This is a genomic window from Citrobacter sp. Cpo040, from assembly GCF_030332915.1.
In the GTDB taxonomy this organism is placed as follows: domain Bacteria; phylum Pseudomonadota; class Gammaproteobacteria; order Enterobacterales; family Enterobacteriaceae; genus Citrobacter; species Citrobacter portucalensis.
Window position 1 is genome coordinate 516,024 of record NZ_JAOWGX010000037.1, and the last position, 115,343, is coordinate 631,366.

Sequence of the window (115,343 nt, forward strand, 5' to 3'; positions counted from 1 at the left end):
GCTGCGTATCTGGATCACTTCAGCCTGTTCAGCATGGCCTACTCCTGGGGCGGTTTTGAGTCGCTGATTCTCGCCAACCAGCCGGAACACATTGCGGCAATCCGTCCGCAAGGCGAGGTGGATTTCAGCGGAACGCTCATCCGTTTACATATCGGTTTAGAGAATGTTGACGATCTGATTGCCGATTTGGCCGCAGGATTTGCCCGAATCGAGTAAAATTGCCACAGATGGACATATATGCAGACACTTCTGGTGGAAAAGTCTGCAATTGTTGCGTCCGGGATCAAGGCATCCCGGGCAATTCAGGAGTACAATCCACACATAAACGCTGTTCCACAGGAAAGTCCATGGTAGTCATTCAAGATATTGTCTCCGCGCTCTGGCAACACGATTTTGCCGCACTGGCGGATCCGCACGTTGTGAGCGTGGTGTACTTCGTCATGTTCGCCACGCTGTTTTTAGAAAATGGCCTGCTGCCCGCCTCCTTTTTACCCGGAGACAGCCTGTTATTACTGGCAGGAGCGCTGATCGCTCAGGACGTGATGAGTTTTTTACCTACCATAGCTATTCTGACGGCCGCAGCCAGTCTGGGCTGCTGGCTGAGTTATATTCAGGGACGCTGGCTAGGCAACACGCGCACGGTGAAAGGCTGGTTGGCGCAATTACCGGAAAAATACCATCAGCGCGCGACCTGCATGTTTGACCAACACGGTCTGATGGCGCTGCTGGCAGGGCGTTTCCTGGCGTTTGTTCGCACCTTACTGCCAACGATGGCGGGCATTTCAGGGCTTCCTAACCGTCGGTTCCAGTTTTTTAACTGGCTGAGTGGCCTGCTGTGGGTCACCGTCGTCACCAGTTTCGGCTATGCGCTGAGCATGATCCCGTTCGTTAAACGCCATGAAGATCAGGTGATGACCTTTCTAATGATCCTGCCGATTGCCCTGTTAACCGCAGGATTGTTGGGAACATTGTTCGTGGTGATTAAAAAAAAATACTGTAGCGCCTGAGTATTATCCGTAGCCGGGGTAATTCCCGGCATTATGCCTGATGGCGCGCGGCTTTAAGGCCTACAAGAAATCAACTCCCCTGCATCATACGAATTCTTGCTGCATCTTCCCCCGGCGTTACGCCAAAGAAACGTTTGAACTCCCGACTGAATTGCGATGCGCTCTCATAGCCGACGCGCATGGCAGCCGCACTGGCCTTCATTCCATCGTGAATCATCATCATCCGTGCTTTATGCAGGCGATAGCTCTTAAGATATTGCAGCGGCGACGTGCTGGTCACCGCTTTAAAATTATGATGAAACGCCGACACGCTCATGTTCGCCTCTGCCGCCAGCTGTTCTACATTGAGGTTTTCAGTGTATTTGGTTTCAATCCGCTTCAGTACCCGGCTTATCAAACTGAAATGCGTCTGGCGACTGACCAGAGCAAGTAACGCGCCGCCGCGCGGTCCGGTCAGCACATGGTAGAGGATCTCGCGAATAATCTGTTTCCCCAGAATACGCGCATCCAGCGGTCGCTCCATCACATCCAGCAGGCGCTCAGCAGCGCAGAGAATTTCGTCAGAGAGCGTTGCAGAGTTAATCCCGCTGGCCGCCATGGCGGGCTGGAACAGCTCGTCTTCCCCAATGTCCATCAGCAGCTCCTGCAATTGCAGGATATCGACATTCAGGTAAATACCGGCCAGAGGAACCTCCGGCGTCGCATAGGTTTCACATTCAAAGGGTAAAGGTACGGTTAGCAGCAGGTATTCGTTGGCGTCATAGCGAAATACGCGCTCATTGATGTAACCAATTTTATGTCCCGAAAAGAGAAATATGATGCCTGGCTGATACATGACCGGTGTACGCGCCGCCGGCTCCGTACCGTGTAGCAGGCGGACATCTGGCAGCAGTTCGTTAAGTCTATTTTCATTGTTTTTCAGCTGCTTAATTTTATCTGTCAGCAGAAGACAGATCTCATCACGGTTCATGGGACACCATTTCATCATCGGTTTTCGACCCTGACATAATGCGCAGATTTATCCGTTTTCTCCAGCAGTCTGTAGAAATGGGCAAGACATCGGCAGAAATGAGCATTGAGAGCAGCGCGGCGGGCGACCACAATGTTCATCATCCGGCAGACACTCACCTGCCCTCTTTTATTACCCACCAAAGGGAACGAGCAATGAACAACTTTAATCTCCATACCCCAACACGTATTTTGTTTGGTAAAGGCGCGATTGCTGAGCTGCGCGATCAAATTCCTCAGGACGCTCGCGTACTGGTTACCTACGGCGGCGGCAGCGTGAAAAAAACTGGCGTCCTGGCGCAGGTTCAGGACGCGCTGAAAGGCGTGGATGTGCTGGAGTTTGGCGGTATCGAGCCAAACCCGTCTTATGAAACGCTGATGAACGCAGTAAAAATCGTGCGTGATGAGAAAGTGACGTTTCTGCTGGCGGTAGGTGGCGGTTCAGTGCTGGACGGCACCAAATTCATCGCGGCAGCGGCACAGTACGCTGATGGCATCGATCCATGGCGCATTCTGGAAACCCACGGCAACGACGTAACAAGCGCCATCCCGATGGGCTCCGTATTAACCCTGCCTGCAACCGGCTCTGAATCTAACTCCGGCGCGGTAATTTCGCGTAAAACCACCGGCGATAAACTGGCCTTTATGACCCCGTTTGTGCAGCCAGTATTTGCCGTTCTGGATCCGGTTTACACCTACACCCTGCCGCCGCGTCAGGTTGCAAACGGCGTTGTGGATGCTTTTGTTCATACCGTGGAACAGTATGTGACTTATCCGGTAGACGGGAAAATTCAGGATCGCTTTGCCGAAGGCATTCTGCTCACGCTGGTAGAAGAAGGTCCGAAAGCCTTGCAGGAGCCGGAAAACTACAACGTGCGTGCGAACGTCATGTGGGCGGCAACCCAGGCGCTGAACGGCCTGATTGGCGCAGGCGTACCGCAGGACTGGGCAACGCATATGCTGGGCCATGAACTGACCGCAATGCACGGTCTGGATCATGCTCAAACGCTAGCCATCGTTCTGCCAGCGCTGTGGAATGAAAAACGTGATACCAAGCGTGCCAAACTGCTGCAATACGCAGAGCGTATCTGGAATATCACCGAAGGTTCCGACGACCAGCGCATCGACGCCGCCATTGCCGCTACCCGCGCTTTCTTCGAACAAATGGGCGTACCCACTCGCCTGTCTGACTATGGCCTGGACGGTAGCTCCATCCCGGCATTGCTGGAAAAACTGGAAGCACACGGTGGTACGCAACTGGGCGAACATCAGGACATTACGCTTGAAGTCAGCCGTCGGATTTACGAAGCTGCCCGCTAAGGTTTTTTAACCTCCGCCTTTCGTTTTTGGGTATTTATACCAGGCTTAAGTCACACCTAACTCACCGGGGGCTGCCCCGGTGAACTCAATTTACACCCAATCATTCACGATGCATCGAGGCGGCAATTAAGTGAATCCCAGGGAGCGTACATAAGTACGTGACCGGGGTAAACGCAAGCAGCCAACAAAGAGGCAGCCTGAAGGATTAAGTGTGGGGGGGGAATTATGACCAGTCCAACCATTATCAAGCTACAGGATGGTAACGTCATGCCACAACTGGGCCTGGGGGTCTGGAAGGCAAGCAACGAAGAAGTCATCACCGCCATTCATAAAGCGCTGGAAGTGGGCTATCGCTCAATTGATACCGCTGCGGCGTACAAAAACGAAGAAGGTGTCGGCAAAGCAATACGCGATGCTGGCGTACCACGGGACGAGTTATTCATCACCACCAAGCTGTGGAATGATGACCAAAAACGCCCCCGGGAAGCCTTGCTCGAAAGCATGGAAAAACTCCAGCTTGATTACCTCGATCTATACCTGATGCACTGGCCGGTTCCGGCGATCGACCACTACGTTGAAGCGTGGGAAAACATGATCGACCTGCAAAAAGAAGGGCTGATTAAGAGCATCGGCGTGTGCAACTTTCAGATCAATCATCTCCAGCGGTTGATGGATGAAACCGGCGTACCTCCGGTGATTAACCAGATCGAACTTCATCCGCTTATGCAACAGCGCCAACTGCACGCCTGGAACGCAACGCATAAAATCCAGACCGAATCCTGGAGCCCGCTGGCGCAGGGCGGCAAAGACGTCTTTGATCAAAAGATCATCCGTGACCTCGCTGAGAAATATGGCAAATCACCGGCGCAGATTGTCATCCGCTGGCACCTGGATAGCGGGCTGGTGGTGATTCCAAAATCGGTCACCCCTGCGCGTATCGCAGAAAACTTTAACGTCTGGGACTTCCGCCTGGATAAAGACGAATTAGGCGAAATCGCGAAACTCGATCAGGGCAAACGTCTGGGGCCAGACCCGGATCAGTTCGGCGGTTAACCCCTTCCCTCCAGCCCGACACTCTCGTCGGGCCTTTACTGATTTGAAATATCAGGAAACAATTCACACACATATATTGATGTATTTCTTGCAGTCGCTGGAGCAGCATTACGCAACATAACATGTTAATTATTAAATAAATATATTTATTTGATGAATACATTCACCATATCCATAGGTGCGTAAACGTGACTGAGAAAAAAAGTAGCGGAGTCAAATGGCTCCCATTAATTCTTATAATATTCATTTCTGCCGGACTGTGGCAGCTTACTCCACCTTCCGGGTTAAGTGCGCCAGCCTGGCATTCAGCAATTATTTTCGTCGCGACTATTGCCTCTATCGTGGCAAAAGTTTTACCCATCGGCGCGGTCGGCATTATTGGGATTACGGTTTTTGCACTCGCCTATGCTGCCGGGGATAAAACCGCCAGCGGCGCTATCACCACGGCACTGAGTGAGCTGAACAGTTCACTTATCTGGCTTATTGTCGTGGCTTTTATGATTGCCCGCGGGTTTATCAAAACAGGCCTCGGACGACGCATTGCGCTGCAGATGATCCGTCTGCTCGGCAAGCGCACGCTGGGACTCGCCTATGGTCTGGCTTTTGCCGATCTGATCCTCTCCCCGGCAATGCCGAGTAATACAGCACGCTGCGGCGGCGTCATCTATCCGATTGCTGACTCTCTGGCACGCAGTTTCCATTCGAACCCGGAAGATGAGTCCCGCAGTAAAATCGGTACCTTTCTTATCACCTGTATTGGCAACGTCAACGACGTCACCGCCGCGCTCTTTATGACCGGCTATACCGGCAACCTGTTGGCGGTGAAACTGGCGGCCAATGCGGGCGTCACGCTGACCTGGGGCGGCTGGTTTATGGCGGCTCTGCTGCCATGCCTTGTGTCATTACTGCTGGTTCCACTGCTGGTCTACTGGATCGTGCGCCCGGAAATTAAACACACGCCGGATGCCCCTAACCTGGCGTGCAAAGAGCTGGCGGAAATGGGCAGTATGTCTCGCGGCGAATGGCTGATGCTGGCTACCGTCGGCGTACTGCTGGTGCTGTGGATTTTTGGCGATACGTTAGGCGTCGACGCCACCACAGCCTCGTTCGTGGGGCTGTCCATTTTATTGCTAAGCGGCGTTCTGAGCTGGGAAGATGTGAAGAGCGAGAAAGGCGCATGGGACACACTGATTTGGTTTGCCGCGCTGTTGATGATGGCGAACCAGCTGAAAAAACTGGGCTTCACCACCTGGTTTGGCAATCTGATCGGCGATAGCCTGAGCAGTACTATGCACGGTACCAGTTGGGTGATCGTCTTACTGCTGCTGAACGCCGCCTACTTCTATACCCACTACTTTTTTGCCAGCGGTAATGCACAGATTGCCGCGCTGTACGCCGTTTTCCTTGGTGTCGGCCTGCATCTGAATATTCCCGCAGCCCCCACGGCATTAATGCTGGCCTTCACCAGCAGTTTGTACTGCTCGCTCACCCAGTACACTCATGCTCGCGGTCCAATCCTGTTTGGTGCCGGGTACGTTCCAACGGGCGTCTGGTGGCGTACAGGATTTATCATCAGCTTGTTTAACCAGGCGGTGTTTATCACCGTGGGTCTGATGTGGTGGAAGGTGTTGGGTCTGTACTAAACTGACTGCGTCCTGACGAATCACCTTACCTGCGGAGAAAAGGAATGACCTGTATTTTCTGTCAAATAGTTGAAGGTAAAGCACCCTGCCATAAGGTCTGGGAAGACGAGCATCATCTGGCTTTTCTGTCGATTTTCCCGAACACCGACGGTTTCACCGTGGTGATCCCGAAAAAGCATTATCCCAGCTATGCCTTCGATATGCCGCCGCAGGCACTGACTGATCTGATGCTGGCGACCCAAAAAGTGGCTAAGAAACTGGATAAAGCTTTCCCGGATGTCAGTCGTACGGGGATGTTCTTCGAAGGTTTCGGCGTAGACCATGTGCACAGCAAATTAAGCCCCATGCACGGTACTGGCGATCTAACCCACTGGAAACCGATTGAAGCGCGGCAGAACAAATTTTTCGAGCAGTATGAAGGATATCTTTCGTCACACGATCATGAACGAGCGGATGATGCAAAACTGGCCGCATTAGCGGCCAGAATTCGTGAAGCATAAATACTGAGTCTCTCTGCCGGATGGCGGTTCAAGCACCTTATCCGGCCTACAAAATCGTGCTATTTGTAGGCCTGATAAGCGTTTCACCACCGGGCAAGGCAGATTAGCGCCCTGCCACTTTCCCGCGTTTTTTGTTTGCGGCAGGCGTCTGGCGCTGATGCGCCACCGGTGTGTGCTTGGTCAATGCCGGGCGAGTATGACGGTTTTGGCGACGCGCTTCGCGCATCTCTTCCAGCGTAGGCGCCGGGACCAGACATTCGCGACGACCGCCGATCAGATGTTTTTTACCCATATCTTCCAGCGCCTGGCGGATTAACGGCCAGTTGGCTGGATCGTGGTAACGCAGCAGGGCTTTATGCAAACGACGCTGCTTATCACCTTTCGGCACCACCACGTCTTCACTCTTATAACCAATTTTACCCAGCGGGTTTTTCCCGGTGTAATACATGGTTGTGGAGTTCGCCAACGGCGATGGATAGAAGTTCTGCACCTGATCCAGACGGAAACGACGTTGCTTCAACCACAACGCCAGATTCACCATATCTTCGTCACGCGTACCCGGGTGCGCGGAAATAAAGTACGGGATCAGGTATTGCTCTTTACCCGCTTGCTTAGAGTAGGTATCGAACAATTCCTTAAAGCGATCGTAGCTGCCCATCCCCGGCTTCATCATCTTCGACAGCGGGCCTTCTTCGGTATGCTCTGGCGCAATCTTCAGGTAGCCGCCAACGTGGTGGGTCGCCAGCTCTTTGATATAACGCGGGTCTTCAACCGCGATGTCGTAACGCACGCCCGAAGCGATGAGGATCTTTTTAATGCCTTTCAAATCACGCGCACGACGATAAAGGTTAATCGTCGGTTCGTGGTTGGTGTCCATGTGCGGACAGATATCCGGATAGACGCATGACAGACGACGGCAAGTTTGCTCCGCGCGCGGTGACTTACAGCGCAGCATATACATGTTCGCCGTTGGGCCGCCGAGGTCGGAAATCACGCCGGTAAAGCCTGGAACGGTGTCGCGAATGGCTTCGATTTCATTGATGATCGAGTCTTCAGAGCGGCTCTGGATGATGCGGCCTTCGTGCTCGGTGATCGAACAGAACGAACAACCGCCAAAGCAGCCACGCATAATGTTGATCGAGAAACGGATCATCTCATAGGCCGGAATGCGGCTGTCGCCATACGCCGGATGCGGCACGCGCTTGTACGGCAGCGCAAAGACGCTGTCCATCTCTTCGGTAGAGAGCGGAATGGCTGGCGGGTTGATCCAGATGTAGCGATCGCCGTGCTTTTGCATCAGCGCACGCGCGCAGCCTGGATTGGTTTCGTGGTGCAGGATACGCGACGCATGCGCATACAGCACTTTATCGCCCTTCACTTTTTCGAAGGACGGCAGCAGCACGTAGGTTTTTTCCCACGGTTTCGGGCGCGGCGGCTGTACGGTTACCGCTTTCGCTTCCTGCTTTTTCGGTGCCACAGGTTTGTTGTCAGCACACGGCAGATCTTCACCATACGGATGCGGGATCGGGTCAATCTTGCCCGGCGTGTCGAGACGCGTGGAATCCACCCCACTCCAGCCCGGCAGCGCTTCTTTAACCATAATCGCAGTGTTACGCACGTCGCGGATCTGATCGATGGTTTCACCCATCGCCAGACGATGCGCCACTTCCACCAACGGACGTTCGCCGTTGCCGAACATTAGCATGTCAGCTTTGGAATCCACCAGAACAGAGCGACGAACGGTATCAGACCAGTAGTCATAGTGCGCGGTACGGCGCAGGCTGGCCTCAATGCCGCCGAGAATAACCGGCACGTCTTTCCATGCTTCTTTACAGCGCTGGGTATAGACCAGCGTGGCACGGTCCGGGCGTTTACCTGCTACGTTGTCAGGCGTGTAGGCATCGTCATGGCGCAGTCGGCGATCGGCGGTGTAGCGGTTGATCATCGAGTCCATGTTGCCTGCGGTCACCCCAAAGAACAGGTTCGGTTTACCCAAACGCATAAAATCGTCTTTGTTGTTCCACTCCGGCTGGGCGATAATCCCTACGCGAAAGCCTTGTGCTTCCAGCATACGTCCGCAAATTGCCATGCCAAAGCTGGGATGATCGACGTATGCATCGCCGGTAACCAGAATGATGTCGCAGCTATCCCAGCCAAGTTGGTCCATTTCGTCGCGTGACATCGGCAAAAACGGTGCCGGGCCAAAACAGGCAGCCCAGTACTGCGGCCAGGAGAAAAGGTCTCTGTCCGGCTGGATCAGGGATATTGCGCTCATAATGCTTCCAAAAATGGTAAAAAAATAATCAAAGGCCGAGGATTATACGCTGTATGTCGGCAAGAAATGAAGTGGAGTCTGAACCAGACCAGTAGAAAGTTATATAAATTGTTAAATTTTACGACGATCATTTTTATCAATCATAATTAACACCATGCCGGCCAGCTGAGATAACTCTTTTTCGGCGGGGGATTTTTCATTGCGACTCAACGATTCACTGCATATTTCCCAGTTACGGGTTGTTGTTCACCTGTGCGGATTTCTGGTTCTTCTCTACAGCTTTTCTATGCTGCCACCGATGCTCATCGCTTTGTTAAACAAAGAGCGGAGCTTGTTCGCCTTTTTCAGCACGTTTATGACTTTCTTCACCCTCGGCGGCGGGGCGTGGTTGGCAACCAAACATGCGGGTATTCAACTGCGCACCCGGGATGGTTTCGTCATTATCGTCTTGTTCTGGCTGTTGTTTTCGTTTATCAGCGCGATGCCGATGTGGATGGACGATGGCTTAAACCTCTCTTTTGCGGATGCCCTGTTTGAAGGAGTTTCTGGGATTACCACTACAGGCGCAACGGTGATCGATGACGTCAGCGCCTTGCCGAAGTCGTATCTGTACTATCGGGCTCAGCTCAATTTTATTGGCGGTCTGGGTGTTATCGTCCTCGCCGTGGCGGTATTGCCGCTGCTGGGTATTGGTGGCATGAAGCTGTATCAGTCTGAAATGCCGGGCCCTTTTAAAGAAGAACGCCTCACGCCAAGACTTGCTGATACTGCACGCACGCTGTGGATGACCTATGTCATTCTGGGTCTTATTTGTACTCTGGCCTACTGGGCTGCCGGGATGTCGTTTTTCGACGCCTTATGCCACGGGCTGTCGACGGTCTCTCTCGGCGGATTTTCCACTCGCAGCGAGAGCATCGGCTTTTATAACAGCCATGCCATTGAGCTTGTCGCCGGGATATTTTCACTGCTGTCTGCGTTTAACTTCACCCTCTGGTACGTTGCTATCGTGAAACGTACCTTCAAACCCTTTCGTCGCAATGCCGAATTGCGTTTCTTTTTGCTTATCGCTCTGGTTGTCACTCTGATCGCCACCTGGCAAGTTTGGCGGGCAGGCATGTACGGATTAACGGACAGCCTGGTGCATGCTTTTTTTCTGGCCAGTTCGATGCTGACAGATAATGGCCTGTCGACGGCGGATTACGCGCAGTGGCCTTCGCACACGATCTTCATGCTGCTCAGCGCCAGTTTCTTCGGCGGTTGTGTGGGATCGACCTGCGGGGGAATTAAGGTGCTGCGCTTTTTGATTATGTTCAAGCAGTGCCGTCAGGAGTTACACCAGCTCGCGCATCCCCGTGCCCTGCTTAACATCAAAGTGGGCAATAGCGTGGTAAGCGACCGGGTGGTGCGTTCGGTATGGAGCTTTTTCTTTCTCTACGTTTTGTTCACCAGCTTTTTTATCTGGGCGCTCAATCTGATGGGCTACGATCTCTTCTCCTCTTTCGCCACCGTTGCCGCCTGCATCAACAATATGGGGCTAGGATTTGGCGTCACCGCCACGACATTTGGCACCTTAAACGAGGAAGCAAAGCTACTGATGTGCGCGGCCATGATCATGGGGCGTCTGGAGATTTACCCCATTCTGATCCTGTTCTCGCGCATGTTCTGGCGGGCGTAACGAATACCCCGGCGCATTACGGCGCCGGGTTCACCAACATCTGTCCGATTGAGCCACGATCCGCCATTTCCAGCGTCTGGCTATTAAAGTAGAACGGGAAATGGGCCCAGGAAGGCTGTCCGTAATAAACCAGTAATTCAACCTGGCCATCAACCCAGACAGTATCTTTCCAGCCTCTGTCTTCCGGGAACGGCATCGCGCCATTCACATTACGGATCAGGAACGAAACACCTTCAATATGGAAGGACTGGGGCATATCCGCCCGCACCGTCCAGCGCTCCCAGGAGCCCTGCTGGGCAGTAATATCCATACGATTGACGTCCCACAGCTGACCGTTGATGCCAGGATCGTCGTCCAGGCTGATATCACGGCTGCGAATCGGCGAACCGCTGAGGATTTCCGTTGGCAGCAGGCGCATTGGCAGGCTATCGGTCACCAGCGGCAGAAGGCCCGTTGGACGCAGAGTCAGCACCAGCGTGGAGATGAGAATACTGGAAGGCTCAAAGAACCCGCGGATCCTGTCGACAATACTGGCCGCCTCACCACAGGTGATAGAGACCTCATTACCGTTCGTCATATCCACCAGGATCTCACGACGCTCGCCCGGCGCCAGCGAGAGCTGCTTCACCGAAACAGGCGCAGGTAAAAAACCCTGATCGCCGGAAATCACATGCAGCGCACGGCCATCGCTCATTTGCAGTTGGTAACGACGCGAGTTTGAAGCGTTCAGCAAACGCAAGCGCACCCAGCCGCGGGAGACTTCGACATACGGGCTTTGCGCCCCATTGACCAGCAGCGTATCACCAACAAAGCCACCGCTGCCGGGCTCGCTGTATTCCGGCGTGCCAAAGTTGTCCAGCCGCTTGTCCTGGATAATGACCGGAAAATCATCCACGCCATAGTGGTTGGGAATAGACAGTGATTTACTCACTTCATCTTCAACCAGCCACATCCCGGCAAGGCCGTTATAGACCTGCTGAGCAGTACGATTTGGCGTATTGGCGTGATACCACAGCGTGGCGGCATTCTGGCGAATCGGCAGCACTGGCGCCCAGTCAGCATTCGGGGACATCATGCGCGCCGGGCCGCCCATCAGCGGACCTGGTACCTGTAACCCGGCGACGGTCATCGAGACATTTTCAGTCAGACGGTTGCTGTAGATAAGCTTGACGTCATCCCCTTTCCAGACGCGAATTGTCGGTCCCAGGTAGCGGCCGTTAATTCCCCAGACAGGTGCGCGCGTGCCTTGTGTAAAGGACCAGTGCGCACGTTGCAGCGTCATAAATAGCGGCTGCCCCCGGCGGGATTCCAGCAGCGGAGGCACGGGTAACGGTTGTTGCTGACCGGCAGCATTAGCCTTCAGCGGAACAGCACCTGCACACAGTGCGATCCCCGATGCCTGAATGAACTGACGCCGACTGAATGACATATAAACTCCATAAAAAACTGGCTATTAACACGCAGGAAGTCATTTCCTGTAAAAAACCCGAATTGCGCGGATTAAACCTTACCGGCGGCTTCCCGCTCAGCAACTTCTTTATCGAGTTCTGCGATTTTTTGTTCCATCAGCGTGCGGCAATGCGCTGCCAGTTCACGAACCTGATCTTTCCCAAAGTGGCTAATATCCACCGGTGGCAACATCTCGACAATTGCCAGACCATTATTGAGTCGATTGAGTTTTATCTTGTTCGAGGTTGTGGAAACGCACACCGGAATGACCGGGACACCAGCAGCAATCGCTGCATGGAACGCGCCGGTTTTAAACGGCAGCAGACCGCGACCGCGGCTACGCGTCCCTTCAGGGAACATCCAGATAGAAATGCGACGTTTTTTGAAATGATTCACCACGGCAGCAATGGTGCTGTGCGCTTTAGCGCGGTTGTTTCTGTCAATCAACAGGTTACCGGTTAACCAGTACAGCTGCCCGAAGAAAGGGATCCACAACAGGCTTTTTTTACCTACCGTCACCGTCGGCGGCTGAACGATATTCGCAGCGGTAACCATGTCATAGTTGTTCTGATGGTTACAAATATAGATAGCATTACCATAGTTCTGCGCGTCTGCCGGCATGCGGCACTCGACCTTCAGGCCATAAAGTGGAGCCAGGCGGCCAAACATATGGCCGAACGTTGCAACGTGTTTTGGATTTCGTGGGCTGAAAAGACAGTATATGCAACCGAAAATACAGACCAGAACGCAGTAAATAACAGTAATAATTAAACGAAAAATATATAGCATAACAACCTCTAAGGCCTAAGAGCCTGGCATTTTACGTCACCTGATTCATCACGCGGTATCAGGTTAGGGCTTTGTTAAGGGCGGCTCTCTGGAAAAGCGTATTGTTAATCGCAACGCACGAATAAACAACGGTTTCACGGGAATTTTTAACGTTGGCTCTCCCTGGGCTTTAACAGGGAGAGCCGGACGGTAGCGTTATTCTTCGCTGTCGCCGTGACTGGCGCGTCGAGGCGAGTCAATCTCAATGCTGTCGATACGCTGCAGACCACGCATTAGCGTGCCGCGACGGCCGCGCTCTCCGGTCACTTTCTGCAACTCTTCAGGACGCAGTTTGATTTTGCGCTTACCGACGTGGATGGTCAGCGTGCTCTGCGGCGGCAGCACGTAAAGTTGCGCCAGACCATCCTCGCCTTTCGCCGCTTCTGCTGAAGGGATATTAATGATCTTGTTCCCTTTGCCTTTCGACAACTGCGGTAAATCGCTCACCGGGAACATCAACATGCGGCCAGCCTGAGTAATAGCCAGTAGCATGTCGGTTTCATCTTCAATCACCACCGGCTGCATCACGCGCGCATTTTCTGGCAGCGTAATCAACGCCTTACCCGCACGGTTACGTGCGACCAGGTCATTGAAGGTACAGACAAAACCGTAGCCCGCATCGGAGGCCATCAGCAGTTTCTGATCGTCGCCTTCCATCAGCATGTGCTCAACCGTCGCGCCTGGCGGCAGCGTGAGCTTCCCGGTCAGCGGTTCACCCTGACCGCGCGCCGACGGCAGCGTAATCGGGTCGATGGCATAGCTGCGTCCGGTCGAGTCCACGAACACCACCGGCTGGTTGCTCTTACCCTTCACTGCCGACTTAAAGCTGTCGCCCGCTTTATAGCTTAATCCTGGCGCATCGATGTCGTGGCCTTTCGCGCTACGCACCCAGCCACTCTGGGACAACACAATGGTCACCGGCTCAGATGGCAGCATGTCGTGCTCGCTCATCGCCTTCGCTTCTTCGCGCTCCTGCAACGGAGAACGACGATCGTCGCCATAGGCGTCTGCATCGGCCTGCAGCTCTTTCTTCAGCAGGTTACTCATTTTACGTTCGGAAGCCAGAATGGCCTGCAACTGATCGCGCTCTTTCACCAGCTCATCCTGCTCACCGCGGATTTTCATTTCTTCGAGTTTGGCAAGGTGGCGCAATTTCAGCTCAAGGATGGCTTCAGCCTGGGTTTCAGAAATGCCAAACCGCGACATCAGCTCAGGCTTAGGTTCATCTTCATGACGAATAATTTCGATGACTTCGTCAATGTTGAGGAACGCCACCAGCAAACCTTCAAGGATGTGCAGGCGCTTGAGCACTTTTTCCAGACGATAATTCAGGCGGCGACGCACGGTATCGCGGCGGAACGCCAGCCATTCGGTGAGGATCTCCAGCAGGTTTTTCACCGCCGGACGACCATCAAGACCGATCATGTTCAGGTTGATACGGTAGCTTTTTTCGAGATCGGTAGTGGCAAACAGGTGGTTCATCACCTGCTCCATATCCACACGATTAGAGCGCGGGACAATCACCAGACGGGTCGGGTTTTCGTGATCCGATTCGTCGCGCAGGTCGTCTACCATCGGCAGCTTTTTATTGCGCATTTGAGCAGCGATCTGCTCCAGCACTTTTGCCCCGGAAACCTGATGCGGCAGCGCGGAAATCACCACCGCGCCGTCTTCTTTCGTCCATACCGCACGCATACGTACGGAGCCGCGTCCGTTTTCGTAAATCTTACGAATTTCCGCGCGCGAAGTAATGATCTCCGCTTCGGTCGGGTAATCCGGCCCTTGCACGATATCCAGCAACTGATCCAGCGTCGTTTTCGGCTGCTCAATCAGGGTAATCGCTGCTTTTGCCACTTCACGCAGGTTATGTGGCGGAATGTCCGTTGCCATACCAACGGCAATACCGGTCGTGCCGTTCAGCAGAATATTTGGTAGACGAGCAGGCAGCATCTTCGGCTCCTGCATGGTGCCGTCGAAGTTTGGCACCCAGTCCGACGTTCCCTGACCGAGTTCGCCCAGCAGGACTTCCGCATATTTAGACAGGCGTGATTCGGTATAACGCATCGCCGCGAAGGATTTCGGATCGTCCGGTGCCCCCCAGTTCCCCTGCCCGTCAACCAGCGGGTAACGGTAAGAGAACGGCTGCGCCATCAGCACCATCGCTTCATAGCAGGCGCTGTCGCCGTGCGGATGGTATTTACCCAGCACGTCACCGACGGTACGGGCGGATTTTTTAAATTTGGCGCTGGCATTCAGCCCCAGTTCGGACATCGCGTATACGATGCGACGCTGAACGGGTTTCAAACCATCGCCAATAAACGGCAACGCCCTGTCCATGATGACGTACATGGAATAGTTCAGATAGGCGTTTTCCGTGAATTCATGCAGCGCCAGGCGCTCTGCCATATCGCTCATTAATCGTGGTTCCTCAACTTTGTACCCCTCTATTGAAGGGCAATATTGCCGCAGATACTACCCTATCTGGCGTGTTGAGTCACAAAGAAAAGGGCCGCGAATGCGGCCCTGATGGGGATTACTTAGCAACTTTGGTAATCTGTTTTACGTCGATTTCAACGGAGTTCCAGTCTTTATCCACTTCACCCTGGATTTCAACCACATCCTGCGGTGTGACGGTTACGCCGTTCCAGCGCTTGTGATCGATATCCACATTCACCGTGCCGGTCGCATCTTTAAACACGTACAGGTCGTCGGAAATACGCTCAACGATGTTCCCGCGCAGGGTAACCCAGGTGTCATCACGCAGTGATTTGGCGCTTTCTACCGTCGTGCTGCTACCGTTCGGGCCGACAAATCCGCCGTTTTGGCTCTGCGTGGTGGTTGTCGTTGGCCCAGAGAAGCCGCCCTGCTGAGCTGCCAGAACAGGTGCGGAACACAGTGCCATTACGGCAACCATTGCAGCTAATTTTTTCATCGTCATGTCTCCCTTTCATGTTGGTTTACGACTATTAAATAAGTTAATCCTTAACAAGTTCTTAAGGCAAAAAAAGATACTTTTTTTGCTGTACAGAGGCTGTAGCCACAGGTTTACTAACTGCAAATGAGTTCGCAGAGATGAACATATGCGTATTTTACTGATCGAAGATGACACGTTGATTGGCGATGGCCTGAAAACAGGTCTGAGTAAAATGGGTTTCAGCATCGACTGGTTTACCGAAGGTCGCCAAGGGAAAGAAGCACTCTACAGCGCACCTTATGATGCGGTAATCCTCGACCTGACGCTGCCAGGCATAGACGGACGGGACATTTTGCGCGAATGGCGAGCCAACGGAAAGCAGGAGCCTGTGCTGATTCTGACCGCTCGCGACGCACTGGCAGAACGCGTTGAAGGCCTGCGCCTGGGCGCAGATGACTATCTGTGCAAACCCTTTGCGCTGATCGAAGTTGCCGCCAGACTGGAGGCACTGGTACGTCGTGCCAGCGGCCAGGCCAGCAACACATTGTGCCATGGCCAGGTAACGCTCGATCCCGGCGCGCTGGTCGCCACGGCGGCGGGTGAACCTTTGTCACTCAAACCTAAAGAGTTCGCGCTGCTGGAACTGCTAATGCGCAACAAAGGTCGCGTCCTGCCCCGCAAACTGATTGAAGAAAAACTGTATACCTGGGACGAAAATGTCTCCAGCAATGCGGTTGAGGTCCACGTCCATCACTTACGCCGTAAGCTCGGCAGCGACTTTATCCGTACCGTGCATGGCATTGGCTATACCCTGGGTGGCGCATGAAACTCACACAACGCCTCAGTCTGCGAGTCAGGCTAACGCTTATTTTTCTGATTCTGGCATCAGCAACCTGGGCCGTATCCAGTTTTGTGGCCTGGAGGCAGACTACCGATAATGTCGATGAGCTGTTTGATACGCAGCTGATGCTGTTCGCCAAGCGGCTTAGCACGCTGGATATCAGCGATGTCACCACCTCAAGCAATATGGCCCGCACGCCAAAAAAACTGAAACATGGCCATATTGATGACGACGCACTGGCGTTCGCCATCTACTCCACCGACGGCAAAATGGTGCTACACGATGGCGACAATGGCCAGGATATTCCCTACAGCTACAGCCGGGAGGGGTTTAGCGACGGCCAACTCAGGGGCGACAACGATTCCTGGCGCTTCCTGTGGCTGAATTCCGCTGATGGAAAATATCGCATTGTGGTGGGCCAGGAGTGGGAATACCGGGAGGATATGGCGCTGTCGATCCTTACCGCACAGTTAACCCCGTGGCTGGTTGCGCTGCCGCTGATGTTGCTGATCCTGGTGGTCATGCTGAGTCGCGAACTCAGGCCGCTAAAAAAACTGGCGCAAGCTCTGCGCTGGCGCGCCCCGGAGTCAGAAGAACCGCTCGACCCGAAAGGTGTGCCAAGCGAAGTGCGCCCGCTGGTTGAATCGCTTAATCAGCTGTTTACCCGCATCCACTCTATGATGGTCCGCGAACGGCGCTTTACCTCTGACGCCGCTCACGAGCTGCGCAGTCCGTTGACCGCGCTGAAGGTGCAAACCGAAGTGGTGCAACTGTCAGACGACGACCCGCAAACGCGGGAAAAAGCGCTGGTGCAGCTGCATGCGGGAATTGAACGCGCCACCCGACTGGTCGATCAGCTCCTGACGCTTTCGCGCCTCGACTCCCTCGATAATCTTCAGGATGTGGCAGAAATCTCGCTGGAGGAGCTACTGCAATCCGCGGTGATGGATATCTACCACCCGGCCCAGCAGGCGCACATTGACGTACGTTTGCAGATTAACGCGCACAATATCACGCGTACAGGACAGCCGCTGTTGCTGAGCCTGATGGTACGAAATCTGCTGGATAATGCCATTCGCTACAGTCCGCAGGGGAGCATTGTGGAAGTGACGCTCAACGCCCGTAACTTCAGCGTCAAAGATAACGGTCCTGGCGTTGCGCCAGAGGTACTTACACACATCGGTGAACGCTTTTATCGTCCACCGGGACAAAGCGTGACCGGCAGCGGTCTCGGTCTGTCGATTGTCCGTCGTATCGCAACACTGCATGGAATGTCAGCCTCGTTCGGCAACGCTCCGGAAGGTGGCTTTGAAGCAAAAGTCAGTTGGTAATTGCGTTATTGTTGCTCATATAGCAAAAGACTTTGCACATTTTGCTAATTTCACCGTACCGCTGGTGGGAGTAAAATCGTCCTCAAACGTATTTCCTTGAGGACACAAAATGAGCAACATTCTGATTATCAACGGGGCGAAAAAATTCGGCCATTCTAATGGTCAACTGAATGACACCCTGACCGAGGTCGCGGACGGTATCCTGCGCGACCTCGGGCATGATGTTAAAGTCGTACGCGCAGACAGCGATTATGACGTAAAAGCAGAAGTGCAGAATTTCGTCTGGGCCGATGCGGTTATCTGGCAGATGCCAGGCTGGTGGATGGGCGCACCGTGGACCGTGAAAAAATACATCGATGACGTGTTTACCGAAGGTCACGGTACGCTGTACGCCAGCGACGGCCGCACACGTTCAGATGCCTCAAAAAAATACGGCTCCGGCGGGCTGATTCAGGGCAAAAAATACATGCTGTCCCTGACCTGGAACGCACCGATGGAAGCCTTCACTGAAAAAGACCAGTTCTTCCATGGCGTTGGCGTTGATGGCGTCTATCTCCCGTTCCATAAAGCAAACCAGTTCCTGGGAATGGAAGCGCTGCCGACCTTTATCACCAATGACGTGATTAAAATGCCGGACGTCCCGCGTTATATCGCAGAATATCGCAAGCATCTGACCGAAATTTTTGGTTAACTGGTAACCTGGAATTAGAAGGAGTTAACCATGCTTACCGTTATTGCAGAAATCCGTACACGTCCAGGTCAACATCACCGCCAGGCGGTACTGGATCAGTTTGCCAAAATCGTTCCGACCGTACTGAAAGAAGAAGGCTGCCACGGCTATGCGCCGATGGTGGATCATGCCGCAGGTGTGAGTTTTCAGACCACAGCGCCAGATTCAATCGTGATGGTTGAGCAGTGGGAAAGCATCGCGCATCTTGAAGCGCATTTGCAGACCCCGCATATGAAAGCCTACAGCGAAGCCGTGAAAGGTGACGTGCTGGACATGAATATTCGTATTCTGGAGTCGGGCATTTAAGATTGTCAATTTGCCGGGTGACGCTTAGCTATCCGGCATAAATCGCTTCGTCAGATGAGAGCCGGATAAGGCATTTTACGCCCGTCTCCGGCTTTTCTACATGCAATTACCCTTCGAGATCCGCCAGGTCGCCTTTCTCTTGCAACCAGTTACGACGATCTTCAGAACGCTTCTTGGCCAGCAGCATATCCATCATTGCGTTGGTACGCTGATCGTCTTCATCATCGATAATGAGCTGCACTAGGCGACGGGTGTTCGGATCCAGCGTAGTTTCACGAAGCTGCATCGGGTTCATTTCACCCAGACCTTTAAAGCGCTGCACGTTCGGCTTGCCTTTCTTGCGCTTTAACTGCTCCAGTACGCCCGCTTTCTCTTCTTCCGTCAGCGCGTAATACACCTCTTTACCGAGGTCGATACGGTATAACGGCGGCAGCGCCACGTAGACGTGACCGTGTTTCACCAGCGTGCGGAAGTGCTTCACAAACAGCGCGCACAGCAGCGTAGCGATGTGCAGGCCATCGGAGTCCGCATCCGCCAGGATACAGATCTTGCCGTAGCGCAATTGGCTTAGATCGTCGCTGTCAGGATCGATACCGATCGCCACGGAAATATCGTGAACCTCCTGCGAAGCCAGCACTTCATCGGAAGAGACTTCCCAGGTATTGAGGATCTTACCTTTCAGCGGCATGATCGCCTGATATTCACGATCGCGCGCCTGCTTGGCCGATCCGCCCGCGGAGTCACCTTCGACAAGGAACAGTTCGGTGCGATTAAGATCCTGTGCGGTACAGTCCGCCAGTTTACCCGGCAGCGCCGGACCGCTGGTCAGCTTTTTACGCACTACTTTTTTCGCCGCACGCAGACGACGCTGCGCGCTGGAAATCGCCATCTCAGCCAGCAGTTCGGCTGACTGCACGTTCTGGTTCAACCACAAACTGAATGCATCTTTCACCACGCCAGAGACGAATGCCGCACACTGACGCGAAGAGAGGCGCTCTTTGGTTTGTCCGGCAAACTGCGGATCCTGCATTTTTACCGACAACACATAAGCACAGCGATCCCAGATATCTTCCGCCGACAGCTTCACGCCACGCGGCAGGATGTTACGGTATTCGCAGAACTCGCGCATCGCATCCAGCAGTCCCTGACGCAGACCGTTAACGTGCGTACCGCCCTGCATGGTTGGGATCAGGTTCACATAGCTTTCGGTCAGCAGCTCGCCGCCTTCCGGCAGCCAGAGCAGCGCCCAGTCCACCGTCTCCGTCTCACCGCTGAAATTACCGATAAACGGTTTTTCCGGCAGCGTCGGTAGGCCATTCACCGCTTCGCTCAGATAGTCATTCAGACCGTCCTGGTAGCACCAGCGCTGTTCGCTGTTGTTGACCTCATCCTTAAAAGTGATCTCAACGCCTGGGCACAGTACCGCTTTTGCTTTCAGTACGTGCGTTAAGCGCGAAACAGAAAAACGCGGGCTGTCAAAGAAGCTTTCATCCGGCCAGAAGTGCACGCTGGTCCCGGTATTGCGTTTGCCGCAGGTACCGACAACCTGTAAATCCTGCACTTTATCGCCATTCTCAAACGCGATGTTGTATACCTGCCCGTCGCGGCGCACGTTCACTTCCACACGTTTGGACAGGGCGTTAACAACGGAGATACCCACACCGTGCAGACCACCGGAGAACTGGTAGTTCTTGTTAGAGAACTTGCCGCCCGCGTGCAGACGACAGAGGATCAGCTCAACCGCCGGAACGCCTTCTTCAGGGTGAATATCTACCGGCATGCCGCGTCCGTCATCAATGACTTCCAGAGACTGGTCGGCATGTAAGATCACGTCCACGCGTTTTGCGTGGCCCGCCAGTGCTTCATCCACACTGTTATCAATCACTTCCTGCCCAAGATGGTTCGGACGGGTCGTATCGGTGTACATCCCAGGGCGACGGCGTACCGGCTCAAGCCCAGTGAGTACCTCAATGGCATCAGCGTTATAAGTTTGCGTCATGGTTTAAATAAGCAATTCGAATTGATCGTCAGAAACTGTGCAGTCCAAGGAAATCGACAATCGGGTTGAAATAATCTTCGAAGCCCGTGAATGCGTGGTTTCCGCCCTCAATAACTGTCTGACGGCAGGAGGCGTAATACGCCACCGCCTGGCGGTAGTCCAACACTTCATCGCCCGTTTGTTGGAGCAGCCAGATCAAATCCGGCGCTTCCAGCGGGTCAATCTGCATGACTTTAAGATCGTAAATATGGCGTGACTCTAGCACATATTGCTGCCCCGTGTAGGGGTTCTCGTTTTGACCGAGATAGTCGACCAGCAGTTCATAAGGCCGTACGGCAGGGTTCACCACCACTGCCGGCAGCATAAAACATTGCGACAGCCAGGTGGCGTAATAGCCGCCTAAAGAGGAACCGACAATCCCCAGCGACTCTCCGCCGTGTTCAAGAATGATCGATTCCAGCATCTCTGCGGCTTGCGCAGGATACGGAGGTAGCTGCGGCACGATCATCTCAACGTGCGGGTGGTGTTCCGCAAGCCAGTTTTTCAGTAAACACGCCTTCGCCGAACGAGGAGAGCTATTAAATCCGTGAAGATAGAGAAGCGTAGACATCAGTAGCCTTCTGAAGCGGTATCAGGGTGGAACCGATTACCCTGCAGACGACGTACCTGAGTCTGCAACGTCCCGTCGGCAAAAAGCTCCAGCGTCCGCCAGCCTGGGCTGATGGTATCCAATGTGAAGTTGGAACAGTGCGGTTTAAACTGCACGCAGGTCGACGGCGTCGCCAGCAGACGGCGACCGTTCCAGTCCAGCTCCAGTTCCTGATGAATATGCCCGCACAATAGATACCTGGCGCGAGGATAATTCACCAGCACGTTATCCAGCTCAGCGGCATTACGCAGACTGTGCTGATCGAGCCAGCTGCAGCCCGCAGGCAGAGGATGATGATGCAGAAGCAGCAAGGTATTACGCTCTGGCGCATCAGCAAGTTTACGCTCCAGCCATTCGAGCTGGAATTCACTTAACTCACCGTGGGGAACGCCGAACACCTGGCTGTCCAGCAACAATATTTGCCACTGTTCGCCAATGAAAACGCGTTTGGCCGGGGAAATGCCCGCATCCTGCAGCGCGCTGTACATTGCCGGCTGAAAATCGTGATTACCCGGTAGCCAAACGCAGGGCGCACGAAAACTTGCGATGCCCTCAGCAAAATGCTGATAAGCCGCAGCGGATTGATCCTGCGCCAAATCACCTGTCGCGACGATCAGATCGTACTCAGGCGACTCTGCATGTATTGCATCCAGTACGGATTGATAGCTGTCCCAGGTGTTCACACCCAGCAGCGTTTCATGCTTTTCGGCAAACAGGTGAGTATCTGTAATTTGTAAGATCCTGACTCTGGCCTCACCAGCCAAAGGAAGGGTTAACAGGCTTTCCAAATGGTGTCCTTAGGTTTCACGACGCTAATAAACCGGAATCGCCATCGCTCCATGTGCTAAACAGTACCGTAACCAGTCGGCCAGAAACTGATTAATTTGATGCTTTTCGTCGCGTTGATGCAACTTTTTATTTGGATAATCATACCGCGCTTTGAAGCGAAAGATCTGCTGACTTGAACACACTTCAGCCACCCTTGCGTCATGATACAGGCGCACGGTCAATGAAGGCAGGCTCCAGTATGTGACGGCCGGTGCCGTTTGTTCGATCGCAACAAGCGTAGTGTATCGGGTCGATTCCACGATCGTTAACCGATATTGTGCGTTTGCTACCTGATAGCTCACTGTTTCACCGGCTGCATCATTACGTGGCAGCAGGCGGCGCAATTGCGAATAGTTGGTTTCGCACAGACGCATCATTTCAGGGAAGTCAGGTGTGTAACGCTTCATTTTTTCCACTCAGTTTTTAACTCTTGATAGTGCAGCTGTAACCATTGCAAGGCGATGACAGACGCTGCGTTGTCGATTTTCCCCTCTTCTACCCATTGGTAAGCCTGTTCCCGGCTTACCACATGAACACGAATATCTTCGTTTTCATCAGCCAGACCATGGATCCCGCTCGCGGTCGTGGCGTCCACTTCGCCGACTAAAATAGACAGGCGCTCACTGGTGCCACCCGGGCTTGCCAGATAGCTCAGAACGGGCTTCGTCCGTTTAACTTCCAGCCCGGCCTCTTCCATTGCTTCACGACGGGCTACATCTTCAACGGTTTCGCCCTCTTCGATCATCCCGGCCACCATTTCCAGTAACCACGGGCTTTCGCTGGTATCAAATGCCGCGATACGGATCTGCTCGACCAGCACAACTTCATCTCGCTCAGGGTCAAAGGGTAGCAAGACTGCCGCATGTCCGCGCTCAAAAATTTCGCGCGTTACTTCACCGCTCATCCCCCCGTTGAACAGGCGGTGGCGAAACCGATAAAGATCCAGTGAAAAAAAACCGCGGTATAGCGTTTCTCGTGCAATAATTTCTACATCATTTTTAGTGAAAGTCATTGGCAAGTTGTCTGGTTTACGCATTGTGCTGTCCTGAAACCAATGGTGATTAAAATGTGAATTTCAAGGTCGTTTGACTGATGTTTGAACGCCCTTGTGTTAAATTGATGCAAATTAACGCCGTATGGCACGTAACGCCAACTTTTTGAAGTGGCGGATTCTGCTAGAATCAGCAAATATTTTTACAATTTGATCAGCGCTAAATACTGCTTCACAACAAGGAATGCAAATGAAGAAATTGCTCCCCATCCTTATCGGCCTGAGCCTGTCGGGGTTCAGTACTTTGAGCCAGGCAGAAAACCTGATGCAGGTTTATCAGCAAGCACGCCTGAGCAACCCGGAATTGCGTAAATCCGCCGCCGATCGCGATGCTGCATTCGAAAAAATTAACGAAGCGCGTAGCCCATTACTGCCGCAACTGGGTTTAGGTGCCGATTACACCTACAGCAATGGCTATCGTGATTCAAATGGCGTCAACTCCAATGCAACCAGCGCGTCATTACAATTGACTCAAACGCTGTTCGACATGTCGAAATGGCGTGCCCTGACGCTGCAAGAAAAATCAGCGGGCATCCAGGATGTGACGTATCAGACCGATCAGCAAACGCTGATCCTGAATACCGCTACCGCTTATTTTAAAGTCCTGAACGCGATTGACGTACTGTCTTACACTCAGGCGCAGAAAGATGCGGTCTACCGTCAGTTAGATCAGACCACACAGCGTTTTAACGTTGGCCTGGTCGCCATCACTGACGTGCAAAACGCCCGTTCACAATACGATACCGTGCTGGCGAACGAAGTTACCGCGCGTAACAATCTGGATAACGCTGTGGAAGAGTTGCGTCAGGTAACCGGTAACTACTACCCGGAACTGGCATCTCTGAACGTTGATGGCTTTAAAACCAACAAACCGCAGGCGGTAAATGCACTGCTGAAAGAAGCAGAAAACCGCAACCTGACGTTATTGCAGGCGCGTTTGAGCCAGGATCTGGCGCGTGAGCAGATTCGTCTGGCGCAAGATGGTCATTTACCGACGCTGGATTTAACCGCCTCTACCGGCGTATCTGATACCTCATACAGCGGATCTAAAACTCGTGCCAGTGATGCAGGTACACGCTATGACGATAGCAATGAAGGCCAGAACAAAATCGGTCTGAGCTTCTCGCTGCCGCTGTACCAGGGCGGAATGGTTAACTCGCAGGTGAAACAAGCGCAGTACAACTTTGTTGGCGCGAGCGAACAACTGGAAAGCGCGCACCGCAGCGTGGTGCAAACCGTGCGTTCTTCGTTCAACAACATTAATGCTTCCATCAGTAGCATTAACGCGTACAAACAAGCGGTTGTCTCTGCCCAAAGCTCTTTAGATGCAATGGAAGCCGGCTATTCCGTAGGTACCCGTACCATCGTGGATGTATTGGATGCCACCACCACGCTGTACAACGCCAAGCAGCAACTGGCGAATGCGCGTTATACCTATCTTATTAATCAGCTTAACGTCAAATCTGCGCTCGGTACGCTGAACGAGCAGGATCTGGTGGCGCTGAACAATACGCTGGGTAAACCGATCCCAACTTCTCCGGATAGCGTAGCACCGCAAAATCCGCAGCAAGATGCCGCGGTGAATGACTTTAACAGCACTGGCAATATGCCTGCGGCTCAGCCAACGGCCGCACGTTCAACCAGCAGCAACGGCAACAACCCGTTCCGTAACTGATGCTGATGACGGGGCTTCGGCCCCGTCTGAACGTAAGACAACGTAAAGATCCGCCTCTTCTTCCGCATTCTCGCCTCTTCCCGCTTCAATTTCGACCAGTCATCCTCTATTCTGAGCAGAGTTACCACTGGGTCCTGGAAGACATAAATGAAACGGACAAAATCTATACATCACGCCTCGTTCCGCAAAAGCTGGAGCGCGCGCCACCTGACTCCTGTCGCCCTGGCAGTTACCGCTGTGTTTATGCTCGCGGGCTGTGAAAAGAGCGACGAAACAGTTTCGCTTTACCAGAACGCTGATGACTGCTCTGCGGCTAATCCGGGTAAAAGCGCCGAATGTACCACCGCGTTTAACAATGCGCTGAAAGAAGCTGAACGCACCGCGCCAAAATACGCCACTCGCGAAGACTGTATCGCTGAATTTGGCGAAGGCCAGTGCCAGCAAGCTCCTGCGCAAGCAGGTATGGCACCGACCGGCGAAGGTCAGGCTCAGGCGCAGAATCAAAGCAGCGGCAGCTTCTGGATGCCGCTGATGGCCGGTTATATGATGGGCCGCATGATGGGTGGCGGTATGGGCGCTCAGCAGCCGCTGTTCAGCTCGAAAAATCCGGCCAGCCCGGCATACGGCAAATATACGGATGCAGGCGGCAAAAACTACGGCGCAGCAACGCCGGGTCGCACCATGACCGTACCGAAAACCGCTATGGCACCGAAACCTGCCACCACCTCTACCGTAACCCGCGGCGGGTTTGGTGAGTCAGTAGCTAAACAGAGCACCATGCAGCGTAGCGCAAGCGGCACCACCACACGTTCAATGGGTGGCTGATCGCCATGGAAAGAGTCAGTATTGTTGAGCGCCCGGACTGGCGCGATAAAGCCACCGAATACGGTTTCAACTTTCACACGATGTACGGCGAGCCGTACTGGTGTGAAGACGCGTACTACAAGCTCACGCTTGCTCAGGTCGAAAAGCTGGAAGAGGTCACCGCAGAGCTGCATCAGATGTGCCTCAAAGTGGTGGAACGGGTCATCGCCAGCGATGAGCTGATGACGAAGTTTCGCATTCCGAAGCATACCTGGGGCTTTGTCCGCCAGTCCTGGCAGACACAGCAACCGTCGCTCTACTCGCGCCTCGATCTGGCGTGGGACGGCACGGGTGAACCCAAGCTTTTAGAAAACAACGCCGATACGCCAACCTCACTGTACGAAGCCGCGTTTTTCCAGTGGATCTGGCTGGAAGATCAGCTCAATGCAGGCAATCTGCCGGAAGGCAGCGATCAGTTCAACAGTCTGCAGGAAAAACTGATCGAGCGTTTCACCGAGCTGCGTGAGCAGTATGGTTTTCAACTGCTTCATCTGACCTGCTGTCGTGACACGGTAGAAGATCGCGGTACGATCCAGTATCTGCAGGATTGTGCAGCCGAAGCAGAGATCACTACAGAATTCCTCTATGTAGAAGATATTGGTCTTGGTGAAAAAGGCCAGTTCACCGATATGCAGGATCAGGTGATCGCTAACCTGTTCAAGCTCTATCCGTGGGAATTCATGCTGCGTGAAATGTTCTCCACCAAGCTGGAAGACGCTGGCGTTCGCTGGCTGGAACCGGCCTGGAAGAGCATTATTTCCAACAAAGCACTGTTACCGCTGTTATGGGAAATGTTCCCGGACCATCCGAACCTGCTGCCAGCGTACTTTGCCGAAGACGACCATCCGCAGATGGATAAATTCGTCGTCAAACCGATCTTCTCGCGCGAGGGAGCTAACGTCTCCATTGTTGAGAACGGTAAAACGATCGAATCCGTGGAAGGACCGTACGGTGAAGAAGGCATGATCGTGCAGCAGTTCCATCAGCTACCGAAGTTTGGCGACAGCTATATGCTGATTGGCAGCTGGCTAATCAACGATCAACCAGCCGGGATCGGCATTCGTGAAGACCGCGCGTTGATCACGCAGGATCTGTCACGTTTCTATCCGCATATTTTTGTCGAATGATTGAGAGTGCCGGGAGGCGGCTCCGCCTTTCCCGGCCTACGGCACGAACTTAATGCCCGATAAGCGTAGCGCCATCGGGCATTCATCATCCAACCTGCACCGACAACATACTTAAACTTCCCATCTCGATACCATCAACCGGGATCGTGACAGACTCTTTACCATCCCAAGCCCCGAGAACATACAGTAGCGGCAGATAGTGATCCGGCGTCGGGTTCGACAACGATCCACCTTCATGATCGAGATAGTTCACCAGCGGATGCTGCTCAACCGGTCCCTGCCATGTCAGGTTAGCCTTAACATAATCATTGAATGAGGTTGCCCACGGATATGGCGTGTTCTCACCGTGCCAGCGCGCAGTACGTAGGTTATGCACCACGTTACCACTGGCCACCAGCATAATGCCCTCATCACGCAGTGCCGCCAGCTTACGGCCCATCTCAAAATGCCATGACGCGGGTTTGGTGCTGTCGATACTCAACTGCACCATCGGAATGTCCGCATTCGGATACATCTTGATCAGCACGCCCCAGGAACCGTGGTCAAAACCCCAGGCTTCTTTGTCCAGGGTCACAGGCACTGGAGCAAGTAAGTCAACCAGATGCTGCGCCAGTTCAGGCGAGCCAGGAGCCGGGTAATGGGTGTCATATAATGCTTGCGGAAAACCGCCAAAATCGTGGATCGTTTTGGGGGCTTCCATCGCTGTCACACCCGTTCCACGGGTGAACCAGTGCGCAGAGACAACCACAATGGCTTTCGGACGCGGCAACGTTTCCCCCAGTTGCTGCCAGGCACGGGTATAAACGTTATCTTCCAGAACATTCATCGGGCTACCGTGACCCAAAAACAATGCTGGCATACGAGTTGAAGACATGATGATATCCTTACTGAGGGAGTCATTTTGATACCACCACAATACGCTTATTCGGTTGATGAAGAACTCAGATAACCATGATGAAGATCATCAGTTATTTTGACGATCTAACCCGGACAGCAGATTGATAAGGAGTTTTATTTGTCGATGTCAGTACCTTTACTTCTGACTTTACTGGCAGGTGCCGCCACGTTTATCGGCGCATTTCTCGGCGTGTTAGGGCAAAAACCGTCTAACCGCGTTCTCGCCTTTTCTTTAGGCTTCGCCGCCGGGATTATGTTACTGATCTCCCTTATGGAGATGCTACCTGCTGCGCTGGCCGCTGAAGGTATGTCGCCAGTGCTGGGCTACGGAATGTTTATCGTCGGCTTACTGGGCTACTTTGGCCTGGACCGTCTATTGCCGCACGCGCACCCTCAGGATCTGGTACAAAAAACAACGCAGCCTCTACCCGGCTCTATTAAACGCACCGCGATTTTATTAACGCTCGGCATCAGCCTGCACAACTTTCCTGAAGGGATTGCGACGTTTGTTACCGCCAGTAGCAACCTTGAGCTGGGCTTTGGTATTGCCCTCGCTGTTGCATTGCACAATATTCCTGAAGGATTAGTGGTGGCGGGTCCCGTCTATGCCGCCACAGGCTCCAAACGTACGGCGATATTCTGGGCAGGGATTTCAGGTATGGCAGAAATACTGGGCGGCGTACTGGCGTGGTTAATTCTCGGTAGCCTTATATCACCAGTGGTGATGGCGGCAATAATGGCGGCTGTCGCAGGTATTATGGTGGCGCTGTCCGTCGATGAATTGATGCCGTTGGCAAAAGAGATCGATCCCAATAATAATCCTAGTTATGGGGTGTTATGTGGAATGTCGGTGATGGGATTAAGCCTCGTCATCCTCCAGTCGATGGGAATCGGATAATCCAGAGGGCGGATGCCACCCTGCAAATTTACAGCATCCGCTCATCCATAGCAGAATATGAAGGACTAATCCTGTTCCTTAACCGCGCTGTTATCTTCACCAGAGCGGCGAAAGAGTTTGTTTCGCGCTTCAAGTAAGGCATCTCTGTCCTGGCGGAATGCCCGACAATAACGTTTCATATGGCAATAATACCCCACCGCAACGAGTGCAATTAATACAATCCAATACCAGGCAATAAACATTCTTTTACCCTTAAAATTTAACATCATTAAACATTTAACGTTAAAATTTTACACAAACTTATTCTGACATACTCATATAGTGGCATATTTCAGAAACAAATATATGATTTCGATCATATAAATCAGCGGCTACGCTATTAGCTAAACTCGTTATAAACAATTAAAACAATGTCGACAAGATCACACTACGCAATAATAAATATTGTTCTTAAAATATCTCACTCATACTATCAAAAAAATAATAAAAATTAGTTCCTGCAGAATAATACATTTCATCAAAATTAATTAAGGCATTACAAAAATAGTATTAACAATGCTGCTTTATTTTATCAAATAGTAAAAACATAATATATTCAGCAATATTATATTTATAGGTAATATAAGGAGATATATCCATGTTTACACAATACCGAAAAACACTTCTGGCAGGGACTCTGGCACTGACATTTGGATTAGCAGCAGGAAACTCTCTTGCCGCTGGTTTTCAACCGGCCCAACCTGCAGGAAAATTGGGCGCAATAGTAGTTGACCCTTATGGAAATGCCCCGCTTACTGCGCTGGTTGAATTAGATAGCCACGTTATTTCAGATGTTAAAGTTACCGTCCATGGTAAAGGTGAAAAAGGCGTTCCGGTGACTTATACCGTCGGCAAAGAGTCACTCACCACGTACGATGGCATTCCTATTTTTGGCCTTTATCAAAAGTTCGCAAATAAGGTAACCGTTGAATATAAAGAAAACGGTAAGGCCATGAAAGATGATTATGTGGTGCAAACTTCCGCCATCGTAAATCACTACATGGATAACCGCTCTATATCTGATTTACAGCAAACAAAAGTGATTAAAGTAGCACCGGGTTTTGAAGATCGTCTTTATCTGGTGAATACCCACACCTTTACCCCGCAGGGTGCAGAATTCCACTGGCATGGTGAAAAAGATAAAAATGCCGGCATCCTGGATGCGGGTCCTGCTGGCGGAGCACTCCCCTTTGATATCGCACCCTTTACCTTTGTCGTCGATACGGAAGGTGAATATCGGTGGTGGCTGGATCAGGACACCTTCTATGACGGTCATGACATGGATATCAACAAGCGCGGCTACCTGATGGGTATTCGTGAAACACCGCGAGGCACCTTCACCGCCGTCCAGGGCCAGCACTGGTATGAATTCGATATGCTGGGGCAAGTTCTGGCCGACCATAAGCTGCCACGCGGATTCCTGGATGCTTCACATGAGTCGGTCGAAACAGTGAACGGCACCGTACTGCTACGCGTAGGTAAACGCGATTATCGCAAAGAAGATGGCCTTCACGTACATACCATCCGCGACCAGATTATTGAAGTCGATAAATCTGGACGTGTTGTTGACGTATGGGATCTGACACAAATTCTCGACCCGATGCGTGACGCGCTGCTGGGTGCTCTGGACGCAGGCGCGGTATGCGTCAACGTGGATCTCGCTCATGCAGGCCAACAGGCAAAACTAGAGCCAGATACCCCCTATGGTGACGCCCTCGGCGTTGGTGCGGGCCGTAACTGGGCTCACGTAAACTCCATTGCCTATGACGCTAAAGATGACTCCATCATTCTTTCTTCCCGCCATCAGGGTGTCGTCAAAATCGGTCGCGATAAACAGGTGAAATGGATCCTGGCACCGTCTAAAGGCTGGAATAAGGCGCTGGCAAGCAAACTGTTAAAACCGGTTGATGATAAGGGCAGCGCGCTGAAGTGTGATGAAAACGGTAAGTGCGAGAATACTGATTTCGATTTTACCTACACCCAACACACCGCATGGCTCTCCAGCAAAGGAACGCTAACCATCTTTGACAATGGCGATGGCCGTGGACTCGAACAACCAGCGCTACCAACAATGAAATACTCCCGGTTCGTCGAATATAAAATTGACGAGAAAAAAGGAACCGTTCAGCAAGTTTGGGAATACGGGAAAGAGCGCGGTTATGATTTTTACAGTCCTATCACGTCGGTAATTGAATATCAAAAAGACCGCGACACGATGTTTGGATTTGGTGGTTCTATTAATTTATTTGATGTTGGACAGCCTACCATCGGCAAAATCAACGAAATTGACTACAAAACAAAAGAAGTCAAAGTCGAAATTGATGTCCTTTCCGATAAACCAAACCAAACGCACTACCGCGCATTACTGGTTCGCCCACAACAAATGTTTAAATAATTTCGTTAGGTTAAGGATTAATTATGTCATCTAAATGGATTACTTCATTATTTAAAAGCGTGGTATTAACGGCAGCGCTGGTATCACCATTTGCAGCATCGGCTTTTACTGAAGGTACTGACTATATGGTGCTGGAGAAACCGATTCCCAATGCTGATAAAACGTTGATCAAAGTATTCAGCTACGCCTGCCCATTCTGCTACAAATATGATAAAGCCGTGACCGGTCCGGTGTCAGATAAAGTTGCCGATCTCGTAGCCTTCACACCGTTTCATCTCGAGACCAAAGGAGAATACGGCAAACAGGCCAGTGAAGTATTTGCAGTAATGATTGCTAAGGATCAGGCCGCAGGAATTTCATTGTTTGATGCCAAATCACAGTTCAAAAAAGCTAAGTTTGCTTACTACACTGCCTACCACGATAAGAAAGAACGCTGGTCTGACGGTAAAGATCCCGCTTCATTCATCAAAACAGGGTTGGATGCTGCGGGTATGAGTCAAGCAGATTTCGAGGTCGCCTTAAAAGAACCCGTAGTCCAGGAGACACTGGAAAAATGGAAAGCGGCTTATGATGTTGCCAAAATCCAGGGGGTTCCGGCTTACGTCGTCAATGGTAAGTACCTGATCTACACCAAAAGCATCAAATCGATTGATTCCATGGCTGAGCTTGTCAGAGAGCTGGCGACAAAATAAACAGGGAACCGGCTATGGATTTTATCAAAGGATTGTGGCGAGACTTATGTACCACACCGGTTAATACCCTGGTGAGATGGCAGGAGCGACGCTTTTTGTGGTTGCTAATGGCTTGTGCCATGGGTGGGTTAATTATTCTGGCGCACTCGTTCTTCCAAATCTATCTCTACATGGCCCCTTGCGAGCAATGTGTATACATCCGCTTTGCCATGTTTGTGATGGTTTTCGGTGGGCTGATCGCGGCAATAAACCCTAAAAACCTCATTCTAAAACTGGTCGGCTGCATTGCGGCATTTTATGGCAGCATTATGGGCATTAAGTTCTCCATCAAACTTAATGGCATTCATTATGCGGTACATAACCCGGACCCGGATTCGCTCTTTGGCGTACAGGGATGTTCCACCGATCCGACATTCCCTTTCAATTTGCCGCTGGCAAACTGGGCTCCAGAATGGTTTAAGCCCACTGGAGATTGCGGCTATGACGCACCTGTCGTTCCTGATGGCGTAGCGCTTAGCAGTATGCAAAAGTGGTTTGTCGATCTGTACCAGCAGTCCGAAGGCTGGTATCTGCTTCCGCCATGGCATTTTATGAATATGGCGCAGGCATGCCTGCTCGCTTTTGGTTTATGTTTAGTGCTGTTGCTGGTAATGAGCGGAGCCTGGGCACTTAAACTGGCCAGAAAAAAATAGCCAGGTTGTAATAACAAAAAACCGAAGTCAGAAAACTGACTTCGGTTTTTTTTATCCCTACCACGGTTGTCGCGGTAGTCAGCAATTAGCTGGCTTTGCGCTCATGCGCCTGACGGTAAGCCACCAGGTCTTCGATAGTCACTACAGCCATATTATGCTTACCGGCAAATTCGATGCACTCTGGCGCACGGGCCATGGTGCCGTCATCATTGGTCAGTTCGCACAGCACACCGGCTGGTTTAAACCCTGCCAGCGTCATCAGGTCGATGGTTGCTTCAGTATGACCACCTCGGGTCAACACGCCGCCTGCCTGAGCACGCAGCGGGAAAACGTGCCCCGGACGGTTAAGATCGGAAGGTTTTGCGCCATCCTTAATTGCCGCACGCACCGTTGTAACACGGTCTGCAGCGGAAACACCGGTGGTCACGCCTTCTGCGGCTTCAATGGTCACGGTAAAACCGGTACCGTAAGCGCTGGTATTATTTTCCACCATCATTGGCAGATCGAGCTGTTTGCGTCGGTCTTCAGTGATGCAAAGGCAAACAATACCGCTACCGTGACGGATGGTCAGCGCCATCTGTTCTACGGTCATGGTTTCTGCCGGGAAAATCATATCGCCTTCGTTTTCACGGTCTTCGTCGTCAAGCACCATTACACCGCGTCCTTCACGCAGCGCAGACAGCGCATGTTCAACACGTTCGAAAGGCGTACCAAAAGAGGAAAGTAGCGTCTGATTCATGGTAAAAAAACCTCACTAAAATTATGGTTACCAGAATCAGGGCAGTCTTAGGAGTACCGTCTAAGCGGCAAAAAAATAACGTGAGCGGGTCCATGCCCGACTGGATCGTTACTCTCTCCCATCCGGACTCTAACCGTCGGCCCCGGAATTACACCGGATCTGCTGACCTTTTTGCCGTAACAAAAAGCGCTCGCGGGCTTTCAACATCTGTTGATTTACCGCCGGTGGGGAATTTCGCCCCGCCCTGAGAATAAGCGGGTTAACTATAACGCTATTGATTACCTTCATCAACGCCTTTACTCGTCTTAGCTTCACACAATTCTGGTTTATGCCTGTGCCAGTTCGCACTACAATAGGCAGCAACACGTACCAGTTCAGGGAAACCACAATGATTGACCCGAAAAAAATTGAGCAGATTGCTCGTCAGGTTCACGAGTCGATGCCGAAAGGGATCCGCGAGTTTGGCGAAGACGTAGAGAAGAAAATTCGTCAAACGCTGCAGTCACAGCTGACCCGTCTGGATCTGGTAAGCCGCGAAGAATTCGATGTACAGACTCAGGTTTTATTGCGCACGCGTGAAAAGCTGGCGCTGCTTGAGCAACGTCTGACTGAGCTTGAATCACGTGATAAAACGGCAGAAGTTAAGCCAGCCCCGGCGATCCCGTCAGTCGATCCGCAAGAGTAAAAACGACAACGGGCCGCAAGGCCCGTTTTTCTGTTAGTGTTCCAGTTCTAGCTTCCTGGCTTCCGTCGCCTGCTGGCAGTACAGCGCATAGCGTTTGCAAAACCAGCTACGATGTTCTTCATCCATATTCCCGGTTATCGCCTGGATATCAATGGGATGGCCCTCAGCCTGCATCCTGGCAAAACTACGGGCCAGGAAATCGAAATTGTTCAGTGAATACATATTGCTGTTCATGAGCATACCCTCCAGTTATTGAATATCTGCTAAGGCCATATGCTTTTTCTAATTTCAGTATTTCCCTGGATACGAAGTTATTCTGTACATATTGTGCGCAAATCAACGTTCTGGTTCACAGTTTCCGACAACTCTTCCTTATCGTACACAAGCGCCGCTGATTGACTCGCTGTTAAGTGAAATTGGATTGTCCAGCGGTTCGCTGTCAGCACTGGCCGAGCTGTTAAAATCAGTGGAAAGTAGCGCTGTGGCTCAAGAATAAAACGTAAAAATGCCGGATGGCGACGCGAAAGCGTCTTATCCGGCCTACAAACGTTACGTCACGTAGGCCGGATAAGGTGTTCACACCGCCATCCGGCAAACTTTTCAGGTGTTATTTATCGCTGTCTTTCTGGATCTTCTTAATGATATTTGTCGTAGAGCAGCCATCTTCGAAGTTCAGCACCAGCACTTCACCGCCGTTCGCCCACACCTCTTCGCTGCCCGCAATCTGCTCCGGCTTATAGTCGCCGCCTTTGACCAGCAGGTCCGGCAGAATGCCAGCAATCAGACGCTGCGGCGTATCTTCTTCAAAAGAGACCACCCAGTCGACGGATTCCAGCGCACCCAGCACGATCATACGCTGTTCCAGCGGGTTGACCGGACGCGTTTCGCCTTTCAGACGTTTAGTCGAAGCATCGCTGTTTACTGCTACGATCAGACGATCGCCCAGCTTGCGCGCATTCGCCAGATAGGAAACATGGCCCGCATGCAGGATGTCGAACACGCCGTTGGTCATTACCACTTTTTCACCGCGCTTGCGGGCGCTGGCAACGGCCTGTTTCAGCTCAGATTCGCTCATCACGCCAAAGCCAGTATCGGCCCGACCGCGCACGGCGTTTTCCAGTTCAATCGGAGAAACGGTAGAGGTCCCCAGCTTACCGACGACAACACCGGCTGCGGCGTTAGCAAAATAGCACGCCTCTTCCAGTGAGTTACCCGCCGCCAGCGTCGCCGCCAGCACGCCGATAACCGTATCGCCCGCACCGGTCACGTCATACACTTCCTGCGCCTGCGTCGGCATATGCAGCGGCGATTTTCCCGGCTGCAGCAGCGTCATCCCCTGTTCGGAGCGCGTGATCAGCAGTGCGGAAAGGTCGAAATCAGCGATCACTTTCATGCCGCGTTCAACCAGTTCATCTTCGCTTTTGCACTTGCCCGCCACCGCTTCAAACTCAGACAGGTTCGGCGTCAGCAGCGTTGCGCCACGGTAGCGTTCAAAATCGGTTCCTTTCGGATCGATAAGCACCGGCACCCCAGCCTTACGCGCCAGAGCAATCATCTGCTGCACGCTTGCCAACGCGCCTTTGGCGTAGTCGGAGAGCACCAGAGCGCCGATAGAACCCAGCGCCTGGTTAATACGCTCGTGCAGCGGCTGCGGATCTACGCCTTCAAAACCTTCTTCGAAATCCAGGCGAATCAGCTGCTGGTTGCGGGAAAGCACGCGCAGTTTGGTGATCGTCGGATGGGTCGGCACGGAAACGAAATCGCATTTTACGTTCACATCCGCCAGCGTTTTGCTCAGCGCACGCGCCGCGTCGTCAATACCGGTCAGGCCCACCAGACGCGAATTCGCTCCCAGAGAGGCAATGTTCATCGCCACGTTTGCTGCGCCACCGGGACGTTCTTCGATGGTATCGACCTTCACCACCGGAACCGGCGCTTCAGGTGAAATACGGCTGGTAGGACCGTACCAGTAGCGATCCAGCATCACATCACCGACAACCATGACTCCTGCACGTTCAAACTCTGGCAGCGTTACTTTCATTCCTGTCTCCTGAGAGATTCTCTGAGGGTCTTAAAATTTGCGCGCGATAATAGCACACTTCACTCGGCAACCAGCCACTTCCGCCAGCTGTCACGCACCAGCGTACGTTCAGCGTCAAAGTGCTCCAGCGCCACATGGCCTGGAAGTTCCTGCAACGCAAGATGATGAAGTTCATCACGCAACGTCGTATAAGCACGGGTAAGCGCCAGCGCTTCCTGCTCGTCCATAATGTCGTTTTGCGCCAGTAATTCCAGAATGCGCACGTTATCCGACCAGCGCGTCAGCTTCGGTTTTTCATGCGCATAGCGCAGCACCAGATACTGCGTAATAAACTCAATATCTGTGATGCCGCCTTCATCCGCTTTGATATCAAAACGATCGCGATGCTTATTACCCAAATGGGCACGCATTTTCTCACGCATTTCGCGCACCTCGGTCTGCAAAGTTTTCCCATCACGGACGAGGGTCATGATATCGCGACGAATCGCATCAAACTGAGAGGTCAACTGCGGGTCGCCGTACACTACGCGAGCACGCACCAGAGCCTGATGCTCCCATGTCCAGGCTTCGTTACGCTGATAATCGGCAAAAGCGTCAGCTGATGTCACCAGCATCCCCGCCGCTCCTGACGGACGCAAACGCGCATCCACTTCGTACAAAATACCGGACGAAGTACGGGTACTAAAGAGGTGCATAATGCGCTGCGCCAGACGCAGATAGAACTGTCGCCCGTCAATCTCACGCTCACCGTCCGTCATCACGTCCATCGGACAGTCATGCAGGAAGATCAAATCGAGATCCGAGCTGTAACCCAACTCCCAACCGCCCAGTTTGCCATAGCCGACGACGGCAAAACCACGCCCCTCGCGTTCGCTAAGATGAGTGGGTTGACCGTAGCGCGCGACCATCTGCGTCCACGCCTGCTGGACTACCGCATCAATAATAGCTTCCGCCAGCCAGGTTAAATGATCGCTCACCTTCATCACCGGCAGTGTACCGGCGATATCGGCCGCGGCAATACGCAGTAGCTGCGTTTGCTTAAACTGGCGCAGAGCCTCAAGTTGCTGCTCTTCGTCATCTTCCGGCACGCGCAGCAAATACTGGCGCAGCTCATCACGGTAAGCATCCGTCGCGGTAGGTTGATACAGGGTGTTCGGATCCAGCAGTTCATCGAGCAACAGCGGATACCGCGCCAGCTGGCTGGCGACCATCGGCGAGGCCGCACAGAGCGAAATCAGATGCTTCAGCGCCCCGGGGAATTCACTCAACAACTCCAGATAGGTCGTGCGAGTCACAATACCCACCAGCAGCGGTGTAATGCGTGACAGCGGGACTGAGGCGTCGTCACGCGTACAGACATCGCTCAGCAGATGCGGCATTAAATGATCCAGCACCTGGCGTCCGCGTGGGCCAATGGTGCGTTTATCCAGCTCTTTGCGGAAATCAGCAATCAGAGACAGCACGCGCCGGCGATCGTCATCCGCCAGATGCGTCAGCACCGGCGTCGTGTCATCTTCCTGTAAGGCGTCCTGCCACAGTTCGCGCCACTGTTCTGAGAGCGACTCTTCCTGGCTTTCAGCTTCGTCATCGCCAATCAGCTCGTTAAATACCCGGCGTACGTTGTCCATATGATTGGCCAGCACATCAGTTAATTGCTGCCAGTCATCAACGTTCATCCCCCACGCCAGCCGCGCGCGATTCAGTTCATCGCCTGGCAACGTTTGGGTCTGTTCATCATTGATGCTTTGCAGCAGGTTTTCCAGGCGGCGTAAATAGAGATAGGCTGCTCGCAGTTGTTCCGTATCGGTATCAGACAGCAGGTGCAGCGCATTGATGGCGCTAAGCGTCGGTAACAGCGAGCGGGATTGCAGCGACGGTTCACGTCCGCCGCGAATCAGCTGGAATACCTGCACGATAAATTCGATTTCGCGAATACCGCCCGCCCCCAGCTTGATGTTGTCTTTCAGACCACGGCGGCGCACTTCACGCGCAATCATCCCTTTCATGTTACGCAACGACTGGATCACGCTGAAATCAATATAGCGACGGAAAACAAAAGGCCGCAGCATGGCACGAAGCTCGCTGACGTAAGTGCCGTCGGCATCGCCCATAATGCGGGCTTTGACCATCGCATAGCGTTCCCAGTCGCGCCCTTGCTCCTGGTAATAATCCTCCAGCGCAGAGAAGCTCAGTACCAACGGACCGCTGTCACCAAACGGGCGTAAACGCATATCCACCCGATAGACAAACCCATCCATTGTGGGCTGATCTAATACCTTAATGAGCCGCTGGCCCATACGGGTAAAGAACTGGGCGTTATCCAGCTCGCGGCGCCCGCCCTGTGTGCTGCCATGTTCTGGCCAGGCAAAAATCAGGTCGATATCGGAGGAAAAATTCAGCTCGCCGCCACCCAGTTTCCCCATGCCTAAAATCAGCAGCGGCTGCGCCACACCTTCAGGATTACAGGGCGTACCCCATTCGCGACAGCAGGCAGCGTATAACCAGTCGCGCGCGGCGACGATCAACGTTTCAGCCAGATGGCTTAGCTGCTGCAAAATACTCTCTTCGGTCACCAGCGACAGCGTCTGTGCCCAGGCGATACGCACCATAATGCGACGGCGAAACAGGCGTAACTCACGCATCAGCGTGTTTTCATCACTAACGTCAGCCAATGTTTGCTGTAACCAGTCGGCATAGTGTTGCCATTCATCCGCCAGGGGTGGAGCGCTTTCCAGCTCAGCCAGCCATTCGGGATGGGCAATAATGCTGTCACTGACAAAATCGCTGAATGTAAGTACTGACTTCGCCTGAACGCTAAGCGAGGACTCAGATATTGCTGCTGGCAGCCGCTCAACAACGGTCGGCCAGTACTGCTGTAACGGTGAAGAGAGCTGCTTCATTTACGGGTTATCCTTTGAATGGTGCCGGATGCGTCTTTTCGCCTTATCCGGCCTACATGACAGTTACACACATCGCGTAGGCCTGATAAGCGCAGCGCCATCAGGCATCCCGGCCTCGGCCCTGATTATCGTTTTCCGCTGTGCAGCCAGAACGGTTCCAGTGCAATTGCCTCGTTACGGAAGTGTTCAATTTCAATATATTGGTTGGCCGCAATGGCGTGGCGCAAACCCTGCCAGTTGGCGATCCATTCTGATGCGACATTTTCATCGTAGTATCCCGCCAGCATCAGCATGCTATCAATGTTGCGCGTCAAACGTGGAAGCTGATCGGCGTACTGATCGCCCAGCGGCTGCGCAAAAGCGGTTTTCAGCTCAGCGGCATGGCGTGAAAGATGGGTATCCGAGAAACGCTTAAAGGAGTCGGCAATTTTTCCCTGCGCCTTCGCATCAAGGAACGGCTGCCATCCTTTGGTCACCAGCCATTCGGTCAGCGCCAGCTTGGCCATTGCCGTTTGCGTGCTGTAAACCGCCGAAACAGCAGAAACGTCCGACGAAATGATCGCTTCCGACTGGGTCAACAAATCACGTAAGTGAGCGCTCGCTTTTCGCGGCACATTACCGCCAAACAGCATCAGAATGTGACGCACCAGGCCCATAGCCGCCAGCACCTCGGCTTTCGCCCCTTTAACGCCGCGCACCCACAGCTCTTCATGGTACTGCCACTGTGATAATGCCAGCTCCAGCGCCGCTTCCAGCCCCTGCTCAATACTCGCTTTCGCCGGAACTTTCAAAATGCGTGTCGGTTTGAGTTCGCGCGGCGCATTCCCCTGAGCCAGGTGATAACCGCGCGCTGCTTTGCTCAAGCTCCCCTGGCGTAAACCGGTTTGCGAAACCAGCTGGTTTGCCAGCTTCAGTACCGCACGGGTATCGCCGCTTAGCAGTTCAAGTTCAAGCTCACAGATAGGTTCTGCAAACTCGCCCGCTTTCACCTCCCCCAGATCGAGGGCCATTTCAATCCGGCTGCCATCAACATCAACCAACCATTTCTCACGGTAAAAATCGGTGCTGAACAACGGCTGCACTTGAGAAGCAAGTTCAGCAGGCAGCTCGCCGTCAGGCCAGACTTCCGTTGGGAACAAGGTGAGGTCCAGCTCAGGCGCGTTTAGCGCAACGTTATATTCCGGCCGCTGGTGCAGTCCGCCCGTCACGCGTCCGGCAATTTTCATGGTCATTTCGTAATGACCATTTTCACCGCGAATACGCAGCCCCATATCGTGACCACGCAACCACGCATCCGGTGTTTCGTAGTAGATATTCAGCATCTGACTGGGCGCATGATGCTCTCCCCCCAGCGTATTCAGACGTTCACGTAGCGCATCTACAACATCACTATTGACGATAAATTTTAATTCGATTTCCTGGGCCATGGTCTTGTACTTATGGGTTATGTCACAGTTGAGAAAACTGACTGCGAACTAAGTTCGTTCTTTATGGTCAGTAGATAGTATTTTGCGCCAAATTGCCATGCAACGAGCAATTTGACGGGCGTAAAAGTTTCGAGTGGTGGCAAAAAGGACACAGATGATTCCGATTGATGTCGAATGCTTTGCGTAGAGACACTGATGCCACTACTATCGTTCCACTTTCTATGACAATAACGACAGCCTGATGCCAAAATTACGCCTGATTGGATTAACTTTACTCGCACTTAGCGCCACTGCAGTCTCTCATGCCGAAGAAAAGCGCTATGTCTCTGACGAACTGAACACCTGGGTCCGCAGCGGTCCGGGAGATAATTATCGCCTCGTGGGTACGGTTAACGCCGGCGAGGAAGTCACGCTATTACAGACCGATGCCAACACTAACTACGGCCAGGTGAAAGACAGCACCGGTCGTACCGCCTGGATCCCGCTGAAAGAGCTGAACAGTACGCCGAGCCTGCGTACCCGCGTTCCCGACCTGGAAAACCAGGTTAAGACCTTGACCGATAAGCTCAATAATATCGATACCACGTGGAACCAGCGCACCGCCGATATGCAGCAAAAGGTCGCGCAAAGCGACAGCGTGATCGACGGACTGAAACAAGAAAACCAGAAGCTGAAAAACGAGCTTATCGTGGCGCAAAAGAAGGTCAGCGCAGCCAACCTTCAGCTTGATGACAAACAGCGCACCATCATCATGCAGTGGTTTATGTACGGTGGCGGCGTGTTGGGTCTTGGTCTGCTGCTCGGCCTGGTTCTGCCACACATGATCCCAAGCCGTAAACGCAAAGATCGCTGGATGAACTGAATCGCCTTCTCCGCCACACTGACATATGATTAAGGGATCATAGTTTTCAAAAGGAAAGTGGCGTGAAGATTTATCTGGTCGGTGGTGCTGTTCGGGATGCGTTATTAGGGCTACCGATTAAAGATAAAGATTGGGTTGTTGTTGGCGCCACGCCGCAAGAGATGCTCGACGCGGGCTACCAGCAGGTAGGCCGCGATTTTCCCGTGTTTCTGCATCCGCAAACCCGCGAAGAGTATGCGCTGGCGCGTACCGAACGTAAGTCAGGCTCGGGGTATACCGGGTTCACCTGCTATGCCGCCGCAGATGTCACGCTGGAGGCCGATCTTCAGCGTCGTGACCTGACCATCAACGCAATCGCCCGCGATGACGACGGGGAGATTATCGACCCGTATAACGGACGCGACGATCTGGAAAACCGTCTGCTGCGCCATGTTTCATCTGCCTTTAGCGAAGATCCGCTGCGCGTGCTGCGCGTGGCGCGCTTTGCTGCCCGCTATGCGCACCTCGGTTTTCGTATCGCTGACGAAACCATGACGCTGATGCGTGACATGACCACCGCTGGTGAACTGGAGCATCTGACACCAGAGCGGGTGTGGAAAGAAACCGAAGGCGCATTAACCACCCGTAACCCACAGGTATTTTTCCAGGTCCTGCGCGACTGCGACGCACTGCGCGTCCTGTTTCCGGAAGTGGATGCTTTGTTTGGCGTTCCAGCCCCCGCACAGTGGCATCCGGAAATCGACACCGGCATTCACACGCTGATGACGCTGTCGATGGCAGCCATGTTAAGTCCGGAGGTCGACGTGCGTTTTGCTACGCTGTGCCACGATCTTGGCAAGGCATTGACGCCTAAAGCGCTGTGGCCGCGCCATCATGGCCACGGTCCGGCAGGTGTTAAGCTTGTCGAACAACTGTGCCAGCGCCTGCGCGTGCCGAATGACATCCGTGATTTAGCCAAACTGGTTTCCGAGTTCCACGACCTCATTCATACCTTCCCGATCCTGCAGCCGAAAACTATCGTTAAGCTGTTTGATTCCATCGATGCCTGGCGCAAACCGCAGCGCGTGGAGCAAATCGCCCTCACCAGCGAGGCTGATGTGCGTGGGCGAACCGGTTTTGAAGCGGCAGATTATCCGCAAGGCAGACTGTTGCGCGAAGCCTGGCAGGTTGCGCAGGCGGTGCCAACGAAAGACGTGGTTGAAGCTGGATTCAAAGGTCAGGCAATTCGTGAAGAACTGACCCGACGTCGCATCGCGGCGGTAGCCAGTTGGAAGGATCAGCGTTGCCCGAAAGCGTAGACACTGCGTTGCCGAATGCGCTGTGCTTATCCGGCCTACAGGTTCGAAACGGATATAACCCGTAGGCCGGATAAGGCAGAACGCCGCCATCCGGCACCACGGTAAGTCATCAGAAGAACACGACGTAAACGGCAGCCGCCACAATAAAGCGGTAAATCGCAAACGGAATGAACGAGATGCGTTTAATCAGTTGCAGGAAGGTTTTGATCGCCACCAGCGCCACGATAAACGCCGTCACAAATCCGACTGCAAACATCGGGATATCTGATGCGTTGAGGAAAGACCAGCTCTTGTAGAGATCCAGCGCCGTCGCGCCCATCATCATCGGCACGGCCAGCAGGAAGGAGAATTCAGAGGCCGCGTAACGACTCACGCCCATCAGCATGCCGCCAGAAATCGTCGCCCCGGAGCGAGAAAAACCCGGCCACAGCGCCAGACACTGGAAACAGCCAATCATAAACGCCTGGCGATAGGTCATATCATCCAGCCCCGGCGCACGCGGCTCCTTCGGCTTCAGGCATTCCGCGGCAATCAGCAGTACACCCCCCACCACCAGCGCATACATCACGTTGATCGGGTTAAACAGCGATTTGATGGTGTCGTGGAAGATTAGCCCCAGTACCACGGCTGGAATCATCCCCAACAGGATATGTCCCAGCGTCAGTCGACCTTTGCCAGTGCCTTCATGCGGAGCCTTGCCGAAGTGAATGCCGATCAGGCCAAACAGACGTCGCCAGAACATCACCACAACGGCCAGGATAGAACCTAACTGGATAACCACTTCGAATGTTTTTGCAGTGTCACCCTCAAAACCCAACAGGTGGCCAACAATAATCATATGGCCAGTACTGGAAACGGGTAAAAATTCCGTCAATCCTTCGACCACACCCAAAATTGCCGCCACCAGCAGCGAGTGCATATCACTCATTAATAAACCCCTAGATAGAGAAACCACGGCAAAAAAGAGCCGACGAAAGGACCCTTTTATACCCGTTTGTTTTAGAAATTATTAAATTAATTATTTTCTTTCAGATTATTGCCACGCTCAATGATAACCCCGACGTTCGCCGCACGGGCTACCGCGCCAGGTTTACTGAGTTTGATCCGTACCCAGGGAGAATTAAAGCGGCTAAGCAGGAGATCTGCCACCTCTTCCGCAACCCGTTCTACCAGCGCAAAGCGCCCACCTTCCACATGATTAACAACCGTTTGAGCAATATCAGCATAGCTCAGGCAATCAGCCACATCATCGCTTTTAGCCGATTTGCGGTTATCCCATGCCATTTCGATATCGAACACCAACCGTTGTTCGATCGTTTGTTCCCAGTCGTAAACACCAATAGTGGTGATTACAGAAAGTTGCTCTATAAATACAATATCCATCACGACCTGCCTGCTTTTTGGCTAACCCGGATACCACTTCCGGCGAAATATGCGTATTATCCACAGAAGTAGCGTTTTACACGACATTTTCAAAACGGAACAGCTTATGAGTGCAATCGCGCCTGGAATGATTATCTTCGCGTACCTCTGTGGCTCAATTTCCAGTGCTATTCTGGTATGCCGCCTTGCTGGATTGCCGGACCCGCGCGACAGCGGCTCTGGGAATCCGGGCGCGACAAACGTGCTGCGCATCGGTGGCAAGGGAGCCGCCGTCGCGGTACTGATTTTCGACGTCCTGAAAGGTATGTTACCCGTCTGGGGTGCCTATGCGCTAGGCGTCAGCCCCTTCTGGCTGGGATTGATCGCAATCGCCGCCTGTCTGGGCCACATTTGGCCGGTGTTCTTCGGCTTTAAAGGTGGGAAAGGCGTTGCCACAGCCTTTGGCGCGATTGCGCCGATTGGTTGGGACTTAACTGGCGTGATGGCAGGGACCTGGCTGCTGACCGTCCTGTTGAGCGGCTACTCGTCGTTAGGCGCTATCGTCAGCGCGTTGATCGCCCCTTTTTACGTCTGGTGGTTCAATCCCCAGTTCACTTTTCCGGTGTCCATGCTGTCGTGCTTAATTCTGCTACGTCACCATGACAACATTCAGCGTCTGTGGCGTCGTCAGGAGCCGAAGATCTGGACCAAACTGAAGAAAAAACGCGAACGAGACCCCGAGTGAATTTATTGTCGGATAGCGACGCAACGGCGTCTTATCCGGCGTGGGGGATGTGATACCCCTCCACCGGTTTGCCTAATCGGTTCTGACACCACGTCGCCAGAAATTCCACGCACACGCGCAGCTTCACGCTGCGATACAGCGGCTCCTGATAAACCGCCCAGATATTAGCGCTCTGCGCATAGTCCGGCAGCACACGCACCAGTTCACCGCTGGCCAGAAACGGCTGCACATCCCATTCAGAACGCAGCATGATCCCTTTTCCCTGTAGCGCCCACTGCAACACAATCTCACCGCTGTTAGAGGAAAGATGTCCCGCCACCTTGACCGACTTTTTCTCCTGACCATTGTCCAGTTCCCACACCCCGTGAGTCATATCGCGTTCTTTGGTGACCAGACAATCATGACGACTTAATTCCTGTAACGTCATCGGCTCACCGTATTTTTGTAAATACGGTGGGGCCGCACACAATATTCTTTTGTTTTTCGTTAACAAATGCGCAATATAATAATCCGGTATCTCGTCATTAATACGAATATCTAAATCGATATTATCCTGCGCCAAATCAATTTGCCGATCGTAAAGCTCAAAATGCACCTGTAATTCAGGGTAGCTATGCATCAATTCGGTAATTGCCGGTGCAATATAACTGCGCCCAAAGCCAAAACTACAGCCGATACGAATCATCCCTGCCGGGCGCGTTTTGAGTTGCGTGACGTCATCGACCAGATGCTGATAGCCCGCGAGGATCGCCTGCGCATGTTCATAGCAACGTTGACCACTCTCCGTGAGCGCTACACCACGCGCAGAGCGGCTTAGCAGCGTCGTCCCAAGCGTGGACTCTAGGATCTGAATGCGTTTTGTCACAAACGCCGGCGTTTGCCCCAGCGTCGCGGCGGCGGCGCTGAAGCTGCCGCTATGCACAATTTCAACCAACACCTGCAGGTCTTTCGCAAGGGGATACGTGTTCAGCATGATCGGTCTATCCGTAATGTTGTTCACCGCAGTGTAATTCTCTCATGCGTCTTAAACCCTGCCTTTGCGCAATTTTTATTGCCTTATCCGGACATCATTCACGAACTGTTAATTAGATATTCACAGTGGCAAATAATATTAATCCACATTTTTAGTGGTAGTTTGTGGCGGAGAATTTATTTCCAGATAAATAAAAGAACTGGAGTTAACAAGATGAGCAATCAAAATAACCAAAATGCGATAAATACGCTGACGAACATTGTCGCTGATTTTACCGCCATGATTTCTACCCGCATGCCCGATGACGTCGTGGATAAATTAAAACAGCTGCGTGAAGGCGAAACCTCGCCGATGGGTAAAATCATCTACCACACCATGTTTGACAACATGCAGAAAGCTATCGACCTGAACCGCCCAGCCTGTCAGGACACCGGCGAGATTATGTTTTTCGTGAAGGTCGGTTCCCGTTTTCCGCTCCTCGGCGAACTGCAAAGCATTCTGAAGCAGGCCGTTGAAGACGCCACGGTAAAAGCGCCGCTGCGCCATAACGCGGTCGAGATTTTTGACGAAGTGAATACCGGCAAAAATACAGGTACCGGTGTGCCGTGGGTCACCTGGGACATCATCCCTGATAACGATGACGCGGAAATCGAAGTCTACATGGCAGGTGGCGGCTGTACGCTGCCGGGACGCTCGAAAGTGTTAATGCCTTCTGAGGGCTACGAAGGTGTGGTGAAATTTGTTTTTGAAAATATCTCCACGCTGGCAGTCAACGCCTGTCCGCCAGTGCTGGTGGGCGTAGGTATTGCCACCTCCGTAGAAACCGCCGCCGTTCTTTCTCGTAAAGCGGTGCTGCGCCCTATCGGCTCACGTCATCCGAATCCGAAAGCGGCCGAACTGGAACTGCGTCTGGAAGAAGGACTTAACCGTCTGGGCATTGGTCCGCAAGGATTGACCGGTAATAGCTCGGTGATGGGCGTGCATATCGAATCCGCCGCGCGCCACCCGTCGACTATCGGCGTTGCCGTCTCTACTGGCTGCTGGGCCCATCGTCGCGGCACGCTGTTGGTTCATGCTGACCTCTCCTTCGAAAACCTGTCTCACACCCGGAGCGCGTTATGAAAAAGATCCTCACAACCCCGATCAAAGCCGAAGATCTGGCAGACATTCGCGTTGGCGATGTCATTTACCTGACCGGTACGCTGGTGACCTGCCGTGACGTTTGCCACCGCCGCCTGATCGAACTGAAGCGCCCGATTCCTTATGACCTGAACGGCAAAGCCATTTTCCACGCGGGCCCGATCGTACGTAAGAACGGTGAAAAATGGGAAATGGTTTCCGTCGGCCCAACCACCAGCATGCGTATGGAAGCGTTTGAGAAAGACTTTATCGAGCAGACCGGCGTCAAACTGGTGGTCGGCAAGGGCGGCATGGGACCGCTGACGGAAGAAGGCTGCAAGCAGTTTAAAGCGCTGCACGTCATCTTCCCGGCAGGCTGCGCAGTCGTGGCGGCAACCCAGGTTGAGGAGATCGAAGAGGTGCACTGGACGGAACTCGGCATGCCGGAGTCCCTGTGGGTGTGTCGGGTAAAAGAGTTCGGCCCGCTGATCGTTTCCATCGATACCCACGGCAATAACCTGATCGCTGAAAACAAAAAGCTGTTCGCTGAACGTCGCGACCCTATCGTCGATGAAATCTGCGAGCACGTGCATTACATCAAATAACCCTCCCGGAGAGGCGCTACGCCTCTCCCCTTTCGTAGGGATACAACAATGGCACCTTTAGCTGGTTGGTGGCGATACCTGGCTCCGCTGGTGGTCATCGCCATTATTGCTGTTCTACCCGTCCCCACCGGTCTTGAGAGCCACACCTGGCTCTATTTTGCCGTCTTTACCGGTGTGATTGTCGGGCTTATTCTGGAACCTGTACCGGGCGCGGTAGTGGCGATGATTGGCATTTCGATCATCGCCGTCCTTTCTCCGTGGCTGCTGTTCAGCCCGGAGCAACTCGCGCAGGACGGTTTTAAATTTACCGCCAAATCGCTGTCATGGGCGGTATCTGGCTTTTCAAACTCGGTCATCTGGCTGATCTTCGCGGCCTTTATGTTTGGTACTGGCTATGAGAAAACCGGACTCGGTCGGCGAATCGCGCTGATGCTGGTGAAAAAGATGGGGCATAGGACGCTGTTTCTCGGCTATGCGGTGATGTTCTCCGAACTTATCCTCGCTCCCGTCACACCTTCCAACTCCGCGCGTGGGGCCGGAATAATCTACCCGATTATCCGCAACCTGCCGCCGCTGTATAACTCACAGCCCAATAGCGCCAGTTCACGCTCCATTGGCTCATACATCATGTGGATGGGTATTGTCGCTGACTGCGTTACCAGCGCCATTTTCTTAACGGCAATGGCGCCGAACCTGCTGTTGATCGGTCTGATGAAAGGCGCGTCCCACACCGCGCTAAGCTGGGGTGACTGGTTCTTAGGCATGCTGCCGCTGAGCATTTTACTGGTGCTGATCGTGCCGTGGCTGGCGTACGTGTTATATCCACCGATGCTGAAATCCGGCGATCAGGTTCCACGCTGGGCGGATACCGAACTAAAAGCGATGGGACCGCTCTGCGCTCGCGAGAAAAAGATGCTGGTGCTGATGGTCGGCGCGCTGGTGCTGTGGATCTTCGGCGGCGATTATATTGACGCTGCGATGGTCGGATACAGCGTGGTGGCGTTGATGCTGGTGCTGCGCATCATTAGCTGGGATGACATCGTCAGCAATAAAGCCGCATGGAACGTCTTTTTCTGGCTGGCCTCGCTGATCACGCTGGCCACCGGGCTCAATAACACCGGTTTTATTACCTGGTTCGGCAAGCTGCTGGCAAACGGGCTGAGCGGTTATTCGCCGATGATGGTGATGGTAGCGCTGATCGTGGTGTTCTATCTGCTGCGTTACTTCTTTGCCAGCGCCACAGCCTATACCTCCGCCCTCGCACCGATGATGATTGCCGCCGCGCTGGCAATGCCGGAAATCCCGCTACCGGTTTTCTGCCTGATGGTTGGCGCCGCCATTGGTCTGGGCAGCATTCTGACCCCGTACGCCACCGGCCCTAGCCCTATCTACTACGGCAGCGGCTATTTACCAACAGTGGATTACTGGCGACTCGGTGCTATTTTTGGCCTGATTTTCCTCGTGCTGCTGGTGATTACCGGTCTGGTCTGGATGCCCCTCGTTTTACTGTAAAACCCTGGTGGGGCGACGTATTGTCGCCCCTTTATCCATAAGCTTCTCATATGATCGATTTCCCGATGCGCTGAGGCATACTTTTTTGTATGCAAACACCCTCATGCTGATAGGGGAAACGCTCTGGACACGGTTGCGCACGAGACACTCACACGGGGCTGGCAGGCCGAACTGGATCTGCATTTTACCTGCACCGGGCACAAAACGGTGCTCGCCTCGGCGCGTCATCATGGTCCATTGACGGTTCAACGCCCGTTTTACCCGGAAGAGGACGTTTGCCATCTCTATTTGCTTCATCCACCGGCGGGGATCGTCGGCGGGGATGAGCTCCATATCGCCGTAACGCTCGACGAAAACAGCCACACGTTAATCACCCAGCCTGGCGCGGGAAAGTTTTACCGCAGCCGTGGACCGCAGGCATTGCTGCGCCAGCATTTTACCCTCGCACCCCACGCGACGCTGGAGTGGCTGCCGCAGGATACGATCCTCTTTCCCGGCGCCAACGCCGCTATTCAGACCGTCTTTCATCTGACATCCGCAAGCCGCCTGCTGGCCTGGGATCTGCTGTGTCTTGGCCGACCGGTTATGCAGGAGACCTTCAGTTACGGCACGCTGCAAAACCGCCTGGAGGTATGGCGAGATGGGCAGCCACTGCTGATAGAACGCTTGCAGTTGCAGGAGGGGAATCTGAGCGGCGTCGCACATCATCCCTGGGTCGGCACGTTGCTGTGTTATCCGGCCAGCGAACATATGCTCGAGGGCACGCGGGAGCGGCTTACGGCGCTGGGGGATTATGCCGGGGCAACGCTTAACGACTCGCTGCTGACAATTCGTTTTCTTGCTAGCGACAACCTGGTTGTCCAGCGCGTTATGCGCGACATCTGGCAATTTCTGCGCCCGCTGCTGACACACAAAGCGCCCGTACTCCCGCGAATCTGGCAAACCTAAGAGAACCCTAATGGAACTGACTCCCAGAGAAAAAGACAAGCTGTTGCTATTTACCGCCGCGCTGGTGGCGGAACGTCGCCTGGCCCGCGGGCTGAAGCTGAACTACCCGGAATCGGTGGCGCTGATTAGCGCTTTCATCATGGAAGGGGCGCGCGACGGGCAAACCGTGGCCGCGCTGATGGAAGACGGGCGTCACGTCCTGCGCCGCGATCAGGTGATGGAAGGCGTACCGGAGATGATCCCGGATATTCAGGTTGAAGCCACATTTCCGGACGGATCGAAGCTGGTCACCGTCCACAATCCGATCGTCTAAGGAGCAGCAATGATCCCAGGTGAATATCAGATCGCAAAAGGCAATATTGCGCTTAATCAAGGGCGGGAGATCTGCACGATCGTGGTGGAAAATCATGGCGACAGACCCATCCAAGTGGGATCGCACTATCACTTTTACGAAGTGAACCCGGCGCTGCGCTTTGACAGGCTGGCTGCACGCGGTTTTCGTCTGAACATTGCTGCGGGCACAGCGGTGCGTTTTGAGCCGGGACAAAAACGCGAAGTCGAACTGGTGCGCGTTGCTGGTGCACAAAGGATCGTGGGTTTTCGCAGCGAAGTGATGGGCGCACTGGAGGCAGATAATGAGTGACATTTCCCGGCAGGCGTACGCCGACATGTTTGGCCCAACCACCGGCGATAAAGTGCGCCTGGCGGATACCGACCTGTGGATCGAGGTGGAACAAGACTTCACCACCTACGGCGAAGAGGTCAAATTCGGCGGCGGAAAAGTGATCCGCGACGGCATGGGCCAGGGACAAATGCGCGCCGATGCATGCGTGGATCTGGTGATAACCAACGCGCTGATCGTCGATCACTGGGGGATCGTGAAAGCGGATATCGGCATCAAAAACGGCAGGATCTTCGCCATCGGCAAAGCAGGTAATCCCGATATTCAACCCAACGTCACGATCCCAATAGGCGTGGGAACTGAAGTCATCGCTGGAGAAGGTAAGATCGTCACCGCGGGCGGCGTGGATACGCATATTCACTGGATTTGCCCACAGCAGGCGCAGGAGGCGCTGGTTTCTGGCGTGACGACGATGATCGGCGGCGGCACCGGTCCGGCAGCAGGCACTCACGCCACCACCTGCACGCCGGGCCCGTGGTATATCGCGCGCATGCTGCAGGCGGCAGACACGTTACCGGTTAACATCGGTTTGCTGGGCAAAGGCAATGGCTCAAACCCAGACGCCTTGCGCGAGCAAATCAGCGCGGGCGCAATTGGCCTGAAAATCCATGAAGACTGGGGCGCCACGCCTGCCGCTATCGACTGCGCGCTAACCGTGGCCGACGAAATGGACATCCAGGTCGCGCTGCACAGCGACACGCTCAACGAGTCCGGTTTCGTTGAAGATACGCTGGCGGCGATTGGCGATCGCACCATTCATACTTTTCACACTGAAGGCGCGGGCGGCGGCCATGCGCCGGATATCATCACCGCCTGCGCGCATCCGAATATTCTGCCCTCTTCCACGAATCCGACGCTGCCCTATACCGTCAACACCATCGACGAGCATCTCGACATGCTGATGGTTTGCCACCACCTCGATCCGGATATCGCCGAAGACGTGGCCTTTGCTGAATCCCGCATTCGCCGGGAAACAATCGCTGCCGAAGATGTGCTGCATGACATTGGCGCGTTTTCCCTGACCTCGTCCGATTCACAGGCGATGGGGCGCGTTGGCGAAGTGATCCTGCGTACCTGGCAGGTGGCGCACCGCATGAAGGTTCAGCGTGGCCCGTTGGCAGAAGAAACCGGTGACAACGACAACCTGCGCGTTAAACGCTACGTCGCCAAATACACCATCAACCCGGCATTAACCCACGGTATCGCCCATGAAGTCGGCTCCGTTGAGCCTGGCAAACTGGCCGATCTGGTGCTGTGGTCGCCCGCCTTTTTTGGCGTAAAACCGGCGACGATCGTCAAGGGCGGGATGATCGCCTGCGCGCCAATGGGCGATATCAACGCCTCGATCCCCACCCCGCAGCCGGTGCATTACCGCATGATGTTCGGCGCGCTTGGCGCGGCGCGGCACCACACCCGGCTGACCTTTATTTCGCAGGCCGCTGACGCGCAAAACATCCCGCAGCAGCTCAATCTGCAAAGCGCTATCGCCGTCGTCAAAGGCTGTCGGACAGTGAAAAAGGTCGACATGATCCACAACGGCCTGCAACCCAATATCACCGTCGATGCTCAGACTTACGAGGTGCGTATTGATGGCGAACTTATCACCAGCGAACCGGCAGATGTTTTGCCGATGGCGCAACGCTATTTTCTGTTTTGAGGAGTGACGATGATCTATCTGACCCAACGCCTTGACCACGCTCACCGCGTTACTGCAAGCGTCACGCTGCCCATTGATGTCCGGGTAAAAAGTCGCGCCAGGGTAGCACTGAACGACGGTCGCGAAGCCGGGCTAATGCTACCGCGTGGTTTGCTGCTGCGCGGTGGCGATCTGCTAAGTACCGACGATGGCAGCGAAGTGATCGAAGTGATCGCCGCACCGGAGTCGGTTTCCGTGGTGCGCTGCGCCGATCCTTTCCTGCTCGCCAAAGCCTGTTATCACCTCGGTAATCGCCACGTTCCGCTGCAAATCCTGCCGGATGAACTGCGTTACCATCACGATCATGTACTGGACGACATGCTGCGCCAGTTCAACCTTGAGGTGACATTCGCCCAGTTGCCGTTTGAGCCGGAAGCGGGTGCCTATGCGAGCGAGTCACACGGGCATCACCATGGTCATGCGCACTGATGCATAGCACCCAACAGCTGCGCCTGATGCAGCTCGCCAGCAGCAGTCTCCCGGTAGGATCGTTTACCTGGTCTCAGGGGCTGGAGTGGGCGGTAGAAATCGGCTGGGTGAAAAGCGTCGATGACTTCTCTGACTGGCAAATCCAGCAGATGGAGCAAAACTTTTTTACCGTTGACCTACCGCTGCTGGCGAGACTGTATCGCGCCTGCGAGCTGGACGATCTCGACGCAGCACGCCGCTGGAGCGCTTACCTGCTGGCCTGTCGCGAAACCCGCGAACTGCGGGATGAAGAACGCAGTCGGGGTGCGGCGTTTACGCGGCTGGTCACCGACTGGGAGTCGGATTGCTCGCGAGAATGGCGCACCCTCTTTGTCGACAGCCAACTCTGCGGCATGGCCTGGCTGGGCGTGCGCTGGAAAATTCCGCTGACGGAGCTGGCGTTAAGCCTCGGCTACAGCTGGATTGAGAGCGCTGTCATGGCTGGCGTCAAGCTGGTTCCTTTTGGACAACAGGCGGCCCAGCGTTTGATTATTGCGCTCTGCGATCGCTATGCGCAGGGTTTGGCACAGGCGCTGACGTGTCCTGACACCAGCCTCGGCTCCGCAACGCCGTTGGCCGCTATCGCGTCTGCCCGGCATGAAACTCAATATTCCCGATTATTCCGCTCCTGAGGAGAAAAAATGAGTAACTACAAGCATCCCCTGCGTGTGGGCGTTGGCGGCCCGGTTGGCTCGGGCAAAACGGCGCTGCTGGAAGCGTTATGCAAAGCCATGCGCAGCAGCTATCAATTGGCGGTGGTGACCAACGATATCTACACCAAAGAAGATCAGCGCATTCTCACCGAGGCGGGCGCACTGGAGCCAGAGAGGATCGTCGGCGTGGAAACCGGTGGCTGCCCGCATACCGCCATCCGCGAAGATGCGTCGATGAATCTGGCCGCCGTAGAAGCGCTGAGCGAGAAATTCGGCAATCTGGATCTGATTTTTGTGGAAAGCGGCGGCGATAACCTGAGCGCCACCTTTAGCCCGGAACTCGCGGATCTGACGATCTATGTGATCGATGTTGCTGAAGGCGAGAAGATCCCGCGTAAAGGTGGTCCGGGGATCACCAAATCCGATTTTCTGGTGATCAATAAAACCGATCTGGCCCCTTACGTCGGCGCATCGCTGGAGGTGATGGAGCGCGATACCTTGCGCATGCGCGGCGAGCGTCCATGGACGTTTAGTAATTTAAAATCTGGAGAAGGCCTGGAAAAAATTATCGCGTTTCTGGAAGAGAAAGGAATGTTGCGGATGTAGTGAGAGCTATCGCCGGGCGGCGGATTCGCCTGACCCGGCCTACGGTTTTGTAAGCCCGGTAAACGCAGCGCCACCGGGCAAAAAAACTTATGCTGCCGGTAATTCCGCCAGCGGCCAGCGTGGACGCACGGTCACGCCAAGATCCGCCGTTGCACCCGCTTTAAAGCGCACCATGCCCGCGTAGGCGATCATCGCCCCGTTATCGGTACAAAATTCCGGACGCGCGTAAAACACTTCGCCACGACGTTTTTGCATCATCTCAGCCAGCTTTGCGCGCAGCGTACGGTTCGCACTCACGCCCCCCGCCATCACCAGACGTTTAAAACCGGTTTGATCCAGCGCGCGTTTGCACTTGATCATCAGCGTATCAACTACCGCGTCTTCAAACGCACGGGCGATATCAGCGCGGGTCTGATCGTCATTTTCGTTATTACGAATGGTATTCGCAGCGAAGGTTTTCAGACCTGAGAAACTGAAATCCAGCCCCGGACGGTCAGTCATCGGACGCGGGAAGACAAAACGTTTTTCAACGCCTTGTGATGCCAGCTTTGACAGCATTGGGCCACCAGGATAATCCAGCCCCAGCAGCTTGGCGGTTTTGTCGAACGCTTCACCGGCAGCATCATCAATCGATTCGCCCAGCAATTCATACTGACCGATACCGGTGACGCTGATCAGCTGCGTGTGACCGCCGGAAACCAGCAGCGCGACGAACGGGAACGCAGGGGGATTATCTTCCAGCATTGGCGCCAGCAGATGCCCTTCCATGTGGTGCACAGGAATTGCCGGTACGCCCCAGGCGAACGCCAGCGAACGTCCTACGGTTGCGCCAACCAGCAGCGCACCAACCAGACCAGGACCTGCGGTGTACGCCACCGCATCGATCTCTTTCGCCGTGAGTCCCGCTTCTTTCAGCGCGGCCTGAATCAACGGTACGGTTTTACGTACGTGATCGCGCGAGGCCAGTTCTGGCACTACGCCGCCGTAGTCAGCGTGTAATTTCACCTGACTATACAATTGGTTGGCTAAAAGACCTTTTTCATCGTCGTAAATGGCGATGCCGGTTTCATCGCAGGATGTTTCAATACCCAGTACACGCATGACTTGTTTTACCTCGCTCTATTACCGCGCAGTGTAGGACCAATGCGGGTTGATGTAAAACTTTGTTCGCCCCAGGCGCATGCCTCGTGTATACTCCTTGTCCTTATAAAAGTCCCTTTCAAAATCGCGTGGGTGCTTTACAAAGCAGCAGCAATTGCAGTAAAATTCCGCACCATTTTGAAATAAGCTGGCGTTGATGCCAGCGGCAAACCGAATTTATTAAAGGTGAGAGTTACATGCCGGTAATTAAAGTACGTGAAAACGAGCCGTTCGACGTAGCACTGCGTCGCTTCAAGCGTTCATGCGAAAAAGCAGGTGTTCTGGCGGAAGTTCGTCGTCGTGAGTTCTATGAAAAACCGACTACCGAACGTAAGCGCGCTAAAGCTTCTGCTGTGAAACGTCACGCGAAGAAACTGGCTCGCGAAAACGCACGCCGTACTCGTCTGTACTAATCCATTGAGAGCCAAAGCTCTCAATTCAGACTGAGTTGTAGTTGTAAGGCCGTGCTTCCGGAAGGAATGCGCGGCTTATTTTCGTTTATACACGTCATCATTCAAGCTGCCTCAGTGTTGGCTGCAGTCGCTCACCCCAGTCACGTACTGCTGTACGCTCCTGAGGATTCGCTTCCTTGCCGCCTTGATGCATCCTGAATGATTTTGTGTATATGAGTCATCAAAAAACAGGGGCTTATGGCTGGACGAATTCCTCGCGTTTTTATCAATGACCTGCTGGCAAGAACCGACATCGTCGATCTCATCGACGCGCGGGTAAAGCTGAAAAAGCAGGGCAAAAATTATCACGCGTGCTGTCCGTTCCATAACGAAAAAACCCCCTCTTTCACCGTAAACGGTGAAAAACAGTTTTATCACTGCTTTGGGTGTGGCGCGCATGGCAACGCCGTCGACTTTCTTATGAACTACGACAAGCTCGAGTTTGTGGAAACCGTCGAAGAACTGGCCGCAATGCACAACCTCGAAGTGCCCTATGAAGCAGGCAGTGGCCCCAGTCAGATAGAGCGCCATCAACGGCAAAGCCTTTATCAATTGATGGACGGCCTGAACACTTTTTATCAACAGTCTTTGATGCAGCCCGCCGCTACCCCTGCGCGCCAGTACCTGGAAAAGCGAGGATTAAGTAGCGACGTTATCACCCGTTTTGCTATTGGTTTTGCGCCCCCCGGCTGGGACAACGTCCTGAAACGGTTTGGCGGCAATGCTGAGAATCGCAAATCGCTGGTCGATGCGGGGATGTTGGTCACCAACGATCAGGGACGCAGTTACGATCGCTTCCGCGAACGGGTGATGTTCCCCATTCGCGACAAACGTGGTCGGGTCATTGGTTTTGGTGGACGCGTGCTGGGCGATGCCCTGCCGAAATATCTGAACTCCCCGGAAACCGATATTTTCCATAAAGGTCGCCAGCTGTATGGCCTTTATGAAGCCCAGCAGGATAACGCCGATCCACAGCGCCTGTTAGTGGTAGAAGGCTATATGGATGTGGTGGCGCTGGCGCAATACGGCATTAACTACGCCGTTGCATCCCTAGGGACGTCAACTACTGCCGATCACATCCAACTGTTGTTCCGCGCGACGAACAACGTAATTTGCTGTTACGACGGCGACCGAGCAGGACGTGACGCAGCATGGCGCGCGCTGGAAACCGCACTGCCCTATATGACAGACGGACGCCAGCTACGCTTCATGTTTTTACCTGACGGCGAAGACCCCGATACGCTGGTGCGTAAAGAAGGGAAAGAGGCCTTTGAAGCCCGGATGGAGCAGGCGCTGCCGCTCTCCGCGTTTTTATTTAACAGCCTGCTGCCGCAGGTGGATTTGAGTACCCCGGACGGACGCGCACAGCTCAGTACGCTGGCATTACCGCTGATTACTCAGGTACCAGGCGAAACGTTGCGCATTTACCTGCGACAGGAGTTGGGAAACAAGCTCGGCATTCTGGACGACAGCCAGCTTGAACGTTTAATGCCCAAACTGGCAGAAAATGGGGCTTCCCGCCCTGTTCCACAGCTAAAACGTACGACCATGCGTATACTTATAGGGTTGCTGGTACAGAACCCGGGCCTCGCCCCGCTGGTTCCACCGTTAGGCGCACTAGATAGTAATAAGCTGCCTGGACTTGGCTTATTCAGAGAACTGGTCAACACTTGTCTGGCTCAGCCAGGTCTGACCACCGGGCAACTTTTAGAACACTATCGTGGCACAAATGATGCTGCGACCCTTGAAAAACTGTCGATGTGGGACGATATAGCAGATAAAGATATCGCGGAAAAAACCTTCACCGACTCACTCAACCATATGTTTGATTCGATGCTTGAACTGCGCCAGGAAGAGTTGATAGCTCGTGAGCGCACACACGGTTTAAGCAGCGAAGAACGCCGGGAACTCTGGACACTGAACCAGGAACTGGCCAAGAAATAAGAGAAAGACAAAACAAAGACAAAATCATTCGCGTTGTATCAAGGCAGCAAGTGAACGAACGCCTGGGAGTGTACATAAGTACATGACCAGGAAGAGAGAACGCAGCTAACGCAGAGACAACGTGAAAGATGAAGTATTTAACGGCTTAACTGCCGAATATCGATCGGGAAGCCCCCGACAGCCGCACGGAGAGGCAGCGGCAAAATATAAGTATGCCCTCGTTTTGCCGTTGGCGGTTTTACCGCCCAACACCAATCAAACGAATTAAGTGTGGATACCGTCTTATGGAGCAAAACCCGCAGTCACAGCTGAAGCTTCTTGTCCAACGTGGTAAGGAGCAAGGCTATCTGACCTATGCCGAGGTCAATGACCATCTGCCGGAAGATATCGTCGATTCAGATCAAATCGAAGACATCATCCAAATGATCAATGACATGGGTATTCAGGTGATGGAAGAAGCACCTGATGCCGATGATCTGCTGCTTGCTGAAACCTCCAACAGCACCGATGAAGACGCGGAAGAAGCGGCTGCCCAGGTTCTGTCCAGCGTTGAGTCCGAAATCGGTCGTACGACTGACCCGGTCCGCATGTACATGCGTGAAATGGGTACCGTTGAACTGTTAACCCGCGAAGGCGAAATCGACATCGCTAAACGCATCGAAGACGGGATTAACCAGGTTCAATGCTCCGTTGCCGAATACCCGGAAGCTATCACCTACCTGCTTGAGCAGTACGATCGCGTAGAAGCTGAAGAAGCACGTCTTTCCGATCTGATCACTGGCTTTGTCGATCCGAACGCGGAAGAAGACATGGCGCCAACGGCGACCCACGTCGGTTCTGAACTCTCTCAGGAAGAGATGGATGACGATGAAGATGAAGATGAAGAAGATGGCGACGACGACAGCAGCGATGATGACAACAGCATCGACCCTGAGTTAGCGCGTGAAAAATTCGGTGAACTGCGTACTCAGTACGAAATCACTCGCGACACCATCAAAGCGAAAGGCCGCAGCCATGCTGCCGCGCAGGAAGAAATTCAGAAGCTGTCCGAAGTGTTCAAACAGTTCCGCCTGGTGCCGAAGCAGTTCGACTACCTGGTAAACAGCATGCGCGTCATGATGGACCGCGTGCGTACTCAGGAACGTCTGATCATGAAGCTCTGCGTTGAGCAGTGCAAAATGCCGAAGAAAAACTTCATCACCCTGTTTACTGGCAATGAAACCAGTGAAACCTGGTTCAACGCGGCAATCGCGATGAACAAACCGTGGTCTGAAAAACTGCACGACGTGGCAGATGACGTTCACCGCGGCCTGCAGAAACTGCAGCAGATTGAAGAAGAAACCGGCCTGACCATCGAGCAGGTTAAAGATATCAACCGTCGCATGTCCATCGGTGAAGCGAAAGCACGCCGTGCGAAAAAAGAGATGGTTGAAGCGAACTTACGTCTGGTTATCTCTATCGCTAAAAAATACACCAACCGTGGCCTGCAGTTCCTGGATCTGATTCAGGAAGGTAACATCGGTCTGATGAAAGCGGTTGATAAGTTTGAATACCGTCGTGGTTACAAGTTCTCCACCTATGCAACCTGGTGGATCCGTCAGGCGATCACCCGTTCGATCGCGGATCAGGCGCGTACCATCCGTATCCCGGTACATATGATTGAGACTATCAACAAGCTCAACCGTATCTCCCGTCAGATGCTGCAAGAGATGGGCCGCGAGCCGACGCCAGAAGAACTGGCTGAGCGCATGCTGATGCCGGAAGACAAGATCCGTAAAGTGCTGAAAATTGCTAAAGAACCTATCTCCATGGAAACGCCGATCGGCGACGATGAAGATTCGCATCTGGGTGATTTCATCGAGGATACCACCCTCGAGCTGCCGCTGGACTCTGCTACCACCGAGAGCCTGCGTGCCGCAACGCACGACGTTCTGGCTGGCCTGACCGCCCGTGAAGCGAAAGTTCTGCGTATGCGTTTCGGTATCGATATGAACACCGACCACACGCTGGAAGAAGTGGGTAAACAGTTCGACGTTACCCGCGAACGTATCCGTCAGATCGAAGCGAAGGCGCTGCGTAAACTGCGCCACCCGAGCCGCTCTGAAGTACTGCGTAGCTTCCTGGACGATTAATCTCGCCGCATAAGCATAAACGCCACCGCAAGGTGGCGTTTTTCTTTATAGTCCCCGCCTGAGCAAGGCATCATTCACTTCCCGATACGCCTCCACCAATTTATCCAGCGTGATCCGGCTTAATCCGCTGGGATTCGGCAATACCCATATTTGCGTCGCGCCAATGGTCAGCGTCTGTTTTCCCCACTGCGCCCCACGCTGGCTAAGCCCCTGCTCAAATGCCTGTTTCCCAAGGATAGCGAGCGCGGCTGGCTGATACTCTTCTATTTTTTCAATAAGCAGACGACCGCCGCTACGCATCTCTTGTAGCTTCACTTCATTGGCTTGTACCGTTGGTCTGTCGACAAACTTAGTCACGCCGCAGCGAAAGTCCAGCAGGTGCTGTGCCTCTTCAGGTTTAAGCTGGCGATCGGTGAATCCCGCCTGATGGATAACCTTCCAGAAGCGATTAGCGGGGTGCGCAAAGGGGAATCCTGTACCTGCGGAAGAAAGCCCCGGATTGATGCCGCAAAACACCACCCGCAGCTCCGGTGCCAGTATGTCCTTAACCATAATTACTCCGAACAATACATCAGAGGAACCAGTATAACGGACTGAAAATACATTGTTTATAAAAACAGCATCCGTACGCTTATGTCTGGATTGCAACGCGGAGTTACTTTATAATCCACCGCCACGGCCCCTTAGCTCAGTGGTTAGAGCAGGCGACTCATAATCGCTTGGTCGCTGGTTCAAGTCCAGCAGGGGCCACCAAATTTCAAGGACTTGCGAGAAATCGCAGGTCCTTTTTTTATGGGTATTCCGTAGAAATTGGTATGTAGCAAAAAAGAGTTTGTCCTGGAAAAATCAATACTTGCTTGCATTAATATGTTGAATGAGTACACGGAAGAAAATGGCTGGCGGGGACTAAAGCTATTTACGCGATACACCTGTTCAGAAAACAGCATGTTAATGGCAACCCCATCTGGACGCCGCCATCCTGGGATGGAAACGTCCGTTAGAGTTTAATTCGATAGTCAGCTCACACTAGCTCTTTGAGCTGCTCCTGCATATAGGTTGAAAAATACTCTGGGTTCTTGATAAGGATGCGGTTACCGGAGGCGACTTTTTCTGCCCATCCGGCCACTTTTTTCGTGAACTCGGGATTCCATCCCTCTTGCTCACCCCGTGCCATCACAACTTCCGGACTCGCTGGCACACCTAAGTCATGCAAATACTTTAAGATTCCCTTAGCCGTACTTTCATCCATTGAATGTGGTACTGACGCCGAAGTGTTCATACCACCAATAAAATCCAATGCTTTCTCAATTGCTGTTGGCATGCTCTTATCCTTAAAATTAACCACGTGAGAGACACATTTATACTATGTACCCAACTCCGCCGGGATATCAAAGAGAACATCGCCTTTATTTGACTTACCCCGCAGCTAAACGCTTGCGCGGCTGTTTTCTGCGCTATTTTTTTGCTTCTCCGGCTAAAACCAGTCCGGTAGCCACCGCATTACGCGGCCCTTCGGTACCTCGAATATTGCCCTGCCCGGCGACAACGCCGTAATGCGCCAGCGCATCGGTGATCATCTGCGGGATTTCGAAATCCAGCGAAGAACCGCCTACCAGCACCACGAACGTCATATCGCGAATAGAGCCACCGGGTGACACCTGGCGTAACGCGCGCAGGCAGTTGGTCACAAAAACCTTCTCTTTAGCCTGTCGGCGCACCAGACGGATTTTTTCCAGCGAGGTCTGGTTATCGACCGGGATCAGCTCGCCCTCTTTCAGATACACCACTTTGGCAAATACTGACGGGCTGAGCGGTTCGCGGAAAAACTCCACCGCGCCGTTCTCATGGCGAATGCTGAACAGGCTCTCCACTTTTGCCAGCGGGTATTTTTTTATTTCCTCCGCCAGAAATGCATCGCTTAAGCCCAGCTCAGTTTGAATCAACAGGCTGACCATATTCCCCGCGCCGGCCAGATGTACCGCTTTCACTACGCCGTCGCTATTGATGACGGCGGCATCGGTAGATCCTGCGCCTAAGTCGAGGATCGCCAGCGGTGCGGCGCATCCGGGCGTAGTTAACGCCCCCGCCACGGCCATGTTGGCCTCCACGCCGCCCACCTCAACCAGAGTGTTTAACCGGACGCTCAGCTCACTGGCGATGGCCTGCATCTGTAAACGATCGGCTTTCACCATCGCCGCAATGCCCACGGCGTTCTCCATTGAACACTCTCCGGCGATGCCGCCCTGCACCTTGCGCGGAATAAATGTATCGACCGCCAATAGATCCTGAATATGCACCGTGTTCATGTCATGACCGGTCAGCGAGGCCATCACCTTACGCACCCGCTCCAGCATGCCGCCTGCGTGCGTACCAGCTTCCCCACGAATATCGCACACGGGCGCACAGGCGCTCATCGCCTGCATAATGGCCTGAGCGCCCTGCGCTACGTCGGCTTCACCGCCACGCTTTTCACCACGGATAAAGATCTTACCCGCCGGGATCACTCTTGATCGCACATCGCCCTGCGGGGTTTTCAGCACCACGGCGGAACGGTTGCCAATCAGCGCTCTGGCGATGGGGACGATAGTTTGCGTTTCCTCAGGGGTCAGGGCAAAGAAGGTCGCGATGCCGTAAGGATTCGACAGCACCCGCACTACCTGTCCCGGGGCCGCCACTTCCACCGCCGCCAGCACGCCTTCCGGCACCTTCTCCAGCAGAGTGACTTCATCAACCACCGGTATTGGCCGATGCAGGCGATTATTCACCAGCACGCCATCATCTTTTTTCAGGATGGCCGCCACCACGTTGACGCCGCGATCCAGCGCTTCATTGATAAACCAAACCGCCTCAAGGAAATCCATCTCCTCACCCACCAACGGTATCCAGCCCTGGGCAAATCGATCCTCGCTCAACGCCGCCAACTTCTCCACGGCGATGGTGGTTCCCATGCCCACGCCAACGCCGCCGGGCGTTTGCGGGTTATGGCCAATCATTGTTGATTCGGTAATGATGGTTTCAGTGATGGTTTCCATCGCCACATCGCCAATCACCGGCGCGGCCTCGTTGATGCAGATTTTTGCCACATCCTGCAGCGACCACGGCGTTTTATCCAGCGCCTGCTGCAGGGACGCGACTACCCCGGCGATATTTTCCCGCGTGCCTTTCATCCCGGTCGTGGCGACAATCCCGCTGCCGATAAACCGGCCATCCTGCGCCAACGCCACTTCGGTGGTGGCGTTGCCGATATCGATCCCTGCAATTAACGGCATGCTGCCTCCGTCACTGACTGCCTTTACGCAGCTTATTTCTCTGCTGGTATACCTCTGCCGATTCGCGGACAAACCCGGCGTTCACCGTGGCGTGCCAGGTGTGTTCCAGTTCATCGGCAATGGCCTGCAACTCGGCGAACGAAGAACGAAACGGTCGCAGCGCGTTGTAGATCTCCAGAATGCGGGCATCCGGGATCGCAATCAGTTCTGCCGCACGACGAAAATTGCGCGCCACGGCATGACGCTGCATCTGCTCGGCAATCTGCGCCTGGTACTCCAGCGTTTGCTGAGAAATACGCACATCCTGCGGCCCTACGCGGCCCGCCAGCACATTCTCAAGGGTAATGTCGGTTAGCGGCTTGCCGCCAGGCGTCCGGATTTTCTCCGGGCAGCGGGTGGCTAATGGGTAATCCTGCGCGGTCATGGTGTTGTCGTTCATGGTCATTCCCTTACCAGTGCAATATGCAACGTGACAGGCGCAGCATCCTGCACCACGTGTTTGGTTTCTTTGATATGAAACAGCGCGGCCTTGGCCATAAATTTAGGGCGCACCATCTGGTCATTGACCACTGGCACCGGCGAAGGCGACTCTTTGCGTGCATATCGCGCGGCGTTTTTACCAATCTGACGATAGGTTTCCAGCGTCAGCAGCGGAGCCTGAGAAAACAGTTCCAGGTTACTTAGCGGCAGCAGATCGCGCTGATGAATCACCGTGGTTCCTTTCGACTGGATACCAATCCCAATGCCTGAGCCGCTGAGATTTGCCGCATCCCATGCCATAAAAGAAACATCCGAGGTGCGCAGGATCCTCACGACCCGCGCATGTAACCCCTCTTCTTCGATGCCTGCAACCAGCTCTTTCAAAATCGCGTTGTGCGGCATATCAATCAAGGTTTTATGCTGATACTTATCAAAGGCCGGGCCGACGCCAATCACCACCTCATCCACGCGCTCATCCGCGTTAGCCGCCTCGCCTTCGCTCACCTGTAAGGTGAAAACCGGCTTACGTTCAGTTGTGCATTCCACTGTGTACCGCCTTATTCGATCGAGCCGGGCTGAACCACGCCCGCAATATTTTTAATTTCCGCCCAGCGTTCGGCACTGATGCGATAGCCGGTACCTGGTCCCTGATAATCATTGATGTCGTTGACGGCGCTGACGACGTCGAACTGGCGATCCAGAATGGCCGACGTTTGCAGGTAATCACCGGTAACACGCTGTCTCAGCATGTTGAGGATATTGCTGGCGATATCTTCGAAGCCGCTGCAACTCAACGCGCCGACGATATCCAGCCCGGTGATATTGCGCTTCATCATCTCTTCCACGGCAGCCAGATCTTCCACCACATTGCGCGCGGGCATATCTTTGCTGCCGTGAGCATATGTAGCAGCTTCGACTTCTTCATCGCTAATCAGCGGCAGGCCAAGTTCGCGGAACACCGCCTGAATGGCGCGTGCGGCCTTATTGCGAATGGCGATGGTTTCCTCTTCCGTGACCGGACGCAGACCGCCGTCAACCATCAGATCGCGTTGCAGAATGTTGTAATCATCGAAATCTTCAGCGTCGAAGTTCGACCCGGCAAACATGTTGTCGTAGTTGGGTACCGCGCTGTAACCGGAGAAAATAAAGTCGGTACCCGGCAGCATCTGCATCAGGGTACGGGCAGTACGGCGAATATCGGAGTGGGAAAAGGTCTGGTCATTGGCGGAGGCCACTTCAAGGTCGAGCATTGAGGCAATCAGGTTTTCCGCCAGCACCGCGCGGATCCCTGACGGCACAGCGCCGGTCATGCCGATACAGCTGACCGCACCGTTTTGCAGCCCCTGTACGCCCGCGCCTTTAGTGATAAAAATGCAGCGTGACTCCAGATAAAGCATCGATTTACTTTCGGAATAGCCCATCAGCGCCTCCGAGCCGGTGCCGGAGGTGTAGCGCATCTTCAGGCCACGCGACGCATAGGCCGAGGCGAGAAACGCTTTGGACCACGGCGTATCATCGCCGTCGGTAAACACCGACTCTGTACCGTATACCGATACCGTTTCGGCGTAGCTGGTTAACCCGCGCATCCCCAGCTCCAGCTCCGTGGCCTCTTCAACGGAACATTGCGTCAGCACACCGGGGCGACCGCACTGGGAACCCACCAGCAGCGCCAGGGCGTTAAACGGCGCGTAGCGGGCGATCCCGACCGTCGTTTCCTGCTCGGAAAAGCCGCGGATCCCCGCTTCAGCAGCGTCGGCGGCAATCTGTACCGGGTTATCTTTCAGGTTAGTCACGTGGCACTGGTTGGAGGGAGTGCGTCTGGCGCGCATTTTTTGTAGCGCCATCATCATCTCCACCACGTTCATTTGCGCCATCACTTCCACCGCTTTCGCCGGGGTGATGGCGGTGGTAATGGCAATAATCTCTTCCCGACTGACGTGGATATCCACCAGCATTCTGGCGATCTCCAGCGCGTCGAGCTGCATGGCGCGCTCCGCCTCGGCCACGTTAATCGCATAGTCGGCAATGAAACGGTCGATCATGTCGAACTCGGCGCGGCTCTTACCGTCCAGCTCAACAATACGACCATTTTCCACCTTCACCGACGACGTCGGATCGTAAGGGCTTTCCATGGCGATCAGCCCCTCTTCAGGCCATTCGCCAATCAGCCCATCCTGATTTACAGGCCGCTTCGCAAGCACTTCGAATCGTTTTGATCTTCTCATGATTTATGGACTCAAAAGGTAAAAAATAGGGACGCCGGGCCATATTGCCGGGGACACAACACCCGACATTCGCCTTTCATCAGCAATAGGCGAACTCTAAATGAGCAGAACAATAAAAAAATAAAATTAATTTCGTTCCAATTTGGCACCTAATAAAAACGCATCGTTTCATATTGAAACGCAATTCAGGAATATCCATCGTGAATTGTGACGAGGTTAAATGATCATTATCAATAAACGCAAAAGCGGGAAGGTGAATTTAATATCTTTGAAATTTTCGACCTATTGACTTAATAACGTGCGGCGAGAAAATAAGGTAAAGCCAATGATAAAAATAGCTGTTGCGCGATTTGTTTCGTGACCTCAGCCCTACAATATTTTCAGGAGAGACTGTGAATAAGAGCCAACAAATTGCCACCATTACGCTGGCGGCTGCAAAAAAAATGGCGCTGGCCGTTGAGGCTAAAGCGCTTGAGATCAACGTTCCGGTGGTCTTTTCCGTGGTGGATCACGGCGGGAATACGCTGCTAATGCAACGCATGGACGATGCGTTTGTCACCAGCTGTGATATCTCTCTTAATAAAGCGTATACCGCCTGCTGCCTGCGCCAGGGTACCCATGAAATTACCGACGCGGTACAACCTGGCGCTTCGCTATATGGTTTGCAGCTTACTAACCAACAGCGCATTGTTATTTTCGGCGGCGGCTTACCTGTCATATTAAACGGTAAATTAATTGGTGCCGTTGGCGTTAGCGGTGGCACCGTCGAACAAGACAGATTATTAGCAGAAGCCGCACTGAATTGTTTCTCTGAATTATAATTTAAATCTAAGAAGGTATATTATGAGCTATCGTATGTTTGATTACCTGGTGCCAAATGTGAACTTCTTTGGCCCCAATGCTATTTCCGTTGTCGGCGAACGCTGCAAACTGTTAGGCGGTAAAAAAGCGCTGCTGGTTACTGATAAAGGTCTGCGGGCTATTAAAGACGGTGCGGTAGATAAAACCCTCGCCCATTTACGTGAAGCAGGCATTGACGTGGTGGTTTTTGACGGCGTTGAGCCAAATCCCAAAGACACCAACGTGCGCGATGGTCTGGAGGTCTTTCGCAAAGAGCATTGCGATATCATCGTTACCGTTGGCGGCGGTAGCCCGCATGACTGCGGTAAAGGCATCGGTATCGCGGCAACTCACGAAGGCGATCTCTACAGCTATGCTGGGATTGAAACCCTGACCAACCCGCTGCCGCCTATCGTTGCGGTGAATACCACTGCCGGTACCGCCAGCGAAGTCACCCGCCACTGCGTGCTGACCAATACCAAAACCAAAGTGAAGTTTGTGATTGTCAGCTGGCGTAACCTGCCGTCGGTCTCAATTAACGATCCGCTGCTGATGCTCGGCAAACCCGCTCCGCTGACCGCCGCGACTGGTATGGACGCCCTGACCCACGCCGTAGAAGCCTATATTTCCAAAGATGCCAACCCGGTCACCGACGCCGCCGCTATTCAGGCTATTCGCCTGATCGCACGCAACTTGCGTCAGGCCGTAGCGCTGGGCAGCAACCTGAAAGCTCGCGAGAACATGGCCTACGCCTCTCTGTTGGCGGGTATGGCTTTCAACAACGCCAACCTCGGCTACGTTCACGCAATGGCGCATCAGCTTGGCGGTCTGTACGACATGCCACACGGCGTGGCGAATGCCGTTCTGCTCCCGCACGTGGCGCGCTATAACCTGATCGCTAACCCGGAGAAATTTGCCGATATCGCAGAATTTATGGGCGAAAACACTGACGGACTTTCCACCATGGATGCCGCCGAACTGGCCATTCACGCCATTGCCCGTCTCTCCGCTGACATCGGCATTCCGCAGCATTTGCGCGAGCTGGGCGTCAAAGAAGCCGATTTCCCGTATATGGCTGAAATGGCGCTGAAAGACGGCAATGCCTTCTCCAACCCGCGTAAAGGGAACGAGAAAGAGATTGCCGAGATCTTCCGTCAGGCATTCTGATCAATAAGGGGGCGCAATGTCACTTTCATCACCGGGCGTACATCTGTTTTATCACTCACGCTGGCAGGATACGCGCGTGCTTGATGAGCTGTGCTGGGGGCTGGAAGAGCAAGGCGTCCCTTGCCGGGCAATCTGTTGCGACGAGCATGACTGCGCGCTGGCATTGAGCAAACTTGCGGCCAAAAGCTCAACGCTACGTGTCGGTCTGGGTCTTAACGCCACGGGTGATATTGCTTTAACCCACGCCCAGTTGCCCGAAGATCGGGCGCTGATCCGTGGGCATATCCGCGCCGGAGCAGCCCAGCTTCGCGTCCTCGGCGCCAATGCCGGTCAACTGGTCAAAGTACTTCCCTTCAGCGAGATAAAATAAATGTATCGCATCTACACCCGAACCGGCGATAAAGGCACGACCGCGCTGTTTGGCGGCAGCCGTATCGACAAAGATGACATCCGCGTTGAGGCCTATGGCACGGTGGATGAACTGATTTCCCAGCTTGGCGTCTGCTATGCCAGCACGCACCAGGCTGAACTACGCCAGGATCTGCACGCCATGCAGAAGATGCTGTTTGTACTGGGTGCGGAACTCGCCAGCGATGAGAAAGGACTCGCGCGCTTACAACAGAGTATTGGCGATGAGGATATTCAGGCGCTGGAGCAGATTATTGACCGCAATATGGCGCAAAGCGGCCCGCTCAAAGAGTTTGTTATTCCGGGGAAAAATCTCGCATCGGCACAGCTACACGTTGCGCGAACCCTGACGCGTCGGCTGGAGCGGGTCCTCATCGCGATGAGCAGAACGCTGACGTTACGCGATGAATCCAGGCGTTATATCAACCGACTGTCGGATGCGCTGTTCTCGATGGCGAGAATTGAAGAAACTACTCCAGGTGTTTGCGCTTAAACTGGCTGGCATCAATGTCGTATTGCTTCATCTTGCGCCACAGGGTGGTGCGACCAATGTTCAGCAGCTGCGACATCTCCTGCACGCGCCCACTGGTGACGCGAGCGGCATGGATAATCGCCTCTTTTTCGATAGCGGTAAACGTCAGGCTGGCAGGCAGCAGTGAAGACGCCGTCTCCAGACCCGGACGTTCGGCAAACAGATAATCCGGTAGATTGCTCAGCCGAATATGGCCGTTATCACTGCTGATGGCGATGTTTTCGATAATACTGTTCAATTCAAAGTCATTGCCCGGCCACGAATAGGCCACCAGCTGTGCCAGCGCGTCGTCGTCGATCTTCAGACTGGATGAAAAGCGTTTTTTCAGGCTATTCAGCCGCGTATAAATCAGCGAGGGAATACTGTTACGCCGCGCCCGCAGCGGGGGGATCACTATCTCAAAAGAGTGCAGCGCGTAATACAGCTGACGGCTAAAGCGGTTTTGCTCCACCAGATTGGCGAGATCAACCGTGGTGGTGGCGATCACTTTGACATCCACCGGAATCAACCGACGGGCATCCAGGCGGGTTAATACCCCCTGCTTGATCACCTGTAACAGCGCGGATTGCAGCTCCGGCGCCAGATATTCAATTTTTTCCAGAAACAGCGTGCCGCCGTTCGCCAGTTCAAGACGGCTCAGCCGACCGTTTTCATCGTCGGTGGGCGCACTGCCCATAAAATCCTGCCCCAGCACGCTGTTGGCATACAGCTGACAGTTCACGGCGATATACGGCCCGCTGGCGCGCTCGCTTTCGTTGTGAATGGCCTGGCTCAGCAGTTCCTTACCAACGCCCTCTTCTCCGCACAGCAGGATCGGGAAACTCCCCCTCGCTGCCTGGCGACCAAAATGGATCAAGCGGCGGGTTTCCGGATCGTCAGTCGACATCTGCTCAAAGGTGTGGCTCACCTTGCCGAGCTGGCTGGTCATCAGCTGGCGCATTTGCTCCACCGGATGCAGTAGCAGGATAAAGCTGTTGCCCTGCTCCTCAACAATCGGTTTCAGGGTGATGACGGCATCAACAAACTGATGCTGGCTTTCAAAGGTAACTTCGACGTGATTCAGGCCGCGGGCATGTTTGATCGCCCGGCGCAGCAGCATGGGGAGATTGAGCAGATCGTGAATATTTTTTCCCTGGCTGGCCTGCGCATCGAGATGCAAAAGCAGTGCCGCACGCGCATTGAGAAACTGCAATACGCCCTGTTCGTTCCAGGCCATCACACCATCATCCATACTCTCCAGCAGCCCGTACATCTGGTTCAGATGGCGGTTGGATTCAGCCAGCAGGCTGTCGGTCAGCAAAGAGTTGCCGACTTCTCTGGCAATCGCCAGCGTCAGGGATAAATCAGAAACGCACTCATGCTCCACCAGACAACACAGCGAGATGGAGCCGAACAGTCGACCATGGTTATCGAAGACCGGCGTCGAGCAGAACGACCACGGATGCAGCGCCTGTTTAAAATGCTGTTCACCAGAAGTTTTTGTCGGCTGGCCCGGCATCGTCGCCAGCGACAGCGCACAACTGCCAATGATGCTTTCCGCACAGTAGCTGCCGTCGCGAAACCCAAGCTCCGCCAACTGTTCCACCGTCTGTGGATCGCCGCAACGGCTGAGGATACAGGCTGATTCATCCAGAATCAGCAGCGCGCACGGGCGGCCGTCCATAAACTCCCAGGCATCTTCCAGCGCAGCCTGAGCAATCGTCAGCAACGCCGTCTTGCGACGACAAATCGACTCAAAGGTCAGCCCTTGCGCCTGATGCGGCGCCTGCCAGGTTTCCCGCTGCATAAACTTGCTGCAACGATGCCATGACTGGGCAATGACTGAAGAGACTTCCTTCCCGATGCTATGCGTGTGCGCCGTCATATCCCTTTCCGCTGTTTAACCATAGACAACCCCTCCGGCAGAGACTGTCAGAGGGGGAGAAGATGCCGGATAAAAACCTACCGACGACTGATTAACGCGCCAGCCACTGCTGTCCCAGCAGGTCTGCCGTCAAAATAGCGGCATGTACGCTTTCAGGCGTTACCGGGAACGGCATATTGTGGATGGTTTCACCTTCTGCACAGGTCGCTTTTGCCACCGCCATGATCTTGCCGTCAACGTCTTCTTTCACGCCCATTTCCGCTAACGTTACCGGCAGGCCTACTTTCTGACAGAAATTCAGCACGGTTTCGATCTCTTCCATCGGGCTGTTTTGCAGCACCAGTTGCGCCAGCGTACCAAAGGCGACTTTTTCACCGTGGTACAAATGGTGGCACTCTTCCAGAATCGTAAAGCCGTTGTGGATCGCATGCGCCCCTGCCAGACCGCTGCTTTCAAAACCGATGCCGCTGAGGTAAGTGTTAGCTTCGACAATACGCTCCAGCGCATCGGTCACCACGCCGGCCTGCGCGGCAAAGCGTGCCTTCTCGCCTTCCGCCAGCAGGGTATCATAGCACAAGCGCGCCAGGCTCAGCGCCGCCACGGTGGACTGTCCGCCCGCCATGCTGGTCGCTCTGGCGTCATAACAGGCTTTCGCTTCAAACCAGGTCGAGAGCGCATCGCCCATCCCGGCCACCAGCAGACGTACCGGCGCTTTGGCAATGATTGCAGTGTCCATCACTACCATATCCGGGTTTTTCGGGTAGATCAGATACTCTTCAAACTCACCGGCTTCGGTATAGATAACGGACAGCGCGCTGGTTGGCGCATCGGTAGACGCGATAGTCGGGATCACCACCACCGGCAACTTCTGGTAGTAGCCAATCGCTTTGGCGGTATCCAGCGTTTTCCCACCACCAATCCCAACCACGCCGCGGCAACCGTGCTGTTTCAAAATGGCAATCAGGCGATTAATTTCAACATGGCTACATTCACCGTTAAAGCGTTCCGCATGGCAGCTAATGTCATGACTGTGCAGGCCGTTTAGTACCTTCTCTCCCGCCAGCTTCATCACGAAGTCATCCGCAATCACGAAAAAGCTGTCCGCCAGATTTTTAGCGTATTGACCAAACAAGGTGGAAGCGTCAGGACCCTGGAGATATTTGGCTGGAGATTGAATAACTTTTAGCATTCCTTTCATCCTCAAATAAGTACATGTTTTTACATGGTGAGCCCTGGCGTTAACCTGTTTAGCCTGATGCTGACGGCGAAAACGGGAGGTACCGGAGCGATGCAATAACTGTATGGCGAGGCGTGCACAAAAAAATCTTTCGTCTTTTTGTTCTGATATGAAACAGATAAAAACAACATATGTTTCATATTGGAACGCTTAACCATAAAAAATATAAGGTTTGCGATCCCGATCCGTTCATTTACCACCAAATCTCCGGCACAGACGAATCTCACTTTCTCTTTTACCCACTCACTTGCCAAAATACCGGTAAAAAAAAGCTGACAGTGCAGTGTGACCTGCATTCATCGCGAGAGGAAAAAGTCGAGCAAGCTCGCATTGTGGTCGTTCCCCGTTCTTTTCGGTTTCATTTCGGAACAAAAAACAATAACAACGTTCCGTAATGAAACTCATTTTAACGTTGTTTTTTTCCACGCTGACTTCGCCAGAATCTCTCTATCGCCTCCGCACCATGACCATACTTCCGGGGGTTTGTCTTACACTCAACCTCAAGGAGCCGTTATGTCTCAATTCTTTTTTAATCAACGCACCCATCTCGTGAGCGACGTCATCGACGGTACGATTATCGCCAGCCCGTGGAATAACCTGGCGCGTCTGGAAAGCGATCCGGCTATTCGCATCGTGGTCCGACGTGACCTTAACAAAAATAACGTGGCGGTCATTTCCGGCGGCGGTTCAGGGCACGAACCCGCGCACGTTGGGTTTATCGGTAAAGGTATGCTAACGGCCGCGGTCTGTGGCGACGTGTTCGCTTCCCCGAGCGTAGATGCGGTACTGACCGCCATTCAGGCGGTAACCGGTGAGGCGGGATGTTTGTTGATCGTGAAAAATTACACCGGTGACCGTCTTAATTTCGGTCTTGCCGCCGAGAAAGCCCGTCGTCTTGGTTACAACGTTGAAATGCTGATTGTCGGCGATGACATCTCCCTGCCGGATAACAAACACCCGCGCGGCATTGCGGGAACCATCCTGGTGCATAAAATCGCGGGCTATTTTGCCGAACGCGGCTACAACCTCGCCACCGTCCTGCGTGAAGCGCAATACGCGGCCAATAACACCTTCAGTCTGGGTGTTGCGCTTTCCAGCTGTCATTTGCCGCAAGAAACCGACGCCGCCCCACGTCATCATCCGGGCCACGCGGAGCTGGGTATGGGCATTCACGGCGAACCAGGCGCCTCGGTCATCGACACCCAGAACAGTGCGCAGGTGGTGAACCTGATGGTGGATAAACTGCTGGCCGCCCTGCCTGAAACCGGCCGTCTGGCGGTGATGATTAACAATCTTGGCGGCGTTTCTGTTGCCGAAATGGCCATCATTACCCGCGAACTGGCCAGCAGCCCGCTGCATCCGCGTATCGACTGGCTGATTGGCCCGGCCTCGCTGGTCACCGCGCTGGATATGAAAGGCTTTTCACTGACGGCCATCGTGCTGGAAGAGAGCATTGAAAAAGCGCTGCTCACAGAGGTGGAAACCAGTAACTGGCCGACGCCGGTCCCACCGCGTGAAATCAGCTGTGTACCGTCATCTCAGCGTAGCGCACGCGTGGAATTCCAGCCTTCGGCGAACGCCCTGGTGGCCGGGATTGTGGAACTTGTCACCACAACCCTTTCCGATCTGGAGACCCATCTTAATGCGCTTGATGCCAAAGTCGGCGATGGCGATACCGGTTCAACCTTTGCCGCAGGCGCGCGTGAAATTGCCGGTCTGTTGCATCGTCAGCAGTTGCCGCTGGATAACCTTGCCACGCTGTTTGCGCTGATTGGCGAACGTCTGACCGTGGTGATGGGCGGTTCCAGCGGTGTGCTGATGTCTATTTTCTTTACTGCCGCAGGGCAGAAACTGGAACAGGGAGCTAACGTTGCCGAAGCCCTGAATACGGGACTGGCGCAGATGAAGTTTTACGGCGGCGCAGACGAAGGCGATCGCACCATGATTGATGCGCTGCAACCGGCTCTGACTTCGCTGCTCACGCAGCCGCAAAATCTGCAGGCCGCCTTCGACGCCGCGCAAGCGGGAGCCGAACGAACCTGTTTGTCGAGCAAAGCCAATGCGGGTCGCGCATCGTATCTGAGCAGCGAAAGCCTGCTCGGAAATATGGACCCCGGCGCGCATGCCGTCGCAATGGTATTTAAAGCGCTGGCTGAGAGTGAATTGAGCTAAGCCATAAATGCCTGATGCGCTTCGCTTATCAGGCCTACGAGTACAAACCTATGTAGGCCAGATAAGGCGCTTGCGCCGCCATCCGGCAAAGATACGCCTGATGCGCTTCGCTTATCAGGCCTGCGAGTACAAACCTTTGTAGGCCGGATAAGGCGCTTGCGCCGCCATCCGGCGAAGATACGCCTGATGCGCTTCGCTTATCAGGCCTACGAGTGCAAACTTTTGTAGGCCGGATAAGGCGCTTGCGTCGCCATCCAGCAAAGATACGCCTGATGCGCTTCGCTTATCAGGCCTACAAGTGCAAACCTATGTAGGCCGGATAAGGCGTTTACGCCGCCATCCGGCGAAGATATGCCTGATGCGCTTCGCTTATCAGGCCTACGAGTACAAACCTTTGTAGGCCGGAGAAGACGTTTACGCCGCCATCCGGCGAAGATATGCCTGATGCGCTACGCTTATCAGGCCGATGAGTGCAAACTTTTGTAGGCCGGATAAGGCGTTTACGCCGCCATCCGGCAAAGATACGCCTGATGCGCTTCGCTTATCAGGCCTACGAGTGCAAACCTATGTAGGCCGGATAAGGCGTTTACGCCGCCATCCGGCGAAGATATGCCTGATGCGCTGCGCTTATCAGGCCGACGAGTGCAAACTTTTGTAGGCCGGATAAGGCGCTTGCGCCGCCATCCGGCAAAGATACGCCTGATGCGCTTCGCTTATCAGGCCTACGAGTACAAACCTTTGTAGGCCGGAGAAGACGTTTACGCCGCCATCCGGCGAAGATATGCCTGATGCGCTACGCTTATCAGGCCGATGAGTGCAAACTTTTGTAGGCCGGATAAGGCGTTTACGCCGCCATCCGGCGAAGATACGCCTGATGCGCTTCGCTTATCAGGCCTACGAGTACAAACCTTTGTAGGCCGGATAAGGCGCTTGCGCCGCCATCCGGCAGAACGTTAACGATAAACGCGGATGCCGCCCTCTACACCGCGGCTAAACAGCACCTGCCAAAGCTCAATATCTCTGGCGCGGAAAGCCCCGGCGCAGGCACATAAATAATAATTAAACATTCTTCTGAAGGTGGCGGAGTAACGTGAAGACAGCTCCGGCCAGGCCAGATTAAAGCGCTCATGCCAGGCCATCAGCGTTTTATCGTAATCGCTGCCAAAGTTATGCCAGTCCTCCATCACAAACCGTGATTCGCTGGCCTCGGCAATATGGGAAATTGCCGGCAAGCAACCGTTCGGGAAAATGTATTTATTGATCCACGGATCGACGCTCATCCCTTTTTTATTGCTGCCAATGGTATGCAGCAGGAACAGTCCGTCCGGTTTTAAACAACGGTCAGCGATGCTGAAATAGGTGTCGTAGTTTTTCGGCCCGACGTGTTCAAACATCCCCACGGACACAATGCGATCGTAGTGTTTATCAAGATCGCGATAATCCTGCAGCAGAATGTTCACGTCCAGCCCTTCACAGCGCTGCTGCGCCATTTTCTGCTGCTCTTTGGAAATGGTAACGCCTTCTACCGCCACGCCATAATGACGCGCCGCATATTCTGCCAACCCGCCCCATCCACAACCGATATCGAGTAAACGCATACCCGGCTTAAGCTGCAGCTTCTCGCAGATCATTTTTAATTTGGCATTTTGCGCTTCGTCTAATGTGGTCGCGTCTTTCCAGTAACCGCAGGAATATTGCATATGCGGATCAAGCATCAGCGCAAAGAGATCGTTACCAATATCATAATGTTCTTTACCGACGATCCATGCACGGCTACGTGACTGCAAATTAAACAGGCGTGCGCTGGCAATGCGTAAAATATCTTTCAGATTACCTGGCATCTGCTGGTCGAGTTTTGCTTTCAGGATTTTGCAGAACAGAATATCGAGCCGTTCGCAGTCCCACCAGCCTTCCATATAGCTTTCGCCAAGCCCTAACGAGCCTTGTTGCAATACCCGTTTAAAGAAACCGGTATGATGAAGTTGAATGTCCCAGGCGCGCGAGCCATTAATTCTGATATCCGCTTGCGAAAGCAGCTCTTTTCCCATTCGGGTCCAGTTATCATTTGTTTCATTGACGATGACAGCATCTGAACAAAGCGAGTTCATGGTATTTACCAAAAGTGGACTAAAAATTATTACGCAAGATTATTATGGAAAAAAGAGTGTATGTATTATGATCCGCGGACAAGATCTATCGAACAGCGGACACACCATCGGGAGCATTGACGATTCATTTATGGAAACTCTCGCGCAAAAACAGTGGAACTCCTTCCCGGATAACTCCATGACCGAACTGCCGCAGGACGTATTCTTTCGCTCTTATGTCCTGGAAGCCAACCACCATGTACCGCAGCATTCACACTCTTTTATGCAGTTTCATTTCGCCCGCAAAGGCAGCATGCGCATTGATGTTGCCGGTAAGTGCTGGATAATCCCGGCGCATTATGGCATCTGGATCCCAAATAATACGGAGCATGCGGTTTGGGCATTAGATGATGTATATTTAGAAAATCTGGATATTAAACCGGGTTTTCTTGAAGAGAGCATCAATGAATGCAAAGTAGTGGCTATCAGTGATTTCGCCAGAGAGTTTATTCATTACGCCACGAATTCAATTTCAGGCCATTATGATAGTCAGTCAAAAGAGGGCAAGCTGGTTAGTGTGCTGGTCGATATTATTCTGCAACTCCCGGAAGTCGCTTTTGTATTACCCTGGCCGCAGGATCGCGAATTAACCAAAGTCTGCCGAACAATACAAGAATCCCCCGCACTGGAGCATTCGGTTGAATACTGGGCGCAGCATTTGGGTATGTCTGCCCGTACCTTTTCACGTCATTTCAAAAAAGAAACCGGATTGCCCTTCAGCGTCTGGAAGCAAAAAATGCGAATACTTGAATCGGTATTAATGCTGAAGAAAAATAAAAGCGTAACCGCCGTGGCACTCGACGTTGGGTATTCAAGTACCGCGGCATTTAGCTACGCATTCCGCCAGGCGTTTGGCGTTCCGCCCTCTAATTACTGATTAACGGCGTTGATGCCAGTAAGCCGCTGCACGAACCCGTTGCTGATCAAACGCCTCGGTTTCAAAACGAGCACTCAGGTTTTTGACCACCTTTCCTTCGCCAGTGATCCAGATGAAATAATCGTCTGTGGGCATGCTTAGCCGCGATAAGTGTTCATTCACCGCCTGCTCGTTATGGCCGATAAACCACTGAAGAGTAAATCCGTCGAGATGGGCAAAATAGTCCTGGTAGGCTGCATCCTGCACGCTAACCAGCGCCGTGACGTTCGGACGTACCACCAAACGGCTGAGCGACTCCAGGCGTCGGCGCAACGCGGGCATTCCCGACTCATCACACACGTAAACCTGATACGCATAATCCTCTGGCACCACCAAAGAACCGCGCGGCCCGCCGATCGTCAGCTTGTCACCCTCACGGGCATTCATCGCCCACGTACTTGCCACGCCGCCGTCATGAATATAGAAATCCAGTGCCAGCTCATGGCGCGCTTCGTCATACAACGGCGTGTAGTCACGGGAGAGCGGACGTACACCGTCCGCCCAGACAATGCCTTCATCGGTGACGACAGGGGGTACAAAGTTGCTGCCCGGTTCAGGGAAAAAGACCTTGGTATGGTCGTCAAAGCCGCGTGAGCTAAAACCGTCCAGCGCGTCACCGCCCAGTACAATACGCTGAAAGCCCGCGCTAATACGCTCTACGCGCAGGACAGTAAGTTCTCGAAAACGCAGTTCATTGCGAACGCGCTGTGGGTAGCGTGAGATGTTTTTTGTCATTTTTTCGCCTTGTGAAGATAATACGATATATCTAAATTGATTTTTTAAATGATAATGATTGCTAATCAAAAATATTGCAAGCACTTTTTGATATAGTTAAATTATGATTACCCGGCTATCACACCCATATAAAAACAGTTAATAATCATCACGTTATACAGAATATAATTTGTAGACTTGCAAACTTATAATTTTTAGATATAAATTAGATATATCTAAATAACATCAGGAGACGATGATGCAAAACCATCATGAAGGTTGCTGTAAGCACACAGAGCACCAACACGAAGGCTGCTGCAAGGGTGAAGGACATCACCATGAAGGCCGCCACAACGAGCACCATGCAGGTTGCTGCAAAGGTGAAGAACATCGCCATGAAGGTTGTAACAAAGAACATCACCACGAGCAGGGTTGCGGACATCGCCACGGTCGTGGTGGCGGCGGTGGTCGTCGTCAGCGGTTCTTTGGCCACGGCGAATTACGCCTGGTGATTCTGGATATCTTGACCCGCGACGCCAGCCACGGCTACGAACTGATTAAAGCGATTGAAACCCTGACTCAGGGTAACTACACCCCAAGCCCGGGCGTTATCTATCCAACGCTGGATTTCTTGCAGGATCAGGCACTGATCACCGTCAGCGACGAGGAAGGTGGGCGTAAACAGATTGCGATCACGACCCAGGGCCAGCAGTGGCTGGATGAGAACCGTGAACATCTGGAACATATCCACGAACGTATTAAAGCCCGCTGCGTGGGTTTTGAATTACGCAAAAATCCACAGATGAAACGCGCGCTGGAAAACTTCAAAGCCGTGCTGGATCTACGGGTCAATCAAGGTGATACCAGCGATGCGCAGATCAAAAAAATCATCGGTATTATCGATCGCGCTGCGCTGGATATTACTCAGCTGGATTAATCTGCACAGCAGGCGGAACCCGCATGCCCGACGTTCCGCCTGTATTTTTAGTATTAATGCAGCACCGTAACCGCATCTTCCAGACGACCCGCGCGATGCTTCACCATCGCGGAAATCTGCGCACTCTCTTCAACCAGTTCGGCGTTTTTCTGTGTAATGTTGCTCAGCTCATTCACCGCGCGGGTCAGACTGGAAAGACCGTCTGATTGTTCCAGCGTGGAGTGGCTGATTTGGGCGATCAGTTGAGTGACGTTTTGCACCTGCGCCACAATATCGTCCATCGTGCGTCCTGCGGCGTGAACCTGGTCAGATCCGGACTGCACCTTGTCAGCGCTGGCATCAATCAGCTTGCGAATATCATTGGCTGCACTGGCGCTACGGCTAGCAAGATGACGTACTTCTCCCGCCACCACGGCGAACCCTTTCCCCTGCTCGCCCGCCCGCGCGGCTTCAACAGCAGCATTCAAAGCCAGAATGTTGGTCTGGAAGGCAATATCGTTAATCAGCGTCGTAATGGTGCCGATCCGCTGGGTGCTGTTGGCGATATCGTCCATGGTTTTGATGACGGTATCCATCGCCTCACCGCCGTGCGTTGCCGCGCTGCTGGCGGCAATAGAGAGCTTATCGGCCGCGGCGGCGGTCTCTGAGTTTTGTTTCACCGATGCCGCCATCTGATTCATGGTGGTCACCGTTTCCTGCACGTTCTCGACAGTCTGCTGCGTATGCTTGTTTAAATCGTCGCTGCCTTTCGCCAGCGTTTCGCTGTCGCTGCGCACGCAACTCACCTGGCTGGAGACGTCATGAATGAGCCAGCGACACATTAACCCAAGCTGGCCCACTGCTCGTAGCATCAGGCCCAGTTCATCACTACGGTTAAGATGCGACACGCTGTTCCGCTCACCGGTCGCCACTTTCAGCGCCTGACGGGTGACATTCTCAATAGGACGCACAATTTGCCATTCGAAAATAGCCGTTCCCAGCACCATCACCAACGCGCTCATCAGCAGTAACGGCCATTCGGCGCCCATTTGCTGCAATGCGACCGCTAGCAGGACAAACATGAATGCCATCACGCTGCGCACCCGCCAGCGAATCGGCATCGCCGGCAGTTTACCCAGCCAGCCTTTGCGTACCACCAGCCCTTTATGAATACGCCGGTTGCAACGTCCTTCGTTCAGCGCTTTATATAAAGGCTCTACCGCCGCAATTTCCTCGTCAGTTGCCCGGGTACGAATCGACATATACCCGGTCACGCGTCCTTCCCGCACCATCGGCACCGCATTGGCCCTCACCCAGTAGTGATCGCCATTCTTACGCCGGTTTTTCACAATCCCGCTCCATGGCTCGCCCTGCTTCAGGGTGTACCACATATCCGCAAACGCCGCTTTTGGCATGTCCGGATGACGAACCTGATTGTGCGGCTTATCGAGCAATTCATTCAGCTGATAGCCACTGACCTGGACAAATGTATCGTTCGCATGGGTGATATAGCTTTGTAAATCGGTGGTAGACATGAGGGTGATATCATCATCCAGCGGTGTATTTTGCTGACTAACGTAGGGATGAGAAGACATGATTGCGTCCTGTGCAGGTTATCTGGTTGTTAACTCTTTCGGCTTATGTTATTTCGGCGATAATTTTTTTATCTTTAGTTGTTAAATTTGATTTAGATCGCAATTTGCGATTAAACCTCAAAATTTGTACGCATTCTAATCCATTGATTTAAAATACTTTCATCTAGTAACTATTCAACGTCACTTCTACCAGCGCACCGTCACAGTGCAAATATTGCCCATTTTTAGCGCAAATTTGCGTTTATTCGATCTGTTTTCAGGCTTCTGACCTGGGCAAAATGCCAGCAAATGTTAAAACATGGCATTAAATGTTGCGCAAATGAGATATTTCCTGGTGTTTATCCCGATTTTTGCTAAGCGCGCCGGAATGGCGCAATCCCTGCAATACTTAAATCAGTATCATGTGATACGCGAGCTCCGGGAGCATATTTTGAACAGGTTACCTTCCAGCGCATCGGCCCTGGCCTGCAGCGCACACGCACTGAATCTCATTGAAAAGCGCACGCTTGATCATGAGGAAATGAAATCATTGAACAAAGAGGTGATTGAGTACTTCAAGGAGCATGTCAATCCGGGGTTCTTAGAGTATCGAAAATCTGTAACTGCAGGCGGGGATTACGGAGCCGTAGAGTGGCAAGCGGGAAGCCTGAATACGCTTGTCGACACCCAGGGGCAGGAGTTCGTCGATTGCCTGGGCGGTTTTGGAATTTTCAACGTGGGGCACCGTAATCCAGTCGTGGTTTCCGCCGTACAGAATCAACTCGCGAAACAACCTCTGCACAGCCAGGAGTTACTTGACCCTCTGCGGGCTATGCTGGCAAAAACCCTCGCCGCACTGGCGCCCGGTAAACTGAAATACAGTTTTTTCTGTAACAGCGGGACCGAGTCGGTTGAAGCCGCCCTGAAGCTGGCGAAAGCATATCAATCGCCGCGCGGTAAATTTACGTTTATTGCCACCAGCGGCGCATTCCACGGTAAATCACTGGGCGCGCTGTCCGCTACGGCTAAATCCACCTTCCGTAAACCTTTTATGCCGCTGCTGCCGGGCTTCCGTCATGTGCCGTTTGGCGATATTAACGCAATGCGCACCATGCTCAGCGAGTGTAAAAAGACCGGTGACGATGTCGCAGCTGTGATCCTCGAGCCGATCCAGGGTGAAGGAGGGGTGATCCTGCCGCCGCAAGGTTATTTGACTGCCGTGCGTAAACTTTGCGATGAGTTTGGCGCGCTGATGATCCTTGACGAAGTGCAAACCGGCATGGGGCGTACCGGCAAGATGTTCGCCTGCGAACACGAAAACGTGCAGCCCGACATTATGTGTCTGGCCAAAGCGTTGGGCGGCGGTGTGATGCCCATTGGCGCGACCATTGCCACCGAAGAGGTGTTCTCCGTCCTGTTCGACAATCCTTTCCTGCATACCACCACGTTTGGCGGTAACCCGCTCGCTTGTGCGGCGGCGCTGGCCACCATTAACGTCCTGCTGGAGCAAAATTTACCGGCTCAGGCGGAGCAGAAAGGCGATATGTTGCTGGATGGTTTCCGTCAGCTTGCGCGGGAATACCCGGACCTGGTACATGATGTTCGCGGCAAGGGCATGCTGATGGCGATTGAGTTTGTCGATAATGAAATCGGCTACAACTTTGCCAGTGAGATGTTCCGCCAGCGGGTGTTGGTTGCCGGCACGCTTAACAATGCAAAGACGATCCGCATCGAACCGCCATTGACGTTAACGATCGAGCAATGCGATCTGGTATTGCGATCGACACGCAAAGCCCTGGCAGCATTACGGGTGAGCGTGGAGCAAATGTAACAACCTTACCCGGCCTATAAAAGACACTCTTTTGTAGGCCGGATAAGGCGCAGCCGCCATCCGGCAATTAGCCTAACTTAAACAATCCGCACACCAGCAGGCATAGGGCGTTCTGGCGTCAACAGTACGCTTTCGCTGCCATCGTCGGTTTCCGCACACAGCAGCATGCACTCTGATGTCTCACCGCGCATTTTGGCCTTTTGCAGATTACACAGCACCACCACCGTTTTGCCCATCAACTCCTCTTCACTGTAGTAAGGCACCAGGCTGGTTACGGTTTGCAGCGTACGCTCTCCCACATCTACCTGTACGATATACAGCTTATCGGCATTGTCATGGCGCTTTACCTGTGCGATTTTTCCAACACGTATTTCCATTCGGGCAAAATCAGCAAATGCGACGGTATCCATTGTTTTCTCCTTTGGTAAAATTTTACTAAATACTAGCAAAATATTTTCCGGGCATTGTTCTCAAAAGCGGGAAAATGACGTACTCATCACACTCTGAAAGCCCAGTTTTACCCCGAGCATGTCAATTAATCATGCTTTTTTTACTGAAAACAGATGAATAGATAAGCACTTCATTTACAATGCGCAGGTAACTCAGGGAAAAGGCAAACATGGCAACACTTAAAGACATCGCAATCGAAGCTGGCGTGTCCCTGGCGACAGTGTCCCGGGTTTTAAACGATGACCCCACGCTGAATGTAAAAGAAGAGACTAAGCATCGCATTCTGGAGATCGCGGAAAAGCTGGAGTACAAAACCAGCAGCGCCCGAAAGAACCAGACCAGCGCGCTCGGCCCCCAGCATATTCTGGCGCTCTACAGCTATCAGCAAGATTTGGAAATCAACGATCCTTACTACCTCGCGATCCGCCATGGGATTGAAACCCAGTGTGAGAAACTCGGGATCGAACTGACCAACTGCTATGAGCACAGTGGGCTGCCGGAGAGCAAACACATTACCGGCATTCTTATTGTCGGCAAGCCTTCTCCCGCTCTGCGCGAGGCGGCAACAGCGCTTACCGACAACATCTGCTTTATCGATTTCCATGAATCCGGCAGCGAATATGACGCCGTCGATATCGATCTGGCCCGCATCAGCAAAGAGAGCATCGACTTCTTCATTGCCCAGGGCGTCACCCGCATTGGTTTCATTGGCGGCGAAGACCAGCCAGGCAAGGCCGATATCCGCGAAGCCGCGTTTGTCGAATACGGTCGCCTGCAGCAGGTCGTTTCTGAACAGGACATCTATCGCGGCGGTTTTTCCAGTTCATCAGGCTATGAACTGGCTAAAGAAATGCTGGCGAAACCCGACTATCCCAGCGCCCTGTTTGTGGCTTCAGACTCGATTGCCATTGGCGTTCTGCGCGCCATCCACGAGCGTGGTCTGAATATTCCGCAGGATATTTCGCTGATTAGCGTTAATGATATCCCAACGGCGCGTTTCACCTTTCCTCCGCTTTCCACCGTTCGCATTCATTCGGAAATGATGGGCAGTCAGGGCGTCAACCTGCTGTTCGAAAAAGCCCGTGACGGGCGTGCGCTTCCCCTGCTGGTTTTTGTTCCCAGCAAGCTGAAACTGCGCGGCACCACCCGCTAAAATCCCCCGCTAACCCGCCCGGTTTCTTCTGATGCCGGGCGCGCATTGTCATGCATTCTTTTCCGCGTCCGAATTATTTTCGTGATCCAGTTAAAGTAAATCACCTCACTCGCTATATTTTAGTAAAACTTTTACTAAAATCACCATCAATCACACTTACTCACCATTAAAATGAATGGTTCCGATTTTTCTCCACCGGGAGGCCTTATGAATCGCTGGGAAAACATTCAGCTCACCCACGAAAATCGACTGGCGCCACGCGCATATTTTTTCTCTTATGACTCCGTTGCGCAGGCTCGCTCGTTTGCCCGCGAAACCAGCAGCCTCTTTCAGTTGCTAAGCGGTCAGTGGAATTTTCAGTTCTTTGAGCATCCGCTACAGGTGCCGGAAGCCTTTACGTCGCAATTTATGAACGACTGGGGCAGCATCACCGTCCCCGGCATGTGGCAGATGGAAGGACACGGTAAGCTGCAGTATACCGACGAAGGTTTTCCTTTCCCGATTGATGTTCCCTACGTTCCGACCAATAACCCCACCGGGGCCTATCAGCGCATTTTCACCCTCAGCGAAGGCTGGCAGGGCAAACAGACGCTGATTAAGTTTGATGGCGTAGAAACCTACTTCGAAATTTACGTGAATGGTCAGTACGTTGGCTTCAGTAAAGGCAGCCGCCTGACGGCCGAATTTGATATCAGCGCGGTGGTGAAGACCGGTGATAACCTGCTGTGCGTTCGCGTAATGCAATGGGCTGATTCCACCTACGTTGAAGACCAGGATATGTGGTGGTCGGCGGGAATTTTCCGCGACGTCTATCTGGTCGGCAAACAGGCGACCCACATTCAGGATTTTACCGTTCGCACCGAGTTCGATGATGACTATCGCGACGCCACCCTCTCCTGCGACATTGCGCTGGAAAACCTGGCCTCTACGCCAGCGATAGCGTCGCTCGAATACACCTTGTTTGACGGTGAGAAGGCGCTGCATAGCGATGTGATTAACGCCCTAAAAGTGGATAAACAAACGCAGACCGCTTTTCATTTCAAGGTTAGCGCGCCGCAGCAGTGGTCGGCGGAATCGCCGTATCTCTACCATCTGGTGATGACGCTGAAAGATGCCAGCGGCAACATCCTTGAGGTCGTGCCACAGCGCGTTGGATTCCGCGATATTAAAGTTCGCGACGGTCTGTTTTACATCAATAACCGCTACGTGATGCTGCATGGCGTTAACCGCCACGATAACGATCATCTTAAGGGCCGCGCGGTCGGTATGGATCGCGTTGAAAAAGATCTGCTGTTAATGAAGCAGCACAACATTAACTCCGTACGCACCGCCCATTACCCGAACGATCCGCGCTTCTATGAATTGTGCGATATCTACGGCCTGTTCGTGATGGCCGAAACAGACGTTGAATCTCACGGCTTCGCCAATATCGGCGATATCAGTCGGATCACCGACGATCCACTGTGGGAAAATGTCTACGTTGAGCGCATCGTGCGCCACGTCCATGCGCAGAAAAACCACCCTTCGATCATCATCTGGTCGCTCGGTAACGAATCCGGATACGGCTGTAACATCCGCGCCATGTATCACGCTGCGAAAGCGCTGGATGACACGCGTCTGATCCATTACGAAGAAGATCGTGACGCTGAAGTGGTGGATATCATCTCCACCATGTACACCCGCGTGCCGCTGATGAATGAGTTTGGTGAATATCCGCATCCTAAACCGCGCATCATCTGTGAATATGCTCACGCCATGGGCAACGGTCCCGGCGGGCTAACGGAATATCAGAACGTCTTCTATCAGCATGATTGCATTCAGGGGCACTATGTCTGGGAGTGGTGCGATCACGGGATTCAGGCTAAAGATGACGACGGCAACGTCTGGTACAACTATGGCGGCGACTACGGCGACTATCCGAACAACTACAACTTCTGCCTTGATGGCCTGATTTATTCCGATCAAACTCCAGGACCGGGACTGAAAGAGTACAAGCAGGTAATTGCGCCGGTGAAAGTGCGCGCACAGGATCTGGCCCGCGGCGAGCTACGGGTAGAAAACAAACTCTGGTTCACCACGCTTGACGACTACACCTTGCATATTGAGGTTCGCGCCGAAGGAGATACGCTCTCTGTTCAGCAGATAAAACTGCGCGACGTTCCTCCCAACAGCGACGCGCTGCTGCAATGCGCACTGCCGGAGCTGGATGCGCGCGAAGCGTTCCTTAACGTCACCGTGACGAAAGATTCCCGCACGTCATACAGCGAAGCCGGGCATCACATCGCGACTTATCAGTTCCCGCTGAAGGCCAGAACGGCGGCTGCCGTACCGTTTAGCCTGCAAAACGCCAACCCTCTGACACTGGAAGACAGCCGGCAGAGCTGCACCGTTCGCGGTTATAACTTCCATCTGACCTTCTCAAAGCTGACCGGTAAACCGATCGCCTGGAACGTCAATGGCGAAGAGCTGATTACCCGCGAGCCGAAGATTAATTTCTTCAAACCGACCATTGATAACCACAAGCAAGAGTTCGAAGGCCTCTGGCAGCCGAATCATTTACAGATTATGCAGGAGCATCTGCGCGAGTTTACCCTTGAGCAAACCGATGATGCGCTGCTGATAACCAGCCAGACCATTATCGCCCCGCCGGTATTCGATTTCGGTATGCGCTGCACCTATCGCTGGCGTATTGCCGCGGACGGTCAGCTGAATGTGGAACTTTCTGGCCAGCCTTACGGCGAGTACCGGGACATTATTCCGTGCATCGGTTTCACGATGGGTATCAACGGTGATTTGGGCCAGGTGGCGTATTACGGACGTGGTCCAGGTGAAAACTATGCCGATAGCCAGCAGGCCAACATCATCGACATCTGGCGCAGCAGCGTGGATGATATGTTCGAAAATTATCCTTTCCCGCAAAACAACGGCAATCGTCAGGACGTGCGCTGGGCAACGCTAACCAACCGCCACGGCAACGGTCTGCTGGTGGTTCCGCAGCGCCCTGTCAACCTGAGCGCCTGGCGCTATACGCCAGAAAATATCTTTGCCGCACAACACTGCAACGCGCTACAGCGTAGCGATGACATCACCCTGAATCTGGACCACCAGTTGCTGGGCTTAGGTTCCAACTCGTGGGGAAGTGAAGTACTCGATTCCTGGCGCGTCTGGTTTACGTCATTCAGCTACGGCTTCACGTTGTTGCCGGTTTCCGGCAGCGAATCTGGCGCTCAAACCACCGCAAACCGCGCCTTTGGCACCGGGTTCTTTTCCACGAATATGCACAGCGAGAATACAAAATGAGGATCATCGACAACTTAGAGCAGTTCCAGCAACGCTATGCTTCAGGTCGGAAATGGCAACGCTGCGTCGAGGCTATTGAAAATATTGACAATATTCAGCCAGGCGTCGCCCACTCTATCGGTGATTCCCTGAGCTACCGCGTGGAGACAGACTCCGCGACCGATGCGCTGTTTACCGGTCATCGTCGTTATTTTGAGATCCATTACTACCTGCAAGGGCAGCAAAAAATAGAGTATGCCGCCAAAGAGGATCTCCAGGTGGTTGAATATTATCGCGATGAAACCGATCGCGAATATCTGAAAGGTTGTGGAAAAACCGTCGAAGTGCACGAAGGACAAATGGTTATTTGTGACAACCATGAAGCCTATCGTTTTATTTGTAATAACGCAGTGAAAAAAGTCGTACTCAAAGTCACCATCGAAGATGGTTATTTTCATAATAAATAAAAACACAGGCGGCGCCGACGTTGCGCCGCCAGTACCCTATAATAATCAGGAATCGGAGATGTGCTATGTCTGATACCAAACGTAATACCATCGGCAAGTTCGGCTTACTTTCACTCACCTTTGCCGCGGTTTATAGTTTTAATAACGTAATCAACAATAATATTGAGCTTGGTCTGGCATCCGCACCGATGTTTTTCCTCGCGACGATTTTCTACTTTATTCCGTTTTGCTTAATCATCGCCGAATTTGTTTCGCTGAATAAAAACTCCGAAGCCGGTGTCTACGCATGGGTAAAAAGTTCGCTGGGTGGACGTTGGGCATTTATTACTGCCTACACCTACTGGTTCGTTAACCTGTTCTTTTTTACCTCGCTTTTGCCCCGCGTTATTGCCTACGCCTCATATGCTTTTTTAGGCTACGAATACATTCTGACGCCGTTCGCAACCACCGTGTTAAGTATGGTGCTGTTTGCCTTCTCCACCTGGGTTTCGACCAATGGTGCAAAAATGTTAGGGCCGATTACCTCGGTCACCTCCACGTTGATGCTGCTGCTGACGCTGTCCTATATTTTACTGGCAGGTACGGCGCTGGTTGGCGGCGTACAGCCTGCTGACCCTATCACCGTAGACGCAATGATCCCGAATTTTAACTGGGCCTTCCTCGGTATCACCACCTGGATTTTTATGGCGGCAGGCGGCGCGGAGTCGGTGGCGGTGTACGTCAACGACGTCAAGGGCGGCTCCAAATCGTTCGTGAAGGTCATTATCATTGCCGGAATTTTTATCGGCGTGCTCTATTCCATCTCCTCGGTGTTGATTAACGTCTTCGTCAGCAGCAAAGAGCTGAAGTTTACCGGTGGATCGGTGCAGGTATTCCACGGCCTGGCGGCATATTTCGGCCTGCCGGAGCTGGTCGTTAACCGCTTTGTCGGCCTGGTCTCCTTTACCGCGATGTTCGGCTCCCTGCTGATGTGGACCGCAACGCCGGTGAAGATCTTCTTCTCTGAAATTCCGGCGGGTATTTTCGGTAAAAAAACCGTCGAACTGAATGAAAACGGCGTCCCGGCCCGTGCAGCATGGATCCAGTTCCTGATCGTTATCCCGCTGATGATTATCCCGACGCTCGGCTCCAATACCGTGCAGGATTTAATGAACACTATCATCAACATGACCGCCGCCGCCTCGATGCTGCCGCCGCTGTTTATTATGCTGGCTTACCTGAATCTGCGTGCAAAACTGGACCACTTACCGCGCGACTTCCGTATGGGTTCGCAAAAAACCGGCATTGTTGTAGTGTCGATGCTGATCGTTCTTTTCACCATCGGATTTATTGCCTCTACCTTCCCGACCGGCGGTAACATCATGACCATTATTTTCTATAACGTCGGTGGGATTGTTATTTTCCTCGGTTTTGCCTGGTGGAAATACAGTAAATATATCAAAGGGCTAACCAAAGAAGAAAAAGCTATTGAGGCAGCCCCTGCTTCAGACATCAATTAATGACTAAAACATAATAACAATAAACAATATTCGCCAAGGCTATAACAATAAAAATTAAATTTTATTTGCTTAGGATCGAAGCATGAAAAATATTAGCCATTGTTGCAGGGCAATTATTGCCCTGCCCTTTTTCTGCGTCTCCTCTCTGGGTGCAGAAGAAGTTCGCCCTGCAGAACACGACGACACGAAAACGCCAGAAATATCTTCCCCCTCATTTCGCTTTTATGGCGAATTGGGCATGGGGGGATATATGGATTTAGAAGGACAAGACAAACATAAATACAGTGATGGTACCTATATAGAAGGTGGCCTGGAGATAAAACACGGCTCTTGGTTTGGTCTGATCTACGGCGAGGGCTGGACCGTGCAGGCCGACCATCAGGGCAATGCCTGGGTTCCTGACCATAGCTGGGGCGGATTCGAGGGCGGGATCAACCGCTTTTACGGCGGTTATCGTACCAATGACGGAACGGAGCTGATGCTCAGCCTGCGCCAGGACTCTTCGCTGGATGACCTGCAATGGTGGGGGGATTTCACTCCAGACCTGGGCTACGTTATTCCCAACACCCGTGACATCATGACTGCCATTAAGGTGCAAAACCTGACCGGTCCTTTGCGCTACAGCGTGACAGCAACGCCCGCCGGACACCACGACGAGAGCAAAGCCTGGCTGCACTTTGGTAAATACGATCGCTACGACGATAAATATACCTATCCGGCCATGATGAACGGCTATATCCAGTACGACCTGACTGAAGGCGTAACCTGGATGAACGGCCTGGAGATCACAGATGGTACCGGACAGCTGTTCCTGACCGGCATCCTTTCGCCCAACTTCGCCGCCCGCGCCTGGCACCACACGGGCCGCGCCGACGGGCTGGATGTGTCCGGCACCGAAACCGGCTATATGGTCAGCGCAATGTATGAAGCGCTAAAAGGCGTTTACCTCTCCACTGCTTATAGCTACGCCAAACACCGACCGGATCGCGCCGAGGACGAAACCACTTCCTTTATGCAGTTCGGTATCTGGTATGAATACGGCGGCGGCCGTTTCGCTACCGCCTTCGACAGTCGGTTCTATATGCAGAATGCATCCGGCGACCCGAGCGACCAAATCTTCCTGATGCAATATTTCTATTGGTAACAAGGACCGGAATACCATGAACATGAAACCTATTCTTACGCCGCTGGCCTGTATCCTGCTGATGAACTTCTCCGCACATGCCGACAGTGCTAACGACTTTAAAAACATCATTAATCGCACCGGTGCGCCGGGCTACATGCATGACTACGATCACGACGACCACCAGCGCTTTAATCCATTTTTCGATCTTGGCGCCTGGCACGGTCATTTGCTCCCGGACGGCCCTGCAACGATGGGCGGCTTTCCAGGCGTGGCGTTGCTGACCGAAGAATACATCAATTTTATGGCCAATAATTTTGACCGTCTGACGGTGTACCAGCACGGTAAAAAGGTCGATTTCGCGCTTGAGGCCTACAGCATTCCCGGCGCGCTGGTGCAAAAGCTGTCATCTAAGCATGTGCAAATAGAGATGACGCTGCGTTTTGCCAGCCCGCGCACCTCGCTGCTGGAAACCAAAATCACCAGCAACACGCCGCTGGATCTGGTGTGGGACGGCGAGCTGCTGGAGAAACTGGAAGCCAAAGAGGGAAAAGCGCTGTCGGATAAAACCATTGATAGCGAATTCCCTGGCTATCAGCGCAAAATCACCGCCACGCACGACGGTCTGAAAGTCACCTTCGGCAAAGTGCGCTCAACCTGGGATCTGCTCACCTCCGGTGAGTCGGAGTATCAGGTGCATAAATCTGTCGCTATGAAAACCACGGTTAACGGTCATCGCTTTACGGGGAAGGCCCATATCAGTGGTTCGACAACCATTTACACCACCTGGTCTCATCTGCTTACCGCCGAGGATGTGGCGAAAGAGCAGCCGCAGATCCGCGATATTCTGGCGCGCCCGGCCTGGTATCTTGCTGCATCACAAAAGCGCTGGGCAGATTATCTGCAAAAAGGCTTAACTAACCCGGATGCCACAACGGAACAAACCCGGGTCGCGGTAAAAGCTATTGAAACGCTGAACGGCAACTGGCGCTCACCAGGCGGTGCGGTAAAACACAATACCGTGACGCCATCGGTCACCGGCCGCTGGTTCTCCGGCAACCAAACCTGGCCGTGGGACACCTGGAAACAAGCCTTCGCCATGGCGCACTTTAACCCGGAGATCGCCAAAGAGAATATTCGCGCCGTCTTTTCATGGCAGGTTAAACCCGGTGATCCGGTTCGCCCGCAGGATGCCGGATTCATTCCCGACCTGATTGCCTGGAATCTCAGCCCGGAACGCGGCGGCGACGGCGGTAACTGGAACGAGCGCAACACCAAGCCCAGCCTGGCGGCCTGGTCGGTGATGGAGGTCTACAACGTCACCAAAGACAAGGCCTGGCTCGAAGAGATGTATCCAAAGCTGGTTGCGTATCACGACTGGTGGCTGCGTAACCGCGATCATAACGGCAACGGCGTGCCGGAATACGGCGCTACCCGCGATAAAGCCCACAATACTGACCGCGGCGAAATGTTGTTTACGGTGAAAAAAGGCGACAAGGAAGAAACGCTCTCCGGGCTTAACAACTACGCCACCGTGATCGATAAGGGTCAGTATGACAGCCTGGAGATCCCAGCGCAGGTTGCCGCCTCGTGGGAGTCCGGTCGTGACGATGCGGCTGTATTCGGTTTTATCGATAAAGATCAACTGGATAAATACGTCGCGGGTGGTGGAAAACGCAGCGATTGGGTGGTGAAATTTGCCGAAAATCGCAGTAAAGACGGTAATTTGCTGGGTTACTCGCTGTTGCAGGAGTCAGTCGATCAGGCCAGCTACATGTACAGCGACAACCATTATCTGGCGCAGATGGCAACCCTGCTCGGCAAACACCAAGAGGCGCAACGCTATCGCCAGTTGGCGCAAAAACTCGCAGATTACATCAATACCTGCATGTTCGACCCGACAACAAAATTCTATTATGACGTTCGCATTGAGGACCAACCGCTGGCAAACGGCTGTGCGGGTAAACCGATCGTCGAACGTGGCAAAGGGCCGGAAGGCTGGTCACCGCTGTTTAACGGCGCAGCAACGCAGCCCCATGCGGACGCGGTGGTTAAGGTGATGCTCGACCCCAAAGAGTTCAACACCTTTGTCCCGCTTGGCACGGCGGCGCTGACCAACCCGGCTTTCGGCGCGGATATCTACTGGCGCGGGCGCGTCTGGGTGGATCAGTTCTGGTTCGGGCTAAAAGGGATGGAGCGTTACGGCTATCGCGATGACGCGTTAAAACTGGCGGATACCTTCTTCAGCCACGCCAAAGGCCTCACCGCAGACGGTCCGATTCAGGAAAACTATAACCCATTGACCGGCGCACAGCAGGGCGCACCGAACTTCTCCTGGAGCGCGGCGCATCTCTATATGCTGTATAACGATTTTCTTAAAAAACAGTAATCTGTGACATAACGCCGGATGGCGCTTCGCTTATCCGGCCTACAAAGGACACATTTTCACAGGCCGGATTAGATGCTTGCGCCGATATCCGGCAAATTCATTCTCCGGCCCCACTCCTTTTTTGAATCCCATCACAATCACGGCATTCCCCTTTTCCCTTTTACGCGGCGACGGCTAAATTATTAACTCATCCGACCACATAACAATAATTTTACATACTGGACACCTTTATGAGCTATCCGTCGCTATTCGCTCCGCTCGATTTAGGCTTCACCACGCTTAAAAACCGCGTGCTGATGGGTTCAATGCATACCGGACTGGAAGAGTATCCCGATGGTGCAGAACGGCTGGCCGCGTTCTACGCCGAGCGTGCCCGTCACGGTGTGGCTTTGATTGTGAGCGGAGGCATTGCGCCTGCGCTTTCCGGTGTAGGGATGGAAGGCGGCGCGATGCTGAACGACACCAGCCAGCTTGCACACCATCGCGTCATTACCGATGCAGTGCATGATGAAGGCGGCAAAATCGCCCTGCAAATCCTGCACACCGGGCGTTACAGCTACCAGCCGCACCTGGTAGCCCCTTCTGCCATTCAGGCCCCCATTAACCGCTTTACGCCACATGAATTAACGCACGATGAAGTGCTGCAGTTGATTGAAGATTTTGCCCACTGCGCACAGCTGGCGCGGGAAGCGGGCTACGATGGCGTGGAAGTGATGGGGTCGGAAGGGTATCTCATCAACGAATTCCTGACCCTGCGTACCAACCAGCGCGATGACCAATGGGGTGGTGAGTATGCCAACCGCATGCGGTTTGCCGTTGAGGTGGTGCGAGCGGTACGTCAGCGTGCCGGGAATGACTTTATTATTATCTTCCGCCTGTCGATGCTCGATCTGGTGGAAAACGGCGGAACCTTCGACGAAACCGTTCAGCTGGCGCAGGCTATAGAAGCCGCGGGGGCCACCATTATTAACACCGGTATTGGCTGGCATGAGGCGCGTATTCCCACTATCGCTACCCCGGTACCGCGCGGCGCGTTTAGTTGGGTGACGCGTAAGCTAAAAGGGCATGTGACAATCCCACTGGTCACCACCAACCGCATTAACGATCCCCAGGTCGCCGATGACATTCTGGCCCAAGGTGATGCTGATATGGTGTCGATGGCCCGTCCGTTCCTCGCCGATGCCGAGCTGCTGTCAAAAGCGCAAACCGGACGAGCGGATGAGATCAACACCTGTATCGGCTGTAACCAGGCCTGTCTGGATCAGATCTTCGTCGGCAAAGTCACCTCTTGCCTGGTCAATCCGCGCGCTTGCCATGAAACCAAAATGCCGATTGTTGCGGCAGCTACGCCAAAGAATCTGGCGGTTGTCGGTGCGGGTCCTGCGGGCCTCGCCTTCGCCATTAATGCCGCAGCGCGCGGGCATCACGTGACGCTGTTTGACGCACATGGCGAGATTGGCGGGCAGTTTAATATCGCCAAACAGATCCCCGGCAAAGAAGAATTCTATGAAACCCTGCGCTACTACCGTCGGATGATCGACGTGACTGGCGTGACCCTGAAGCTGAATCACTTTGTCAGCGCACACGATCTGCACACCTTCGACGAAGTGATCCTTGCCAGTGGGATCGAGCCTCGTATGCCGCCGATCGAGGGGATCGATCATCCTAAGGTACTGAGCTATCTCGACGTTCTGCGCGATAAAACGCCAGTGGGAAAACGCGTGGCGATCGTGGGCTGCGGCGGGATCGGTTTTGATACCGCAATGTATCTGAGTCAACCCGGTGAACCCACCAGCCAGAACATTGCGGAGTTCTGCGTGGAATGGGGGATCGACACCAGTCTGCAACAGCCTGGCGGCTTACGCCCGGAAGGCCCGCACTTATCCCGCAGCCCGCGCCAGATAGTGATGTTACAGCGCAAAGCCAGCAAACCGGGACAAGGTTTAGGTAAAACGACGGGCTGGATCCATCGCGCCACCCTGCTCTCACGCGGCGTGAAAATGATCCCGGCAGTCAGCTATCAGAAGATTGATGATGATGGGTTACACGTTGTGTTGAACGGTGAACAGGTGATCTTTAACGTGGATAACGTGGTGATTTGTGCCGGACAAGAGCCGCGCCGTGAGCTGGTCGATCCGCTGCACGCGGCTGGTAAAACGGTGCATCTGATCGGCGGCTGCGATGTGGCGATGGAACTGGATGCCCGACGCGCTATTGCGCAAGGCACCCGACTGGCACTGGAAATTTAACAGGATGTATTTCGTAGGCCGGATAAGGCGTTAGCCGCATCCGGCACCCGCTATTACCGACGGCGACCGGTTTTGACCGCTTTCAGCACCACGAATTTATTATTGGTGGCGATGGTCACGCAGTTGCCGAATATCTTCTTCAGCTTGTGGAAGTAGTCGAGGTGACGGTTAGCTACGATGTACAGCTCACCGTTGATTTTCAGGCAGCGGCGGGCGTGGTGGAACATTTCCCAGGCAATGTTATCCGTCAGCGCGTGCTTCTGGTGGAACGGTGGGTTGCACAGCACAGCGTTAAAGCGGAACGGTTCAACACCAGACAGCGCGTTGTTAATCATAAACTCGCAGCGATCCAGCGCTTCAGGCATGTTACTTTCCACGTTCAGGCGGCTTGAAGCCACCGCCATTGGCGATTCATCAACAAATACCACGCTGGCTTCTGGGTTTTTCGCCAGCAGCGTCATACCGATGACGCCGTTGCCGCAACCGAGATCCACAATCTCCCCTTCGAGGTTTTCCGGCAGATGCTCGATAAAAAAGCGCGCGCCGATATCCAGCCCGGTACGGGAGAAGACGTTGGCGTGGTTATGGATAGTCCAGTCGGTGCCTTCCAGCTTCCAGCTTAGCGTTTGCGAGGCAGCGGCCAGCTCCGGTTTGCTGAACGTACAGTTGATCAATCGGGCTTTTTTCCACGCCAGCGTAGTAGTGGTTGGACCCAGCACTTTTTCAAACAGTTCCAGCGTCGAGGTATGTACATCACGCGCTTTTGCCCCGGCGATGATGCGCGTTTCTGGCGTTACCACTTCGCGCAGCGCACGCAGTTGCTGCTCCAGCAGCGCCATGGTTTTTGGCAGCTTAATCAGCACCACGCCCGGCGCCTGCGGATAGTCAGCGGTACTGTCGAGGAACTTGACGCTCGACTCGGCAATATCGTTGTGACGCAGGTTCTCGCGCGTGGCAAGCTCGCTGAGATAGGAATCGCCGATGCTGTACGGCGTATGTTCCGCCAGCGCACAGCCCAGCGCGCCGAAGGTATCATTCAGGATCAGCACCGGGCCGCTAATCTCGGTATCGTCCAGCTGTTGCAGCAGATATTCATCTGCAGCTTCCCACGCCAGCAGCGGGTTAACGTCATCCGTTTCCGGGAAACGTTTAAGTGACAGCGAACGGAAACCGTTGTCTATGTGGCTCATCGGCCCTCCTGAATGGTAAAATTTCGGCGTATCCCTGAAAAGGGTGCGTGAGTATACACTTTTATGATTTGCGTGGACATGAATGAACCAACTAACTTACCTCCAGGGCTACCCGGAACATTTGCTTTCTCAAGTGAGAACGCTGATTGCTGAGCAGCGCCTGGGCGCAGTGCTGGAGAAGCGCTATCCGGGTACGCATGACTTCGCGACCGACAAAGCGCTCTGGCAATATACCCAGGATCTGAAAAATCAGTTTCTGCGTAACGCCCCGCCGCTGAATAAAGTCATGTATGACAGCAAGATCCACGTTCTGAAGAATGCACTTGGGCTGCATACCGCCGTCTCTCGCGTGCAGGGCGGTAAGCTCAAAGCCAAAGCGGAGATCCGCGTCGCCACCGTGTTTCGCAGCGCCCCAGAACCCTTTTTACGCATGATAGTCGTTCATGAACTGGCGCATCTGAAAGAAAAAGAACATGACAAAGCGTTTTACCAGCTTTGCTGTCATATGGAGCCTCAGTATCATCAACTGGAGTTCGATACCCGCCTGTGGTTAACGCAACAATCGTTAAAGCAAACTGCGTAGTCGCGCACTGGCTTTGTCTTCAGGGCATGCTAAATTGACAAAAGAATCCCTTTTCGCAGCCTGAAGGCCTTTATGATACGTTTCGCAGTAATTGGCACAAACTGGATCACCCGCCAGTTTGTCGATGCCGCCCATGAAACCGGCAAGTATAAGTTAACCGCAGTCTATTCCCGTAGCCTTGAGCAGGCACAGACCTTCGCCAACGATTACCCTGTCGAACATCTGTTTACCTCACTGGAAGCGATGGCGCAAAGCGAGGCAATCGACGCTGTCTATATCGCCAGCCCTAACTCCCTGCACTTTCCACAGACCGAGCTGTTTTTGCGGCACAAAAAGCATGTTATTTGCGAAAAGCCGCTGGCCTCCAATCTGGCGCAAGCCGAAGCCGCTATCGCCTGCGCGCGTGAGAATCAGGTCGTGCTGTTTGAAGCGTTTAAAACCGCCTACCTGCCTAATTTCCTGCAGTTACAGCAATCACTACCCAGAGTAGGAAAAATCAGGAAAGCGTTTATCAATTACTGCCAGTACTCCTCGCGTTACCAGCGCTATCTGGACGGTGAAAATCCGAACACGTTTAATCCGGCATTCTCCAATGGCTCGATTATGGATATCGGTTTTTACTGCCTGGCCTCAGCGGTTGCGCTGTGGGGCGAACCGCTGAGCGTTCAGGCCAGCGCCAGCCTGCTGGAAAGTGGCGTGGATGCCCACGGCGTGGTAGTGATGAATTACGGTGATTTCAGCGTTACGCTCCAGCACTCAAAAGTAAGCGACTCGGTATTAGCCAGTGAAATTCAGGGCGAGTCGGGATCGCTGGTCATCGAGCATATCTCCGAATGCCAAAAGGTGTGCTTCGTGCCACGCGGTGGGAAAACGCAGGATCTGACGACGCCTCAACACATCAATACTATGCTGTATGAGGCAGAGGCTTTTGCCCATTTGGTTGAATCCGGCGAAGTGGATCACCCGGCACTGGCCGTCAGCCGTATCACCGCCAAACTGCAAACGGAGATTCGCCGCCAGACCGGCGTGGTTTTCCCGGCAGACGAAGCGGAAACATCGCTGACTGCGTAAAGGTGTGTAAAACGAATGTTGCAGGCCATTGACTGAAAGCATGGCCTGTAATATTTTGTAACCCGCAAAGGGGAGTAACTTCGTTGTCGGTTGATCGTCATTACGATGTGTGAAAAACCACATCCGGTCACCGGGCGATAACAAAGGAATACGCCACCGTATTCCTTTGTTGTTGTAAGTGAGACCTTGCCGAATGGCAAGGTCTATGCATAAAAAGCAGCGGCTAACGTCATTCGGCGTTGGCCGTTTTTTTATGCATGGGGAAATACAATGAATACTGTCGGCACACCGTTGTTATGGGGTGGCTTCGCTGTCGTGGTGGTAATTATGCTGGCCATCGACCTGCTGTTACAGGGTCGTCGTGGCGCGCATACGATGTCAATGAAGCAGGCTGCGGCCTGGTCAATCGTCTGGGTTACGCTGTCGTTACTGTTTAACGCCGCCTTCTGGTGGTACCTGGCGGAAACCCAGGGGCGCGCCGTTGCCGACCCACAGGCGCTGGCGTTCCTGACCGGCTATTTGATCGAAAAATCGCTGGCGGTAGATAACGTCTTTGTCTGGTTGATGCTGTTCAGTTACTTCTCCGTACCGCCTGCGTTGCAGCGTCGGGTACTGGTGTATGGCGTGCTGGGTGCGATTGTGCTGCGTACGATCATGATCTTCGCCGGCAGCTGGCTTATCACCCAGTTTGAGTGGCTGTTGTACGTGTTCGGCGCGTTCCTGTTGTTTACCGGCGTGAAGATGGCGCTGGCGAAAGAAGATGCCTCCGGTATTGGCGACAGACCGTTAGTACGCTGGCTGCGCGGTCATTTGCGCATGACCGATACCATCGAAGATGAAAAATTCTTCGTGCGTAAAAACGGCCTGCTGTTTGTTACGCCGCTGATGCTGGTGTTGATTCTGGTTGAGCTGAGCGATGTGATTTTTGCCGTCGACAGTATTCCGGCTATCTTTGCCGTGACCACCGACCCGTTCATCGTGCTGACCTCGAACCTGTTTGCTATTTTGGGTCTGCGCGCGATGTACTTCCTGCTGGCGGGCGTGGCGGAGCGTTTCTCCATGCTGAAGTACGGCTTGTCGGTCATTCTGGTGTTTATCGGTATTAAGATGCTGATCGTCGATTTTTACCATATCCCGATCGCTATCTCGTTAGGCGTGGTATTTGGCATTCTGTTTGTGACGCTGGTTGTTAACGCGTGGGTCAACCACCAGCACGATAAAAAGCAGCAAATACAGTAAGTTTCATCTGCTAGCTGAAAAGCCCGACAGCACACTGCGTGCGTCGGGCTTTTTGTTTATCATGTCAAAATAATGTTAAGTTAAAGTTATAAAATATGATCTCAACGCGGAATCCAGGATATTTCGCTTCCCGAACCGCGTTCTTTCCTTATACTCAGCCATGCAAACATTTGCCGATCCTGAAAGATGCGTCAACAGAACGCACAAAGGTAAGGCAACAACACAATGAAAGGATTACTACATGACTACGCAACGTTCATCGGGGCTACTCTCGCGTTTGGCGCAAGGGAGCCTGGTTAAACAAATTTTGATCGGTTTGGTACTGGGGATTTTACTGGCACTGGTGTCAAAACCTGCGGCTGAAGCCGTTGGTTTGCTGGGTACGCTGTTCGTCGGCGCATTAAAAGCCGTGGCGCCAATTCTGGTTCTGATGCTGGTGATGGCTTCTATCGCCAACCACCAGCACGGGCAAAAAACCAATATCCGCCCCATTCTGTTTCTCTACCTGCTCGGAACATTTTCAGCGGCATTAACCGCCGTTGTCTTCAGCTTTGCTTTCCCATCAACACTGCATCTTTCCAGCAGCGCGGGGGATATCGTACCGCCATCCGGGATTGTTGAAGTGATGCGTAGCCTGCTGATGAGCATGGTTTCTAACCCAATTGATGCTCTGCTGAACGCCAACTATATTGGTATTCTGGTATGGGCTGTCGGCCTGGGCTTTGCGCTGCGCCACGGCAATGAAACGACCAAAAATCTGGTCAATGATATGTCCAACGCCGTCACCTTTATGGTGAAGCTGGTGATTCGTTTCGCGCCAATCGGTATCTTTGGTCTGGTCTCCTCCACGCTGGCAACCACCGGTTTCGCCACGCTTTGGGGCTACGCCCAACTGCTGACCGTACTGGTAGGCTGTATGCTGCTGGTGGCATTTGTGGTTAACCCACTGCTGGTCTTCTGGAAAATTCGCCGTAACCCGTACCCTCTGGTGCTGGCCTGTCTGCGTGAAAGCGGCGTGTATGCCTTCTTTACCCGCAGTTCGGCAGCAAATATTCCGGTGAACATGGCACTGTGTGAGAAACTGAATCTGGATCGTGATACCTATTCGGTGTCTATTCCGCTGGGAGCCACCATCAATATGGCGGGCGCGGCGATCACCATTACCGTACTGACGCTGGCGGCGGTGAATACGCTGGGTGTTCCGGTTGATTTACCGACGGCGCTGTTACTGAGCGTGGTGGCTTCGCTGTGTGCCTGTGGTGCATCGGGCGTGGCGGGCGGTTCTCTGCTGCTGATCCCGCTGGCGTGCAACATGTTCGGTATCCCGAATGACATCGCCATGCAGGTTGTTGCCGTTGGCTTTATCATCGGCGTATTGCAGGACTCATGTGAAACGGCGTTGAACTCTTCTACAGACGTCCTGTTTACCGCTGCAGCCTGCCAGGCAGAAGACGAGCGTCTGGCAAATAACGCCCTGCGCGGATAATCTCTACGCCCCTCCGTCATCGGGCGGAGGGGTTCTTTTCTTGTACGCTTTTTTCAATTTTGAACGGATCAATTCCGCGTTTTTGCATCCGCCGGAAGCGAATAATATTCAGGCCGTTCATCACCAGAAAACTCCCTTCGATCATCGTCCCGCCAATCGATCCCAGCCAGAAATTATGGATAACCCAACAGGCAGTTGCGCACCACATGACGCAGCGCACGGTTAACCCTTTGCAGCGGAACAGCGCCCAGGTGCTGGCCAGCGTGCCAATTATCGGCAACAGCTCCATCGCATGTTGTAATTTCGCCAGCCCGAGAACCAGGGTGAGGACAATAAAAACGGTCATTACCCACAGTTTGCGGGTATGCATTGAGACAAGTGTGCGGATGGTGTTGAGTTCTGCGCTCATTCCCGCAGGCCAGGCCCCCATCAGGAAAAAATGCACGCCGATGGTGGCGCTATAGACGGCGAGTTGCAGCCGGAACCGGCGCTCATCGCGATTGAAAAAGGTGGTAATACCGATCAGAAAGGCGATGACACCTACGCCCTGGGCCAGCCAATACGCGGTCATGCAAGCAACCCCAATTCTATCTCGTAGGCCGGATTAGGCGAGTTCGCCGCCATCCGGCAACGGTTTGTGCCTGATGGCGCTGCGCTTATCAGGCCTACGGTTTGCGCAGACCTGTATGCAGGTACCATCAGGTATTTACTACAACGTTACGCCGCTTTTAAATATCGCTAACTCTCTAAAATCATTCCGCTCGTTGCAGGTTTGCTTGCCGTTGGCGAACTCGACGATGGTATCGACAAATTCTTCCAGTAACTGCGGCATCGCTTTGCCGTGGATCAACTGTCCAGCGTCAAAGTCGATCCAGTGCTTTTTCTTCGCCGCCAGCTCGCTGTTGGTAGCAATTTTCACCGTCGGCACAAAACCACCGTACGGCGTACCGCGACCGGTACTGAACAGCACCATATGACAGCCCGCGCCCGCCAGGGCACTGGTCGCCACCGCATCGTTACCCGGTGCGCTCAGCAGGTTCAGACCATGCGTCTTCAGGCGTTCGCCGTAGCGCAATACGTCCACCACCTGGCTGGAGCCTGCTTTTTGCGTGCAGCCGAGAGATTTATCTTCCAGCGTGGTGATACCGCCCGCTTTGTTGCCCGGCGATGGGTTCTCGTAGATCGGCTGGTCGTGAGCAATGAAGTACTGCTTGAAGTCATTGACCATGGTGACCAGCTTGCCGAACGTTTCTTCATCGCGGCAGTGGTCCATCAGCAGTTGCTCGGCGCCGAACATTTCCGGTACTTCGGTCAGTACGGTGGTGCCGCCGTTGGCAATCACGTAGTCAGAAAAACGCCCCAGCATCGGGTTGGCGGTAATACCGGACAGGCCGTCAGAGCCGCCGCATTCCAGACCAAACTTCAGCTCACCCAGTTTACCCGGCTCACGCTTATCGTTACGCATCACGTTGTACAACTGGTGAAGATGTTCAATCCCCGCTTCCACTTCGTCTTCCTGATGTTGGCAGACCATGAAGTGAACGCGCTCAGGATCGTACTCGCCTAAGGTTTCGCGGAAGGCATCAACCTGGTTGTTTTCACAACCAAGGCCAACCACCAGCACCGCACCCGCATTCGGGTGACGCACCATGTTTTGCAGCATGGTGCGGGTGTTAATGTGGTCGTCGCCGAGCTGTGAACAGCCGTAGGTGTGGCTGAAGAGATGCACGCCGTCGATTCCTTCGGCGTCGTTAGTCTCTTTCAGAAAACGGTTCTGCATCTGGCGCGCCATGGCGTTAACACAGCCTACCGTCGGTAGGATCCACAGTTCGTTGCGCACGCCAACATCGCCGTTGGCACGACGGTAGATCTGCACATCGCGATCCGCCGGTTGTGCAACTTCCGCCTGAAAATCAGGGTGGTAGCTATACGTGTCCAGGTCGCTCAGATTAGTGCGCGTGTTGTGAGCATGAATATGCTCACCCGCCGCAACGTCCACCAGCGTATGACCAATTGGCAAACCGTATTTAATGACGTTTTCGCCTTTCGCAATATCACGTAAAGCGAATTTATGGCCACGAGAGACCGCCTGACGCAGGGTTACCGCCTGCCCATCAACGGTGACTTCGGTTCCTTCAGCCAAATCAGCGAGCGCTACCGCGACGTTATCCAGCGCATGGATCTTGATGTATTGCATACCTTCACCCGGGCCTTAGTTCAGTTCAATGGCGAAGTAATCACGCGCATTGTTAAAGCAAATATTTCTGACCATTTCACCCAGCAACTGGATATCTGCCGGTGCTTCACCTGCAGCAACCCAACGGCCAATCATCTGGCACAGAATGCGACGGAAGTATTCATGGCGCGTGTATGACAGGAAGCTACGGCTATCGGTCAGCATGCCGACGAAACGGCTCAGCAGGCCGAGCTGGGCCAGCTGCGTCATCTGACGTTCCATCCCGTCTTTCTGATCGTTGAACCACCAGCCGGAACCGAACTGCATCTTGCCCGGCATACCTTCGCCCTGGAAGTTGCCGATCATGGTGCCCAGCACTTCGTTATCACGCGGGTTCAGGCAGTAGAGAATGGTTTTCGGCAGCAGGTTCTGTTCATTCTGCTTGCTCAGCAGTTTGGACAGTTCTTCAGCCATCGGACGGTCATTGATGGAGTCGAAGCCAACATCCGCGCCCAACAGTTTGAACTGGCGCAGGTTGTTATTACGCAGCGCGCCGATGTGGTACTGCTGTACCCATTCGCGACGAGCATATTCCGCACCAAGGAACACCAGCACGGCGGTTTTAAACTGGGCAACTTCATGCTCACTCAGGGTTTCACCCGCCAGGCGACGCGCCAGAATGCTATCCAGTTCAGATTCGTTAGATTCGGCAAACAGCACCACGTCCAGCGCGTGGTCAGAAACTTTACAGCCGTGAGCCGCGAAGTGATCCAGACGTTTGGTCAGTGCAGCTTGCAGATCGCTGAATCGGCGGATATCCGTGTCAGACACTTCACCGAGCTTCGCCATGTAGTCATTAAAGGTCGCCAGCTCAATGTTAAAGGCTTTATCCGGACGCCAGCTCGGCAGCACTTTCACATCAAAGCTTCCGTCTTTAGCAACGGCCGCATGATGCTCCAGAGAGTCGATCGGGTCATCGGTAGTGCCGACCATTTTCACATTCATCTGCTGCATGATACCGCGCGCGGAGAATTTATCCTGCGCCAGCAGCTCGTTGCACTGGTTCCAGATTTCATCAGCAGTCGCAGGAGAAAGCAGCTTACCTGTAATACCAAACGGACGACGTAATTCGAGGTGGGTCCAGTGATACAGCGGGTTACCGATAGTGTGCGGAACCGTGGCGGCCCATGCGTCAAACTTCTCGCGATCGGACGCATCGCCGGTACACAAGCGCTCAGCGACGCCATTGGTACGCATCGCACGCCATTTGTAGTGATCACCCTTCAGCCAGATGTCATACAGGTTATTAAAACGGTAGTTTTCAGCGATTTGTTGCGGTGGTAAATGGCAGTGGTAATCGAAGATCGGCTGGTCTTTGGCGTAATCATGGTACAGACGGCGGGCAAATTCGGTGTCCAGCAGGAAATCTTCAGTCATAAACGGGGTCATTATCGTCTTCCTCTCAACGAGTGCGTCAGATTGCTTATGTTTTGATGTTGACAAAGTTATCACACCAATTTCCATACACTGAAGATATTTTCGTGAGTTAGATCAACAAATGGTGACAAAAAAATTACTCTCAAAGAGGTAAATCACGCGTCAAGCCGCGCCAGCGCTGGCTTTGCTGAATCGAAATAATGACCACACGAAGATTCACACTTTTGTGATGGCACTCACCTTTTAAAGCTGTATGACAAGTTATCTTTTGGCCGTCGCGATACATAAGCCGACGGAATGCAAATTACCGATGTATAACCATCGGATTGACCGGTACGGAAACCGAATTAGCACAATTATTGACATGGCAAAGTTCGGGGAGTACCGGATTTTTTTCGGTCCCCCCTCGTAAAAGAACATCCTCCGCCCTGAACTGGAAGATGACCGCTCGTTCGCGGACATAACAAAACGATGAGGTTTTACATGCGTAAAATTAAAGGGTTACGTTGGTACATGATTGCACTGGTGACGCTTGGCACCGTGCTGGGTTACCTGACACGTAACACTGTGGCGGCAGCTGCGCCAACTCTGATGGAAGAGTTACACATCTCCACTCAACAGTATTCCTATATCATCGCAGCGTATTCTGCTGCTTACACCGTAATGCAACCCGTTGCCGGCTACGTGCTCGATGTGCTCGGCACAAAAGTTGGTTACGCGATGTTCGCCGTTCTGTGGGCCGTCTTCTGTGGCGCGACCGCACTGGCTGGCAGTTGGGGTGGACTGGCGCTGGCGCGTGGCGCGGTAGGTGCCGCTGAAGCCGCAATGATCCCTGCGGGTTTGAAAGCCAGTTCTGAGTGGTTCCCGGCAAAAGAACGTTCAATTGCCGTGGGGTACTTTAACGTCGGCTCTTCTATCGGTGCGATGATTGCTCCGCCGCTGGTCGTCTGGGCAATCGTCATGCACAGCTGGCAGATGGCATTCATTATTTCCGGTGCGCTGAGCTTCATCTGGGCGATGTGCTGGCTTGTGTTCTACAAACACCCGCGCGACCAGAAAAAGCTGTCTGATGAAGAACGTGATTACATTCTGAATGGTCAGGAATCACAGCATAAAAACGCGACCTCGAAAAAAATGTCGCTCGGTCAGATCCTGCGTAACCGCCAGTTCTGGGGCATCGCACTGCCGCGTTTCCTGGCAGAGCCGGCCTGGGGTACCTTCAACGCCTGGATCCCGCTGTTCATGTTTAAAGTCTACGGCTTTAACCTGAAAGAGATTGCGATGTTTGCCTGGATGCCGATGCTGTTTGCTGACCTGGGCTGTATCGTTGGGGGCTACTTACCGCCGCTGTTCCAGCGCTGGTTCGGCGTTAACCTGATCGTTTCACGTAAAATGGTCGTCACCATGGGCGCATTGCTGATGATTGGCCCAGGGATGATTGGTCTGTTCACCAGCCCGTACATTGCTATCGCCCTGCTGTGCGTCGGCGGCTTTGCTCACCAGGCGCTGTCCGGTGCGCTGATTACGCTTTCTTCTGACGTATTTGGTCGTAATGAAGTGGCAACGGCAAACGGCCTGACCGGTATGTCCGCCTGGCTTGCAAGTACGCTGTTTGCACTGGTTGTTGGCGCACTGGCTGACACCATCGGCTTTAGCCCGCTGTTCGCCGTACTGGCGGTATTCGACCTGCTCGGCGCACTCGTTATCTGGACGGTATTGCAGAACAAATCGGCCAGCGAGGTCGACTCGGGATCACAGACTGGCGATCCTGCTCCGCAAAATTAACCCGCTGTTTTTCATCAAGGGTATATAATGCGAAGCCGCCAGTTATCTGGCGGCTTTTTTATCGCCGCGAGTGGAGCAGTAATCGCAAAAGTGGTATAACAAATATAGTCTGCCGTATCATGCCTGGAGCGCATATGGAAATCACCGAACCACGACGTTTGTACCAACAACTTGCAGCTGATCTGAAAGAACGCATTGAGCAAGGCGTCTATCTGGTGGGTGACAAACTCCCTGCCGAGCGCTTTATCGCCGATGAAAAAAATGTCAGCCGTACCGTGGTTCGTGAAGCAATTATCATGCTCGAGGTGGAGGGTTACGTTGAGGTGCGCAAAGGATCGGGGATCCACGTCATTTCCAACCAACCCAGACATTATGTTGCGCCAGATGAAAACCTGGAATTCGCCAGCTACGGTCCTTTCGAGCTGCTCCAGGCGCGTCAGCTCATAGAAAGCAACATTGCCGAGTTTGCCGCCACGCAGGTGACCAAACAGGACATCATGAAGCTGATGGAGATTCAGGAGAAATCACGTAACGAAAAAAGCTTTCGTGACTCCGAGTGGGATCTCCAGTTCCATGTGCAGGTAGCCCTGGCAACGCAGAACTCGGCTCTGGCCGCGATTGTTGAAAAAATGTGGACTCAGCGCATTCATAACCCCTACTGGAAGAAACTGCACGACCACATCGACCTGCGCACGGTTGATAACTGGTGTGATGACCATGACCAGATCCTTCGGGCGCTGATTCGCAAAGATCCTCATGCCGCCAAACTGGCGATGTGGCAGCATCTTGAGAACACGAAGCAGATGCTGTTTAACGAAACCAGCGATGATTTTGAGTTCAATGCGGACCGTTATCTATTTACCGAAAATCCGGTCGTTCATCTCGATACAGCGGCTAACAGCGCAAAATAAACAATCTTATCAATGCAGGCGCGACCACGCGCCTGTTTCTGACACTTGGTAAGCATTAGGTATAAAATGTCAGCCTGTGTAAATCCTCTCGCCACCCTCCATTGCGATAAGCAAAATCACAGTTCAACAACCGTAATTTCTATAACGGACTACGTTGACCTTTGTTACAATTAGATGCTGTTTGAATTTTTGTGTTTAAGAGCTTGCTAACTTCACAACTTTACAGGGAATAGTTCAGGCCGTGAATTTGTATCAAACCGCGAGTCATGTAAAAAATATTAATAAAATCGTGGTGTTACAAAACCCAGAAAACCGGCATGACGACAACCGATTCTCCAGGAATATTGAATGGAACTACTGACTCAATTACTAAATGCTTTATGGGCTCAGGATTTTGAAACGCTGGCCAATCCTTCCATGATTGGCATGCTCTATTTTGTACTCTTTACCATTTTGTTTCTGGAAAACGGACTGCTGCCAGCAGCCTTTTTACCTGGCGACAGTTTGCTGGTACTGGTCGGCGTACTTATTGCCAAAGGCGCAATGGGTTTTCCGCAAACGGTGCTATTACTCACTACCGCAGCCAGCCTCGGTTGCTGGCTCAGCTATATACAAGGTCGATGGTTGGGCAATACCCGCACAGTGCAAAACTGGTTATCTCATCTTCCTGCACATTACCATCAGCGTGCGCATCATCTGTTCCATAAGCATGGCTTGTCTGCGCTGCTGGTCGGTCGCTTTATCGCGTTTGTCAGAACATTACTGCCGACCATCGCAGGATTGTCCGGCCTGAACAATGCGCGCTTTCAGTTCTTCAACTGGATGAGCGGACTGCTTTGGGTCCTTATTCTCACATCGTTGGGCTATCTGCTTGGCAAAACACCGGTGTTTCTCAAATATGAAGATCAACTGATGTCTTGCCTGATGCTGCTTCCTGTGGTGTTACTGGTGTTTGGTCTGGCAGGTTCACTGGTTGTTCTTTGGAAAAAGAAATACGGGAACCGAGGGTAAATTATGCTGAAATCATGCATAACGCTCCGACGACTTGCCTGGTCCACCACTTTTATGTTGTTCATCGGCGCGTTGCTCCTGACCTGGTCGGTCATTCGCCAGCAGGAGTCAACGCTTGCCATTCGTGCCGTAAACCAGGGAGCCAGCATGCCTGATGGCTTCTCTATCTGGCATCACCTGGATGCCAACGGCATTCGTTTTAAAAGCATCACTCCGCAAAATGACGCCCTGCTGATTACCTTTGATTCCAGTGCGCAGAGCGCAGCGGCAAAGGTCGTACTGGATCGAACGTTACCGCACGGTTTCGTTATCGCTCAGCAGGATGATAATAATCAGGCGGTTCAGTGGTTATCCCGCTTACGTGAGACCCCACACCGTTTTGGTTAATTTCCAGGAATCTGAATTAGATCACTCACTTTGGTGATTTCACCGTTTAGCGCCTATGATTAATAAACTGGGTTTATGACCCAACGCTTTATTATTCTGGAGCATCGACCCTAAACGAAGAGGTCGAATCACAATGGAAGGTTCAAGAATGAAATACCGCATCGCTTTGGCAATTAGCCTTTTCGCTCTCAGTGCCGGCAGCTACGCCACCACCCTCTGTCAGGAAAAAGAACAAGACATTCAGCGGGAGATTAGCTATGCCGAAAAACACAACAATCAGAGCCGTATCAATGGGCTGAACAAAGCGCTGAGCGAAGTCAGAGCAAACTGTACTGACAGCAAACTGCGCGCTAACCATCAGAAAAAGATCGCCGAGCAGAAAAATGAGATTGCCGAGCGTCAACGTGACTTAGCCGAAGCTAAGCAAAAAGGCGATGCGGATAAGGTAGCAAAGCGTGAACACAAGCTTGCTGAAGCCCAGCAAGAGCTAAAAGAACTCGAGACCCGCGATTACTAAGTACGGTAACTAGCCACTCAACTGGAGAAAACTATGTCGAAAGATAATGCTACGGAAAACCTGCGCGCTGAGCTGAAATCTCTTGCGGATACGCTTGAAGAAGTACTTAGCTCCTCTGGCGATAAGTCGAAGGAAGAGATGAGTAAAATTCGCAGCAAAGCCGAACATGCGCTGCGCGAGAGCCGCCATCGTCTGAGTGAAACCAGCGATGTAATTGCCAAACAGACCCGTGAAGCCGCGGCTAAAGCCGATAACTACGTGCGCGAAAACCCATGGACAGGCGTCGGCATTGGCGCTGCAGTCGGTGTGGTGCTTGGTGTACTGCTGTCGCGCCGTTAACAATGGCTGATTCTCAACACGCACAAGGTCCAGGCAAAGGCGTACTGGGTATTGGACAGCGGATCCTGACGATTCTCGTTGAGATCGTAGAAACACGGCTGCGGCTGGCCGTCGTTGAGCTGGAAGAGGAAAAAGCCAATCTCATCCAGATCCTGCTGATGCTTGGGCTGACTATGCTGTTCGCGGCGTTTGGCCTGATGAGCCTGATGGTGCTTATCATCTGGGCCATTGACCCTCAATACCGCCTGAACGCCATGATTGCCACCACCGTTGTGCTGTTGCTGTTAGCGCTGATTGGCGGGATATGGACGCTGCGTAAAGCACGTAAAACAACGCTGCTACGCCATACACGCCAGGAACTCGCTAATGACAGGCAAGCCCTGGAGGATGATGCATAATGAGCAGCAAAGTCGAACGTCAAAAGCGTAAGGCGCAACTGCTTGGACAGATCCAGCAGCAACGGCTGGATCTGTCTGCTACTCGCCGCGACTGGCTGGAAGCCACCGAGGTCTACGATCGTGGCTGGAAGACGCTACTGAACCTGCGTGGCTGGGTGTTGGTCGGGAGCAGTATTATGGCGGTTCGCACCATCCGCAACCCGAATCTGCTGGTTCGCTGGGCTAAGCGCGGCTTTAGCGTCTGGAGTATCTGGCGTCTGGTGAAATCGACCATCAGACAGCAGCAACTGCGCGGCTAATCCTTTCCTTACCCCCAACCTCAAAATTTTTGAAAAATACTGACAGTTTTCCTTGCTAACAATTCTCATTAAGCACGTTTATGATTCTCTCCATCGACAGCAACGACGCGCTCTGCAGCGTCGATGCACAAAAAAACACAATAAGCCGCCTGAGTGGTTTCCTGGAGAGTATGATGAAGAAATTAGAAGATGTTGGTGTACTGGTAGCGCGCATTCTGATGCCAATCCTGTTTATTACCGCAGGTTGGGGAAAAATCACCGGATATGCGGGTACCCAACAGTACATGGAAGCCATGGGCGTCCCAGGATTTATGCTGCCGCTGGTGATTCTGCTTGAGTTTGGCGGCGGTCTGGCAATTCTGTTCGGTTTCCTGACCCGTACAACCGCGCTGTTCACCGCAGGCTTCACATTGCTGACGGCGTTCCTCTTCCACAGCAACTTTGCGGAAGGTGTGAACTCTCTGATGTTCATGAAAAACCTGACCATCGCAGGCGGTTTCCTGCTGCTGGCTATCACCGGTCCAGGCGCATTTAGTATTGACCGCGTGCTGAATAAAAAGTGGTAATCAAACTATACTGAACACATCAAAAAGCGAGGAGATATCTCCTCGCTTTTGCTATCTGAGGAGGCGAAAATCATGGGACAACTGATTGACGGCGTCTGGCATGACACCTGGTACGATACCAAATCAACCGGTGGAAAATTTCAACGTTCTGCATCGGCTTTCCGTAACTGGCTCACCGCGGATGGCGCGCCTGGCCCGACCGGTGAAGGTGGCTTTGCTGCCGAAAAAGACCGCTATCATCTATACGTTTCTCTGGCCTGTCCGTGGGCGCATCGCACGCTGATTTTGCGCAAACTCAAAGGGCTGGAACCGTTTATTTCCGTGTCCGTTGTACATCCGTTGATGCTGGAAAACGGCTGGACCTTTGACGACAACTTCCCGGCGGCAACCGGCGATACCCTGTATCAGCACGAATTTCTTTATCAGCTCTATTTACACGCCGATCCGCACTACAGCGGTCGGGTCACCGTTCCGGTGCTGTGGGATAAAAAGAACCACACTATTGTCAGCAACGAATCTGCAGAAATCATCCGCATGTTTAACACCGCGTTTGATGCGCTGGGCGCGAAAGCCGGAGATTACTATTCCCCTGCCCTGCAAAGTAAAATCGACGAGCTGAACGGCTGGATTTATGACAACGTTAATAATGGCGTGTATAAAGCCGGATTTGCCACCAGTCAGGAAGCCTACGACGACGCCGTGGATAACGTCTTTCAATCTCTGGCACGACTGGAGCAGATCCTTGGGCAACATCGCTACCTGACCGGCAACCAGTTAACAGAAGCAGATATTCGCCTGTGGACCACACTGGTACGCTTTGATCCCGTGTATGTCACCCACTTCAAGTGCGACAAACACCGGATTAGCGACTATCTGAACCTGTACGGTTTCCTGCGTGATATCTACCAGATGCCGGGCATTGCGGAAACTGTCAATTTCGATCACATCCGCAATCACTACTTCCGTAGCCACAAAACCATTAACCCGACCGGCATTATTTCTGTTGGGCCGTGGCAGGACCTCAACGAACCCCACGGGCGTGACGAGCGTTTCGCCTGATTTACACAGGCCCCCATCTGGGGGCCAAATAATTAATACCGCAAATATTTACCATCATTCCATTCACAGCTATTCTTAATTTGATTACTTTAAAAACAAGTAATTGAATGCAGAACGAGGCAAAAATGGATTGGTATTTAAACGTATTAAAGAATTACTTTGGTTTTGGTGGCCGCGCGCGTCGTAAAGAATACTGGATGTTTGTGCTGGTCAACATCATCTTCACATTCGTGCTGGGTATTCTGGACAGAATGTTTGGCTGGGAGCGCGCCGGTGGAGAAGGCATATTAACGACGATTTACGGGGTTCTGGTCTTTATTCCGTGGTGGGCGGTACAGTTCCGGCGTTTACATGACACCGATCGTTCAGCCTGGTGGCTACTGGTGCTGCTGATCCCGATCGTTGGCTGGCTGGTGATCATCATTTTCAACTGTCAAAACGGAACTCAGGGGAGTAACCGCTTCGGGCCCGATCCCAAACAGTTATCCTGACGTAGCATATGTAGATGCCTGATGGCGCTGCGCTTATCAGGCCTACAACATACTCCGTCTTCCATGCCGGATAAGGTGCTTCGCACCGCATCCGGCGTAACAGTCAGGCTATTTACCCGCAAACAGCTTGGGGATTTCCCGCAGACACCAGGATTTCGCCTCGCCCATGCTGTCACGACGCCAGGCCATAATAATATCTATCTCGCTTGTCGATTCCGGACTAACTACCCGCAGCCGACCAGCCGCAATATCCTCTTCCACCAGCGGGTACGGCATCGTCGCCACGCCAAGACCGGCCAACAGCGCCTGGCGTTTATCTTCTATCGTACTCACCGTCAGACGCGGCTGTTTATCCAGCAGTTGGACGGTCAGCACCGGACGTTCACGGGCGGTATCCGCTACCGCGATCCCGCGGTATTTCACGCGGGTGACTTCCGATAACGGTTCCGGCTCCTGATGGATGGGATGATCCGGGGCCGCTACATAGACGTTCATCAGCGAGTACAGCTTGCGCGAGTTGATTTCTGAGGATGAGCGAAAATGCATATCCGGCGCAATCACGATATCCGCCCGCCCCTGCTCAAGACGCTCCCACGCCCCGGCCAGAACTTCGGTAATAACGGAAAGCTGGGTATTGGCCTTCCCGGCAAGCCTGTCGATCAGCGGGAAAAACGCCGCCGTCGGCACCAGTGCTTCGGTAACGATGGTCAGATGCGTTTCCCAACCACGAGCCAGCGCTTCAGCGTCGGTGGTCAGTTTATCCGCAGCTTCCAGCAGTACGCGCCCACGCTCCAGCAGCATACGCCCAACGTTAGTGAATTTTGTGCGATGACCTGAACGGTCAAACAGCACCACGTCCAGCTCCTCCTCCAACTTCTGCATGGTATAGCTAAGTGCGGAAGGAACGCGTCCCAGTTCATCTGCCGCTGCAGCAAAACTACCGCGCCTGTCTATTGCGTCCATGACGCGTAACGCTTCAAGCGTTAAAGCCCTTTCTTTGGCCATTTCGTTCTCATTCAGGAAATTTGAACATACCGGGCAGAATATCTGGCTAACAATGCAGCGTCTAGCCATTTAACATAAAAGGAAGTAAAGAGAGGTCAAGAACTATGATTACTACCCGTACAGCCAAACAATGCGGGCAAGCAGACTACGGCTGGCTGCAGGCCCGTTATACCTTCTCCTTTGGACACTATTTTGATCCTAAACTGCTGGGTTATGCCTCGCTGCGTGTTCTGAACCAGGAAGTCCTGGCACCGGGGGCCTCTTTCCAGCCACGGACCTATCCGAAAGTGGATATCGTTAATCTGATCCTCGAAGGGGAAGCAGAATACCGCGACAGCGAAGGCAACCATGTTAAGGCCAAAGCAGGTGAAGTTTTACTGCTCGCGACACAGCCCGGGATTAGCTATAGCGAACACAATATCAGCAAAGACAAACCGTTAACCCGGATGCAGCTCTGGCTGGACGCCTGCCCGCAGCGTGAAAATGCCTGCGTACAGAAGGCCACGCTGGGTACCGGTAAGCATCAACTGCTGGCCTCGCCGGACGGTGAACAAGGCAGCCTGCATCTGCGCCAACAGGTATGGGTGCACCACGTTGAGCTGCAGCAAGGTGAATCGCTGAGTTTTCAGTTACATGGGCCACGTGCTTATTTACAGTCGATTCACGGCAGGTTCCATGCGGTGACGTCTGGCGCAGAAAAAGAAGCGCTCACCTGTGGCGATGGGGCATTTATTCGTGACGAAACTAACATAACGTTAGTCGCCGATACCCCGCTGCGCGCTTTGCTGATAGATTTGCCCGTATAGTCAGGAAAAACAATGGAGTACGACTATTGAGCAAGAAATCATCAAAAAAACGCCAGCCTCAGGTTGAGCCGAAAAAACAGGAAACAGTTACCTTCGGCTATGAAGAAATGCTGACAGAGCTGGAAGCGATTGTGGCCGATGCCGAACTACGGCTGGAAGACGAAGAAGCCGCCTGAACAGGCGGCTTAGACTTATGCCGGGTGGCAGCAACGCCTTACCCGGCCTACAGATTAATGTGCCTTACTGGCCATGATCTCAATAATCTGCTTGTCGGTTTCCTGCATTGAACGACACGCCAGCGCACACAGGTTAGCGATAGATTGTTCCACGTTATGCGCCACAATCCCTTCGTTGCCGGTTACAGCAGTATCATCCAGCGCCATCAGTACCGCTTTCCACGCCGCGGAAGCACTGGTTGAGACTTTCATCGCGCAGCTGTTTGAAGCGCCATCACAAATCATTCCGCTCACGTCGCCAATCATGCTACTGATCGCCATCGCGATGGTGTTGTAGCGACCATCTACGATCCATGCCATCCCCGCAGCTGCCCCCATCGCCGCCGTGGTTGCTGCACACAGTGCAGACAAACGCGGAAGCTGATGATGGATGTAGATAGCGCTCAGATGAGACAACATTAGCGCACGTGCCAGTTTCTCCTCATCCGCGCCAAAGTGCTCGGCCACCACCATCACCGGAACAGTCGCGGTAATGCCCTGATTACCGGAGCCGGAGTTGCTCATGGCCGGCAGCGTCGCCCCGCCCATTCGCGCATCCGACGCCGCACTGGTACGGATCAGAATAGAGGTGGAGAGATCGTTCGCCAGCAGGCCACGCGCACACTGCTTCTCAAGCGTGGTTCCGATGTGCAAACCCCAGTTACCGCGCAGCCCTTCCTGAGACAGCGCACCGTTCAGTTTTGCCGCATCGAGGATAAAGCGGATTGACTCAAACGGTACCGCATTCACGAACGCCAGAATCTCTTCCAGCGAGGTGTGAGACAGTACCGCCAGCGGCGACTCCTGTTCCTCTTCCTGAGCATTCTGTTCTGTGGTGAACACTACGCCCTTATTGGTCTCGATGTGCACAATGTTGGTATGACCGCCCACAATCGTCACGCACGCCCATCCTTCAGCACTGTAAACCTTCGCGCGGGAAAAGAGGATGTCCTCGCAAGGCTCCTGCAGCATCACCGCAACCTTGCCAGCGCTCAGCATCGCTTTCGCATCGGCGATCGCTTGTGGCGACGCATCTTTCAGTACCTCTAAACCGGCACGGGCATTTCCCCCCAGCGCACCCAGCGCCGCCGCGACAGGTAACCCGACCATTCCGGTACCCGGCACGGTAACACCCATGCCGTTTTTCATCAGGTTCGGTGAGACCCACGCGTCAATGCGTTCAACCGCGCCGTCCAGCTCAGAGGATGCAACCGCCGCCGCCAGAGCCAGAGAGATAGGTTCTGTACAGCCCAACGCAGGCTTAACTTCTTCCTGCACCGCGCGGATAAAACTATCCCATAATGGATTCAATGTAGTCTCAAACATAACAACAACCTTTGCTCAAATATCTCAGGAAAATGCCAGGAACGGAGAAACGCACAACAGCAGGCCCGTGAAAATAATCAGATACAGGGAAACGCCTTTGTATTTGTGCAGTGCAGGAACTTTGTAGACCAGCCAGGCCGGGATCAGACAACCCACCATGCCGAAGATAGGGCTACAAATAGAGGTGAAGCTCAGCACCGGCGCGTTGAGCACAATTGCGCTCCAGGCCAGCAGGATGGCAAAAATCATAATGCCGCGCTGAACAAAGGTTTCGTTGATTTTCTCAGCCGGCATATAGCGGCGCAGAATGTTCATCACGATCCCTTGAGTCGCTTCACGGAAACCTAAGTAGACACCGAAGAAAGCGGTCATAACGGCGAAAATGTTCAGAATAACGCTGACGATTTTCACCCAGCCAGCACCCGCACCATTGATAAATTGCGCGGCAATAGCCAGAGCGGAAATGTTCT

Annotated in this window: 108 protein-coding genes, 1 tRNA gene, 1 pseudogene and 1 riboswitch (2 of these 111 cut by a window edge); of the genes and pseudogenes, 69 read left to right on the forward strand and 41 right to left on the reverse strand. The window is 53.3% G+C overall.

Translation table 11 applies throughout. The features are described from left to right. Window positions 1-216: the 3' portion of a cystathionine beta-lyase gene (gene metC, locus OGX86_RS20945; RefSeq protein ID WP_032945009.1), read on the forward strand. 972 nt of this gene lie to the left of the window's left edge; 216 of the gene's 1,188 nt are visible here — the last part of the coding sequence; its start codon lies off the left edge, out of view; the stop codon is at window positions 214-216. Window positions 217-347: 131 nt separating this feature from the next. Then, window positions 348-1,007 (forward strand): DedA family general envelope maintenance protein YghB, encoded by a 660-nt coding sequence (yghB, locus tag OGX86_RS20950; protein ID WP_003024510.1) that lies wholly within the window; start codon window positions 348-350, stop codon window positions 1,005-1,007. A gap of 70 nt (window positions 1,008-1,077) precedes the next feature. Here the strand turns inward: yghB and OGX86_RS20955 are convergent, their stop codons facing one another. Beyond that, the gene (locus OGX86_RS20955) at window positions 1,078-1,977 is read right to left on the reverse strand and encodes an AraC family transcriptional regulator (RefSeq protein WP_136392350.1); all 900 of its coding nucleotides are present in this window, start codon (window positions 1,975-1,977) and stop codon (window positions 1,078-1,080) included. A 194-nt stretch (window positions 1,978-2,171) separates the two neighbouring features. Here OGX86_RS20955 and yqhD point away from each other — a divergent pair, with 194 nt between their 5' ends. From yqhD to OGX86_RS20975, 4 genes are all read left to right on the forward strand, one after another. Continuing rightward, window positions 2,172-3,335, forward strand: coding sequence for an alcohol dehydrogenase (gene yqhD / locus OGX86_RS20960; protein WP_286640612.1), 1,164 nt, complete (start codon window positions 2,172-2,174; stop codon window positions 3,333-3,335). Window positions 3,336-3,560: 225 nt separating this feature from the next. Then, window positions 3,561-4,388 carry a 2,5-didehydrogluconate reductase DkgA gene (dkgA, locus tag OGX86_RS20965; RefSeq protein ID WP_032945014.1) on the forward strand — a complete coding sequence of 276 codons (828 nt, stop codon included), beginning with the start codon at window positions 3,561-3,563 and terminating at the stop codon, window positions 4,386-4,388. Between the two features lie 188 nt (window positions 4,389-4,576). Beyond that, window positions 4,577-6,031 (forward strand): DASS family sodium-coupled anion symporter, encoded by a 1,455-nt coding sequence (locus OGX86_RS20970; RefSeq protein ID WP_286640615.1) that lies wholly within the window; start codon window positions 4,577-4,579, stop codon window positions 6,029-6,031. A 44-nt stretch (window positions 6,032-6,075) separates the two neighbouring features. Then, a complete protein-coding gene (locus OGX86_RS20975) occupies window positions 6,076-6,531 on the forward strand; it encodes an HIT family protein (RefSeq protein WP_071445538.1) in 456 nt (151 codons plus the stop codon). A gap of 103 nt (window positions 6,532-6,634) precedes the next feature. Here the strand turns inward: OGX86_RS20975 and OGX86_RS20980 are convergent, their stop codons facing one another. Beyond that, window positions 6,635-8,806, reverse strand: coding sequence for a YgiQ family radical SAM protein (locus OGX86_RS20980; RefSeq protein WP_003024532.1), 2,172 nt, complete (start codon window positions 8,804-8,806; stop codon window positions 6,635-6,637). 199 nt (window positions 8,807-9,005) lie between these two features. On the opposite strand from OGX86_RS20980, the gene OGX86_RS20985 reads away from it, so the two are divergent. Next, entirely contained in the window at window positions 9,006-10,481 is a 1,476-nt protein-coding gene (locus OGX86_RS20985; protein WP_020996330.1) for a TrkH family potassium uptake protein, read from the forward strand. Between the two features lie 16 nt (window positions 10,482-10,497). On the opposite strand, the gene ftsP is transcribed toward OGX86_RS20985, so the two are convergent. From ftsP to OGX86_RS21005, 4 genes are all read right to left on the reverse strand, one after another. Continuing rightward, window positions 10,498-11,910 carry a cell division protein FtsP gene (gene ftsP, locus OGX86_RS20990; protein WP_008785819.1) on the reverse strand — a complete coding sequence of 471 codons (1,413 nt, stop codon included), beginning with the start codon at window positions 11,908-11,910 and terminating at the stop codon, window positions 10,498-10,500. A gap of 71 nt (window positions 11,911-11,981) precedes the next feature. Then, on the reverse strand, window positions 11,982-12,719 hold the full coding sequence (gene plsC / locus OGX86_RS20995; protein WP_003024540.1) for a 1-acylglycerol-3-phosphate O-acyltransferase: 738 nt from the start codon (window positions 12,717-12,719) through the stop codon (window positions 11,982-11,984). A gap of 195 nt (window positions 12,720-12,914) precedes the next feature. Continuing rightward, window positions 12,915-15,173, reverse strand: coding sequence for a DNA topoisomerase IV subunit A (gene parC / locus OGX86_RS21000; protein ID WP_286640619.1), 2,259 nt, complete (start codon window positions 15,171-15,173; stop codon window positions 12,915-12,917). A gap of 118 nt (window positions 15,174-15,291) precedes the next feature. After that, window positions 15,292-15,690: a YgiW/YdeI family stress tolerance OB fold protein gene (locus OGX86_RS21005; RefSeq protein ID WP_003024544.1), complete on the reverse strand. Its 399-nt coding sequence runs from the start codon at window positions 15,688-15,690 to the stop codon at window positions 15,292-15,294. Between the two features lie 148 nt (window positions 15,691-15,838). Between OGX86_RS21005 and qseB the strand changes: the two genes are divergently transcribed. The 4 genes from qseB to OGX86_RS21025 all read left to right on the forward strand — a co-directional run bounded on the left by qseB (window position 15,839) and on the right by OGX86_RS21025 (window position 18,880). Continuing rightward, window positions 15,839-16,498: a quorum sensing response regulator transcription factor QseB gene (gene qseB / locus OGX86_RS21010; RefSeq protein ID WP_048225546.1), complete on the forward strand. Its 660-nt coding sequence runs from the start codon at window positions 15,839-15,841 to the stop codon at window positions 16,496-16,498. After that, window positions 16,495-17,844, forward strand: a complete 1,350-nt coding sequence (gene qseC / locus OGX86_RS21015; RefSeq protein ID WP_048225549.1) for a quorum sensing histidine kinase QseC — start codon at window positions 16,495-16,497, stop codon at window positions 17,842-17,844. Before qseB ends, qseC begins: the two co-directional genes overlap by 4 nt. A 109-nt stretch (window positions 17,845-17,953) precedes the next feature. Beyond that, entirely contained in the window at window positions 17,954-18,535 is a 582-nt protein-coding gene (locus OGX86_RS21020; protein WP_003828397.1) for an NAD(P)H-dependent oxidoreductase, read from the forward strand. A 30-nt stretch (window positions 18,536-18,565) separates the two neighbouring features. Then, the gene (locus OGX86_RS21025) at window positions 18,566-18,880 is read left to right on the forward strand and encodes a putative quinol monooxygenase (protein ID WP_003024557.1); all 315 of its coding nucleotides are present in this window, start codon (window positions 18,566-18,568) and stop codon (window positions 18,878-18,880) included. 106 nt (window positions 18,881-18,986) lie between these two features. Here OGX86_RS21025 and parE read toward each other — a convergent pair whose 3' ends face one another. The 5 genes from parE to nudF are packed head-to-tail and all read right to left on the reverse strand — an operon-like array spanning window position 18,987 to window position 23,392. Further along, window positions 18,987-20,879 carry a DNA topoisomerase IV subunit B gene (parE, locus tag OGX86_RS21030; RefSeq protein ID WP_003024571.1) on the reverse strand — a complete coding sequence of 631 codons (1,893 nt, stop codon included), beginning with the start codon at window positions 20,877-20,879 and terminating at the stop codon, window positions 18,987-18,989. Between the two features lie 28 nt (window positions 20,880-20,907). Continuing rightward, a complete protein-coding gene (yqiA, locus tag OGX86_RS21035; protein WP_003024575.1) occupies window positions 20,908-21,489 on the reverse strand; it encodes an esterase YqiA in 582 nt (193 codons plus the stop codon). Beyond that, window positions 21,489-22,316: a 3',5'-cyclic-AMP phosphodiesterase gene (gene cpdA, locus OGX86_RS21040; RefSeq protein WP_286640621.1), complete on the reverse strand. Its 828-nt coding sequence runs from the start codon at window positions 22,314-22,316 to the stop codon at window positions 21,489-21,491. Before cpdA ends, yqiA begins: the two co-directional genes overlap by 1 nt. Before the next feature lie 24 nt (window positions 22,317-22,340). Then, on the reverse strand, window positions 22,341-22,763 hold the full coding sequence (locus OGX86_RS21045) for a DUF1249 family protein (RefSeq protein WP_003024582.1): 423 nt from the start codon (window positions 22,761-22,763) through the stop codon (window positions 22,341-22,343). After that, the gene (nudF, locus tag OGX86_RS21050) at window positions 22,760-23,392 is read right to left on the reverse strand and encodes an ADP-ribose diphosphatase (protein ID WP_048225550.1); all 633 of its coding nucleotides are present in this window, start codon (window positions 23,390-23,392) and stop codon (window positions 22,760-22,762) included. The genes OGX86_RS21045 and nudF overlap by 4 nt, the downstream gene beginning before the upstream one ends. Before the next feature lie 199 nt (window positions 23,393-23,591). Here nudF and tolC point away from each other — a divergent pair, with 199 nt between their 5' ends. From tolC to OGX86_RS21065, 3 genes are all read left to right on the forward strand, one after another. Beyond that, a complete protein-coding gene (gene tolC, locus OGX86_RS21055) occupies window positions 23,592-25,082 on the forward strand; it encodes an outer membrane channel protein TolC (protein WP_286640623.1) in 1,491 nt (496 codons plus the stop codon). Window positions 25,083-25,229: 147 nt separating this feature from the next. After that, window positions 25,230-25,907 (forward strand): DUF1190 family protein, encoded by a 678-nt coding sequence (locus OGX86_RS21060; protein WP_016154521.1) that lies wholly within the window; start codon window positions 25,230-25,232, stop codon window positions 25,905-25,907. Between the two features lie 5 nt (window positions 25,908-25,912). Then, entirely contained in the window at window positions 25,913-27,073 is a 1,161-nt protein-coding gene (locus OGX86_RS21065) for a glutathionylspermidine synthase family protein (RefSeq protein ID WP_048225554.1), read from the forward strand. A gap of 85 nt (window positions 27,074-27,158) precedes the next feature. Here OGX86_RS21065 and ygiD read toward each other — a convergent pair whose 3' ends face one another. After that, window positions 27,159-27,947, reverse strand: coding sequence for a 4,5-DOPA-extradiol-dioxygenase (gene ygiD / locus OGX86_RS21070; RefSeq protein WP_032945034.1), 789 nt, complete (start codon window positions 27,945-27,947; stop codon window positions 27,159-27,161). Window positions 27,948-28,094: 147 nt separating this feature from the next. Between ygiD and zupT the strand changes: the two genes are divergently transcribed. Then, window positions 28,095-28,868 carry a zinc transporter ZupT gene (gene zupT, locus OGX86_RS21075; protein WP_286640625.1) on the forward strand — a complete coding sequence of 258 codons (774 nt, stop codon included), beginning with the start codon at window positions 28,095-28,097 and terminating at the stop codon, window positions 28,866-28,868. A gap of 65 nt (window positions 28,869-28,933) precedes the next feature. On the opposite strand, the gene OGX86_RS21080 is transcribed toward zupT, so the two are convergent. Beyond that, entirely contained in the window at window positions 28,934-29,110 is a 177-nt protein-coding gene (locus OGX86_RS21080; RefSeq protein WP_071446370.1) for a hypothetical protein, read from the reverse strand. Window positions 29,111-29,505: 395 nt separating this feature from the next. On the opposite strand from OGX86_RS21080, the gene assT reads away from it, so the two are divergent. The 3 genes from assT to dsbI are packed head-to-tail and all read left to right on the forward strand — an operon-like array spanning window position 29,506 to window position 32,686. Beyond that, entirely contained in the window at window positions 29,506-31,302 is a 1,797-nt protein-coding gene (assT, locus tag OGX86_RS21085; RefSeq protein ID WP_136392351.1) for an arylsulfate sulfotransferase AssT, read from the forward strand. Between the two features lie 23 nt (window positions 31,303-31,325). After that, window positions 31,326-31,994 (forward strand): thiol:disulfide interchange protein DsbA/DsbL, encoded by a 669-nt coding sequence (locus tag OGX86_RS21090; RefSeq protein WP_048225557.1) that lies wholly within the window; start codon window positions 31,326-31,328, stop codon window positions 31,992-31,994. Window positions 31,995-32,008: 14 nt separating this feature from the next. Further along, window positions 32,009-32,686: a protein-disulfide oxidoreductase DsbI gene (dsbI, locus tag OGX86_RS21095; protein ID WP_048225559.1), complete on the forward strand. Its 678-nt coding sequence runs from the start codon at window positions 32,009-32,011 to the stop codon at window positions 32,684-32,686. 85 nt (window positions 32,687-32,771) lie between these two features. Here dsbI and ribB read toward each other — a convergent pair whose 3' ends face one another. Continuing rightward, window positions 32,772-33,425, reverse strand: a complete 654-nt coding sequence (gene ribB, locus OGX86_RS21100) for a 3,4-dihydroxy-2-butanone-4-phosphate synthase (protein ID WP_003828424.1) — start codon at window positions 33,423-33,425, stop codon at window positions 32,772-32,774. 106 nt (window positions 33,426-33,531) lie between these two features. Continuing rightward, a riboswitch (FMN riboswitch) is annotated at window positions 33,532-33,681 on the reverse strand. Between the two features lie 132 nt (window positions 33,682-33,813). Here ribB and ubiK point away from each other — a divergent pair. Further along, window positions 33,814-34,110, forward strand: a complete 297-nt coding sequence (gene ubiK / locus OGX86_RS21105; RefSeq protein ID WP_048215526.1) for a ubiquinone biosynthesis accessory factor UbiK — start codon at window positions 33,814-33,816, stop codon at window positions 34,108-34,110. Window positions 34,111-34,143: 33 nt separating this feature from the next. On the opposite strand, the gene glgS is transcribed toward ubiK, so the two are convergent. After that, entirely contained in the window at window positions 34,144-34,350 is a 207-nt protein-coding gene (gene glgS / locus OGX86_RS21110; protein ID WP_008785836.1) for a cell surface composition regulator GlgS, read from the reverse strand. 127 nt (window positions 34,351-34,477) lie between these two features. On the opposite strand from glgS, the pseudogene OGX86_RS21115 reads away from it, so the two are divergent. Further along, a pseudogene (locus OGX86_RS21115) lies at window positions 34,478-34,606 on the forward strand (hypothetical protein); the annotation flags it as partial. A gap of 111 nt (window positions 34,607-34,717) precedes the next feature. On the opposite strand, the gene hldE reads toward OGX86_RS21115, so the two are convergent. From hldE to OGX86_RS21130, 3 genes are all read right to left on the reverse strand, one after another. Beyond that, window positions 34,718-36,151, reverse strand: a complete 1,434-nt coding sequence (gene hldE / locus OGX86_RS21120; RefSeq protein WP_048215525.1) for a bifunctional D-glycero-beta-D-manno-heptose-7-phosphate kinase/D-glycero-beta-D-manno-heptose 1-phosphate adenylyltransferase HldE — start codon at window positions 36,149-36,151, stop codon at window positions 34,718-34,720. A 59-nt stretch (window positions 36,152-36,210) separates the two neighbouring features. Continuing rightward, on the reverse strand, window positions 36,211-39,051 hold the full coding sequence (gene glnE, locus OGX86_RS21125) for a bifunctional [glutamate--ammonia ligase]-adenylyl-L-tyrosine phosphorylase/[glutamate--ammonia-ligase] adenylyltransferase (protein ID WP_286640627.1): 2,841 nt from the start codon (window positions 39,049-39,051) through the stop codon (window positions 36,211-36,213). A gap of 125 nt (window positions 39,052-39,176) precedes the next feature. Beyond that, entirely contained in the window at window positions 39,177-40,478 is a 1,302-nt protein-coding gene (locus OGX86_RS21130) for a CYTH domain-containing protein (RefSeq protein WP_286640630.1), read from the reverse strand. Between the two features lie 241 nt (window positions 40,479-40,719). Here OGX86_RS21130 and OGX86_RS21135 point away from each other — a divergent pair, with 241 nt between their 5' ends. Both OGX86_RS21135 and OGX86_RS21140 read left to right on the forward strand, forming a co-directional pair. Then, window positions 40,720-41,340: a TIGR04211 family SH3 domain-containing protein gene (locus tag OGX86_RS21135; RefSeq protein WP_003828434.1), complete on the forward strand. Its 621-nt coding sequence runs from the start codon at window positions 40,720-40,722 to the stop codon at window positions 41,338-41,340. 62 nt (window positions 41,341-41,402) lie between these two features. Beyond that, window positions 41,403-42,638 (forward strand): multifunctional CCA addition/repair protein, encoded by a 1,236-nt coding sequence (locus OGX86_RS21140; protein ID WP_286640632.1) that lies wholly within the window; start codon window positions 41,403-41,405, stop codon window positions 42,636-42,638. A 109-nt stretch (window positions 42,639-42,747) separates the two neighbouring features. On the opposite strand, the gene bacA is transcribed toward OGX86_RS21140, so the two are convergent. Both bacA and folB read right to left on the reverse strand, forming a co-directional pair. Continuing rightward, entirely contained in the window at window positions 42,748-43,566 is an 819-nt protein-coding gene (gene bacA, locus OGX86_RS21145) for an undecaprenyl-diphosphate phosphatase (protein WP_168978800.1), read from the reverse strand. An 86-nt stretch (window positions 43,567-43,652) separates the two neighbouring features. Beyond that, window positions 43,653-44,021 (reverse strand): bifunctional dihydroneopterin aldolase/7,8-dihydroneopterin epimerase, encoded by a 369-nt coding sequence (gene folB, locus OGX86_RS21150; protein ID WP_003024659.1) that lies wholly within the window; start codon window positions 44,019-44,021, stop codon window positions 43,653-43,655. Between the two features lie 106 nt (window positions 44,022-44,127). On the opposite strand from folB, the gene plsY reads away from it, so the two are divergent. After that, window positions 44,128-44,745: a glycerol-3-phosphate 1-O-acyltransferase PlsY gene (gene plsY / locus OGX86_RS21155; protein ID WP_003828443.1), complete on the forward strand. Its 618-nt coding sequence runs from the start codon at window positions 44,128-44,130 to the stop codon at window positions 44,743-44,745. A gap of 31 nt (window positions 44,746-44,776) precedes the next feature. Here plsY and ttdR read toward each other — a convergent pair whose 3' ends face one another. Then, complete coding sequence (ttdR, locus tag OGX86_RS21160) at window positions 44,777-45,718, reverse strand: L-tartrate utilization transcriptional activator TtdR (protein ID WP_032945042.1); 942 nt, start codon at window positions 45,716-45,718, stop codon at window positions 44,777-44,779. A 213-nt stretch (window positions 45,719-45,931) separates the two neighbouring features. Between ttdR and ttdA the strand changes: the two genes are divergently transcribed. The 10 genes from ttdA (at window position 45,932) to ureG (ending at window position 54,007) form a co-directional block, all read left to right on the forward strand. Then, the gene (ttdA, locus tag OGX86_RS21165; protein WP_003828445.1) at window positions 45,932-46,840 is read left to right on the forward strand and encodes a L(+)-tartrate dehydratase subunit alpha; all 909 of its coding nucleotides are present in this window, start codon (window positions 45,932-45,934) and stop codon (window positions 46,838-46,840) included. Then, on the forward strand, window positions 46,837-47,442 hold the full coding sequence (gene ttdB / locus OGX86_RS21170) for a L(+)-tartrate dehydratase subunit beta (RefSeq protein WP_003828447.1): 606 nt from the start codon (window positions 46,837-46,839) through the stop codon (window positions 47,440-47,442). The genes ttdA and ttdB overlap by 4 nt, the downstream gene beginning before the upstream one ends. Window positions 47,443-47,490: 48 nt before the next feature. Beyond that, complete coding sequence (locus OGX86_RS21175) at window positions 47,491-48,954, forward strand: anion permease (RefSeq protein WP_128317107.1); 1,464 nt, start codon at window positions 47,491-47,493, stop codon at window positions 48,952-48,954. Window positions 48,955-49,077: 123 nt separating this feature from the next. Next, window positions 49,078-49,902 carry an urease accessory protein UreD gene (locus OGX86_RS21180; protein ID WP_286640736.1) on the forward strand — a complete coding sequence of 275 codons (825 nt, stop codon included), beginning with the start codon at window positions 49,078-49,080 and terminating at the stop codon, window positions 49,900-49,902. A gap of 10 nt (window positions 49,903-49,912) precedes the next feature. Beyond that, a complete protein-coding gene (locus OGX86_RS21185) occupies window positions 49,913-50,215 on the forward strand; it encodes an urease subunit gamma (RefSeq protein WP_003024678.1) in 303 nt (100 codons plus the stop codon). Window positions 50,216-50,224: 9 nt separating this feature from the next. Then, complete coding sequence (locus OGX86_RS21190; protein ID WP_003828455.1) at window positions 50,225-50,545, forward strand: urease subunit beta; 321 nt, start codon at window positions 50,225-50,227, stop codon at window positions 50,543-50,545. Next, the gene (gene ureC / locus OGX86_RS21195; RefSeq protein ID WP_048215519.1) at window positions 50,538-52,241 is read left to right on the forward strand and encodes an urease subunit alpha; all 1,704 of its coding nucleotides are present in this window, start codon (window positions 50,538-50,540) and stop codon (window positions 52,239-52,241) included. The genes OGX86_RS21190 and ureC overlap by 8 nt, the downstream gene beginning before the upstream one ends. A gap of 9 nt (window positions 52,242-52,250) precedes the next feature. Beyond that, window positions 52,251-52,709: an urease accessory protein UreE gene (gene ureE / locus OGX86_RS21200; RefSeq protein ID WP_048225570.1), complete on the forward strand. Its 459-nt coding sequence runs from the start codon at window positions 52,251-52,253 to the stop codon at window positions 52,707-52,709. Continuing rightward, a complete protein-coding gene (locus OGX86_RS21205) occupies window positions 52,709-53,380 on the forward strand; it encodes an urease accessory protein UreF (RefSeq protein WP_048225572.1) in 672 nt (223 codons plus the stop codon). The genes ureE and OGX86_RS21205 overlap by 1 nt, the downstream gene beginning before the upstream one ends. 9 nt (window positions 53,381-53,389) lie before the next feature. Next, window positions 53,390-54,007 carry an urease accessory protein UreG gene (ureG, locus tag OGX86_RS21210; RefSeq protein WP_003828463.1) on the forward strand — a complete coding sequence of 206 codons (618 nt, stop codon included), beginning with the start codon at window positions 53,390-53,392 and terminating at the stop codon, window positions 54,005-54,007. Window positions 54,008-54,094: 87 nt separating this feature from the next. On the opposite strand, the gene tsaD is transcribed toward ureG, so the two are convergent. After that, window positions 54,095-55,108 carry a tRNA (adenosine(37)-N6)-threonylcarbamoyltransferase complex transferase subunit TsaD gene (gene tsaD, locus OGX86_RS21215; protein ID WP_003024694.1) on the reverse strand — a complete coding sequence of 338 codons (1,014 nt, stop codon included), beginning with the start codon at window positions 55,106-55,108 and terminating at the stop codon, window positions 54,095-54,097. A gap of 236 nt (window positions 55,109-55,344) precedes the next feature. Here tsaD and rpsU point away from each other — a divergent pair, with 236 nt between their 5' ends. The 3 genes from rpsU to rpoD all read left to right on the forward strand — a co-directional run bounded on the left by rpsU (window position 55,345) and on the right by rpoD (window position 59,675). Next, entirely contained in the window at window positions 55,345-55,560 is a 216-nt protein-coding gene (gene rpsU, locus OGX86_RS21220) for a 30S ribosomal protein S21 (protein WP_001144069.1), read from the forward strand. 237 nt (window positions 55,561-55,797) lie between these two features. Next, window positions 55,798-57,543, forward strand: a complete 1,746-nt coding sequence (gene dnaG, locus OGX86_RS21225; RefSeq protein WP_003828467.1) for a DNA primase — start codon at window positions 55,798-55,800, stop codon at window positions 57,541-57,543. A 284-nt stretch (window positions 57,544-57,827) separates the two neighbouring features. Continuing rightward, entirely contained in the window at window positions 57,828-59,675 is a 1,848-nt protein-coding gene (rpoD, locus tag OGX86_RS21230; RefSeq protein ID WP_003024699.1) for an RNA polymerase sigma factor RpoD, read from the forward strand. 45 nt (window positions 59,676-59,720) lie between these two features. On the opposite strand, the gene mug is transcribed toward rpoD, so the two are convergent. Next, entirely contained in the window at window positions 59,721-60,227 is a 507-nt protein-coding gene (gene mug / locus OGX86_RS21235; RefSeq protein ID WP_071446141.1) for a G/U mismatch-specific DNA glycosylase, read from the reverse strand. A 125-nt stretch (window positions 60,228-60,352) separates the two neighbouring features. Here mug and OGX86_RS21240 point away from each other — a divergent pair. Further along, window positions 60,353-60,428: transfer RNA gene (locus OGX86_RS21240), tRNA-Ile, on the forward strand. A 268-nt stretch (window positions 60,429-60,696) separates the two neighbouring features. Here OGX86_RS21240 and OGX86_RS21245 read toward each other — a convergent pair. From OGX86_RS21245 to OGX86_RS21265, 5 genes are all read right to left on the reverse strand, one after another. Beyond that, the gene (locus OGX86_RS21245; RefSeq protein WP_001573898.1) at window positions 60,697-61,020 is read right to left on the reverse strand and encodes a DUF1889 family protein; all 324 of its coding nucleotides are present in this window, start codon (window positions 61,018-61,020) and stop codon (window positions 60,697-60,699) included. Between the two features lie 109 nt (window positions 61,021-61,129). After that, window positions 61,130-62,944, reverse strand: a complete 1,815-nt coding sequence (locus OGX86_RS21250; protein WP_284884683.1) for a diol dehydratase reactivase subunit alpha — start codon at window positions 62,942-62,944, stop codon at window positions 61,130-61,132. 10 nt (window positions 62,945-62,954) lie between these two features. Further along, window positions 62,955-63,383 carry a diol dehydratase small subunit gene (locus tag OGX86_RS21255; RefSeq protein ID WP_061548425.1) on the reverse strand — a complete coding sequence of 143 codons (429 nt, stop codon included), beginning with the start codon at window positions 63,381-63,383 and terminating at the stop codon, window positions 62,955-62,957. A 2-nt stretch (window positions 63,384-63,385) separates the two neighbouring features. Then, the gene (locus OGX86_RS21260) at window positions 63,386-63,970 is read right to left on the reverse strand and encodes a propanediol/glycerol family dehydratase medium subunit (RefSeq protein WP_008785852.1); all 585 of its coding nucleotides are present in this window, start codon (window positions 63,968-63,970) and stop codon (window positions 63,386-63,388) included. 11 nt (window positions 63,971-63,981) lie between these two features. Then, window positions 63,982-65,649: a propanediol/glycerol family dehydratase large subunit gene (locus OGX86_RS21265; protein WP_048215504.1), complete on the reverse strand. Its 1,668-nt coding sequence runs from the start codon at window positions 65,647-65,649 to the stop codon at window positions 63,982-63,984. 392 nt (window positions 65,650-66,041) lie between these two features. Between OGX86_RS21265 and OGX86_RS21270 the strand changes: the two genes are divergently transcribed. Genes OGX86_RS21270 through OGX86_RS21285 form a run of 4 tightly spaced genes read left to right on the forward strand, consistent with a single transcriptional unit; the run spans window position 66,042 to window position 68,557 of the window. Continuing rightward, window positions 66,042-66,470, forward strand: a complete 429-nt coding sequence (locus tag OGX86_RS21270; RefSeq protein WP_168978905.1) for a GlcG/HbpS family heme-binding protein — start codon at window positions 66,042-66,044, stop codon at window positions 66,468-66,470. Window positions 66,471-66,492: 22 nt separating this feature from the next. Beyond that, a complete protein-coding gene (gene dhaT, locus OGX86_RS21275) occupies window positions 66,493-67,656 on the forward strand; it encodes a 1,3-propanediol dehydrogenase (RefSeq protein ID WP_057067395.1) in 1,164 nt (387 codons plus the stop codon). Between the two features lie 16 nt (window positions 67,657-67,672). Then, entirely contained in the window at window positions 67,673-68,026 is a 354-nt protein-coding gene (locus OGX86_RS21280) for a glycerol dehydratase reactivase beta/small subunit family protein (RefSeq protein WP_048225637.1), read from the forward strand. Further along, window positions 68,027-68,557: a cob(I)yrinic acid a,c-diamide adenosyltransferase gene (locus OGX86_RS21285; RefSeq protein ID WP_286640638.1), complete on the forward strand. Its 531-nt coding sequence runs from the start codon at window positions 68,027-68,029 to the stop codon at window positions 68,555-68,557. Here the strand turns inward: OGX86_RS21285 and dhaR are convergent. Beyond that, window positions 68,535-70,460 carry a dihydroxyacetone kinase operon transcriptional regulator DhaR gene (gene dhaR, locus OGX86_RS21290; RefSeq protein ID WP_286640640.1) on the reverse strand — a complete coding sequence of 642 codons (1,926 nt, stop codon included), beginning with the start codon at window positions 70,458-70,460 and terminating at the stop codon, window positions 68,535-68,537. The genes OGX86_RS21285 and dhaR overlap by 23 nt on opposite strands. Before the next feature lie 91 nt (window positions 70,461-70,551). Further along, window positions 70,552-71,649 (reverse strand): glycerol dehydrogenase, encoded by a 1,098-nt coding sequence (locus OGX86_RS21295; RefSeq protein WP_003024745.1) that lies wholly within the window; start codon window positions 71,647-71,649, stop codon window positions 70,552-70,554. 561 nt (window positions 71,650-72,210) lie between these two features. Here OGX86_RS21295 and OGX86_RS21300 point away from each other — a divergent pair. After that, window positions 72,211-73,869 carry a glycerone kinase gene (locus tag OGX86_RS21300; RefSeq protein WP_048215500.1) on the forward strand — a complete coding sequence of 553 codons (1,659 nt, stop codon included), beginning with the start codon at window positions 72,211-72,213 and terminating at the stop codon, window positions 73,867-73,869. A 953-nt stretch (window positions 73,870-74,822) separates the two neighbouring features. Here OGX86_RS21300 and cfa read toward each other — a convergent pair. Beyond that, a complete protein-coding gene (gene cfa, locus OGX86_RS21305; protein ID WP_286640642.1) occupies window positions 74,823-75,977 on the reverse strand; it encodes a cyclopropane fatty acyl phospholipid synthase in 1,155 nt (384 codons plus the stop codon). Window positions 75,978-76,044: 67 nt separating this feature from the next. Here cfa and OGX86_RS21310 point away from each other — a divergent pair, with 67 nt between their 5' ends. Next, window positions 76,045-76,893 carry a helix-turn-helix domain-containing protein gene (locus OGX86_RS21310; RefSeq protein WP_020996343.1) on the forward strand — a complete coding sequence of 283 codons (849 nt, stop codon included), beginning with the start codon at window positions 76,045-76,047 and terminating at the stop codon, window positions 76,891-76,893. Here the strand turns inward: OGX86_RS21310 and OGX86_RS21315 are convergent, their stop codons facing one another. Beyond that, window positions 76,894-77,667, reverse strand: a complete 774-nt coding sequence (locus OGX86_RS21315; protein WP_048225649.1) for a siderophore-interacting protein — start codon at window positions 77,665-77,667, stop codon at window positions 76,894-76,896. Between the two features lie 235 nt (window positions 77,668-77,902). On the opposite strand from OGX86_RS21315, the gene OGX86_RS21320 reads away from it, so the two are divergent. Next, window positions 77,903-78,583 (forward strand): PadR family transcriptional regulator, encoded by a 681-nt coding sequence (locus tag OGX86_RS21320; RefSeq protein ID WP_284106160.1) that lies wholly within the window; start codon window positions 77,903-77,905, stop codon window positions 78,581-78,583. 53 nt (window positions 78,584-78,636) lie between these two features. Here OGX86_RS21320 and OGX86_RS21325 read toward each other — a convergent pair whose 3' ends face one another. Further along, on the reverse strand, window positions 78,637-80,157 hold the full coding sequence (locus tag OGX86_RS21325) for a methyl-accepting chemotaxis protein (protein ID WP_103014964.1): 1,521 nt from the start codon (window positions 80,155-80,157) through the stop codon (window positions 78,637-78,639). 430 nt (window positions 80,158-80,587) lie between these two features. Between OGX86_RS21325 and ygjG the strand changes: the two genes are divergently transcribed. Next, window positions 80,588-81,967 carry a putrescine aminotransferase gene (gene ygjG / locus OGX86_RS21330; RefSeq protein ID WP_057067552.1) on the forward strand — a complete coding sequence of 460 codons (1,380 nt, stop codon included), beginning with the start codon at window positions 80,588-80,590 and terminating at the stop codon, window positions 81,965-81,967. 77 nt (window positions 81,968-82,044) lie between these two features. Here ygjG and OGX86_RS21335 read toward each other — a convergent pair whose 3' ends face one another. Continuing rightward, entirely contained in the window at window positions 82,045-82,377 is a 333-nt protein-coding gene (locus OGX86_RS21335) for a tRNA-binding protein (RefSeq protein WP_048225654.1), read from the reverse strand. A gap of 209 nt (window positions 82,378-82,586) precedes the next feature. Between OGX86_RS21335 and ebgR the strand changes: the two genes are divergently transcribed. The 7 genes from ebgR (at window position 82,587) to OGX86_RS21370 (ending at window position 94,576) form a co-directional block, all read left to right on the forward strand. Continuing rightward, window positions 82,587-83,570 carry a transcriptional regulator EbgR gene (gene ebgR / locus OGX86_RS21340; RefSeq protein WP_032945068.1) on the forward strand — a complete coding sequence of 328 codons (984 nt, stop codon included), beginning with the start codon at window positions 82,587-82,589 and terminating at the stop codon, window positions 83,568-83,570. A gap of 207 nt (window positions 83,571-83,777) precedes the next feature. Then, a complete protein-coding gene (gene ebgA / locus OGX86_RS21345; RefSeq protein ID WP_048225656.1) occupies window positions 83,778-86,870 on the forward strand; it encodes a beta-galactosidase subunit alpha in 3,093 nt (1,030 codons plus the stop codon). Beyond that, window positions 86,867-87,316, forward strand: coding sequence for a beta-galactosidase subunit beta (locus tag OGX86_RS21350; RefSeq protein WP_003828536.1), 450 nt, complete (start codon window positions 86,867-86,869; stop codon window positions 87,314-87,316). The genes ebgA and OGX86_RS21350 overlap by 4 nt, the downstream gene beginning before the upstream one ends. Window positions 87,317-87,381: 65 nt before the next feature. Then, entirely contained in the window at window positions 87,382-88,815 is a 1,434-nt protein-coding gene (locus OGX86_RS21355; RefSeq protein WP_003828538.1) for an amino acid permease, read from the forward strand. 82 nt (window positions 88,816-88,897) lie between these two features. Continuing rightward, a complete protein-coding gene (ygjJ, locus tag OGX86_RS21360; RefSeq protein WP_032945071.1) occupies window positions 88,898-89,959 on the forward strand; it encodes a protein YgjJ in 1,062 nt (353 codons plus the stop codon). A 16-nt stretch (window positions 89,960-89,975) separates the two neighbouring features. After that, window positions 89,976-92,327, forward strand: coding sequence for an alpha-glucosidase (gene ygjK, locus OGX86_RS21365; protein ID WP_286640644.1), 2,352 nt, complete (start codon window positions 89,976-89,978; stop codon window positions 92,325-92,327). A gap of 230 nt (window positions 92,328-92,557) precedes the next feature. Then, entirely contained in the window at window positions 92,558-94,576 is a 2,019-nt protein-coding gene (locus tag OGX86_RS21370; RefSeq protein WP_128317120.1) for an NADPH-dependent 2,4-dienoyl-CoA reductase, read from the forward strand. Window positions 94,577-94,629: 53 nt separating this feature from the next. On the opposite strand, the gene rlmG is transcribed toward OGX86_RS21370, so the two are convergent. Then, on the reverse strand, window positions 94,630-95,766 hold the full coding sequence (gene rlmG, locus OGX86_RS21375) for a 23S rRNA (guanine(1835)-N(2))-methyltransferase RlmG (RefSeq protein ID WP_008785866.1): 1,137 nt from the start codon (window positions 95,764-95,766) through the stop codon (window positions 94,630-94,632). An 82-nt stretch (window positions 95,767-95,848) separates the two neighbouring features. Here rlmG and OGX86_RS21380 point away from each other — a divergent pair, with 82 nt between their 5' ends. The 4 genes from OGX86_RS21380 to sstT all read left to right on the forward strand — a co-directional run bounded on the left by OGX86_RS21380 (window position 95,849) and on the right by sstT (window position 100,145). Then, the gene (locus OGX86_RS21380) at window positions 95,849-96,349 is read left to right on the forward strand and encodes a M48 metallopeptidase family protein (protein WP_008785867.1); all 501 of its coding nucleotides are present in this window, start codon (window positions 95,849-95,851) and stop codon (window positions 96,347-96,349) included. A 72-nt stretch (window positions 96,350-96,421) separates the two neighbouring features. Further along, complete coding sequence (locus OGX86_RS21385; protein WP_136392362.1) at window positions 96,422-97,420, forward strand: Gfo/Idh/MocA family protein; 999 nt, start codon at window positions 96,422-96,424, stop codon at window positions 97,418-97,420. 270 nt (window positions 97,421-97,690) lie between these two features. Further along, complete coding sequence (locus OGX86_RS21390; RefSeq protein ID WP_048216385.1) at window positions 97,691-98,659, forward strand: TerC family protein; 969 nt, start codon at window positions 97,691-97,693, stop codon at window positions 98,657-98,659. A 241-nt stretch (window positions 98,660-98,900) separates the two neighbouring features. Beyond that, window positions 98,901-100,145: a serine/threonine transporter SstT gene (gene sstT, locus OGX86_RS21395; RefSeq protein ID WP_048215489.1), complete on the forward strand. Its 1,245-nt coding sequence runs from the start codon at window positions 98,901-98,903 to the stop codon at window positions 100,143-100,145. Between the two features lie 16 nt (window positions 100,146-100,161). Here the strand turns inward: sstT and OGX86_RS21400 are convergent, their stop codons facing one another. From OGX86_RS21400 to uxaC, 3 genes are all read right to left on the reverse strand, one after another. Further along, window positions 100,162-100,716: a YgjV family protein gene (locus tag OGX86_RS21400; RefSeq protein WP_234103426.1), complete on the reverse strand. Its 555-nt coding sequence runs from the start codon at window positions 100,714-100,716 to the stop codon at window positions 100,162-100,164. Window positions 100,717-100,854: 138 nt separating this feature from the next. Then, on the reverse strand, window positions 100,855-102,342 hold the full coding sequence (locus tag OGX86_RS21405; RefSeq protein ID WP_032945078.1) for a UxaA family hydrolase: 1,488 nt from the start codon (window positions 102,340-102,342) through the stop codon (window positions 100,855-100,857). Between the two features lie 15 nt (window positions 102,343-102,357). Then, window positions 102,358-103,770, reverse strand: a complete 1,413-nt coding sequence (uxaC, locus tag OGX86_RS21410) for a glucuronate isomerase (RefSeq protein WP_003024811.1) — start codon at window positions 103,768-103,770, stop codon at window positions 102,358-102,360. A gap of 471 nt (window positions 103,771-104,241) precedes the next feature. On the opposite strand from uxaC, the gene OGX86_RS21415 reads away from it, so the two are divergent. The 11 genes from OGX86_RS21415 to OGX86_RS21465 all read left to right on the forward strand — a co-directional run bounded on the left by OGX86_RS21415 (window position 104,242) and on the right by OGX86_RS21465 (window position 111,521). Next, window positions 104,242-105,543, forward strand: a complete 1,302-nt coding sequence (locus OGX86_RS21415) for an MFS transporter (protein ID WP_003828557.1) — start codon at window positions 104,242-104,244, stop codon at window positions 105,541-105,543. Window positions 105,544-105,677: 134 nt separating this feature from the next. After that, a complete protein-coding gene (exuR, locus tag OGX86_RS21420; RefSeq protein ID WP_003828559.1) occupies window positions 105,678-106,454 on the forward strand; it encodes a transcriptional regulator ExuR in 777 nt (258 codons plus the stop codon). Window positions 106,455-106,802: 348 nt separating this feature from the next. Continuing rightward, window positions 106,803-107,465 (forward strand): DedA family general envelope maintenance protein YqjA, encoded by a 663-nt coding sequence (yqjA, locus tag OGX86_RS21425; RefSeq protein ID WP_003828561.1) that lies wholly within the window; start codon window positions 106,803-106,805, stop codon window positions 107,463-107,465. A gap of 18 nt (window positions 107,466-107,483) precedes the next feature. Beyond that, window positions 107,484-107,852, forward strand: a complete 369-nt coding sequence (mzrA, locus tag OGX86_RS21430) for an EnvZ/OmpR regulon moderator MzrA (RefSeq protein WP_162623447.1) — start codon at window positions 107,484-107,486, stop codon at window positions 107,850-107,852. A 148-nt stretch (window positions 107,853-108,000) separates the two neighbouring features. Next, on the forward strand, window positions 108,001-108,369 hold the full coding sequence (locus tag OGX86_RS21435; RefSeq protein ID WP_032941739.1) for a DUF1090 domain-containing protein: 369 nt from the start codon (window positions 108,001-108,003) through the stop codon (window positions 108,367-108,369). A 33-nt stretch (window positions 108,370-108,402) separates the two neighbouring features. Beyond that, entirely contained in the window at window positions 108,403-108,708 is a 306-nt protein-coding gene (locus OGX86_RS21440; protein ID WP_003024832.1) for an ElaB/YgaM/YqjD family protein, read from the forward strand. Window positions 108,709-108,710: 2 nt separating this feature from the next. Beyond that, window positions 108,711-109,106 carry a phage holin family protein gene (locus tag OGX86_RS21445; RefSeq protein ID WP_003828567.1) on the forward strand — a complete coding sequence of 132 codons (396 nt, stop codon included), beginning with the start codon at window positions 108,711-108,713 and terminating at the stop codon, window positions 109,104-109,106. Beyond that, a complete protein-coding gene (locus tag OGX86_RS21450) occupies window positions 109,106-109,405 on the forward strand; it encodes a YqjK-like family protein (protein ID WP_003828569.1) in 300 nt (99 codons plus the stop codon). Before OGX86_RS21445 ends, OGX86_RS21450 begins: the two co-directional genes overlap by 1 nt. 173 nt (window positions 109,406-109,578) lie before the next feature. After that, on the forward strand, window positions 109,579-109,971 hold the full coding sequence (locus tag OGX86_RS21455; protein WP_003024847.1) for a DoxX family protein: 393 nt from the start codon (window positions 109,579-109,581) through the stop codon (window positions 109,969-109,971). A 72-nt stretch (window positions 109,972-110,043) separates the two neighbouring features. Then, complete coding sequence (yqjG, locus tag OGX86_RS21460; RefSeq protein ID WP_168978915.1) at window positions 110,044-111,030, forward strand: glutathionyl-hydroquinone reductase YqjG; 987 nt, start codon at window positions 110,044-110,046, stop codon at window positions 111,028-111,030. A gap of 125 nt (window positions 111,031-111,155) precedes the next feature. Beyond that, window positions 111,156-111,521, forward strand: coding sequence for a DUF805 domain-containing protein (locus OGX86_RS21465; RefSeq protein WP_008785879.1), 366 nt, complete (start codon window positions 111,156-111,158; stop codon window positions 111,519-111,521). A 108-nt stretch (window positions 111,522-111,629) separates the two neighbouring features. Here the strand turns inward: OGX86_RS21465 and yhaJ are convergent, their stop codons facing one another. Further along, window positions 111,630-112,526, reverse strand: coding sequence for a DNA-binding transcriptional regulator YhaJ (gene yhaJ, locus OGX86_RS21470; protein ID WP_003024855.1), 897 nt, complete (start codon window positions 112,524-112,526; stop codon window positions 111,630-111,632). A gap of 104 nt (window positions 112,527-112,630) precedes the next feature. Between yhaJ and OGX86_RS21475 the strand changes: the two genes are divergently transcribed. Further along, window positions 112,631-113,332: a pirin family protein gene (locus OGX86_RS21475; RefSeq protein WP_048225671.1), complete on the forward strand. Its 702-nt coding sequence runs from the start codon at window positions 112,631-112,633 to the stop codon at window positions 113,330-113,332. 26 nt (window positions 113,333-113,358) lie between these two features. Next, window positions 113,359-113,508, forward strand: a complete 150-nt coding sequence (locus tag OGX86_RS21480) for a protein YhaL (RefSeq protein WP_003828578.1) — start codon at window positions 113,359-113,361, stop codon at window positions 113,506-113,508. Between the two features lie 54 nt (window positions 113,509-113,562). Here the strand turns inward: OGX86_RS21480 and OGX86_RS21485 are convergent, their stop codons facing one another. Both OGX86_RS21485 and OGX86_RS21490 read right to left on the reverse strand, forming a co-directional pair. Further along, window positions 113,563-114,873: an L-cysteine desulfidase family protein gene (locus OGX86_RS21485; RefSeq protein WP_008785880.1), complete on the reverse strand. Its 1,311-nt coding sequence runs from the start codon at window positions 114,871-114,873 to the stop codon at window positions 113,563-113,565. A gap of 24 nt (window positions 114,874-114,897) precedes the next feature. Then, on the reverse strand, window positions 114,898-115,343 hold the 3' end of the coding sequence (locus tag OGX86_RS21490) for an SLC5/6 family protein (RefSeq protein WP_048215483.1). 886 nt of this gene lie beyond the right edge of the window; 446 of the gene's 1,332 nt are visible here — the last part of the coding sequence; the start codon falls outside the window, past its right edge — the gene reads right to left on this strand; the stop codon is at window positions 114,898-114,900.

Bases quoted from the DNA above. Each gene is read 5' to 3' on its own strand.
- OGX86_RS21090 (WP_048225557.1), top strand. From the start codon at position 31,326: ATGTCATCTAAATGGATTACTTCATTATTTAAAAGCGTGGTATTAACG.
- tsaD (WP_003024694.1), bottom strand. From the start codon at position 55,108: ATGCGTGTACTGGGTATTGAAACATCCTGCGATGAAACCGGCATCGCC.
- mug (WP_071446141.1), bottom strand. From the start codon at position 60,227: ATGGTTAAGGACATACTGGCACCGGAGCTGCGGGTGGTGTTTTGCGGC.
- zupT (WP_286640625.1), top strand. From the start codon at position 28,095: ATGTCAGTACCTTTACTTCTGACTTTACTGGCAGGTGCCGCCACGTTT.
- ureE (WP_048225570.1), top strand. From the start codon at position 52,251: ATGATCTATCTGACCCAACGCCTTGACCACGCTCACCGCGTTACTGCA.
- OGX86_RS21445 (WP_003828567.1), top strand. From the start codon at position 108,711: ATGGCTGATTCTCAACACGCACAAGGTCCAGGCAAAGGCGTACTGGGT.
- OGX86_RS20980 (WP_003024532.1), bottom strand. From the start codon at position 8,806: ATGAGCGCAATATCCCTGATCCAGCCGGACAGAGACCTTTTCTCCTGG.
- dhaR (WP_286640640.1), bottom strand. From the start codon at position 70,460: ATGACGGCGCACACGCATAGCATCGGGAAGGAAGTCTCTTCAGTCATT.
- OGX86_RS21320 (WP_284106160.1), top strand. From the start codon at position 77,903: ATGATGCAAAACCATCATGAAGGTTGCTGTAAGCACACAGAGCACCAA.
- OGX86_RS21465 (WP_008785879.1), top strand. From the start codon at position 111,156: ATGGATTGGTATTTAAACGTATTAAAGAATTACTTTGGTTTTGGTGGC.
- OGX86_RS20955 (WP_136392350.1), bottom strand. From the start codon at position 1,977: ATGAACCGTGATGAGATCTGTCTTCTGCTGACAGATAAAATTAAGCAG.
- OGX86_RS20975 (WP_071445538.1), top strand. From the start codon at position 6,076: ATGACCTGTATTTTCTGTCAAATAGTTGAAGGTAAAGCACCCTGCCAT.
- dkgA (WP_032945014.1), top strand. From the start codon at position 3,561: ATGACCAGTCCAACCATTATCAAGCTACAGGATGGTAACGTCATGCCA.
- OGX86_RS21380 (WP_008785867.1), top strand. From the start codon at position 95,849: ATGAACCAACTAACTTACCTCCAGGGCTACCCGGAACATTTGCTTTCT.
- ebgR (WP_032945068.1), top strand. From the start codon at position 82,587: ATGGCAACACTTAAAGACATCGCAATCGAAGCTGGCGTGTCCCTGGCG.
- qseC (WP_048225549.1), top strand. From the start codon at position 16,495: ATGAAACTCACACAACGCCTCAGTCTGCGAGTCAGGCTAACGCTTATT.
- cfa (WP_286640642.1), bottom strand. From the start codon at position 75,977: ATGAACTCGCTTTGTTCAGATGCTGTCATCGTCAATGAAACAAATGAT.
- sstT (WP_048215489.1), top strand. From the start codon at position 98,901: ATGACTACGCAACGTTCATCGGGGCTACTCTCGCGTTTGGCGCAAGGG.
- OGX86_RS21450 (WP_003828569.1), top strand. From the start codon at position 109,106: ATGAGCAGCAAAGTCGAACGTCAAAAGCGTAAGGCGCAACTGCTTGGA.
- OGX86_RS21335 (WP_048225654.1), bottom strand. From the start codon at position 82,377: ATGGATACCGTCGCATTTGCTGATTTTGCCCGAATGGAAATACGTGTT.
- yhaJ (WP_003024855.1), bottom strand. From the start codon at position 112,526: ATGGCCAAAGAAAGGGCTTTAACGCTTGAAGCGTTACGCGTCATGGAC.
- OGX86_RS21020 (WP_003828397.1), top strand. From the start codon at position 17,954: ATGAGCAACATTCTGATTATCAACGGGGCGAAAAAATTCGGCCATTCT.
- OGX86_RS21405 (WP_032945078.1), bottom strand. From the start codon at position 102,342: ATGCAATACATCAAGATCCATGCGCTGGATAACGTCGCGGTAGCGCTC.
- OGX86_RS21190 (WP_003828455.1), top strand. From the start codon at position 50,225: ATGATCCCAGGTGAATATCAGATCGCAAAAGGCAATATTGCGCTTAAT.
- plsY (WP_003828443.1), top strand. From the start codon at position 44,128: ATGAGTGCAATCGCGCCTGGAATGATTATCTTCGCGTACCTCTGTGGC.
- ygiD (WP_032945034.1), bottom strand. From the start codon at position 27,947: ATGTCTTCAACTCGTATGCCAGCATTGTTTTTGGGTCACGGTAGCCCG.
- OGX86_RS21285 (WP_286640638.1), top strand. From the start codon at position 68,027: ATGTATCGCATCTACACCCGAACCGGCGATAAAGGCACGACCGCGCTG.
- nudF (WP_048225550.1), bottom strand. From the start codon at position 23,392: ATGCGTAAACCAGACAACTTGCCAATGACTTTCACTAAAAATGATGTA.
- OGX86_RS21310 (WP_020996343.1), top strand. From the start codon at position 76,045: ATGATCCGCGGACAAGATCTATCGAACAGCGGACACACCATCGGGAGC.
- ftsP (WP_008785819.1), bottom strand. From the start codon at position 11,910: ATGTCATTCAGTCGGCGTCAGTTCATTCAGGCATCGGGGATCGCACTG.
- ubiK (WP_048215526.1), top strand. From the start codon at position 33,814: ATGATTGACCCGAAAAAAATTGAGCAGATTGCTCGTCAGGTTCACGAG.
- dnaG (WP_003828467.1), top strand. From the start codon at position 55,798: ATGGCTGGACGAATTCCTCGCGTTTTTATCAATGACCTGCTGGCAAGA.
- OGX86_RS21350 (WP_003828536.1), top strand. From the start codon at position 86,867: ATGAGGATCATCGACAACTTAGAGCAGTTCCAGCAACGCTATGCTTCA.
- yqiA (WP_003024575.1), bottom strand. From the start codon at position 21,489: ATGTCTACGCTTCTCTATCTTCACGGATTTAATAGCTCTCCTCGTTCG.
- parC (WP_286640619.1), bottom strand. From the start codon at position 15,173: ATGAGCGATATGGCAGAGCGCCTGGCGCTGCATGAATTCACGGAAAAC.
- ygjK (WP_286640644.1), top strand. From the start codon at position 89,976: ATGAACATGAAACCTATTCTTACGCCGCTGGCCTGTATCCTGCTGATG.
- OGX86_RS21300 (WP_048215500.1), top strand. From the start codon at position 72,211: ATGTCTCAATTCTTTTTTAATCAACGCACCCATCTCGTGAGCGACGTC.
- qseB (WP_048225546.1), top strand. From the start codon at position 15,839: ATGCGTATTTTACTGATCGAAGATGACACGTTGATTGGCGATGGCCTG.
- dsbI (WP_048225559.1), top strand. From the start codon at position 32,009: ATGGATTTTATCAAAGGATTGTGGCGAGACTTATGTACCACACCGGTT.
- OGX86_RS21205 (WP_048225572.1), top strand. From the start codon at position 52,709: ATGCATAGCACCCAACAGCTGCGCCTGATGCAGCTCGCCAGCAGCAGT.
- glgS (WP_008785836.1), bottom strand. From the start codon at position 34,350: ATGCTCATGAACAGCAATATGTATTCACTGAACAATTTCGATTTCCTG.
- rpsU (WP_001144069.1), top strand. From the start codon at position 55,345: ATGCCGGTAATTAAAGTACGTGAAAACGAGCCGTTCGACGTAGCACTG.
- OGX86_RS21295 (WP_003024745.1), bottom strand. From the start codon at position 71,649: ATGCTAAAAGTTATTCAATCTCCAGCCAAATATCTCCAGGGTCCTGAC.
- parE (WP_003024571.1), bottom strand. From the start codon at position 20,879: ATGACGCAAACTTATAACGCTGATGCCATTGAGGTACTCACTGGGCTT.
- OGX86_RS21485 (WP_008785880.1), bottom strand. From the start codon at position 114,873: ATGTTTGAGACTACATTGAATCCATTATGGGATAGTTTTATCCGCGCG.
- OGX86_RS21175 (WP_128317107.1), top strand. From the start codon at position 47,491: ATGGCACCTTTAGCTGGTTGGTGGCGATACCTGGCTCCGCTGGTGGTC.
- glnE (WP_286640627.1), bottom strand. From the start codon at position 39,051: ATGAAGCAGCTCTCTTCACCGTTACAGCAGTACTGGCCGACCGTTGTT.
- OGX86_RS21325 (WP_103014964.1), bottom strand. From the start codon at position 80,157: ATGTCTTCTCATCCCTACGTTAGTCAGCAAAATACACCGCTGGATGAT.
- yqjG (WP_168978915.1), top strand. From the start codon at position 110,044: ATGGGACAACTGATTGACGGCGTCTGGCATGACACCTGGTACGATACC.
- OGX86_RS21355 (WP_003828538.1), top strand. From the start codon at position 87,382: ATGTCTGATACCAAACGTAATACCATCGGCAAGTTCGGCTTACTTTCA.
- hldE (WP_048215525.1), bottom strand. From the start codon at position 36,151: ATGAAAGTAACGCTGCCAGAGTTTGAACGTGCAGGAGTCATGGTTGTC.
- OGX86_RS21065 (WP_048225554.1), top strand. From the start codon at position 25,913: ATGGAAAGAGTCAGTATTGTTGAGCGCCCGGACTGGCGCGATAAAGCC.
- rpoD (WP_003024699.1), top strand. From the start codon at position 57,828: ATGGAGCAAAACCCGCAGTCACAGCTGAAGCTTCTTGTCCAACGTGGT.
- OGX86_RS21455 (WP_003024847.1), top strand. From the start codon at position 109,579: ATGAAGAAATTAGAAGATGTTGGTGTACTGGTAGCGCGCATTCTGATG.
- OGX86_RS21005 (WP_003024544.1), bottom strand. From the start codon at position 15,690: ATGAAAAAATTAGCTGCAATGGTTGCCGTAATGGCACTGTGTTCCGCA.
- OGX86_RS21255 (WP_061548425.1), bottom strand. From the start codon at position 63,383: ATGAACGACAACACCATGACCGCGCAGGATTACCCATTAGCCACCCGC.
- yqhD (WP_286640612.1), top strand. From the start codon at position 2,172: ATGAACAACTTTAATCTCCATACCCCAACACGTATTTTGTTTGGTAAA.
- OGX86_RS21185 (WP_003024678.1), top strand. From the start codon at position 49,913: ATGGAACTGACTCCCAGAGAAAAAGACAAGCTGTTGCTATTTACCGCC.
- assT (WP_136392351.1), top strand. From the start codon at position 29,506: ATGTTTACACAATACCGAAAAACACTTCTGGCAGGGACTCTGGCACTG.
- ttdR (WP_032945042.1), bottom strand. From the start codon at position 45,718: ATGCTGAACACGTATCCCCTTGCGAAAGACCTGCAGGTGTTGGTTGAA.
- rlmG (WP_008785866.1), bottom strand. From the start codon at position 95,766: ATGAGCCACATAGACAACGGTTTCCGTTCGCTGTCACTTAAACGTTTC.
- OGX86_RS21280 (WP_048225637.1), top strand. From the start codon at position 67,673: ATGTCACTTTCATCACCGGGCGTACATCTGTTTTATCACTCACGCTGG.
- OGX86_RS21025 (WP_003024557.1), top strand. From the start codon at position 18,566: ATGCTTACCGTTATTGCAGAAATCCGTACACGTCCAGGTCAACATCAC.
- ttdA (WP_003828445.1), top strand. From the start codon at position 45,932: ATGAGCAATCAAAATAACCAAAATGCGATAAATACGCTGACGAACATT.
- ureC (WP_048215519.1), top strand. From the start codon at position 50,538: ATGAGTGACATTTCCCGGCAGGCGTACGCCGACATGTTTGGCCCAACC.
- bacA (WP_168978800.1), bottom strand. From the start codon at position 43,566: ATGAGTGATATGCACTCGCTGCTGGTGGCGGCAATTTTGGGTGTGGTC.
- folB (WP_003024659.1), bottom strand. From the start codon at position 44,021: ATGGATATTGTATTTATAGAGCAACTTTCTGTAATCACCACTATTGGT.
- OGX86_RS21045 (WP_003024582.1), bottom strand. From the start codon at position 22,763: ATGAAGCGTTACACACCTGACTTCCCTGAAATGATGCGTCTGTGCGAA.
- OGX86_RS21060 (WP_016154521.1), top strand. From the start codon at position 25,230: ATGAAACGGACAAAATCTATACATCACGCCTCGTTCCGCAAAAGCTGG.
- ygjJ (WP_032945071.1), top strand. From the start codon at position 88,898: ATGAAAAATATTAGCCATTGTTGCAGGGCAATTATTGCCCTGCCCTTT.
- OGX86_RS21390 (WP_048216385.1), top strand. From the start codon at position 97,691: ATGAATACTGTCGGCACACCGTTGTTATGGGGTGGCTTCGCTGTCGTG.
- OGX86_RS21435 (WP_032941739.1), top strand. From the start codon at position 108,001: ATGAAATACCGCATCGCTTTGGCAATTAGCCTTTTCGCTCTCAGTGCC.
- OGX86_RS21370 (WP_128317120.1), top strand. From the start codon at position 92,558: ATGAGCTATCCGTCGCTATTCGCTCCGCTCGATTTAGGCTTCACCACG.
- plsC (WP_003024540.1), bottom strand. From the start codon at position 12,719: ATGCTATATATTTTTCGTTTAATTATTACTGTTATTTACTGCGTTCTG.
- OGX86_RS21415 (WP_003828557.1), top strand. From the start codon at position 104,242: ATGCGTAAAATTAAAGGGTTACGTTGGTACATGATTGCACTGGTGACG.
- dhaT (WP_057067395.1), top strand. From the start codon at position 66,493: ATGAGCTATCGTATGTTTGATTACCTGGTGCCAAATGTGAACTTCTTT.
- tolC (WP_286640623.1), top strand. From the start codon at position 23,592: ATGCAAATGAAGAAATTGCTCCCCATCCTTATCGGCCTGAGCCTGTCG.
- OGX86_RS21135 (WP_003828434.1), top strand. From the start codon at position 40,720: ATGCCAAAATTACGCCTGATTGGATTAACTTTACTCGCACTTAGCGCC.
- yqjA (WP_003828561.1), top strand. From the start codon at position 106,803: ATGGAACTACTGACTCAATTACTAAATGCTTTATGGGCTCAGGATTTT.
- OGX86_RS21250 (WP_284884683.1), bottom strand. From the start codon at position 62,944: ATGCCGTTAATTGCAGGGATCGATATCGGCAACGCCACCACCGAAGTG.
- OGX86_RS21440 (WP_003024832.1), top strand. From the start codon at position 108,403: ATGTCGAAAGATAATGCTACGGAAAACCTGCGCGCTGAGCTGAAATCT.
- OGX86_RS21315 (WP_048225649.1), bottom strand. From the start codon at position 77,667: ATGACAAAAAACATCTCACGCTACCCACAGCGCGTTCGCAATGAACTG.
- OGX86_RS21475 (WP_048225671.1), top strand. From the start codon at position 112,631: ATGATTACTACCCGTACAGCCAAACAATGCGGGCAAGCAGACTACGGC.
- uxaC (WP_003024811.1), bottom strand. From the start codon at position 103,770: ATGACCCCGTTTATGACTGAAGATTTCCTGCTGGACACCGAATTTGCC.
- OGX86_RS21080 (WP_071446370.1), bottom strand. From the start codon at position 29,110: ATGTTTATTGCCTGGTATTGGATTGTATTAATTGCACTCGTTGCGGTG.
- ttdB (WP_003828447.1), top strand. From the start codon at position 46,837: ATGAAAAAGATCCTCACAACCCCGATCAAAGCCGAAGATCTGGCAGAC.
- ribB (WP_003828424.1), bottom strand. From the start codon at position 33,425: ATGAATCAGACGCTACTTTCCTCTTTTGGTACGCCTTTCGAACGTGTT.
- OGX86_RS21400 (WP_234103426.1), bottom strand. From the start codon at position 100,716: ATGACCGCGTATTGGCTGGCCCAGGGCGTAGGTGTCATCGCCTTTCTG.
- OGX86_RS21385 (WP_136392362.1), top strand. From the start codon at position 96,422: ATGATACGTTTCGCAGTAATTGGCACAAACTGGATCACCCGCCAGTTT.
- OGX86_RS21130 (WP_286640630.1), bottom strand. From the start codon at position 40,478: ATGGCCCAGGAAATCGAATTAAAATTTATCGTCAATAGTGATGTTGTA.
- ebgA (WP_048225656.1), top strand. From the start codon at position 83,778: ATGAATCGCTGGGAAAACATTCAGCTCACCCACGAAAATCGACTGGCG.
- ureG (WP_003828463.1), top strand. From the start codon at position 53,390: ATGAGTAACTACAAGCATCCCCTGCGTGTGGGCGTTGGCGGCCCGGTT.
- OGX86_RS21265 (WP_048215504.1), bottom strand. From the start codon at position 65,649: ATGAGAAGATCAAAACGATTCGAAGTGCTTGCGAAGCGGCCTGTAAAT.
- yghB (WP_003024510.1), top strand. From the start codon at position 348: ATGGTAGTCATTCAAGATATTGTCTCCGCGCTCTGGCAACACGATTTT.
- exuR (WP_003828559.1), top strand. From the start codon at position 105,678: ATGGAAATCACCGAACCACGACGTTTGTACCAACAACTTGCAGCTGAT.